The sequence below is a fragment of the Arabiibacter massiliensis genome (assembly GCF_902386925.1).
GTDB lineage: Bacteria > Actinomycetota > Coriobacteriia > Coriobacteriales > Eggerthellaceae > Arabiibacter > Arabiibacter massiliensis.
Genome location: NZ_LR698996.1, coordinates 1716911 through 1831502, shown reverse-complemented (window position 1 = coordinate 1831502; position 114592 = coordinate 1716911). Strand labels below are relative to the sequence as shown.

Here is a 114592-nt window from a genome sequence, read left to right as displayed (position 1 = left end):
CCAACCCCAACGAGATGCTCGATGCGCACAAGCGCTACATGGTGGGCGCGGGCATCAACACGCGCGACTACGCCGAGCGCGTGCCGGCGCTGGTGGCGGCCGGTGCCGACGTGCTGTGCATCGACTCGTCCGAGGGCTATTCCGATTGGCAGAAGCTCACCATCGAGTGGGTCCGCGAGCACTACGGCGACTCGGTGAAGGTGGGCGCGGGCAACGTGGTGGACGCCGAGGGCTTCCGCTTTTTGGCCGACGCGGGCGCCGACTTCATCAAGATCGGCATCGGCGGCGGCTCCATCTGCATCACGCGCGAGCAGAAGGGCATCGGCCGCGGCCAGGCCACGGCCACCATCGAGGTGGCGCGCGCCCGCGACGAATACTTCGAGGAGACGGGCGTGTACATCCCGCTGTGCTCCGATGGCGGCATCGTGTATGACCATCACATCACGCTCGCGCTGGCCATGGGCGCCGACTTCGTCATGCTGGGCCGCTACTTCGCCCGCTTCGACGAGAGCCCCACGAACAAGGTGAACATCAACGGCTCCTACATGAAGGAGTACTGGGGCGAGGGCTCGGCGCGCGCCCGCAACTGGCAGCGCTACGACCTGGGCGGCGACAAGAAGGGCATGTCGTTCGAGGAGGGCGTGGACTCGTATGTGCCCTACGCCGGCTCGCTCAAGGACAACGTCGACCTCACGTTGTCCAAGGTGAAGTCCACGATGTGCAACTGCGGCGCTTTGACCATCCCCGAGTTGCAGGAGAAGGCGAAGCTCACCGTGGTGTCGTCCACGTCCATCGTGGAGGGCGGCGCGCACGACGTGGTGCTCAAGGACAAGACCCCCTACGTGAGCAACACCATCCACTAGGCAAGACCTTCCCCCCTCCGGGAAGTTCTTCACAACAGCGTGTGGCCCGCCGGCCTCGGTCCCCGACCGAACACGGCGGGCCACACGCGCGTTCGGGGCCGCTAATCCTCCAGCTTCAGATCGCCTTCGCGGATGAGGCCAGCCTTGCGCATGGCGGCGGCGATGGCCCAGGTCAGCACCGCAGGCAGCACGAAGCACACCAGCACGAGGCCGATCCACTCGAAGGCACCCGCGGCCGGCCCACCGGCGGCCGCCTGGGCCACCCAGCCGGTGTATACGCCGATGGGGCCCACCAGCCCGCACGTGCCCATGCCCGAGGCCACGGCCGGGCCGTTCTGCTGCAGCACGAATACGCAGGTGGCGATAGGCCCGGTGACGGCCGAGGCGATGATGGGCGGCAGCCAGATGACGGGCCGCTTCATGATGTTGCCCATCTGCAGCATCGACGTGCCCAGGCCCTGGGACAAGAGGCCGCCCCAGCGGTTCTCGCGGAAGCTCATCACGGCGAAGCCCACCATCTGCGCGCAGCATCCCGCGAGCGCCGCGCCGCCGGCCAGCCCCGTGAGCCCCAGGGCCGCGCAGATGGCCGCCGACGAAATGGGCAGCGTGAGCGCGATGCCGATGACCACCGACACGATGATACCCATGAACAGCGGCTGCAGCTCGGTCGCCCACATGATGAACCCGCCCACCGACGACGCGAGCGCCCCGATCCACGGAGCCACGGCCAGCGCCAGCCCGCAGCCGCCCGCCACGGTGACGGCCGGCGTGACGATGATGTCCACCTTCGTCTCCTTCGACACCGCTTTGCCCAGCTCGGAGGCAACGATAGCAATGACGAGCACGGCCAAGGGCCCGCCCGCGCCGCCCGCCGCGTTGGCTGCGAAGCCCACGGCCGCGAGCGAGAACAGCACGAGGGGCGGGGTGCGCAGCGCGTAGCCGATGGCGATGGCCATGGCCGGCCCCGCCACGCTCTTGGCGAAGTCGCCAATTTGGTTGAAGAACGCCACGTGCGACAAATCGCCTACCGTGGTGAGGATGGTGCCGATGAGCAGCGACGCGAACAAGCCCTGCGCCATGGCCGACAGCGCGTCGATGGCGTAGCGCTGAAACGAGATCTCGATGTCCTTCCGTTTAAGGAAGGCGGAAACGGCGTGTTCTGACATGAGGCTCCCCCCGAGCGCGGCTGTTGGATGAACGGCCCCCATGCTACCCGAAGCGCGGCCAGCACCGCAGCTCGCATGCCGTGCGCGGTCGAATCCGCCGCTGGGCGCGCTCGCGCCGCCGATTCGCGCCCAGCTTCCAGCATTGGTTGATATAATGGCACGTCGGCAAGCAAGTAGCGGATGGATTCGGAGACGGCATGCTGGCAGGCGTTCCCTTGAGCGTGGCAATAGTGGAAGATGATGACGAGCAGGCGGACCTGCTCGAGCGGATGGCCCGCCGCCACCCGCAGGCGGATCGGCTCGCGATCGAGCGTTTCACGAGCGTTGCCGAACTCGCGCGTCGCGCGGCGGCACCCGTCAAGCCGGGCGAGCCGGCGCTCGACGTCGTGTTCATGGACATCCGCTTCGAGGGCGAGGAGCGTACCGGCATCGACATCGTGGCGGAGCTCTTCCCGGCCGGCTGCGGTACTCAGGTGATCTACGTGACCGGCTACCCAGAATTCTGCACGAAGGTGTACCGGACGGAGCACGTCTACTTCCTCACGAAGCCCGTCGCTGAGCCTGATTTCAACGACGCGCTCGACAAGGCGCTGCAGGCCATCGAGCGCGACCGCGGCGCGGCCATCGGGGTGACGGTGGGCAGCCGCCTGGTGAAGGTGCCGCCTCAGAGGATCAGCTACATCGAGAGCGACCGCCGCAAAGTGCGCATCTACCTGGTGGACGGCACGGTGCTGGAGAGCTACGCCGCGCTCGGCGCTCTGGCCGCGCTGCTGCCCGGCTCGTTCGCCCAGTGCCACAAGAGCTTCATCGTCAACATGACCTGCGTCGAGCAGCTCGAGCCCGACGCCGTGCGCCTGTCCTCCGGCGAGGCCGTGCCCCTGAGCCGCGGTCGCCGCCGCGAAGTGAAGGAGCGGTTCCTGTCGCACCTGCGCGCCTGCCTGTAGCGCCGCGGCCCGCGCGCGTGCGTTCAACGGTAGCAAAATCGTAATTTGCTAAATCGTAACTTCATAAAGTATACTTTCCTAAAAGGACGCGAAGGAAAGAAGGGCGCATGCCTTTTGTCGGAAGAGAGCGCGAGCTTCGAACGCTCGAGCAACTATATGAAACGGGCGCGTTCCAGATGCCCGTCATCTACGGGCGCAGGCGCGTAGGCAAGACGAGCCTTATCAACAAGTTCATAGAGGGAAAACCGGCCATTGTGTTCACCGCGCGGGAATCGAGCGCCAGGGAGAACCTCGTCGCGCTCAGCAAGGCTCTTGCCGATTTCTTGCAGGCTGGCGACATTGCGGCGCTCGACGCTCCAGCTCCGGTGTTCGAGTCGTTCGACGCGGCATTCGATCACGTGTTTCGAATCGCGCGCATCCGCCGCCTCGTCTTCGTGATCGACGAATACCCTTATCTGGCACAAAGCTATCGCCCGGTCTCGTCGCTCCTGCAAGCGAAAATCGACGAAGAGAAGGAAGCGAGCGGGCTCTTCCTCGTCCTTTGCGGCTCGTCCATGAGCTTCATGGAGCACCAGGTGCTGGGCTACCAGAGCCCGCTCTATGGGCGGAGAACCGCCCAGATCAAGGTCGAGCCGTTCGATGTGTTCGACTCGGCGAAGCTGCTTGAGGGCCTTTCCGCGGAGGACGTCGTGGCGTGGTACGGCATGGTGGGCGGCGTTCCGCTCTACTTGGAGCAATGCGACGCGTCCGCGACGCTAGAAAGGAACATGGCGGAAAACGTGCTGCGGGTCGATTCGTTCCTGTACGGGGAACCCGACTCGTACTTGCAGCAGGAGCTACGCGATCCGGCGATGTACAACGCCATCACGCGGGCGGTGGCCACGGGCATAGGAAGGCCGTCCGAAATCGCCGATGCTGCGGGCGTCGAGACGGCGGCGGTCACGGGATATTTGAAAAGCCTGATCGAGTTGGGAGTGGTTCGCAAGGAGCAGCCCGTCGTGGATGCGAACCGCAAAAAGGTGCGCTATCGCATAGCCGACAACCTGTTCCGTTTCTGGTATCGCTTCGTGCCGCAATACGCAACCCCCTTGCAGGCCGGCCGTCACGAGGAGATTGCGCGTCTCATCGAGGAGCGCCACTTGTCCACGTATCTCGGCCCGACGTTCGAGGACGTGTGCAGGCAGTGGCTCCTTCGCGAGATGGGCGCATCCCGCGTGCCGCTCATCTTGGACATCGGCCGCTGGTGGGGGAACGACCCCGCCCGCCGCGAACAGGCCGAGATCGACATCGTCGCCCTTTGCGACGAGGGGGAGGTGCTGTTCGCCGAGTGCAAATGGCGCGAGAAGCCTGTGGATGCGGACGTGCTTGAAACCTTGGAGCACCGCACTCGGTTGATTCCCGCGGACAGGCGCCTGCTGTTCGCGTTTTCGAAGACGGGCTTCACTGAAGCGTGCCGCGACCGAGCGAACGCGATGGGCGCGACGTTAGTGAGCTTGGATGAGATGGGGTTGTAGAAAAGCGGTCCAAGCGCGTCGCAACTTGAGCGCCTCCCCTCTTTACCGTTCGCCTTCGTTGTTGTGGGAAACGCTCGCAGAATGGGGGATTGCGCTTCCGACGTGCTATGATTGCCCGTGAGGTCAGGCTTCGCCGGAAGGCCCGGCGGGGTGGATTGCTAAAACTACGAGGAGGCATTCATGAGCGTCATCATCGATGTGTTCGGTCGCGAGATCCTGGACTCGCGCGGCAACCCGACCGTGGAAGTGGAGGTCGTGCTCGAGGACGGGGCGTTCGGCCGCGCTGCCGTGCCGTCGGGCGCGTCGACCGGCGCGTTCGAGGCCGTGGAGCTGCGCGACTGCGACAAGGGCCGCTACCTCGGCAAGGGCACGCTCGACGCGGTGGCCCATGTGAACGAGGAAATCGCCGAGGCGCTCATCGGCCTCGAGGCCGACGACCAGCGCACCATCGACGACATCATGCTTGAGGTGGACGGCACCGACAACAAGGGCGCCCTGGGCGCGAACGCCATCCTCGGCGCGTCGCTGGCCTGCGCGAAGGCTGCGGCCGAGTCGGCCGAGCTGCCGCTGTACAAGTACGTGGGCGGCGCGAACGCGCACCTTCTGCCCACGCCCATGATGAACATCCTGAACGGCGGCGTGCATGCCGACAACAACGTGGACTTCCAGGAGTTCATGATCATGCCGGTGGGCGCCGACTCGTTCGCCGAGGCGCTGCGCTGGTGCGCCGAGATCTACCACACGCTGAAGAAGGTGCTGCACGACGCCGGCCTCGGCGGCGGCGTGGGCGACGAGGGCGGCTTCGCCCCCAACTTCAAGACGAATGAGGAGCCGCTGGAATACGTGACGAAGGCATGCGAGGCCGCCGGTTACAAGCCCGGCACGGACATCATGTTCGCCATGGACCCGGCCTCGACCGAGTTCTACGACGCCGAGAAGCAGAAGTACGTGCTGGCCGGCGAGGGCCGCGAGCTCACGAGCGCCGAGATGGTGGACTACTGGGAAGCGCTCGTGAACAAGTACCCCATCATCTCGCTCGAGGACGGCATGGCCGAGGAGGACTGGGACGGCTGGAAGGCCCTCACCGAGCGCATTGGCGACCGCGTGCAGCTGGTGGGCGACGACCTGTTCGTCACGAACTCCAAGCGCCTGGCCAAGGGCATCGAGATGGGCTGCGCGAACGCCATCCTCATCAAGGTGAACCAGATCGGCAGCCTCACCGAGACGCTCGAGGCCATCGAGATGGCGAAGCAGGCCGGCTACGCCTGCGTCATGAGCCACCGCTCCGGCGAAACCGAGGACACTACCATCGCCGACCTGGCTGTGGCCGTGAACACCGGCCAGATCAAGACCGGCGCTCCCTGCCGAAGCGATCGCGTGGCGAAGTACAACCAGCTGCTCCGCATCGAGGAGGAGCTCGACTCCGCCGCCGTCTACGCCGGCATGAGCGCGTTCTACAACATCAAGCGCTAGAACAAGCCGCAAAACGAAAGCCTGCTTGTCGCGGGGCCGTCCGTATGGGCGGCCCCGCGGCGCTTACCGCTCCGGGAACACCCGCTGACCGGGCTCGGGGTGCGCGAGCAGGCCTTCCTCGTGCAGGGCGGCGCGCACGACGAGGTACTCGTCGGCCGGCTCGACGCACATGAGGGCGATCTCGTCCTCGGAGAGCATGCGCGCGATGCGCGCGGGCACGCCCATGATCAGGCATCCGTCGGGGAACTGCTTGTCCTCGGTCACGATCGCGCCGGCTGCGACCAGGCTGTTCGATCCCACGACCGCCCGGTTCATCACGATGGACCCCATGCCGACGAGGGTGTTGTCGCCGATCGCGCAGCCGTGCAGGATGGCGCGGTGCCCGACGGTCACATGGTTGCCCACCACGACGGGGTCGCCGACATCGGCATGGACGACGACGTTCTCCTGGAGGTTCGTCTCGTCGCCGATAGTGATAGGGGCGTCGTCGCCGCGCAGGCGCGCCCCGTCGAGCACCGTGGCGTCGCGGCCGAGCGTCACGTCCCCCATGATGCTGGCGTGCGGCGACACGAGTGCGGAGGGGTGCGCCTTCACCTGGTGGTAGCAGTTACGTTCGAGCACGGGTATCGCCATGGCCGTTCCTTTCGTCCGATCCCCTCCATTATACGGGCAGGTCCGCGCTCGCGGAATCGTGCTCATGAATCATTCTTGAAACGCTATAATAGACCGCGACTGACAACGACAACGGCGCGGCGGCTCGGCCGAGCGCCTTCGCGAAAGGGGAGGGCATGCCGGAGATGATCTCGCTCGAAGAGGCGCGCGCGCTCGTGTTGGCGCAGGTGAAGGCGCTGCCTGCGGAAACCGTGCCGGTGCTGGAGGCCGTGGGACGCGTGGCGGCCGCCGACCTGCGAAGCGACATCGACATCGCGCCGTTCGCCCACTCGGCCATGGACGGCTTCGCGCTGCGCGCCGAGGAGATCGCCCAGGCAAGCGCCGACGCGCCGGTTGAGCTGGACGTGGTGGCCGAGATCGCGGCGGGCGACGTGTTCGAGGGTTCCATCGAAGCCGGCCAGTGCGTGCGCATCATGACGGGCGCGCCCGTGCCCGACGCCGCAGACTCCGTGGTGAAGTACGAGATCGTGGACGTGGTGACCGGCGACGGCAAGGCGGGCAGCCGCGTGGCCTTCGCCGCCCCCACCGCCGTGCGCTCCAATGTGCGCGATGCCGGCGAGGAGGCGCGGGCCGGCGAGGTGGTGGTCGGGTGCGGCGAGGTGATCGGCACGGCCGGCGTCGGGTTTCTGGCGGGCTGCGGCATCGTGGAGGTGCCGACGCACCGCAAGCCGCGCGTGGCCGTGATCGCCATCGGCTCGGAGCTCGTCCCTCCCACCGAGGTGCCCGGCCCCGGCAAGATCCGCAACTCCAACAGCTACGCGCTGGCCGCGTGCGTCCAGGCCGCCGGCGGGGTGCCCGTCGTGCTGCCCATCGTGGAGGACACGCACGAGGCGCTCGCGGCCGCGGTGCGCGCGGCGGCGGCCGACTACGATTTCGTGGTGACGAGCGGCGGCGCGTCCAACGGCGACTTCGATTTCATCAAGCCGGTGGTGGAGGAGCTGGGGCAGCTGCTGATGACTACGGTGAACATGCGTCCCGGCAAGGCGCAGACGTTCGGCCTGGTGGATGGCACGCCCGTGTTCGGCCTGCCCGGCAACCCGGCGGCCGCCTACGTGGGCTTCGAGATGATCGTGCGCCCGGCGCTGCGCAAGATGCAGGGCTTCTCCCGCTTCGAGCGCCCGGTGGTCAAGGCCCGGCTCGCGCACGACGCCAAGAAGAAGGACCCGCGTCGCATCTTCCTGCGCTCGACGCTTTCCAAGGACGCCGACGGCGCTTACGTGGCGACGCCAGCGAAGAACCAGAGCTCGGGCTTGTTCGGGCCCATCCAGCGCAGCAACTGCATGGTGGTGCTGCCCGAGGGCCTCGAGTCGCGCACGGCCGGCTCGCTCGTGGAATGCGTTTTGCTCGACGTCAACGAGGAGGTAGTGCTCTAATGGACCAGAAGATCACCTTCGCCATCATCACGTGCTCCGACACGCGCGGGATGAAGGAGGACACGGCGGGCGCGGCGCTTGAGGCGCTCATCGCCGAGAACGGCTGGGAGTGCAAAAGCCACGTCGTGGTGCCCGACGAGCGGCCGTTCATCGCGTCGGCCATCGTGCGCGCCTGCGACGAGATGGATGTGGACGTGGTGCTCACCTGCGGCGGAAGCGGACTGTCGCTGCGCGACGTGACGCCCGAGGCCACGATGGACGCGTGCCAGCGCAACGTGCCGGGCATCGCCGAGGCCATGCGTGCGCACTCGCTGGCCATCACGCCCTACGCCATGCTCTCGCGCGCGGTGTGCATGCAGCGAGGGCGCCACCTGGTCATCAACCTGCCCGGCAGCGAAAAGGCCGCCCGCGAGAACTGGGACGGCGTCGTCGGCGTGATCCCGCACGCCGCCAAGATGATGGCCGGCGGCGGCCACTGAGCAGGTTGTCTGAGCGAACGAAGCGCCCCCCGCTGTCATCCTGAGCGAGCGAAGCGAGTCGAAGGACCCCCTGCGGCGACAGCCGTGACGCTTCCAGCTAACGCCGCACGGGATCCTTCGGCTTCGCTCACTTCGTTCGCTCCGCTCAGGATGACAATGCACAAAATCGTCGCCTGTGCGAGCTGTTTCCCGAGGGTAACTTGCAATTCGGCGTGCGGCGCGCGCATAATGCCTGGTCGCGCATCGCCGGAGGTGTCCTTCCGCGAGTTAGCCGCATCGAACAGCTCGCACAGGGGGCAAAAAACGTGCGGCACGGGTCGTTTCGCGTGCCGTCTTCTCTTAAAACCCCACGGTCATGTGCAGGTGGTAGAACTCGATGCGGGTGGCGAACACGGCGGCCAGGACGAGGACGCAGGCGGCCACGCGCAGAATGAGGGTGAGCCGCTCCGCCTGCCCGCGCCGCAGCGACCAGGCCGCCGCGGCAATGCCGGCCGCGCCCAGCGCGAGATGCAGCGCCACGACCGCGCCGTAGTCCGGGACGAGCGAGCTCGCGGAGAACTCGTTGTTCGCGATTCCTCCGAGGCTGGCCTCGTGCATCCCGAGCACGACGGTTCCGGCGGCGAGCGAGGCGGCCGCAAGCGCGAGCAGCGTCCCCTCGAGGGGCCGGAGCCGCGCATGGGCCAGCTCCAGGAACAGCAGGGCCAGCACGGGTCCCGTCAGCGCCGCCGACAGCACGAGATCTGCCGGCGTGTACGGAGAATCCCAGGTGGGAACCGTGCTCACCGTGTACGCCACCGACGTGCACGCCACCAGCGCCACGCCCGCCGCGCACGCCAGCACAAGCCACGGCTTGGCCACGGCGTCCGGGAAGCGCTCCTTGAACGCCGCCATCCAGTACGACCCCGCCAGGAACAGGAACGCCACGGCCGCCAGCACCTCGTTGGAAAGCGGCGAGCGGCCGATGCCCGAGAACACGTGCAGTGCGTTCGCCGGCGTGCCGAGGTGGGTGGCCGAGGCGATGAAGCCCGTCAGCACCACGGCGAACGGCAGCGCGATCATGCGGTCGAGCCGCACGGCCGCCTCGGGGTTGCGCGCGCCGATCCGCGCGAGGGCGAGGGCGATGAACGCCACCACGCCGCCGGGCGCAAGCGAGGTGAACACCGCAAGCGAGAGCGCATCGAATCCGCTGGTCATAAGCCCATCTCCTTGCGGTTGACGATGTGCCCGCCGCCGTCCGCCGCGCGCAGGGCCGCAGGGGAGGGCAGGATGTACAGATTCGGGTTCGTCGCGTCCTCGTCGGGCAGCGGCATCACGGAGCGCACCGCGTGCGGATGCCGCTCCTGCAGCTCGGACGCCAGGCCGAAGTCGAGCGCGCGCAGCGGGCACGCCTCCACGCACACGGGCCGCTCGTCTTGCGCCACGCGCTCGCGGCAGCCGTCGCACTTGCTCGAGCGCTTGAGGTGCGCGTCGATGTGCGGCGCGTGGTAGGGGCAGGCCATCGTGCAGTAGCCGCAGCCGATGCACTTGCGCGCGTCGGGCCACACGAGCCCCAGCTCGTCCTTGTGCATGGCGCCGGTGGGGCACACCTGCGTGCACACGGGGTTGTTGCAGTGGTTGCAGGCGAGCGAGACGTGGTACGCGTACGCGTCCTGCGCAAGCGAGCCCTCCGAGGTGCGCGTCCAGCCGCCGCCCTCGTAGTCGATGACCATGCGAAACGAGATGTCGGTGCCGTGGTCGTGGTAATCCTTGCAGGCCATGGCGCAGGTGCGGCACCCGGTGCAACGCGTGTTGTCGAAGAAGAAACCCCGTGGCATGCTGATCGTCGCTTTCGTCGCGGGCCCCGCGTCCCGCGCTCGGTTGGTGGGAGGCCATTATACACGGCGCGGCCGCCGCGCCTGAGCGCGGCGGCCTGAGCGCCGAAGGGGAGGGTCCGTGCGGTCGTTCGCCTAGGCGGCGGGAACGTCCGTCACCTCTTTCTCGTTGGCGATGGCCCCGGTCGTGTCGCCGGGCTCCTTCGCCGCCGGGCACGGCAGGATGGCGATGGACGGCGTCGTCTCGTCGGGCGAGGGCATCGGCGCGATGCCGGCCACGGTGCCCGCGTGCTTGGCGCGCAGCTCCTCGATGTCGCCGAACTCGAGCGCGCGCAGGGGGCACGCCTCCACGCAGACGGGGTTGAGCCCCTCGGCCACGCGCTCGGCGCACCCGTCGCATTTCAGGCCCTTCTTCGCCTCCGTGTCGAGGACGGGCACGTTGTAGGGGCAGGTGGCGACGCACATGCCGGCACCTGTGCACTTCTCCTCGTCGATGGCCACCAGGCCCGTCTCGGTGTCCTTCACGATGGCACCCGAGGGGCACTTGGCCATGCATGCCGGCATCGCGCAGTGCTGGCACCCCAGCGACACATGGTAGGCGAACGCGTCGGAGGTGTAGGCGCCCTCGCCGGCATCCGTCCAGCCGCCGCCCTCGTAGTCGTACACGCGGCGGAAGGCCATGGTCTGCGGCAGGTCCTTGTAGTCCTTGCACGCCATCTCGCAGGTGCGGCAGCCCGTGCAGCGGGTGCTATCGAAGTAGAATCCGTACTGGGTCATGTCGTCCTCCCTCCCTTACGCCTTGGCCACTTGAACGATGATGGAATGCGCGTTGCCGTTGCCCTTCGCGTAGGGCGAGGGCTTGTAGGTGGTGAGCGTGTTGACGCACGCGCCCTCGTCCACGCGGTCGCCGGCCATGTCGGCCTTGTGCCACGCGCCCTGCGGGATTCCGACGGTGCCGGGGATGATGCGCGGCGTGACCTTAGCCTCGATGCGCACCTCGCCCGCGGGGCTCTTCACCGATACCGTGTCGCCGTCCTTGATGCTGCGCGGCTCGGCGTCCATCGGGTTGATCCACAGCTGCTGGCGCGCCACCTGCTCGAGCTCCTCGATGAAGCCGAACGACGAGTGGGTGCGGCTCTTGTGGTGGAAGCCGGCGCAGTACAGCGGGAACTCCTCGGTCACGGCGCCGTAGCCCTGGAAGCCGGGCGTGAATACGGGGATGGGGTTGATGACGTCGCCCTCGTCGAGCTCCCACGTGGCCGCGATCTCGGCCAGCTGCTCGGAGTAGATCTCGATCTTGCCCGACGGGGTGCCGAGCGGGTTCTTCGCAGGGTCGGCGCGGAAGGCCTCCAGGCCGATGCACGGCTCGAGCGCGCGCTTGTACACGCCCTGCTCCCTGATCTCGTCCCAGCTGGGCATGTCGCCGTCGGCTGCCGCGCCCGCCTCGTAGAGCTCCTTGATCCAGTCCTCCTGCGTCTTGCCCTCGGTGAAGGCGTCCTTCATGCCGAACTTGTCGGCGATGTCGGCGCACACGTCGTAGCTGGTGCGGCACTCGCCCGGCGGCTCCTGGGCCGGGCCGCCCACCACGACGGCCGTGTAGAACTCGGAGTAGCCCTGCGTCTGCATGTTCAGCTGCTCGGAGCGCATGGCGTCGGGCAGCAGGATGTCGGCGTACTTGGCAGAGTCGGTCATCACGGTGTCCCACACCAGGATGAACTCGCACTTGGACTCGTCCGCCAGGATCTCGTGCGTGCGGTTGATGTCTCCGTGCTGGTTGGTCAGGCAGTTGCCCGCGTAGTTCCAGATGAACTTGATGTCGCTCTTCAGCTTGTCCGTGCCGATGACGCCGGCGTTAGTGGCGGTCATGTCCTTGCCGTGATCGACGGCGTTCGCCCACTGGTACACGGGGATGGCCGTCTTCACCGGGTTCTGGAACGGCAGGCTGCCGACCAGGTAGGTGGGCGGCTCAGCCTCGCGCTGTCCGGTGTTGGTGCCGGGCAGGCCGATCTTGCCGATGAGGATGGGCAGCATGCAGATGGCGCGCGTGGCGTCCTCGCCGTTGGTGTGGCGCTGCGGGCCCCAGCCCTGCACGACGAAGGGCGCCTCGGCGGCCGCGATGTCGGCGGCTAGCTGGCGGATCTTCTCGGCTGGGATCTGCGTGATGGGGGCGGCCCACTCGGGGGTCTTCTCCACCATGTCGTAGCCGGTGCCCATGATGTAGTCCTTGTAGGACTTGTTCTGTCCCTTGGCGGACTCGGGCATGGTGTCGTCGTCGTAGCCCACGCAGTACGTGTCCAGGAACTCCTTGTCCACCTGGCCGTTCGTTATCCATTCATGCGCGATAGCCGAGCATAGGGCTGCGTCGGTGCCCGTGCGGATGGGCAGCCACTCGTCCGGATGGCCCGAGGCTGACTCGTTCAGGCGGTAGTCGATGTTGACGATCTTGCCGCCGCGCCCCTCCACGGCCTCGCGCACCTTCGCGAAGTCCCACACGGCGTTCGCACCGCCCATGCGGGTTTCCGCGGGGGAGTTGCCGAACATGACCACGAGGTCGGAGGCGCGCTCGGCCTCGGAGAACGACGAGGCGTTCACGGCGTCGTAGGGGCTGAAGACGCTGCCCTTCTCTTTGTCGCTGCCGTACATGAACGGCATGATGGCCTGCAGCATGTGCGTTGAGTAGTCGTACGCCTGGTTCACGTAGCCGCCGAGCAGGCCGAGGAGGCGCAGGCCGGGCTGCTTGCCGGTGCACGAGTACATGCCGGTGGCGTAGTTCACGTAGACGGCCTCGTTGCCGTAGGTGTCGATGACGCGTTTGAGCTCGCTGGCGATGGTGTCGATGGCCTCGTCCCAGCTGATCTGCTCGAACTTGCCCTCGCCGCGCTTGCCGACGCGCTTCATGGGGTGCATGAGGCGGTCGGGGTGGTTGATCCAGCGGCGCATCGAGCGGCCGCGCAGGCAGGCGCGGGCCTGCAGGTCGTCGTCGCCCGTGTTGTCGGACTCCATGTAGGCGATCTTGCCGTCGCGGGAATGCCACTGGAAGATGCAGTTGCCGCCGCAGTTGACGTTGCACTGGCTCCAGGCGATCTGGTCGGCCGGGGCGGGCGTGCCCTCGGCGGCGCCTCCCGCAGCGCCGGAGCCCTCTTCGCCCTTGGGCGCGCAGCCGTACAGCGCGGTCGAGCCGGCGGCTCCGGCCAGCGCGAGGCCCGCGAGCGAGCCCTTGACGAACGTGCGGCGCGAGAGCGCGGATTCGTTCAAAGCCATGGTTCCCTCCTTCGTTTCGGTTGCTCCACGCCATCCAACATACCGGAAGCGCTGTGCTAGGGAATCACACCCGGCATGTGATTTAAGGGCGAAACCCCAGGTCGGCGAATACCGCATAGCGATTCGCAGCCGCGAGAGGCCGAGGAGCGCGCGACGACTATGCTACCATGCTCGCAGCGGAATTCGGCAGGGAAGGGAGGGGGAGCCCATGGCGCAGACGGCGCGCACGCACGTGTCCAGTTGGGGCTACGCCTGCTTCCTCACGGTGAACGCAACCTCCACGTGGGGCGGCATCTTCCCGTTTCTGCCCCTCGAGTTCCAGACGGCGGAGGTCACGCTCACGTTCTTCCTGACGCAGGCGCTCGCGTTCGGCGGGGCGTTCGTGGCAAGCACGCTCGGGTCGTACTACTTCCCGCGCGGGGCGCGGCGCATGCTCGTGGCCCTGAGCGCGCTGCTCGTGTTCTCGGGCTCGGCGTGCCTCATCGCGGCCATGTACCTGACGGCGGTCACCCTCGCGCTGGTCGCGGGCGGCGGCGTGCTCCTCGGCATCGGGTGCGCGGGCATGTTCATGCTGTGGCAGCGCTACTTCGCCTCGCTGCCGCCGGCCGAGGGCAACCTGCGGCTCATCGTGGGCACGGCCATCGCGCCGTTCATCTACTTCGGGCTGTACCTGGTGCCCATCGCGCTCACGGCCTTCCTCGTGCCGCTCGTGTTCGTGCCGCTGTGCGGCCTGTGCATCGCGCTTTCGGTGCGCGAGATGCGGGTCGACCAGCCCATGTTCGAGGACGTGCCGCGCCAGCATCCGCGCGTGTACCGCCGGGTGCTGGCCGATTACTGGCGCAGCGCTCTGTGCGTGGGTTCGCTCGCGTTCGCCAGCGGCGTCATCCGCGGCATCGCGCTATTGCACGACGAGATAGCCGCGGTGGTGAACAGCGCGTCCATGGTGGGCTCGCTCGTGTCGGCGGCGGTGCTTCTGGTGCTGTGGTACCGCATGAGCTTCCGGTTCGGGCTGACCTCGGTGTTCCGCGTGGTGTACCCCCTCATCATCACGGGGTTCCTGCTGCTGCCCTACCTGGGCTCCGTCTACCTCAACCTGTTCGCGGCGCTCACGTACCTCGTGTTCTCGCTCGTGCAGATGCTCATGATGATGCAGTGCGCCCAGGTGTCGCGCGACCGCGGCATCAACCCCGTGTTCATCTACGGGTTCTTCGGCGGCGTGGCCTACCTCATGCAGAGCACGGGGTTCCTGATGGGGTGGGTGAGCGACTTCGTGTCGGTGGACGGGCGCGCGTGGCTGTTCTTCGTGGCGATGGCGTCGAGCTGGGTGCTCGGCCTTACGCTGCTGGCGGCCACGGGCACCCTGTTCAAGCCCCTGGCGTCGAAGGGCACCGTGACGGCCGACCCCATCGAGTTCCTGCCTGCCGAGGTGGGGGCGAAGCCGACCGCCGAGACGAAGCCCGCGCCCAAGCGCCGGCGCAACCGGCCGAGCGCCTCCGAGGACGCCGGGGCCATCCGCGACCGCACGTCCAAGCAGTGCCGCCTGCTGCAGGAGTCGCACGGCCTGTCCACGCGCGAGAGGGAGGTGATGGAGCTCATCGCCCGCGGCAACAGCATGGCGAGCATCGCCGAGCGCCTGGTCATCAGCGAGAACACCGTGCGCACCCACGCCAAGCACATCTACACCAAGCTCGACATCCACAAACGCCAGGAGCTTTTGGACATGCTGCGCGAGCTGGAGGGGTGAGGGGGGATGCCATCCTGAGCGGAGGCGCGAAGCGTCCCCTGTTGCCATCCTATGGGACAATGCCCAAAATCGTCGTCTGTGCGAGCTGTTTCACGATGCTAACTCGGGTTTTCACATGCGTCGCAAGCATAATGCCTGGTCGTGCATCGCCGGAGGTGCCCTTCCGCGAGTTAGCCGCGTCGAACAGCTCGCACAGGCGCAAAAAACGTGCAGCGCGTCCCGTCCGAGCACGGCACGCCCGACGCGCTTGCGCCGAGTGCTATACTGGTGCGCGTTCGGACACGAAAGGCGTACAGCATGACGGCACAAGAGCTTCCCAACGGATTCACCGGCTTCTCGCAGCGCAAGCCCAACGGCTTCGTGCCCGCGAGCTCGGCCATCGGCATGCCGCGCTACGTGGGCGCGCAGCCGCCCGCGGCCGGCAGGAGCGCGTACGAAGCGGCTTCAGCCGCGTTCGGCAACGGCGCGGAGGGCGCGTTCCAGTACGCGCGCGACCACGCGCGACCCGACGGAGAGCCGGCCCAGTTCGACCCCGACAAGCTGCGGCTCATCCCCGCAACCGACCGCCGCTGGGCGTGGACGGAGATCGACCTCAACGCCATCCGCCACAACGTGAGCGCCGTCAAGCAGCGCATCGACAACGGCGTGCGCCTCATGGCCGTGGTAAAGGCCGACGGCTACGGCCACGGTGCCGCGCGCTGCGCCAAGACCGCGCTGAACTCCGGCGCCGACTACCTGGGCGTGGCCACGGTGGACGAGGCCATCGAGCTGCGCGAAGCGCTGGTGAACGCCCCCATCCTCATCCTGTCGCAGCCGCCGGAGACGGCCATCCCGCTGCTTCTGGCCTACAAGGTGATGCCGAGCGTGTACACGGCCGAGTTCGCCATCCAGTACGCCGAGGCCGCCGACGCGTTCGGCGTGCGCGCGCCGTACCACCTGGCCGTGAACACCGGCATGAACCGCATCGGCGTGCGCCACGACGAGGTGGTGGAGTTCATGGGGCAGGTGAGCTTCCATCGGGCGCTCGACCTCGTGGGCGTGTTCACGCACTTCGCCACGGCCGACTCGGCCGAGACGCTCGACTTCCAGATCCAGGCGAAGCGCTTCATCGAGGCTATCACGGCGCTGCGCGCGGCGGGCGTGAACCCGGGCATCGTGCACGCGTCCAACTCGGCTGCGGCCATCCGCTACCCCGACGTGCAGTTCGACATGGTGCGCCTCGGCATCGGCATGTACGGCCTGCACCCCTCCGGCGTCACGCGGCCGATGATCGACCTGCGCCCCGTCATGAGCGTGCACGCGCGCATCACCGACGTGCGCACCGTGCCCATGAGCGAGGGCGTGAGCTACGGCATGAACTACCGCAGCCCGGGCAGTGTGAAGATCTGCACCATCCCCGTGGGGTACGCCGACGGGCTGCGCCGGGGGCTGTCGGGCCGCACCGACGTCATCTTGAAGGGCCAGCGCTGCCGCCAGGTGGGCAACATCTGCATGGACCAGTGCATGTTCGAGGTGGACCTGCGCGTGTACGGCACGCGCCGCCGCCTCGATCCGCAGATAGGCGACGAGGTGCTGCTCGTGGGCCGCGAGGGCGACTCCGTGATCACCCTCGACGACATGGCCAACACGCTGGGCACCATCAACTACGAGTTGGCCTGCGGATTCAGCCTGCGCATGCCGCGCGTGTACGTGTAAAGGAGGGCTCGCATGTCCAAGCCGCATATCCCGCTGGACGAGATCCGCGCGCAGGTGGCGGACTGCCGCAAGTGCCCGCTGGCCGACGGGCGCACGCAGACCGTGTTCGGCGTGGGCAATCCCGAGGCGCGCGTCATGATCATCGGCGAGGCCCCCGGAAAGAACGAGGACCTGCAGGGCGAGCCGTTCGTCGGCGCGGCGGGGAAGTACCTGAACGAGCTTCTGGCCGTGGCGGGCCTCACGCGCGAGGACGTGTTCATCGCGAACGTGCTCAAGTGCCGCCCGCCGGGGAACCGCGACCCGCGCCCGGAGGAGATCGAGCTCTGCACGCCGTACCTGCGCGAGCAGACGCGCACCATCGATCCGGAGTTCCTCGTGACGCTGGGCAACTTCTCCACGAAGTTCATCCTGAAGACCGAGATCGGCATCACGCGCCTGCACGGCACCGTGCAGCGCGCGGGCAAGTTCAAGGTGTTCCCCATCTTCCATCCGGCCGCCGCGCTCTACGACGGCAGCAAGCGCGAGGCCCTGGAGAACGACTTCGCCACCTTAGGCGAGCTGTTGCGCGCGAGCGACGCAGCGAAGGCCCAGGCCGCCGCAGCTGCCGCCGAGCCGCCGAGAGGCGTCCCCGAACCCCCCGAGCCCGACCAGCCGCAGCTGCTGTAAGAAGAGGAAGAACATGACGCCGGAGGAAATCGACATCACCGATATGCAGTGCTGGGTGTTCCGCATGGCGCAAACTTCGTGGGGCCGCACGTCCCTCGAATGCGCCGAGCTGTTCAAAGAGCACGACGTCCTCGGGTTCATTGCCGAGCTGTACGGACTGTTGCATTTGAGCGGCTACCGCGCGGCCCTGGACGAAGTTGAAACCTATCTTCGCTCGAAGGGGGTCGAGCCGTGCCAAAGCTGAACGATGGGATGCTGCTCTACCATGGAAGCTACCTGGCCGTTCCCGAGATCGATTTGGGGGCGTGCAAGGTAGGGAAGGACTTCGGCCGCGGTTTCTACGTGACCAGTTCCTACGACCAGGCGCACAGCTTCGTGAGGCTGTCGGTGAAGCGCCAGATCAAGGAGGGTGCGCTTTCTCCTGATCACGGCGTCGGAGCGGTGTCGGTGTACCGGCTACATCTGGCAGACGCCTTGTCCCTCCATATGTTCGAACACGCCGACGAGGAATGGCTTCATTTCGTGGCGGGCAACCGGCGCCTTGATCTCTTTCCCGGCGTGTTGGATGCGTTTCGCGAGGTCGACATCGTGGGAGGCAAGATCGCGAACGATCGCACCGCGCGCACGTTGCAGCTATACGTGGCGGGCGGCTATGGCGAGCCGGGCACGCCGGAGGCGGACGCGATAGCCATCCAGACGCTGTTGCCGAACAGGCTGGACGACCAGTTCTGCTTCCGCACCGACGCCGCGGTGCGGGCCCTCGAATTCGTGAGGAGCGACCACTATGACGCGCTTGCATGACGAGGTGAGCGAAGGGCAGAAGGAGGCCTGCGCAGTGTCGGCGATGCGGGCCATGCTGGAGGATTATGCCAAGGCGCATGACGTTCCGTTCGAGGACGCGTTCTACCGGTTCGTCGGATCGCGCGCGTACGACCTTCTATTCGATTACTCCCTCGAATATTGGCGCGAGGGCCCCGAATTTCTCATGGCCGCGTTCGAGCGTTTCATGGACGACGAGCCCCGCTAACGAAAGTTTTCTTTCGTTAGCGGGTGTATTTGGCGACGTAACGAAAGAAATCGGCCGTTTTCTTTCGTTAGCGCTCCTTCTACAGCCATTTCTTCCGCTTGAAGATAACCAGCTCCACCACCACGATAGCCACGCACACGGCGATGATGAGGGGGTAGCCCCAGGGCCAGTCGAGGCCGGGCATGTGGGCGAAGTTCATGCCGAACCAGCTGGTGATAAGGGTGAGCGGGGCGAACAGCGTGGTGATGACGGTGAACCACTGCATGGTGTCGTTCTGCTGGATGTCGATCTGCGTCTGGTACAGCTCGCGCAGCTGCAGGCTGTACTCCTTGAGCGTCTGCGAGCGTTTGAGCAGGCGCTCCACCGTCTTCTCGAGCGAGAGGAACAGGCGGCTCTCCCCGTGCGTGAGCAGCTTGTTCTCGTTGTCCGCGATGGTGCCCGTCATGTCAAGGAGCTGCTGATAGAACGTGTCGATGCGCAGCAGGCGCCGCCGGAAGCCCAGCATCTTGCGGTTCGCGATGTCGCCGCAGCGATCGAGGATCTGCTCCTCCACGTCTTCCATGCGGTCCTCCACGTCGGCGAGAAACGCCAGGTCGTCCTTCACGAGCAGCTTCATGAACTCGAACAGGCAGTGCGCCGCCGTGGGCTCCTTCAGCACGCCGATGCGTTCGATGTCGTCGAGCACGCGCGCACACACCTCGCCCTCGTCGATGAAGATGAGGTGCGACTTGTCCAGGTAGAAGGCGAATTTCAGCGTCTCGCCCATGAGGTCGCGCTTGTCGGGCACGGCGAACGAGCCGATGAGGCTGTCGGGGAACACGTCGAGGTAGGTGCTCTCGGCCTCGGTGAGCGTGCGCAGCGCCGCCAGCGTGTCGGCTCCGGCCACGCCGAGTTCGGCGAACTCGCGCGTGGTGATGACCTCTGCCACGGGCGTGCCCGGTTCGATGGGCCGGTCGAGCGGCACGGAGCGCAGCTGCTCGGCCAACACGTACTTCCGCGCCATGATCGCCTTCTCCTCTTCGTCCGATGCCCGTCGAGGCGGGCGCGCGCCTACCGTTCGATTATAGGATGTGCCCCGCCTCGGCGATTTTCGCTCCGTTGACCGTGCGGAAACACGTTTGAAACATTGGGATCGAGCGCGCCTTGCTATAATGGCGCCATACTTCGACGAGACGGCACCGCAACGGTGCTGCTTTTATATCTGAGACGAGAAGGGCGGAAGCATCGTGTATCCCATAGAACGAGTAGAGCCGCTCAACGCGGAGGTGACCCGCATGGTGGTGCGCGCGCCCGAGATCGCGCGCAAGATCAAGCCGGGGCAGTTCATCATGCTGCGCATCGACGAGCGCGGCGAGCGCATCCCGCTCACGATGAACGACTGCGACCCCGAGGCGGGCACCATCACCATCGTGTTCCAGGCGGTGGGCGCCACCACCATGCGCCTCTCCAAGCTGAAGGCCGGCGACGCCATCATGGACTTCGCGGGGCCGTTCGGCAACCCCACCGAGCTCGAGGGCGCGCGCCGGGCGTGCGTCATCGGCGGCGGCCTGGGCACGGCCATCGCGTATCCGCAGGCCAAGTGGCTGCATGACAACGGCTGCGAGGTGGACGTCATCACGGGCTTCCGCACGAAGGACCTCATCCTGCTCGAGGACGAGATCAACGCGTGCTCCGCGCGCCAGATCATCATGACCGACGACGGCTCCAACGGCAACAAGGGTCTCGTGACGCAGGCGCTGCAGCAGCGCATCGACGAGGGCGCCGACTACGACCTGGTGCTGGCCGTGGGCCCCGTCATCATGATGAAGTTCGTGGCGGCAACCACCAGGCCCTACGGCATCAAGACGTTCGTGAGCATGAACCCGCTCATGATCGACGGCACGGGCATGTGCGGCGGCTGCCGCGTGAAGGTGGGCGACGAGTACCTGCACGCGTGCGTGGACGGCCCGGACTTCGACGGCCACCTGGTTGACTTCGACGACGCCATGCGGCGCGGCGTGATGTACCGCAGCTTCGAGGGCGCGGCGCGCGAGGCCGCCGAGGGCCGCGACTGCGGCGAGCGGAAGGGGGCCTAGCATGGCGCGGATGAACTACGAGGCCAACAAGCAGCAGGCGAAAGTGCCCATGCCGGAGCTCGATCCGGTCGAGCGCGCCAAGACGTTCGACGAGGTGGCGCTGGGCTACACGGCCGAGGACGCCATGGCCGAGGCGCGCCGCTGCATCCAGTGCCCGAAGTCGCCCTGCGTGGGCGGCTGCCCGGTGGGCGTGCCTATCCCGCAGTTCATTGCGCAGGTGGCCGAGGGGAACTTCGCCGCCGCTTACGCGCTGGTGAAGGACGCGAACGCGCTGCCCGCCATCTGCGGCCGCGTGTGCCCGCAGGAGTCGCAGTGCGAGGGCGTGTGCACCCGCGGCAAGAATGGCGAGCCCGTGGGCATCGGCCGCCTGGAGCGCTTCGTCGCCGACTGGGCCTTCGAGCATCCCGAGGAAGCGGCTGCCGGTTGTCATCCTGAGCGGAGCGCGCAGCAGCAACCCCTTTGTCATCCTGAGCGGAGCGCGCAGCGCGAAGTCGAAGGATCCCGTGCGGCGTCAGCCGAGGAAACCACCGCCGGCCTTCCCGACCTCTCCGGCAAGCGCGCGGCCGTGGTGGGCTCCGGGCCGGCGTCGCTCACGTGCGCAGGCGAGCTGGCGAAGCGCGGCTGCGACGTCACCGTGTTCGAGGCGCTGCACAAGACGGGCGGCGTGCTCACCTACGGCATCCCCGAGTTCCGCCTGCCGAAGGCGCTCGTGGAGCGCGAGGTGTCCGCCCTCGGCGAGAGCGGGGTGTCGTTCGAGGTGAACGCCCTGGTGGGCAAGCTCTACGACGTCGACGAGCTGTTGGAGGAGCGCGGCTTCGACGCCGTGTTCGTGGGCACCGGCGCGGGCATCCCCAGCTATCTGGGCATCGAGGGCGAGGGCCTCAACGGCGTCATGGCGGCCAGTGAGCTTCTGACCCGCGTGAACCTCATGAAGGCCTACCTGTTCCCCGAGTACGACACGCCGGTGTACGCGGGCAAGAAGTGCGTGGTGGTGGGCGGCGGCAACGTGGCCATGGATGCGGCGCGCACCGCTAAGCGCCTGGGCGCGGACGTGACCGTGGTGTACCGCCGCGGTCGCGAGGAGATGCCGGCGCGCGCGGAGGAAGTGCATCACGCCGAGCAGGAGGGCATCAGGTTCCAGCTGCTCACGAACCCCACGCGCATCCTGGGCGATGAGAACGGCTGGGTCACCGGCGTGGAGTGCGTGCGCATGGAGCTGGGCGAGCCCGACGCGAGCGGACGGCGGCGCCCCATGGCCGTGGAGGGCAGCGAGTTCGTCATGGACATAGACATGTTCGTGATAGCGGCGGGATCGAAGACCAATCCGCTCATCGCGCAGACCACGCCGGGGTTGGAGACGACCCCGCGCAACCTCATCGTGGCTGATGAGCGTACCTGCGCCACGTCGAAGCCGGGTGTGTTCGCCGGCGGCGACGCGGTGATCGGCGCCGCGACCGTGATCCTCGCGATGGGCGCCGGCAAACGCGCCGCCGCAGGGATAGCGGAGTATTTGACGCAATAGAGCTTGTTGTCATCCTGAGCGAGCGTTGTTCGCCCCGATTGTCATCCTGAGCGAGCGAAGCGAGTCGAAGGATCCCGTGCGGCGTCAGCCGAAAGACTTCCTGCTCGCGCAGCACGGGATCCTTCGACTGCGCTCACTGCGTTCGCTCCGCTCAGGATGACAAACGCCGAAGGAGGCCATCATGTCGTTCGATCCGATCGCGTACATCAACGAGCCGCGGTGGCTGGAGTCGCGGCTGGGGCTCGACCGCATCCGCAAGTTGCTCGAGCGGCTGGGCCGCCCGCAGGACCGCCTCAAGTTCGTGCACGTGGCCGGCACGAACGGCAAGGGCTCCACCTGCGCCTACCTCGCGTCCATCTTGCAGGCGGCCGGCTTTCGCACGGGGCTGTTCACGAGCCCCTACCTCATCACGTTCGAGGAGCGCATCCGCGTGGACGGCGCGAACATCACGCTTGGCGAGCTGACCGATGTGACGCTCGAGGTGCGCGAGCAGGCCGAGGCCATGGCCGACCATCCCACCGAGTTCGAGCTCATGACCGCCGTCGCGCTCGTGCACTTCGCGCGCCAAGGCTGCGACGCGGCGGTGCTCGAAGTGGGCCTGGGCGGCCGGCTCGATTCCACGAATGTCATCGACCCGCCCGAGGTGGCCGTCATCGCGCGCATCGGGCTCGACCACACGAAGCTCCTCGGGAACACGCTCGCGGCCATCGCGGGGGAGAAGGCGGGCATCGTGAAGCCGGGCTCGGCCGTGGTGTCGTACCCCCAGGAGCCCGAGGCGATGGCCGTGGTGGAACAAGCGGCCGCCGAGGCTGGCGATGCGTTGACGGTGGTCGACCTCGCGCAACTCGAAGCGCATGATGTTTCACGTGAAACACTTGTGCGCCCCTTCTCCTACAAGGGCCGGCCGTACCGCACGCGACTGCTCGGCAGCTACCAGCCGGCCAATGCGGCGCTCGCCATCGAGGCGGCCCTCGCCCTGCGCGGCTGCGGGTGGGACATCCCCGACGAGGCGGTTGCCGAAGGCATCGAGCGGACGCAGTGGCCGGGGCGTTTCGAGATCGCGGACGCGGGGGAGGGCCGGCCCACCATCGTGGTGGACGGCGGGCACAACCCGCAGGGCGCCCGCGCGCTCGTGGAGTCGCTCGACGACGTGTTCCCCGGCCAGGAGCCCGTGTTCCTCATCGGGGTACTCGAGGACAAGGACTACCCGGCCATGCTGGAGACGGTGCTGCCGCACGGCAGCGCGTTCGTGTGCGTCGCGCCCGACAACCCGCGCGCGCTGCCGGCGCACAAGCTGGCCCGCGCCATCCGCTGGACCGGCCAGGATCTGCTCGGCTGCTCGGCCTGCGTGAACCCCTACGTCGCCCGCGACATGGACGACGGCCTCGCGAAGGCCCGCGAGCTCGCTGGCGCGGGCGGCCTCGTGTGCGCCTTCGGCAGCCTCTACTCGATCGGTGCCCTCAAAGCCGCGCTCTAGCCCTTGCCCTACGGGCCGGGCCGGACCGCGTATCGGTCAACGCTCCTGCAGCAGGTCCATGAGCTCCTGCTTGGAGTGGACGCCCGCCTTCGCGTAGGCGTTCTTCGCGTGGGTGCGCACGGTGTTCTCGGAGAGGAACAGCTGCTCGGCGATGTAGGTTTTGCTGCGTCCCTGCGCGATGAGCGCGGCCACCTCCGCCTCGCGATCGGACAGGTCGAACGTCTCGCGCAGCCACTCCACGGCTTCGGCTTGCGGCGCGACTTCTCGGTGCTCCGCCCGCGCGCCGGGTTCCGCCTTCTTCCTGATCGGCCGCGCCTCGTCTTCGGCGAACAGCGGCCGGGTGCGCGGGATGCCGTCCGACAGCAGGATGGCCGTGCTCGCGGCCAGCGCGAACACCACGATGCCCACGACGGCGGTCACGGCGTAGGACGACAGGCCCGCCGCGCCCAGCACCATCACGAGCACCCGCCCCGCATCGCGCGACAGCACGCGCGCCGCCCAGGCGAACCCGTATACCGAATACACGTCCACGGTGGTGTGGCGCGCTACGTCCTGCAGCGTCACCCATAAGACGCCCAGCATGAGCGTGTCGGCGATGTTCACGGTGGCGATGGCGATCCCCGTCAGGTGTCCCGGGAACACCGAGAGCATGAGCATGCCTGCCGCCACCAGCATGATCTCGATGCGCCACAGAAACGAGAAGCTCAGGCGGTTGCGGCGCACGATAGCCCACCAGATGATGAACAGGCTGATGGCCGCCACGCCCACCTGGTGCACGATGCGCTGCAGCGCGTCCAGCGGCACCGGCTCGCCTGCGGGGAATCCGCGCGCCACGCCCAAGGCCAGGCCGAACACCGCCAGCCCGCCGAAGATGAACAGCATGGTGGTGCGCGGCTCCTTGTCGTACACGGGCTCGGGCGCGGGCAGCTGCCCCACGTCGGCCTTGAGCGCCCGCTGGTAGCACAGAAGCGCGATGGCCGGCATGAACATGCTCACCGTGAGCCCCGTCGCCTCGGGCATGAAGCTGAGCGCGAGCCCGCCGAGCGACCCGAGCGCGAGCGACAGGAACCCGTACAGCACCGCCTGGCGCATCCCCAGCCGCACGTAGGCGGCCGTCCACATGCCGCCGCCCAGCGCGCCGCCAATGCCCGCCACCACGCTGGCCGCCGCCAGCAGGCCGGGCGCGTCGGTCTCCTTCCCGGCTAGGATGAGCACGGTGGCGAACGTCATCACGGCGAAGCCGAGCCACGCCACCACGGTGCGCCCGCGCTTGCTGAAGGGCCGGCGCAGCGCGATCAGCGCGCCCACGACCATGGTGAGCCCGTAGAGCAGCTGGCTGACCACGGTGAACATGCCGTCGTCGCTCTGCGAGTACGAGGCGAAGTGGTTGCTCTGCAGCCATACCCGCGTGGCCGCCAGGCCCAGAAACGACGGCAGGAACGCCCCGCACGCCTCTGCGATGCGCGAAAGCGGCGTCTGATCTGCCGTGCGGGCCTGCGTCATGGGCTGCTCGTTTCCTCGGGTGCAGGGGATTGCTCTTACGCGCACATTATATACGAGCGCGTCCATCCGCTTGCCAACACCCTCACACCTTCCGGGTGAATTGCCCGCCTCGCGCTTCCGTTTCACCCGGAAGGTGGCTTCTTCGCACGTCAGGAGCCATCTAAAGTGAGGGCATCGAAACGGGAGCCGCAGCGGGAACGCGGCACAGGGAGGAAGGGACAGGACATGAAAGAGACGAAGACGATCAACACGGCGCAGCCGAAGCTCACGCGCCGCCAGTTCGCGAAGCTGCTCACGGGCGGCGCGGCCACGATGGCGCTCGGCAGCCTGTTCGGGTGCACAACGCAGCAGGCGGCTGCGGCCGAGGCGCACGCCACGTTCGACTACGACGTGGTGGTGCTCGGAGGCGGCGGCGCGGGCGTGACGGCGGTCGGCCAGGCGGCGGCTGCGGGCGCGAAGGCGGTGCTGGTGGAGAAGATGGCGTGGCTGGCCGGTTCGAGCTCGCTCGCCATCGGCACGTTCTACGGCGCGGGCACGCAGCTGCAGAAGGCCGCCGGCATCGAGGACGATCCCGCAGGGCTGCTGGACTACTTCCTCTCGCGCGGCGGCGACAAGCTGGACTACGACGTGCAGAAGTTCTGCGCCGACCACTTCGGCGAGACCATCGATTGGCTCGTCGGCGAGCTGGGCGTGCCGTTCAAGGATAAGGTGTCCAAGAAGGGCAAGGACACGGTGGAGCGCGGCCACAACTGCGTGAATAACGCCATGGATGCCCTGCGCGCCGTGACGGCGTTCGCCCAGGAAAAGGGCGCGGAGTTCCACTTCGGCACGGCGGTGGAGTCGCTCGTGGTGGACGATTCCGGTGCGGTGTGCGGCGTGCTCGCGAAGCGCGGCAACGGCGAGACGGTGCGTTACAACGCCAAGAACGTCATCGTGGCCACCGGCGGGTTCTGCCGCAACGAGGGCATGATCGACGAGTACTGCCCCGACTACTCGGGCGTGTACACCGAGGTGGGCGTGGGCTGCACGGGCGAGGGCCTCAAGATGGGCCTCGACCTGGGTGCGGACTACGTGGGCCACGGCGGCACGAACGGCATCCTCGCGTGCCCGGTGGAGCCCGGCCAGTCCAAACTCATCAACAAGCAGGCGCTGTGGATCACCACGGCCGGCGAGCGCTTCACCAACGAGGGCGGCCAGACGCACGACATCTACTACGACGTGGCGCACTTCGACGACCAGAAGTTCTATGCGGTGTACGACCAGGCCATGGTGGACGCGCTGAACGAGGATCTGCGTCCGAAGTTCGAGTTCGGCCTGGAAGAGGGCATGTTCGCGAAGGGCGAGACGGTGGCCGAGGCCGCGAGCGCGCTCGGCATCGACGGGGCTGCGGCCCAGGCGGCGCTCGACGCGTACAACGAGCTGGCGGCCGCCGGCGAGGACACCCAGTTCAAGAAGAAGGCCGAGAACCTCATCCCGCTGACGACCGCGCCGTACTACGTGCTCACCATGGGCGTGTGCACGCACGGCAGCTTCGGCGGCTACCGCGTGAACACCGAGTTCAAAGTGCTCGACACGGCCGGCGAGCCCATCCCCAACCTGTACGCGGCCGGCGAGGTGTGCTGCGGCACGTTCATCTACGACGACTACCCGGCGGGCGGCTGCGGCCTGAACTGGTCCTACACCTCCGGCCGCTTCGCGGGGAAGAACGCCGCGGAGGCTGCTCTGGCGTAGCCTCTCCGTTTTGAAAGAACTGGGATTTCAGCACGGATGTTTCACGTGAAACATTCGATGAGTGGAAGCATCATGGACAAAATCGGGCTTCGGGACTGATTTTTCGCCCGCTAACCTATCCCAAATGAAAGAAACCCCTGGTCGCGAGAATTCGCGCCAGGGGTTTCGTCTTGAAAATCAGTCCCGAAGCCCGATTTTGTCCACGGGCGTCCAGCATGCGGCACGTCGGGCCGCATGCGCACACGGGATTACAGCGAGTCGATGTAGCTCACGAGGTCGCCGACGGTGTTCAGGCCCTCGGGTTCGCCGAAGTCCACCTCGCAGGCCTCCTCGAGGTCGCAGATGAGCTCCACCATGTCGAGCGAGTCGATGCCGAGCGACTCGAACGTGGACGACTCCTCCACGGTGGCGGGGTCGATGTCGAGGTTCTCCTCGAGGATGTTCTTGATGGTGTCGATGGTGGCCATGGGCCTTCCTTTCTTCGGCAGTGCGCCCTTTTTTACGCCTCTTCAGTCTGCATGAGCAGGCCGTAGCCGCCGTCGTCGCGGCGATAGAGCACGTTCACCAGGCCGGAGTCGCGATCGGTGTAGGCGAAGAAGTCGTGGCCCAGAAGGTCGATCTTCACGAGCGCCTCCTCCTCGGTGAGCGGCTCGAAGGCGATCTTCTTCACGCGCACGACCTCGTCGTCGGCCGCGAGCTCCTGCATGAGCCCGTCCACGTCCAGCTCGCCCACCGGGCCCGGCTCGATGCGGATGGTCTCGTCGGCGGCGCGCAGCTTGCGGTCGATGACCTTGGTCTTGTACTTGCGCAGCTGGCGAACCACCTTGGCGGCCGACACGTCGATAGCGGCGTACATGTCCTCCTCGCATTCCTCCACGCGCACGATGTGGCCCTTCGTGCGAAGCGTGACCTCGCAGCAGGCGGGGCGGGGGTTCGCGGGGTTCTTCTCAACGTAGAGCACGACCTCGGCTACCAGCGGGTCGATGTCCATGACCTTCATGGAGTTGCCGATCTTCTCCTCGGCGTACTGACGCAGTGCATCGGTTACAGGCATTTTGCGTCCGGTGACGGTAATGCTCATAGCGATCACCTCTTACCTCGTAGCGAATAAAAAACAGCTCAATCGCAATCGTCGACCCAGGTCGCGCGGGCGGAGATTCTATGCCTCTCGCTCACCTTCCAAGACGACTCCTCACGTCTAAGCTGATAGGTACAGGATAGCGCAAATCGTCATGTTTTGGCCGTGCATTTTGCCTCGTGTTGTGAAATCGGTTTAAAAACGTGTAACAGTTAGGCGAACGTCTCGGGTTGATAGGGGATAATATGCCGAACTGCGCGCCCGCCGGAACCCGGTCGAGCCGCGCTTCGAGCAACCGACCATGACGGGCGGCCCCGCGCCTCCCGCTCGCAGATAGGGCGCGCATGACGGAAACGAAGAACGACGGCAGCCATCGCATCTTCATCGCGGAAGTGCAGGGCCACCAGGCGCGATACAAGAAGCTCATCCAGTTCACCCACTCCTCGACGAAGGCGGCCGGTGCCATGCTGCTCGCCGCCGTGGTGGCGCTCATCGTGGCCAACACGGGCGCGTACGAGGCGTTCCTCGGGTTCTGGCACACCGAGGTGGGCATCTTCTTCGGCGACGCCAAAGCCGACATGTCGCTCGCGCACGTCATCAACGATGTGTTCATGGCCATCTTCTTCCTGCTGGTAGGCCTTGAGGTGAAGTACGAGCTCACGGTGGGCGAGCTCACGAACATCCGCCAGGCGCTGCTGCCCATCATGGCGGCCGTGGGCGGCGTGATCGTACCCATCGCCATCTACCTGGTGTTCAACGCCTCCAACCCCGACACCGCGCACGGCTGGGGCGTGCCCACCGCCACCGACATCGCGTTCGCGCTCGGTATCCTGGCGCTTCTGGGCACCCGCGTGCCCAGCGGCGTGCGCGTGTTTTTGAGCACGCTCGCCGTGGCCGACGACATCATCGCCATCCTCGTGATCGCCGTCTTCTACGGCCACAGCCCCTCGCCGTTCTGGCTGGGCGCGGCGGCGGTGGTGCTGGTGGCCCTCGTGCTGATGAACCGCAACCATATCTACTCGCTCATCCCGTATCTGCTGATGGGCGGCGTGCTGTGGTACTGCGTGTTCATGTCGGGCGTGCACTCCACCATCGCCGGCGTGCTGCTGGCGTTCGTCATCCCGTCGGGCTCGCGCGTGAACCTGAAGGGCTTCATCGACTGGTCGGGCAAGAAGGTGCGCGAGGCTCGCGCCGCCTTCCAGCCCGAGACGCCGGTCATCGCGCAGGGCGACTACATCGAGACGGTGCAGGACCTGAGCCGCGTGGCGCGCCAGGTGGTGCCGCCCGCGACGCGCCTCGAGCACCGGCTGTACCCGTGGGTGTACTTCGGCATCCTGCCGCTGTTCGCGCTCACCAACGCCGACGTGAGCTTCGCCGGCATGGACGTGGGCGCGATGCTCTCCGACCCGGTGCTCTACGGCGTGCTTCTGGGCCTTCTGCTGGGCAAGCCGCTCGGCATCATGCTGATGAGCTTCGCCGTGGTGAAGACGAAGCTGGCCTCGCTGCCCGAGAACGTGAACTGGTTCCATATGCTGGGCGCGTCCATCCTGGGCGGCGTGGGCTTCACGATGGCCATCTTCGTGGCGAACCTCGCGTTCACCGACGAGTTGCACGTGGCCACGGCGAAGCTCGGCATCCTGGCGGCGTCGCTTCTGGCGGGCGTCATCGGCTTCGGATTCCTGTTGCTACAGGCCAAAGCGGCGCAGAAGCGCGGCGTGGCGTACCTGTCCACCCCGGGCGACGACGTGGAGAGCCTGCAGACCGCCGACAGCGAGGCCGTGCGCGACATCGAGGACATCCTGCGCGATCTGCAGGATCCCGGCATCAGGCAGCAGATCGACGCGGCCCGCCGCCGCGACGGCATCTTCGAGATCGAGGTGAACCTGGGCGAGAGCGGCCTTTTGGGCGGCGGCTCCATCCAGGACGTGCGCGAGGCCGTGCGCGACGAGGTGGTGCGCGTACTGCGCGAGGAAGGCGAGGAGGACATCCTGCAGAAGGTGCAGCAGGAGTTCCGCGAGAACGCCGGCGAGCCGCCGCTCAACGGGGTGGAGGAGGTGCTGCGGCGCGAGGGCGAGCAGGCCCTTCGCCGCGAGGGCGAAGACGCCGAGGGCATGTCCGGCGGCAAGGACGACGGGCCTGGCAAGCGGGAATAGGCGCTCGCGCGTGGCATCTCCGTGAGATTCGGACGTGCGGCGCGGAGCCTGCGCTATACTTTACGGCCGTGAAACGTTGTTCGAGCGAAGGATACGCCATGGAAGCTGCCGCCATCGTTCTCGCCGCTGGGGCGGGCACCCGCATGAAGTCCAAGAAGCCCAAGGTGGCCCACCAGATACTGGGCAAGCCCCTCGTCCGCTGGGTGGTGGACGCGGCGCGCGAGGCCGGCGTGGAGCGCGTGGTGTCGGTGGTGGGGCATGCGCGCGAGCAGGTGATTCCCCTGGTGGAGGCCGACACGGCCGTGGCGGTGCAGGAGTCGCAGAACGGCACGGCGGGCGCGGTGCTCGTGTGCGCCGAGGCGCTGGCGGACTTCGACGGCTCGCTTGTGGTGCTCTCGGGCGACTCGCCGCTCATCACGCCGGACACCATCGCGCGGCTCGTGCGGGCGCGCGAGGAGGCCGACGCGGCCGTGGTGGTGCTCACGATGGAGCTTGAGAACCCCTTCGGCTACGGGCGCATCGTGCGCGACGCCGACGGCGCGGTGGCGCGCATCGTGGAGCAGAAGGACGCCTCGCCCGAGGAGGCGGCGCTGCGCGAGTGCAACTCCGGGTTCTACTGCTTCGACGCCCGTGCGCTGTTCGACGCGCTTGCCCAGGTGGGCAACGACAACGCGCAGGGTGAGTTCTACCTCACCGACGTGCTGGAGATCTGCCGCAACGCGGGGCGGCCCGTGCTCGCGCTCGTCACCGACGACGCGTCCGAGTGCCTGGGCGTGAACTCGCGCGCGCAGCTGGCCGAGGCCACCAAGCACTTGCAGCGCCGCATCAACGCCGCGCACATGGCGGGCGGCGTGACCATGACCGACCCCGATCAGGTGTGGATCGGGCCCGACGTGGTGCTCGAGCAGGATGTGGAGCTGCTGCCGCAGACGTTCCTCATGGGCTCCACGAGCGTGGGGGAGGACAGCGTGATCGGCCCGAACTCGCGCTTGACCGACACCGTGGTGGGACGCGGCTGCGTCGTGGACGAGACGGTGGCCGTGGAGGCGCGCATCGACGACGGCGCCACGTGCGGCCCGCGCGCCTACCTGCGCCCGGCCGCGCACCTGTGCGAGGGCGCGAAGGCCGGCACGCACGTGGAGATCAAGAAGTCCACGGTGGGCAAGGGCTCGAAGGTGCCGCACCTGTCCTATATCGGCGACACCACCATCGGCGAGGACGTGAACATCGGGGCCGGCTCCATCACCTGCAACTACGACGGCAAGAAGAAGCACGCCACCGTCATCGGCGACGGCGCGTTCATCGGCAGCGACACTATGATGGTGGCTCCGGTGAGCATCGGCGCGGGCGCCGTCGTGGGCGCGGGCTCGTGCATCACGAAGGACGTCGCCCCCGACGCGCTCGCCCTCACGCGCCCCGACCACCGCGAGATCCCCGGCTGGGCCGCCAAGAAGCGCGCCCAGCAAGCCGAGGGGTAGAATGGCATAAAAGGGGACTGTCCCCTTTTATGCCATTTTGGCTTGCAGCAGTGCGAGGGCGTCGCTGGGGGTGAGGGCGGCGACGGGGGAGTGCTTGATGAGAGCCTCGTCGTTGGTGATCAGGTACGTCGCGCTCGCGCGCTCGGCGGCGGCCACGATCAGGTTGTCCTCCAGGTCGTTATGGACGCTGCGCAGCTTGCACGCCATCCACAAATCCGACTCGTCGGCACCCACGGCGGTGGCCTGCTCGCGCAGGTGGAGCACGCATCCCCAAGCTCCTGCCGATGCCGCCGCCGCGTCGCGTTCGGTGAGCGTGCCTGTCTCGTTGCGCATATCGCGCTTGAATGCGTTCGCGGTAAGGTAGAACACGTCTTTGACGATGGCGGCAGGGTACAGCAACGGATAACCGTGCTCGTATGCGAACAGTATGAATGAGAGCGCCTCGGCGTGTCCTGGCCTGTTGGGCAGATAATAGTCGAGCCAGACGTTCGTGTCGACGAGAAGGGTGGACTGTTGGCTAGCCATCGAGGCCCCGTTCCCTAAGGCGCTCGAGCAGGGCGTAGTCGCGCATCTCTTCGTAGGACGCGTTCTTCGTCCAGTCCGAAGGCGTGATTCCAAGCCGTTCGTACGCTTCGGCCATGATGTTCGCCCCTCTGAGGGCGACCTCCCGCCTTCGCGCGCGCTCCTCTTCGGCTTCGCTGCGGGCCGCTTCGTCCTCATCCTCGAGCAGGTTCTGGATGGCGCGCGGGTTGTGCGCGTTGCGCGCGGCGAACTCCCACAGCTTGCGGACCGCCTGCGAGGGCGAGTAGCCCGCCCGCTCGAGCGCCGCGTCGCCGTTGTCCTTGAGCGCGCGCCCGATGCGCGTGTTCATCTGCACGGTGTCTGATGCCATGTGCTCCTCCGATCTTCTGGCTATACAGTATAGCACAATCAGCAGTGCAAGGGGCGCGGAAAGCGCCGCCGATTCCTTACGCTCAATCTGCGTAGAAGCGTCGGTTTTGCCTGTGCGGGCGCATCGTCTGCGGATACAATAGTGCGCAGACACGGGGGGACGCTGCGGGGCGCGGCGACCCGGGGAAACGCGAAGGAGCGCACGCAATGACGGAAGTGCAGAAGAGCATGGCCCTGTTCTCGGGGTCGGTCAATCCCGGCCTCGCCGACGAGATCGCCCGCGAGCTGAACGCATCGCTCGGCAACGTGAAGCTGGAGCAGTTCGCCAACGGCGAGATCTACGCGCGCTACCAGGAGAGCGTGCGCGGCGCCGACGTGTTCCTCATCCAGTCGGTGTGCAGCGGCGGGCGCTACGACGTGAACGACGCGCTCATGGAGCTGCTCATCATGACCGACGCCGCCAAGCGCGCCTCGGCCCGCAGCGTGTCGGCCGTGGTCGCGCACTACGGTTACGCTCGCCAGGACCGCAAGGCCGCGCCGCGCGAGCCCATCACCGCCAAGCTGGTGGCCGACCTGCTGGCCGCGGCGGGGGTGGACAACGTCATCACCATCGATCTGCACCAGGACGCCATCCAGGGCTTCTTCGACCTGCCGGTGAACCACATGACGGCCATGCCCATCTTCGTGGACTACTTCAAGAACATGGGGCTGGACAAGGAGCGTTTGTGCGTCGTGTCGCCCGACGTGGGCCGCGCGAAGGCCGCCAAGAAGTTCTCCACCATGCTGGACTGCGACATCGCCATCATGCACAAGGACCGCCCGAAGCATAACCAGGCCGAGATCACGGCGCTCATCGGCGACGTGACCGACAAGGTGTGCATCCTGAACGACGACATGATCGACACGGCGGGCTCGCTCGTGGCCGCCGCCACCACGCTCAAGGCGAAGGGTGCCGCCGAGGTGTACGCGTGCGCGACGCACGGCCTGTTCAGCGGCCCGGCGTACGATCGCATCGCCAACTCGTGCATCGAGGAGGTCGTGGTGACCAACGCCGTGCCCGTGCCGCTTGAGCGCCAGACCGGCAAGGTGAAGGTGCTCTCCGTGGCCCCGCTGTTCGCGAAGACCATCAACAACGTCTACAGCAACGGCTCCGTGGCCTCGCTGTTCGAGTAATGCCCCGAATGTCACAAAAGGGGACAGTCCCCTTTTGTGACATTTTCGATGAGTAAAGGGAAACGCAACCGATGTACCTGATCGTGGGCCTGGGGAATCCGGGCGAGGAATACGCGCACACGCGCCACAACGCCGGATTCGACACGGTGGACGCTATAGCGGGCGAGGTGGGCGCGCGCTACTGGAAGACGGAGTGCGGCTCGCTCACGGCCAAGGGCGTCTACCGCGACTGCGACCTGGTGCTGGCCAAGCCGCAGAGCTACATGAACACGTCGGGCGGCCCGGTGAAGCAGCTCATGAACGCGTACGGCGTGGACGCGGAGCACCTCATCGTCGTGCATGACGAGCTGGACATCGACCCCGGCACCGTGCGCGTGAAGTTCGGCGGCGGGCACGCGGGGCACAACGGCCTGCGCTCCATCTGCGACAAGCTGGGCACGCGCGACTGGTTCCGCGTGCGCATCGGCATAGGACGGCCGCCCGGACGCATGAACGTGGCCGACTACGTGCTGTCGCTTCCGCGCAAGGAGGCCGCCGAGGACTTCGCCTACGCCGTGGACCGTGGCGCGCAAGCGGCGCTCTCGCTCGTGCAGGTGGGGCTCGAGAAGACCCAGCAGGCGTTCAACTAGCGCTCGGCGCGCCTGGTCTGCTCCCTTTTGTCATCCTGAGCGGAGCGCGTCAGCGCGGAGTCGAAGGATCCCGCGCGGTGCCAACGGGGAGACTGCCTGCTGACGCCGCGCGGGATCCTTCGACTTCGGCCTACGGCCTCCGCTCAGGATGACAACCGGCGCGGCGCTAGCGCTCGGCGCGCTCGATGCGGATACGCGCCTTGTGCGTGCCCAGGGCGATGCCGGCGAGCAGCGCGATCATGAGCGCGTCGAAGAGCCCCGCGAGCACCGCGAGCGTCCAGTGGACTTTGATGGGAATGCACAGCGGCTTCTCGGTCATTTGACCACCAGCAAAAACTCCACGGCGACGAACGCTGCGAGGAACAGCAGCAGGCCGCCGATGGCGCGCGCCTGCTGCGTGTCGGCACCCATCTTCCGCTCCAGCTCGCTCGAGCCGGGATGGAAGTTCACAAGCGAGAGGCCCTTGCCGGTGACGAGCATGTAGAGCGCCGGCGCCAACATGGCGAGGAGGACTATCCCGAGGAGCGCGTACACGTACAGCTTCCCCGGATCGACGGGCACGGCGAGTCCGGCCTCGCCGAAGCACATGGCCACGCTCGCCGCCTGGAACAGGTCGAGCACGGCGAACGCGCCCGCCACCACGGGAAACGACATGCGGCCGTTGAAGCTGCCCGACACGATCCAGTCCTCGCGCCCGGCCGCCCGCTGCCGCTCGAGGACGGCGAACAGGAGGGCCACCGCGAGCTCGAGGACGGCGATTATGCCCGCGCCCACGAACAGCTCGGCCTTCGATCCCCAGCGATCGGGGCCGTCCACGTCGAAGTGCACCGGCACTGTGTCGGGGAGCAGGGGCTGTGCGGCGGCGGTCACCACGAGCGGGAGCACGGCGAGCGCGGCGAGCACCGCGATGCGGCCGTAGCGAACGGGCTGCGGCTTGGCACCTTCGCCGTTCAGATCGGTTTTCAGAGCGTCCATCTCGGCCTCCTCGCTTGCTAATTTAGCAATGCTAAGTATATCTGACCGGCGATTGCGGCGCAATGGGCGGCAGGGCGAACGGCGCGGCGCGTCGAGGGCCGGTTGGTTGGGATATACTGGGGCTTCGCGCGCCGCGACGGCGTTGCGACGGACGAAGGAGGCGGCGTGGACGAGGAGCGGCAGAAGCAGGGGAGGGCGGCGGTGTACAGCCTGTTCGCCGTCGTGGTGCTGGCCTCCGCGTCGGGCAACCTCTCGCAGACGGCGGTCAACGCCATGCTCGGCGACATCATGGGCGAGTTCGGCCTGGCCGTCGACCTCGGCCAATGGCTCACTACCAGCTATATGCTCGTGCTGGGCGTCACCGTGCCGGTGGCTACGTTCCTCTCGCGGCGCTTCTCGGTGCGCCAGCACGTGTTCATCGCGCTCGCGTTCTTCCTGGCCGGCGCGCTGGCCGACCTCTTCGCGCCCAATTTCGGCGTGCTCTTGGCGGGGCGCGTGCTGCAGGCGGTGTCCACCGGCATGCTCATGCCGCTCATGCAGACCATCGCCATGACGCGCTTCCCCCGCGGCCGCCAGGCCACGGCCATGGGCATCGCGGGCATCGCGATGGGTTTCGCGCCCAACATCGGGCCCACCATCGGCGGGGCCATGAGCTTCGCCTTCGGGTGGCGCAGCTTCTTCATCGTGCTCGTGGCGGCGCTCGTCATGCTCGCGGTGGCCGCAGCGGCGCTCATCAGGCCCTCGGCCGCGCCCGACAAAGACGCGCGCCTCGACGTGGCGTCGCTCGCGCTCTCCACGCTCGGGTTCGGCGGCCTTCTGCTCGCGTTCTCCGACGCCAGCAGCTTCTCTCTCGACAGCCCCTTCATCTGGACGCCGCTTGTTCTGGGGGCGTTCTTCCTCGTGCTGTTCGTGCGCCGGCAGAACCGCGTGGACGACCCGCTCATCAGCATGCGCATCTTCGACTCGCGCCAGTACCGCGCCGGATTCATCGCGCAGAACCTGCTCAACGCCTCGTTCATGGGCGTCACGCTCATCGTGCCGCTGTATGTGGAAGGGCTCTGCGGCGGCACGGCGCTCGACGCGGGCGTAGTGCTGCTGCCCGGCACCGTGTGCGCGCTTTTGCTCAACCCGCTGGCGGGCGTGCTCACCGACAAGGTGGGCGTGCGTCCGGTCGCGCTCGTGTCGGGCGCGTTTCTGGCGGCAGGGGCGGTGCTCATGTCGTTCCTCGACGCGGACACGCCGCTTTGGCTGGTCACGCTCTGCCAGGCGGTGCGCGCCGTGGGCGTGTCGGGCCTGGTGGGGCCGCTCACGTCGTGGAGCCTCGCGCAGCTGCCGCGCCCGCACGTGGCCGACGGCTCGTCGTTCTGCATCGCGACGCGCCAGGCGTGCGCGTCGCTGGGGACGTCGGCCATGGTGTTCATCATCGCCACAGTGGGCGCGTCGGCGGCGGGGCTGGCGAACCCGGCGCTCGCCTACCAGCTGGCCTTCGGCTTCTCGGCCGTCATGGCCGTGGCCACCCTCGGCTTCATCGTCGCGAAGGTGCGCTAGGGAAGGACCGCGCCATGAAAGGCGCCGGATGTCATCCTGAGCGCAGCGCGAAGCGCGGAGTCGAAGGATCCCAGGCGGCGTCAGCGAGAAGCGTCACAGCTGGCGCCGCACGGGATCCTTCGACTCCGCTCCCTTCGGTCGCTCCGCTCAGGATGACAAGGCGCGCCCCGTCCCTTTGCCTCATTCAGTACGCGATCGAGCTGTCCTCGGCGCTGTAGTGCACGAGCTTCGGCATATCGAGGATGCGGATGTGCGTGCGCGTGCGCTCGATGACGCCCTCGGCCTCGAGCGCGGCCACCAGCTTCGTGCAGGTGGTGATGTGGATGGACAGCAGCTCGGAGAGCTGTTGCAGCGTGAGGTTGCAGGGGATGTCGAAGGTGCCGTCGGCAAGCGGCGCCTGCGTGGCGCAGAGCTTCTGCAGCCACATGGTCATGCGCTTGGTGGACGACTGGTAGCCGGTGTTGCTGATCCGGTGCCCCATCTGGGCGAACGACATATGGCACACGTTCACGAACTCGTAGAACAGCTCGGCGTCCTCGCGCATGAGCTCGTAGAGCTGGCGCTGCGTGAACGCGAACAGCACGGTGTTCTTCGCGGCGATGAACCGCGCCTTGTACCGCCCGATCGACGCGTAGTCGTTGTACTCGGCGGAGAATGCGTTGCCGGCGTTGCGCCAGTACAGCGGCGCGGGTTCGCCCGATTCCTGCTCGAACGTGGCCACGATCTGCCCCTCGTCGATGTAGTAATAGTACAAGTCGTCGATGGTTTTCGCGCTGGTGCGGATGTACTCGCCTTTGAACAGCTTCTTCTTGCGGCCTTGGTCCTTGTAGTCGGCTATCCTCAGCCGCCGGAACGGCTGCGTGGGTATCAGGATGGAACGGTAGTCCTCTTCGGTCGCCATGGATCCCCCTCAGGCTTCGCGGCGCTCATGTCCCACGGGAATACTAGCACTTTCGGACGGACGAGACAAAGAGCCTGGGGACAATGGCACGCGCGGCGAGCCTCGACGGCCGCAATCTCGATCTTCGCTCCGAAAACACGCCTCGTGCGCTGAGGCGTGTTTTCGGAGCGAAGATCGGGGTCGGCAGGTGACCCGACCCTTTGTCTCAAACCTGGCGTACGCCAGATTCGCGGGTGCGCGAAACCTTGGTTTCCGTTGTTGCGGACGCGTCTGGAACGCGCCCTCGCTTCGTCGTAGAGTGCGCGGTAGCGGGCGCGGTTCGCGCGCCCGGGGGAAAGCGAGGAGAGAGGACAAGGGGATGACGAAGTACGGAATGGCCATCGACCTGCGCAGGTGCGCGGGGTGCGGCGCGTGCGTGGTGGCGTGCCAGATGCAGAACAACCAGAAGCCCGGCGTTTCGTGGAACATCCTGGACGTGTGCGAATGGGGCACGAAGGTGGGAGAGAGCGGTCGCGCGTACGTGCCGCATGCGTGCATGCAGTGCGAGAAGCCGGAGTGCGTGGACGCGTGCCCCACGGGCGCGAGCGTCCGACGCGACGACGGCATCACCGTCATCGCCTACGAGAAGTGCATCGCGTGCGGAATGTGCCTGGCGGCGTGCCCGTACGGCGCGCGCAAGCTCAACCGCAAAAGCGAGAACCTGTTCGGCGCCGACGTGCCCGCGCCCTACGAGAAGTACGGCGTGCAGCGCGAGCTGGTGGCCGAGAAGTGCATCTTCTGCGAGGCGCGGCTGGCCGAGGGCAAGCAGCCGGCCTGCGTGGTGAACTGCCCGGGCCGCGCGCGCTACTTCGGCGACCTGGACGATCCGGAGAGCCCGGTGTCGAAGTTCATCGCCGGCGACGAGGCAGTGGCGCGCATCGACGACACGTCGTTCTATTACCGTCCGGTGGACGGCATGCCGCTCGAGGCGCTGCCGTCCGACGCGCCGTACGCGCCGGAGAAGGCCGAATAGGGGGAGAGGGGATCATCATGACCGACTACTGCAACGTTTCCCGCCGCACGTTTCTGAAGGGCTCGGCGGCGGTCGCCGGGGCCGCGCTCGTGGCCGGCGGCTACGACATCGTCCACCCGGAGGGCGCCATCGCCGAGGAGGCGCCCGTCGAGGTCAAGTACACGTACTGCGACATGTGCAACCACGTGCCGAAGTGCGGCATCGCCGCCAGCGTGAAGGACGGCAAGGTGGTGCGCGTGGAGTCGCGCGACCAGTACCCCGCGTCGCCCATCTGCGCCAAGGGCGTCTCCAGCCTGCAGGAGCTCTACGACCCGCACCGCATCACGTACCCGATGGCGCGCACGAACGCCAAGGGCACGGGCGCGCCGGAGTGGGAGCCCATCTCGTGGGACGACGCGTACGCGCGCATCGCGAGCGAGTTCAACCGCATCAAGGAGGAAAGCGGCCCGGAGGCCGTGCTGTTCTACTGCGGCGACCCGAAGGAGCCGCGCGGAGCCATGCAGCGCCTGGCCACGCTGTTCGGCTCGCCAACCTACGGCACGGAGAGCTCCACGTGCGCGGCGGCTACTTGGATGTGCTCGCAGCTGGTCACGGGGCAGCTCACCATGGGTTCCGACCCCACGGACGCCACGGCCAGCTGCCTGGTGTGGTCGCTCAATCCGGCCTGGTCGCAGCCGTACCGCTTCGGCGCCATGATGAAGCAGAAGGAGCGCGGCTGCAAGTTCGTCATCGTGGACCCGCGCATCACGCCCACGGTGACCGGCCTCGCCGACATCCACTTGCAGCTGCGTCCCGGCACCGACGGCGCGCTGGCGCTCGGCTTCATCAACATCATGATCCGCGACGGCCTCTACGACAAGGAGTTCGTGGAGCAGTGGACGCACGGCTTCGACGAGCTGGCGGCCTACGCGGCCGAGTTCACGCCGGAGCGCGTGGAGGAGATCACCTGGGTGCCCGCCGCCAAGCTTGAGGAAGCGGTGCATCTGATCTGCGAGAACTCGCCGGCCACGCTGGTGTCCAGCTCGGCGGGCGCATGCCACGCCACCAACGTGGGCAACTTCCAGCGCGCGGTGTACTCCATCATCGCGCTCACGGGCGACATCGATGTAGCCGGCGGCCTGGCCATGGGGCCGGGGCTGCCGTTCGATTACTCGGCGTCCACCGCGGCGTTCCGCCTGGAGAAGATGTACGACGAGAAGGGCCTGCAGGACAAGCGCCTGGACAAGGACGACTTCCCGGTGTGGGCGCACTATTTCAAGATGATCCAGACCGCGCACCTGCCGGAACTGGTGGCCGATGGCAAGATCCGCGCGGGCGTGCTGCTGGGCGTGAACTCGATGATGTGGCCGCAGACGCCCGAGTACCAGAAGGCCATCCAGGACATGGAGTTCACCGTGGCCATCGACTACTACATGCGCCCTTGGACGCACGATCTGGTTGACATGCTGCTGCCGGCCGCCATGTGCTACGAGCGCATGGCCCCGCCCGCCGTCTTCGGCCGCAAGATATGGCATCGCGACCCCGTGGTGGAGCCGGCGGGCCAGTGCCGCGAGGACTGGCGGATCATCCTGGAGATCGGCTGCGCGCTGGGCTTTACGGAGGAGTGCTACGGCGGCAGCGTGGAGGCGGCGCTCGACGACATGTACCAGGGCGCGGGCATCGACATCTCGCTGGAGCTTTTGCGGCAGCATCCCGAGGGCTACGAGGTGCCGGGCGGCGTGAAGGGCGAGCGCAAGTACGCCGAGGGCCTGCTGCGCAAGGACGGCCAGCCCGGCTTCAACACGCCCACGGGCAAGATAGAGTTCGTGTCCGAGATTCTGAAGCAGTACGGCTTCGATGGCCTGCCGGTGTACGAGGAACCGGTGCACAGCCCCGTGAGCACGCCCGATGAGGCGAAGGACTACCCGCTGGTGCTGAACAGCGGCTCGCGCGTGCCGTACTACACGCACTCGAAGCTGCGCGACCTGCCGTGGCTCAACCAGTTCATGCCCGACCCGGTGGTGCGCCTGCACCCGGACGACGCGGAGGCGCGCGGCATCACCGACGGCGCGCAGGTGCGCGTGTTCAACCAGTTCGGCGAGGTGACGATGAAGGCCGAGCTCACGAACCTCGTGCTGCCCGGCGCGGTGGACGTCTTCCACGGCTGGCATCAGGCCGACATCAACCTGCTCACCACGCGCGACTTCGACCCCATCACCGGCTTCCCGCCCTTCCGCTCCGGCCTCTGCGAGGTGGAGCGCACGGGGAAGGGGAAGGTCAACCTGTAGGGATGAGAGGGAGCCTTGGCCGTGCGGCCGAGGCTCCCGTTCGATTCCGCACATCTTCGCTCCAAAAACACGCCTCGTGCGCTGAGGCGTGTTTTTGGAGCGAAGATGAGGCTTGGCAGGTGTGCGGTGACCGGGCGGTTAGGCGAGGTCGGCTTTCGTCATGTCGTCGGGGAGGCCCGCCTTCGGCATGGCGAGGGTGCCGGCCTTCTCGCGGCGGCGGAGGTCCCACAGCATGACGGCCGCCGCCACGATGAAGGCGCTGCCGCCCACGATGCCGGTGGCGAGCGGGCCCACGAAGGGGTTGCCGCCGGTGGCCGAGAAGATCACCACGGCGTTCAGGAAGCCGTTGATCGCGCCATGCCCGATGGCGGCGGCCAGGCAGCTGCCCGTGCGCACGGTGACGTAGGTGAGGAAGATGCCCATCACGATGCAGAAGGCGCACATCGCGAGGATCCCCGTGACGGGCCAGCCGAGATACCCCATGCCGTAGTTGTGGCCGATCACAGTGAGCGGCGCGTGCCACAGGCCCCAGATTACGCCCGTGACCAGCAGCGTCGGCACGATGCGCATCTTGGCGGCCACCTTCGGCACCAGGTAGCCGCGCCAGCCCCACTCCTCGCCGAACGTCGTGACGATGTTGAGCGCAGGCGCCATGAGCACGGCGAACGGCAGCTGCATGAGCAGCATCGAGCGCAGCGCGTCGGCGGTCACCTGCGCGCCGCCCGTCGCTTCCACCTGCTGCTGCGCGGTGGCCAGGATGAGCGACATCGAGGGGTCGAAGTCCTGCGGGAACGCGACGAAGTACACGGCCGCACCCGCGCAGGCCAGCGCCGCCGGCGCGAACCACGCCACGAGGAACCACGGCCACGTGCGCTTGAACCCGCGCGGCTTGATGACGCTGTTCTTGAACCCCTCGCGCGTGACGAGGCGCGTGATGAGCACGCCGATGGCGGGGAAGAGCATGGCTGCGCCGGTGACGAGCTGCGTGGCGACGGGCGGAACGCCGACGATGGCCCCCGACGACACCGGGTACACCACCCCGAACTCGTACGCCCACGTCAGAGCGAACGTCACTGCCAAGAACACCGCGATGCGCTTCATGTCTTCCGCCTCTCTTCCGCTCGATGTTTCACGTGAAACATTTGTTTGTGCATTGGCACTTGCTTTCTTGTTCCATCTGTTATAGCATAAATATAACAAACAGGCAAGGAAAGGAAGTCGCATGGATTCTCCGGTGCTCTCGGTCAACCAGGTAGTGAAGACGTTCGGCGACAAGCGCGCGGTGGACGGGGTGTCGCTCGAGGTCATGCCGGGGGACATCTTCGGCTTCGTCGGGCACAACGGCGCGGGCAAGACCACGCTCATCCGCGCCATCGTGGGCGTGGGCGGCTTCGACGAGGGCGACATCCGCATCGCGGGGCGCTCCGTGCGCACCGATGCGCTCGCGTGCAAGCGGGTCACCGCCTACGTGCCCGACAACCCCGACGTCTACGAGTTCCTCACGGGCATCCAGTACCTGAACTACCTCGCCGACATATTCGAGGTGCCCGCCGACCTGCGTCGCGCGCGCATCGAGGTGCTCGCCGACCGGCTGGGCCTCACCTCCGCGCTGGGCGACCTCATCTCGTCGTACTCCCACGGCATGCGCCAGAAGCTCGTGCTCATCGGCGCGCTCGTGCACGAGCCCGTGCTGCTCGTGCTGGACGAGCCGTTCGTCGGCCTCGACCCGGAGGCGTCGTTCCACGTGAAGGAGATGCTGCGCGAGCTGGCCGACCGCGGCTCGGCCGTGTTCTTCTCCAGCCACGTGCTGGAGGTGGTGGAGAAGCTGTGCGACAAGGTGGCCATCATCAAGCAGGGGCGGCTGCGCGCGTGCGGCCCCACGGCCGAGGTGGTGGGCGATGACAGCCTGGAGGACGTGTTCCTCGACATGATCGAGCAGGACGCGGCCGCCGCCGGCGGGCGGCCGGAAGGCGAGCGAGGGGGCCGGTCGTGAAATCGTTCGTCCTCTTGGTGAAAATCCAGCTGCTGGGCCTGTTCGGCATCAACAAGGCGCTGCACGCGAACGCCGACAAGGCGAGGCGGACGCTGGCGCTGGTCGCCGTGGGCGCGGCGGGCATCGTGGCGCTGGTGGCGCTGTACGTGACGAGCGTCGCCGGCGCGCTGGTGCGGCTGGGGCTGGCGGACGCCATCCCTGCGGTGGCCGTGCTGGTGGGCGCGGTGGCCGGCGGCGTGGCGGCGTTCCTCAAGGCGAACGGCATGCTGTTCGCGTTCAAGGATTACGACCTGGTCATGTCGCTGCCCGTGCCCACGGCCGTGGTGGTGCTGTCGCGCATCGCGTCGCTCTACGCCATGAGCCTGGCGTTCGGCCTGCTGGTGATGGTGCCGGCATTCTGCGTGTACGCGGCCAACGTGGGCGTGACGGCCGTGGGCGTGGCGTTCATGGCGCTCTCCGTCGTGCTGGCCCCGCTGGCCCCGCTGGCTGTGGCCGTGGCGCTGGCGGCGCTCATCGCCGCGTTCTCGTCGCGCTTCAGGCATGCGAACATCGTGATGGTGGTGCTGATGCTGGCCGCGACGCTCGCCGTCATCGCAGGGGCCCTGCTGCTGTCGGGCCAAGGGCAGATGGACGACCTCGACGCGCTCGCGCAGATGGGGGCCGCGAAGTCCGATCTGCTCGTGCAGGCGTACCCGCCGGCCGCCTGGGCCGCCGAGGGCGTCGCGCACGGCGATGCGCTGGCGTTTTGCCTGTTCGCGGTCGTGAACGTGGCGGCGGCGCTCGTGCTGGTGTTTGTGCTGACGCGTCTGTTCGTTCCGGTGAACGCGCTGCTCATGTCCACGCGCTCCCACGCGACGTTCTCGTTCGACGCCGCCGGGAAGGGTGCCCGCGCGGGCGTGCGCACGCCTTTCCGCGCCCTGGTGGCGAAGGAGCTGAGGCTGTTGCTGGCCACCCCGGTGTACCTGCTGAACGGCTGCATGGGCTACGTGCTGGTGGTCGTGGGCGCGGCGGCGGAGGCGGTCGCGCTCGCCACGGGCGCCTTGTCGCTCGACGCGATTCCGGCCGAGCTGGCGCCGATGGTGGGGGCGATGCTGCCGTGGACGGTGGCCTTCTGCGTGGGCATCTCGTCCACCACGGCGCCGTCGGTGTCGCTCGAGGGCTCGGCGCGCTGGCTCATGCAGACGGCCCCGGTGCCCGCGCGCACGGTGCTGGGCGCGAAGGCGGCGGTGAACCTGCTGTTCGCGGTGCCCACGGTGCTGGTGGGCGGCGCGCTGCTGGCCCTTGCCAACCCCCTGGACGCGCCTGCCGTGGCGGCGCTGTTCGCGGTGCCGCTGGCGTTCGCGCTGTTCTCCACGTTTTTGGGCCTGGCGCTTGACGCTCGCTGGCCCCGTTACGACTGGACGACGGTGTACGAGCCGGTGAAGCGCGGCATGCCGGTGTTCGCCGTGGTGTTCGGCGGGATGGTTTTGGCGGGCGTGGGCATGGCGGCGTCGCTGTTCGGCGGCCCTCTGGCGGCGTTCGCCGTGGCGGCCGTGGTGGCTGCGGCGTCGCTTCTGCTGTGGCGCGAGACGCTGCGGAAGGGATATGCTTCGTGATGCGGGGCAGGGAAGGAAGGGTGTCATGAGCAGGAAGAGCATGAGCAGGTACGAGGGCACCGCCCTCGAGGGGCGCTCGGGATTGGCGGTGGCCATCGTTCTCGGTGTGGCCGCGGCGGCGCTTGCTGCGCTACAATGGGTGCTGCTGCCCGACCAGGTGGCCATGCAGTTCGGTCTGAACGGGCAGGTGAACACCTGGGCGCCGAAGTGGGTCCCCGTGCTGGCTACGGCGGGGCTCGGGCTGTTCGGCGCGGTGTGGTTCGGCGCCTCGCGCCAGAAGCTGGCCCTTTTGATAGCCGCCATCGGCATGGCGATAGGCGTGTTCGGCCTCGTGGTGAACGGGGTGCTGTTCTGAGAGGAGAGGAGGCGCGCGCATGATCATCCGCATCGACCAGAAGTCGGAAGAGCCGCTGTACCTGCAGATACGCGGGCAGATCATCGCGGCCATCGCGCGCGGCGAGCTGGCGCCGGGGCACGCGCTGCCCAGCGTGCGCGCGCTCGCGGGCGACCTCGGCATCAACCTGCACACGGTGAACAAGGCCTACGCGGTGCTGCGCGACGAGGGCTACGTGCTCATGCGCGGCCGCAGCGGCGCCTACATCGCCGACCCCTGCGAGGACGACCGCGCCGACCGCGCGCAGATGGAGCTGGCCAAGATGGAGGATTCCCTGTTTGAGCTGGCGCTCGCGCACCGCGCCCGCGGCGGATCGCGCGGCGAGTTCCTGGAGTGCGCGAGCGCCCAGGCGGCCCGCGCGTACGCCGCGCTCGAGCGTGCGGACGTCGACCCGGCGCCTTCTGAGAGCGCGGCTCGCGAGCGCGCGGCGCAGCGGCGCGACGCGCGGGCGGGCACGGGGGCGGCCCCGGTCGGCGCGGGTGCCGAGGGAGGGCTCGCGTGATGGACGAGGCCTTCGGCATGGCGTCGATGATGCTCATGATGGCGCTTTTGCTGCCCGTCATGGGCATCCTTATGGCGGTGACCCCCTACCTGCAGCGCCGCGGCGAGGTGTTCGCCGTCACGGTGCCCGCGTCGGCGCAGCGCGACCCCTACCTGCGCGGACTCAAGCGACGCTACGCCTTCATCATGGGCGCGGTCACGGCCGTGCTCACAGCCGCCGGTTTCGCCGCGGCGCTGGCTGAGGACGAGGCGGCCATCATCGTCGTGCTCGCGGCGGGCACGCTGGCCATCATGCTGGGCGGCTACGCCCTCATGCTGCGCTACCGCGCCAAGACGAAGGCCTACAAGCGCGCGCAGGGTTGGGAGGCGCGGGCCCAGGAGGCCGTGGCCGTGGTGGGCGAGGGCGACGTGCCGCGCGCCATCTCGCTTGCATGGAACCTGCTGTACCTGCCGATCATCCTGATCACGGTGGGCATCGCCATCGTGGGCTACCCGCACATGCCCGACATGATCCCCATGCACGCCAACTTCGACGGCACCGTGAACGACTGGGCGCCGAAGGGCCCGATGGTGGTGGCGTTCCCCGTGCTCGTGCAGCTGTTCCTGGCGGCGACCATGGCGTTCTCGCATTGGACCATCCTCAAGTCGAAGAAGTGGGCCGAGCCGGGCGCGCCGGCCACCTCCGCTTTGGCCTACGGCCTGTTCGCCCGCGCGCAGAGCGTGTTTCTGCTGGTGACAGGTCTTCTGCTGACGGGCGGCATCGGCATCTTGTTCGAGCTTGCGGCGATGGAGGTCGTCTCGCTGGGGCAGGCGGGGCTCGTGATCATGGCGCTGGCAGTGCCCATCGTGGTGGGCTCGCTCGTCCTCGGCGTGGTGTACGGGCAGGCCGGCTCGCGCGTGTTCAAGCGCATGCAGGGCTCCGACACGCTGCTGGCCGACGACGACGAGCACTGGAAGCTCGGCATCTTCTACGTCAACCCCGACGACCCCGCCTTCGTGCTGCCCGAGCGCTTCGGCGTGGGCTGGACGTTCAACTTCGCCCGCCCCGCGACCTGGGCCATCGTGGCAGGCATCCTGGTAGTGACGACCGGCTTCATCGTGGCCGTCATGGCGCTGGTGTAGGGGGCGATGGCGGTCGGCGAAGCCGGTCTGGTATAGTGTGTTCCAACAGGAGGAGGGGGAGGGGATGGCCTGTTGGAAACCGCTTACCTGAAGGAGTACCTGGCGTTCTCGCGCACGCTCAACTATGCCCAGGCGGCGTCAGAGCTGTTCGTGTCGCAGCCCGCGCTGCGCGCCCACATCCGCGCGCTCGAAGACGAGGTGGGCGCGCCGCTCACCGTGAAGCGCAACGGGGCGCTTGCGACCTGGAGGGCTACACGCTGCTGCTGGGCAATTCGCAGAACATGGTGGACGCGGGCCGGACGGTGGCCGACTACTTCGCTCATGCGGGCGTGATGGTGGAGCCGGACAACCAGCCCTGCGCGAACTACCTGGACCTCTACCTGTCGGGGCTGGGCGAGACGTTCGGCGTGGCGCTGGCCGGCTCGCGCTCGGGGCTGCGCGAGAGCCCCGACATCAGGATATTCGAGGTGGAGGACTTCTCGGTGCCCTGCGAGCTGCACGTGTTGAGCGACCCTGCTCGGCTCGATGCCTGCGGGTTCGCGTTTCTGGAGCGCCTGCGCGCGGCGGCCTGCGCGGCGTGAGGCTCGGTGGCGCGAAAAGCCCCGCGCCGGGGAGGGCGACGCGGGGCGGGACGTGCGAGGCGGCGGGGCTGGGCGCCTACTCGCCGATGATGCTGCCGGCTGCCATGTAGCCGCCCACGAACGACAGGCCCACGTCGCCGTAGATGCCGTTGAACGGCTTGCCGGCGATGTTGTTCTCGCCGTTGGAGCCGCCGGCGGTGTGCCAGCCGGCGTACAGTCCGGGGATGACCGCGCCCTCCGTGTCCACGACCTGCATCTTCGGGTTGATGCGCAGGCCGCACTTCGTGGCGAACAGGTTGCCGCCGATCTTCGCGCCGTAGTACGGCGGCTCGCTGATGGGGATGAGCCATTCGGGATCGTACTTGTACGTGGGCACGGGGTCCTCGTCGGCCTCGCAGGCCTTGTTCCAGTCCTCGACGGCCTTCACCAGCACGCCTTCGCGTAGGCCGAGCTCCTGCTCAAGCTCCTCGATGGTGTCGCATTCCTTCACCGCGCCCGCGTCCACCATGAGCTGGAACGCGTTGCGCCAGTCGCGCTGCCACTCGGGCACGCGGTCGATGAGCGGGTCGTCCTCAGGGATGACCTTGCCCACGCGGCACACGGACTGCTTGAAGTAGTTGTCGCCCACCAGCTGCTCGAACTTCGAGTCGAAGCACACGTAGGCGCGCCCGCCCGGCTGGCTCATCTCCATGGCGCCCTGGTCGGTGAGGGCCGTGATCAGGGAGTCGGGGTCGGTGTTCATGAACGGGTAGGACGAGCCGGCCGTGCTGAGGAACGGCACGCGCTGCCCCATGCGGTTGATGAGCAGCCACGGCTGACGCACCGCCTGGTTGCCGTCCTTGTTGACGTGGGCGAACATGGTGGTGGCGAACTCGTCGTAGGGCTCCCACTCCACGCTGCCGTCGAAGCAGGCCACCGACTCGTAGCCGGAGAGGTCGGCGCCCGCGCCCAGGCCCATGCGGATGCACGCGCCGTCGTTGTAGGGCGGTGGCCACGTTCACGATGCCGCGCAGGCAGTTCGGTGTGTACTTCGCCAGCATCGCGCGGTTCATCTCGAAGCCGCCGGCCGTGAGCAGCACGCCCTTCGCTCCGCGGTAGAACTTCTCGCCGTCGGCGGTTTTGGCCTTGATGCCCACCACGGCGCCGCCGTCCATGACCAGCGCGAGCGCCTCGGTGCCCGTGTGGATGTCCACGCCGTGCTTCTTGGCCGTTTCGGTCATCATCTCGAAGGGGTAGTGGTTGATCTCGATGGAGTTCTTGGCCGTGATCTGGCCTTCCCAGTACAGGCTCTTCATGCCGGACGGGCCCTTGCTCGACGGCGCCCAGGGAACCTCCATCGCGTCGGCCATCCAGTCGATGCACTTGGGACCCTCGACGGCCATCGCGTACAGGAGTTCCGGATCGACCGTCATCTGCTGCAGGTCGTTGATGTAGGTCACCACAGCGTTCGGGTCGTAGGGGTAGACGGGGAAGGCCCATTCCGCCTCGTCGGCCATGCGGTGCCCGCCGAGGTTCACGAACATGCCGCCGTACGCCGACGTGCCGCCGGTCTTCTCGTTCTTCTCCAGCAGGATCACCTTGTTGCCGGCGTCCGCGAGGCGCACCGAGCCGGTGAGCCCGCCGCCGCCCGATCCCACAACGATGACGTCGGCCTCGAAATCCCACGTCGCCGGAGGCTCGACGGGATCGATGGGCGCGGCCGCCGCCTCGAACGCGGCTTTGGCCTTGTCGTTCGCGCCGCCGGTTTCCTCTGGCGACTTGGCCGCCGGGGCGCACGCGGCGAGCGCGCTGCCCGCGGCCGTGGCGACGGTGGCCGTGGCGGCCGCTTTGAAGAAGCTGCGGCGACTGAGCGCGTGCTTGGTTTCGTCTTGCATGATGTTCCTCCTTGGTCGGACGGATGCCCCCTCCCTGGGGCGTTGCCTTCATGATACGGGCGCGGCGACCTGGTAGAATGCAGGGAAGACCGCGCCGCGGGCGGAAGGTGCGCGGCGCATGAACGAAAAACGGCGCCCGGTGCGGAATTTCTTTCGGAAGGGCAGCGGGTTGCGCCAAGGGAATGGCTCGAAAGCGCATCGAGTGACGGTTTTGCGCGCGGCCGCAGGGTGCGTTCGCGACGTTTCACCTGGTCGGCATTCCGCATGCATCCATGTGAGTTCTGAGGACGGTCGATATGCGTGGAAAAGGGGCCTCGCCCCACGCAGAACCGTCATTCGATGCAAGAATCACGGATTTCCGTGGCGTGAATCGACGGCCGAACTTCTGGACGGTTCTCATGCAGGGGCAATTACACGGTATCGCGGCCCTCTGGCGCGGCGGTGCGCCTGCGGTTTGCTATCATGGAGCGCGAACGTGCAATCGCGAGGGACGGGATCACATGGCGTTTCTGCTAGGATGCGAGAAGGTGCGGGTGGAATTCCCCACGAAGACGGTGTTCGACAGCGTGTCGCTGGGCGTGGACGAGGGCGACCGCATCGGCATCGTGGGCCGCAACGGCGACGGGAAATCGACGCTGTTGGCCCTGCTCGCGGGAACGCTCGAGCCCGATGACGGACGCGTGCTGAAGAACGGCGCGGTGCGCGTGGGCGTGCTCGGGCAGACCGACGCGCTTCCCGACGACGCCACCGTGCGCGAGGCTGTGGTGGGCGATATGCCGGAGTACCAGTGGGCGGGCGACGCGCGCATCCGCGACATCATCGCGGGGCTTGCGCGCGACATCCCGTGGGACGCGTGGGTGGGCACGCTCTCGGGCGGGCAACGGCGACGGGTGGACCTCGTGCGGCTGCTCATCGGCGACTGGGATGTGCTCGCGCTCGACGAGCCCACCAACCACCTGGACGTGCGCGCCATCACGTGGCTGGCCGAGCACCTGAAGCGCCGCTGGCGCGCGGGGCAGGGCGCGCTTCTGGTGGTCACGCACGACCGCTGGTTCCTCGACGAGGTGTGCACGCGCATGTGGGAGGTGCACGACCGCACGGTGGAGCCGTTCGAAGGCGGCTTCTCGGCCTACATCATGCAGCGCGTGGAGCGCGACCGCTTGGCGGCGCTCGCCGAGCAGAAGCGGCAGAACGCGCTGCGCCGCGAGCTGGCGTGGCTCTCGCGCGGGGCGCGGGCGCGCGCGACGAAGCCGAAGTTCCACGTGGCCGCAGCCCAGGAGCTTATCGCCGACGTGCCGCCCCTGCGCAACGACCTGGAGCTCAAGCGCATGGCCATGGCGCGCCTCGGCAAGCAGGTGGTGGACCTGGAGCACGTGACCGTGCGCTTCGACGGCGAGGACGGCGGCAGCCGCACGGTGCTCGACGACGTGGACTGGATCATCGGCCCGGGCGACCGCTACGGCATCGTCGGCGCGAACGGCGCGGGCAAGACGACGCTCCTGCGCGTGATCCAGGGCTTGCAGAAGCCGAGCGCCGGCCGGGTGAAGATCGGCCAGACCGTGCGCTTCGCCGTGCTCTCGCAGCATCTGGACGACCTGTCCGCGCTTGGCGACGACCGCGTACGCCAGGTGGCGGGCCGCTACAGCCGCCGCACTATGCTGGACGGCAAGGAGATGACGCCGGGGCAGCTGCTCGAGCGCCTGGGCTTCTCGAACGCCGACCTCAACGAGCCGGTGTGCGACCTGTCCGGCGGGCAGAAGCGGCGCCTGGCGCTCATGATGATCCTGCTGGACGAGCCGAACGTGCTCATCCTGGACGAGCCGGGTAACGACCTGGACACCGACATGCTGGCCGCGGTGGAGGACCTGCTGGACGCGTGGCCGGGCACGCTCTTGCTGGTCACGCACGACCGCTACCTCATGGAGCGCGTGACCGACCATCAGTTCGCCGTCCTGGACGGGAAGGTGCGCCACCTGCCAGGCGGGGTGGAGGAATACCTGCGACTCGCGGCCGAGCGCGAGGCGGCGGAGCGGCCGGGAACGGGCGGGGCGGCTCCTGCCGCTGCGGTCGCACCTGCCGACGAGAGCGAAGCGCGCCTATCCGGCGGCGAGATCCGCGCGCTGCGCAAGCTCATGCAATCGAACGAACGCAAGATGGAGACACTGCGCGCGAAGGTGGACGACGTGCGCGCGCAGATGGCCGCCGCCGACCCGACGGATTTCGGCGCCCTCGGCGACTTCCAATCCCAGATCAACGACCTGCAATCCCAGGTTGACACTCTCGAAGAGGAATGGCTCGAAGCCGCCGAGAAGCTGGGGGAGTGACCGCAAGGGTCCTGGACGCCCTGTGGTACAATCCCTGCATGGGACATGGGGAGGAAAGCGAGAGCCGAGCGCGTTCGCTTGCGGTGGACCGGTATCTGCATACCGGTTCGTTCGCGGCGTTCAAGTCCACGTTTCTGTCTGGTCTCATCTTCGCATTCTTCGGCATAGGCATCTATCGCCTGTGGTACCAGTTCAACTTCTACAACCTGCATTTCTCCGCCGACGTGGGCATGGTGACGGTGGGGGCGAATATCGCGCGCGTAGCGGTGATGGCCCTGCTCGTGCTGCTGGTATACAAGGCCGGCTTCTCGCGCGCCACGCGGGGCGTGTTCGTGTGGTCGGGGTTCGTGCTCATGACCGCCTCAAGCGTGCTCTATTTGCTGGACCTGTTCTTCAACACCACCGATTTCGAGGCCATGCGCGTGGTGGTGGGCGGGATAGGCCTGGTGGGCGGCGAGATGATCTGGATATTCTTCCTGGAACGGCTGAAGCCCGGCCAAGCGTTCTTCTACGCGGCGGGAGGCCTGGCCCTGTCGTGCGCGCTTTCGCTGGTGATGGGCTACCTGGACGACGTCGTGGCCGGCATGATCAACCTGTTCGTGCCCGCTCTGTCGGTGTACGCCTACTGGCAGGCCATGACCAGGCTCGACGAGCGAACCGGGCGTAAGGAGCCCTCCACATCCGGGCGCGTCGACGCGGCTGGCAAGGCTCCGGGCGCGGACGCCCTGTACGAGTCGGGCGCGCTGCGAATGGGCGCCTTGCAGGTGGTGGCCGCCTTCTTCCTGTACGCGTTTCTGCTGGGGCTCGCGCTGGGCTACCCTGATGGGCGCCTGCGCGAGCTGTCCCAGACGGTGCGCTCGATCCACCAGGTGCTGGTGGTGGTGCTCATCGCGTTCGTGGTGTGGCTCGTGCTGGTGCGCGGGCGTGCGTTCAAGCTTCCCGGCTACTGGCTCTTCCAAAACGCGCTCATGATGGCCAGCATCTGCTTTCTCATGAGCGGTTGGGAGGGGTCGGAGGAGGCCAGCACGTTCCTGCTGACGAACGCCGTCACCTGCTTCTACATCCCGGTCGTGTTCTTCACCTACCTGATCGCCCGGCACGTGCACTGGCCCACCACGCTCGTGTACGCGGCGGTGTACGGCGGATCGCTGCTGTGCATGGCCGTCGGGCGCATCGTGGTGTACCTGGTGGGTTCGGCGCTCGATCATAGCCTGGGGCTGCTCATCGTCATGGCGCTTCTGGTGCTGGTGGAGGCCACGCTGGTCATGCGGCCGAACTTCATGGGGGACCGCCCCGTGGGGTTCGAGCTGGACGCGCTGCGCGCGGTGCCGCGCGAGGCTGTGTCGGTGCCTGGTGCGGCCCCCTCGGAAGACGCCTTCGCCCGCTGCTACGGCTTGAGCGACACGGAAGCGGCCATCGTGTCGCTGATCGCGCAGGGGCGCAGCCGCAGCTTCATAGCCGAGGCGCTCAACTATTCCGAGAACACCATCAGGAACTACACGCGCATCGTGTACCGCAAGGTTGACGTGCACACCAAACAGGAGCTGCTGGACAAGATGGCCGAAACGCGCGAAGCCTCCGAGTAGCTGCCCCGCCCCAGCCGGAAGGCGCGAGCGCCGGTGCGCAAGATGAAGGCGCGCCGACCGAAGGGAGGGAGTCGGCCGGCGCGTGAGGAAGGGGCGCTCGGACCTGATGATGCGGCCCGAGCGCCGGGAGAGGCGTGTGCGGCTAGGCGAGCGCGTTCTTCGCCGCCTGCGTTCCGGCATCGCGCCCGAACGTGATGCAGTCGGCGATGGCGTTGCCGCCCAGGCGGTTGCTGCCGTGGATGCCGCCGGTGCATTCGCCGCAGGCGTACAGGCCGGGGATGGCCGTGCCGTTCGCGTCGAGCGCCTTGGCCTCGATATCGATGCGGATGCCGCCCATGGTGTGGTGCACGGTGGGTACCTTGCGGCAGGCGTACCAGGGGCCTTCGGTGAGCTGCTGGTCGGCGGTGTTGTTGGCTTCGAACCCGAACGCGTCCTCCGCCTCGCCGGCTACCACCTTGTTGTAGCCGTCGATGGAGGCTTGCAGCTTCGCGGCGTCCATCTCGGTCTGCTTGGCCAGATCCTCCACGGTCTCGCCCTTCACGATATGGCCCAGCGCCAGCATGTTCTCGATGGTGGCGCCGTTCGCATCGGGCTCGGTCTCGGAGGGATAGCGTACCTTGTTAACCACGATCCAGTACGTGGACTCCGGCTGGGCGAAGATGGCCTTGCACAGCTTGTCGCGCTCGGCACCCTCGTTGACGAAGCGCTCGCCGCTCTTGTTGACGAAGATGCGGTTGCGCCCCGACGTGCGGATGTCCTCCATGAGGCCGGTGCCGGGCGTGCCGCACGGGTGCAGCTGGATGTCGGACAGGCCGATGAGCTGTGCGCCTGCATTCTCTGCAAGCTTGAGGCCCTCGCCCTGCGCGCAGGGCTTGATGTTCGTGCAGCCGATGGAATCGTCCAGCTTCACGTCGGCCCATACGCCGTCGTTCACCTGCTGACGGTACTCGACGTTCGCGCCGAAACCGCCCGTGGCGATGACCACCGACTTCGCGTTCACCATGACGTCCTGGCTGCCGCGATGCACGGCCTTCACGCCCGTCACGGCGCCGTTCTCCACCGTCAGCTCCTTTGCCTGCGTCTCGTGCAGCAAGGTGAGCTTGTCGGCGTTCTCCTCGATGAACTTCTGGAACGAGCGGATGTAGGTGTTGCCCGACGGTGTGGCGGGGTAGTGGCTGCGCTCGCCCAGCGACCCGGTTGCGGAGCCCACCTTGTCTTTGAACTCGACTCCCAGCGACTCGAGCCAGTGCACGGAATCAAGCGCGTTGTCGGTGAGGTAGTGGATGAGCTCGGGCGTGCCCTGCTCGTGGCCGCCTTCGTACGTGGTTTGGTAGAACGTTTCGACGGAGTCCTCGATGCCCTGCTTCTGCTGGCGGTCGGGGTCAACCGCGTTGAGCGCGCCCTCGGAGACGTTCGTCGAGCCGCCGGTGATGCCGCACTTCTCCAGCACGACCACCTTGGCACCTTCCTGAACGGCGGTGATTGCGGCAGTCAGGCCCGCGCCGCCTCCGCCGATCACGCACACGTCGGCGTCGTAGGAGGACTCTACGCTGTCCTCAGGGCCGGGGTTCTTCTCAAGCGCTTCCGAGGCGCCCGCCTGGTCGGCGCAGTCCTTTACGCCCTGCAGCAGGCACATGCTGGAAAGCGTGGCACCGGTGACGGAATCCACATCGAGCGTTTGAAGGTCCGTTATCTGCTTCGAAAGGTCCTCGAGCGCCGAAGCGCCCACGCCGAGCGATTCCTGGTTCGTGCTGGTGTCGATGGCGGTGATGGCGCTGTCCGAGAACGTCACGTCGATGGTGAACGGGGCGTTGTGCCCGGTGACCTCGGCGCTGTACGTGCCGGCCTTCCATGCGGAAGCCACCGCGTCGTCCGCCGTGCCGGTGCTGCCCGTGGGCGCCGGCGAGCATCCCGCGAATCCCAGCAGGGCCCCGCTTGCGCCCAGGAACGCCGCGCCCTGCAAGAAGGTGCGGCGGTTCAGGTTCTTCGACTGGAAGAGCGCCGCGCCGCTGGAAGCTCCTGCGCGTGCGACCTCCTCAACCACGTCGCGACCGGTAGTGCGTCCCATATGGATCCCTCCTTCCGCCCGCCGCCGGCGGGCTTCGGTTTCTCCCTACGGGCCGAAACCTTACGTCGGGCGAAGAAGGGAGGCTAGACGCAAAGGGTACTTTTCCCTGTCCAAAAGGTACTTTTCACGGATGCGGAGGGGGGGGGATGGCTCCGCGTGCGGCTACTTCCAGGTTTTGCCGCTGGCGCTGGCCGCTGGGGCGTCAGGGGCCTCCGTGTGTTCGGGGCCGCGGGACCAGGGGTCCTCCTTGGCGTCGGCTTGGGCCACTTTCAGCCAGGCGTCTTCCTGGCGCGCTTCGGCGATCCAGTCGTCCTTCGACTTGGAGAACACGCTGCCCACCATCCACACGATGCCGCACAGGATGCCGCCCACCGCGAACGCGATCCAGCTGATGGCGAACCCGCCCTGGCCGCTGCGGATGGCGTCCTTCAGCGCCCATTTGTCCAGGCCGTCCCAGCCGCCCGTCTGGCTGAGCAGCGGAACGAGGCCCCACACCAGGAACACGATCAGCGCCAGCAGCATGATGCAGCCGCAGATGACGCCCATGATGCGCTCAGCGCGCACCTGCTCGGGCGACTTCACCACGGCGGTGAGCGGCAGGTCGGCACCGAGGTTGCGGCGGTGCGCGATGTAGGTGAGCTCAGACAGGTCGTACTTCGACTTCTGCATCGCCGCCCAGATGAGCGTGCCCACCGCGACGGCCATCACGAACATGAACGGCGCGACAAGGATGTCCTCCAAGCGGACGCCGCGCACGAGATCGAGCGAACTGTCCTCCGGCGATAGCCCCACCAGCATGATGACGTCGAGCAGGATGAGCCCCACGCCGCCCGCGATGAGCACGGGGAAGCGGCGGCTGAAGCGCTCGAGGACGTCGGCGGCGTAACGCGGCTCGATGGCAGGGTTGCGGCGCTTGAACTCGCCGTGGTTGAGGCTGCCCACGATGAGGACGACCACGCCCACCACCACGAGTGACAGGAACGCGACGGTTGAGATGTTGCCCGGCCATCCGAAAGCGTCCAGGAGCACCTGCACGCCCACGCCCGCGAGGATGATCGCCACCCCCAGCGCGATGGACAGGTCGAAGCGGTTCATGTGGCGGTCGTAGCGCTCCGTGTCGTTCGTGTTCGCCACGTGCACGCTGCCGCGCATGAGGTCGTCGAGGTTCGCGTGGAACAGGTCGCACAGTTGCAGCAGCTTGTCCATCTCGGGGTAGTTCGTGCCGGCCTCCCACTTGGACACGGTCTGGCGCGACACGCCCAGCTGCTCGGCAAGGCCCTCCTGCGTCACGCCGTAGTGCTGGCGCAGGTAGACGAGGTTGTCGGCGAAGCTCATGGTGAATCCCTTCTCTGGTTTCAGTTGCATCATACCCGAAACGCCTCCCGGCCGAAGCGGCGCTTCCGATGCCTCCATGATGCGGTTGCCCGCTCGCCCGTTCCACCAACCTGGCCGTGCGTTTGGGTATTTTTCGCGCAACCTGAGCGTGCGGAAGCTGTGAGCTGGGGAAACGTGTGACTCGCAAACAGTCGAAAATTTTCGCGCGCCTTTTTGCGCGAGAGTGACCACCGCGTGTGGTTCGACTTGCTCTGTCTTTCCCGTTAAATCCACAGGCCGCGTCCGCCGTGCATGAAATCCTGCTCGCCTAACACAAAAATCCTCGACGGGGGGTGCGGCGGGATTCTTGGACTTCTCAGGCTGCGAGCCCGAGCCTTCTGCGGCGGCCGTCGATGGTCTCGTAGCGCGCTCTGCCATCGTCCGCCTTGAACGCCTTGAGGCGGCCCCCATTGTACCACGCCATGTACTCCGCGACGGCCTCGGAGAGCTCGGCGACCGAGGCCCCCGCGCGGACGAGCGAGTGGAGCCTCTCCACCTTCGCCCGGCCGAAGAAGCCCTCGCACGCCGCGTTGTCGGGGCTGTGCGCCTTGCGCGACATCGAGCGGACGAGCCCCGCCTCCCCGCACAGCGCGATCCAGCCCTTCCAGCGGTAGTGCGCGCCGCGGTCGGAGTGGATGATCGGATGCTCGCCCTCCTCGAGCGTGGCGACCGCGTCGGCGAGCGTGGAGTCGGCGAGCTCGGCGTTCGGGCTCGTCGAGATCCGCCAGGCGGAGGCCCTGCCGTCGAAGCAGTCCACGATGACGGACAGGTAGAGCCTGCCGTCGCGCCCCTTGACCTCGGTGATGTCGGTGAGCCACTTCTCGTTCGGGGCGCCCGCCGAGAAGTCGTGGCGCCCGCGCGCGCCGAGGAGCAGGTTGTCCGGGGCGTCCGAGATCTCGCCGGCGTAGGAGCTCCACCTCTTCTCCGAGCGGGAGCAGCGGGCGACCAGGCCCTGCCTCTCCATCGACCCGCGCACCTTGAGCTCGGGGGCGCGCACGCCGCGGCCCTCGAGCTCGGCCCTCACGCGCCGGTAGCCGTACGTCCCGCCGCTCTCCGCGAACGCGCCGGCCACGGCCTCGTCGAATCCCGCCGGCGGCGCGCAGGGCTCATCGAGCCTCGCCCGGTGGTAGAGGTAGGTGCTCTTGGGCATCCGGAAGAAAGTCAGCACCCGGGCCAGGGAGAGCCCGCACTCCCGCCTGAGCCTCTCGCCCAACGCGACGAGCCGCCTCTTCGAGAGGCTCGCCGGGCCTTCGGCTTTTGGGTCGCGCACCAGCTCCTTGTAGACGGCGACCTCGAAGAGCGCCTCCTCCAGCTCGGCGCGCAGCCGCGCGGCCTCCTCTTCCGATCCCGACGCCTCGGCCATGTCCCGGGGCTCCCTTCGCCTCGCCTCGCGCGGCGCGCCCTGCGCGCCCGTCTCGGACATGATAGCGCGCTTTCGGTCCCGGGCGACCCAGCTCGTCACGACGCCCGCGTCGGTGATGCCGAGCCGGCGGGCGATGTGGGACCTCTTCTCGCCCAGCTTGTGCAGGCGCACCGCCTCCTCGACGGTCGCCTTGGGGTAGTGGGCGTGGGGCTCGTGGTCGACCCGCCCGACCGTCCTGGGCCTCTCGGCGGGCAGCTCGCCCCGCTCCGCCCGCTTCTCCCATTCCCTGAGCGAGGTCCTGGACGGGGCTCCCCACTTGCGCCACGCGGCGCAGGGCGTGAACCCCTCGGCCCACATCATCTCGACGTATCGGACCTTCTCCCTCTCCGTGTACATGCGGCTCCCTCCTCGCGGCCCCTGCGGGGCCGCTTCGATCGGTCGTGGACCGCCTCGAGGCGGTCCAACTTCCTGCCGCATCCCCGACGTGAAAGGATCGGGGGCGGAAAAGGACGTCTGCGGGCTTCCCTGGGTGGTGGCGCGCCGGCGTTTCCGCAGGTCGCAGAAAGTCGGTACCCGCGCAGCTCGCCGGAATCCTTTCACGAGGGAGGTTTTTGCGCGTATGTGGTCTGGATTCGTGCACAGTGCTCCCCCGAGGGGCCGATTGCGGGTCAAAGGAGGCCAGCCTTTCTGTTCGCGCGTGTTCACCGCATTCGATTGGGTGCGCGAGCTGAACGAGGGTGATTCTATTACCGACATAAAAGGGAATAATGTCGGCAATTATGACGGTAAGTGTCGGTAGGAGGGCAGCGTTGCTCATGCAGCAAGCCCTGTTCGCAAAGTATCAACTTGTTCAAATTCCTGCAAAGTCTTTGTGTGCTGTATATCGGGCGAAGTCGCGCGTATTAGCATGGTGGTGGAAGTATCTGCGAACGCGAAGGAGCATCCCCGCATGATCAAACTCATAGCCAGCGACATGGACGGCACATTCCTCGACGAGAACGAGCGTGTGCCCGCGGGCGCGCACGACCTCATCCTGCGCCTGCGCGAGGCGGGGCTGCGGTTCGTCGCCTCGTCGGGGCGGCGGTTCGACACGCTGTGCGAGCTGTTCGAGCCCGTGGTGGACAGCATGGACTTCGTGGCCTCCAACGGCGCGCAGGTAGTGGTGGCCGGCGAGCTGGTTGACCTGGAGGTATTCTCGCATGCGGCGGTGCGGCGGCTCGCTCGCGTGGTGGGCATGTTCGACACCATGCACCTGGCGCTGTTCGATGAGACGCGCAGCTACCTGCTGGACGACGAGGCGCGCTTCGAGCGCGAGGTGGACAAGAACCTGCCGAACCCGGTGCGCGCCTTTGCCGTGCCCGCGCCGCAGGTGAACATCCTGAAAGCGTCGGTGTACTGCGACGACGCCGTCATGGACATGGCCTACATCCTCACGCGCGAGCTGGACGGCGATTTCGTGTTCGCCCCGTCGGGCCGCAAGTGGATCGACGTCATGCAGCGCGGCGTGACGAAGGCCACCGGCATCGAGCAGGTGCTCGATGCCCACGGCATCGCCGCCAACGAGATGATGGCGTTCGGCGACTCCATGAACGACTACGAGATCCTGCGCATGGCCGGCACGAGCGTGGCCATGGGCAACGCCCGCTCCGCCATCAAGCAGATAGCCGACCAGGTCATAGGCACCAACGCCGAAAACGCCGTGCAGAACGAGCTGCGGAAGCTGTTGGGGGAGCTGGGCTGACCTACATCCCCCCATGCCCGTCGCTGCTCACGCGGGCGGCGGGGTCACGCAGCACGGTGCGGTCGAGGGCGCCGATGGCGTTCGACGCGGTGACGCCGGCCACCATGGAGTCGCTCACGTTGAGCGCGGTGCGGCCCATGTCGATGAGTGGCTCCACCGAGGCCAGAAGCCCCACGATCTCGATGGGCAGCCCCATGGTTCCCAGCACGATGAGCGAGGCGAACGTCGCGCCGCCGCCCACGCCCGCCACGCCGAACGAGCTGATCACCACCACCGCCACGAGCCCCGCCACGAACGTGGGCGAGAGCACGTCGATGCCCACTGTGGGCGCGATGATGGTGGCCAGCATGGCCGGATAGATGCCCGCGCACCCGTTCTGCCCGATGGACATGCCGAAGCTGGCGGCGAAGTTGGCCGTGGCCTCATCCACGCCGAGCGCGTGCGTCTGCGTCTCGATGTTGAGCGGCACCGCGCCCGCGCTCGAGCGCGCCACGAACGCGAAGCTGAGCACGGGGAACGCCTTGCGCACGTAGGCGAGCGGGCTCACGCGGTTCGCAAACAGGATAACGAGGTGCACGAGGAACATGAACGCGAGCGCCCCGTAGGACACGGCCACGAACTTCCCCAGGTCGAGCACGGCGGCGTAATCGCTCGTGGCCATGACGTGGGCGATGAGGGCGAGCACGCCGTAGGGCGTGAGCGCGAGCACCATGGCCACGATGCGCATGACGATGCCGTACAGGCTGTCGATGAGCTGCTTGAAAAAGTCGGCCTGCTCGGAGTCCCTGTCGCGCAGCTTGAGGTACGCGAGCCCCACGATGGCGGCGAAGATGACTACGGCGATGGTGGACGTGGCACGGCTTCCGGCCAGGTCGGCGAACACGTTCACGGGGATGAACGAGAGGATCATCTGCGGCAGCGTGAGGTCGGCCACCTGCTGCTGGCCGGCTTGCAGGGCCTCAAGGCTCGCGGCATTCGCGCTCGCCCCCGCGTCGGTGAAGCTCGCGCCCGCAAGGCCGGAGAGCACGACGGCCGCCCAGCCGGTGAGCGCCGCCACCGCTACGGTGCCCAGGAGCACCGCCAGCACCACGGCCCCGATGCGTCCCAGGTGCTCGGTGGCCTGAGTGCGGGTGAACGCGCCCACGATGGCCACGAACACGAGCGGCATCACGAGCATCTTCAAGAGGGCGATGTAGCCCTGGCCCACGACGGCCATCCAATCGAGCGCCGCCGTGGCCGCCTCGCTTCCGCGGCCGAGCGCGAGCTGGATGCCCACGCCCAGCGCGATTCCCAGCCCCAGCGCCGTGAACACTCTCGGTGTGAACCCGACGCCGCGCCGCTTCAGTAGCCACAGCACCACCAGCAGGCCGACGAACACGGCCAACACGGCGAGGGCGGGAAGCAGGGTGTCGAACGGCATGGGCGATCAGCTTTCTTGACGGAGTCACCGCCCAGTATCCCGCGCGCGAGAATCTGCCCGGCCCTCCGCCCGCAACCGTCTCGCCCCCGTTGCCGAACCGATTGCTCGCCGCCTATTCGATCCCTCCCATGCCTGCGGCACGCTCGACCCGCTCGCAAGGAGCGGAATCTTTGCCCGGTTGCACGCCCTTCGTGCCCTTACAGATTCGCGTCCATGTCGAACGACAGGCGGGAGTCCTCGGCGGCGGCCATCATCAGGTTCTGCGCGAGCGTGCGCGCATCGGCCAGCATCTCTTCCATGAACGCATGGTTCGCGCTGGTCAGGACCTCGGTGAGCGCCTTGCCCTCCAGACCCTCGCAGGCGCGGTCGGTGTCGGCGACGAACGCATGGGCTTTCTGGCGGCACGCCTTCAGCCAGTCGTCCACGTCGCGGGCCGTCTGGGGCCAGCGACTCTCGGCCAGCATGCCGAGCGTGCGCAGCAGCCAGTAGGCGCTCGATGCGTCGGGACGGGTGGCGACGCTTTCCCAGGCGGGGTGCGCGGCCGAGGCGTTCGCGAAGAACGGTACGAACGGCGAGAATGCGGTCGTGGCCAGCGCCACCCAGTGGACGTGGGCGCGCTCGGGCGGCAGACCGGGGCGTATCTGCAGGATGTGGCCCTCCTGCGTGCGCGAGAGCGACACGGCGCGGTAGCGCGTGCGGCTGCGCTCGTCGCCGTCGGATCCCAGCGGGTCGAACGCCGTGCCCTCGAAGTGTGAGCTGAGCAGCTGCGCCACGTCGTCAACGCCGATCAGGCGGTTCGCGCGACGTATGAACGGCAGGTCCAGGTCCTCGGGTTGCTGAACGGCCTCGGGCGTGAACAGGCGCTGCCCGAACCACACGCGCGGCGCGTTGTAGTGCACATCCTGCTGAGTGTACGTGCCGAAGATGCGCCGGAAGTCGAACGTGCCGGGGCAGGGGTTCAGGCGGTTCGCGTCCACGAACTCCCGGATGCCCTCGGAGGTCATGAAGTCGTCGGAGCCGAAGTCGATCTCCTGGATGGAGATGCGGTTCGCGCACACGGCGTAGGCGTCGTCGGGGATGCGCTGCGCCGCCCAGTGGTGCCCGGTGGCCAGCTCCAGGTACCATGCCTCGTCGGCGTCGGCGAACAGGATGGAGTTGCTCTCCGCCGAGCCGTGCGCGGCAACGATCTCGCCCACACGCCGCACGCCTTCGCGCGCCGTGCGAATGAACGGCAGCACGATGCTGACCAGCGCGTCCTCGGCAAGGCCGCCTTCTTCCACGAGCGGGTCGCACGCGAGCGCGCGCTCGTTGGCGTAGGTGGACTCGGTGGCGCTCATAGCCACGCCCGCCTCGTTGATGCCAGCTTCCTCGTAGTTGCCCTCGGCGGGGTCGGCCTCGGGCGTGGAGGTGTGGCGCAGGCGCGCACCCTCAAGCTTCATCGTGAAGCCGTTGTTTGCCGAGACGAACGTCTCGTGCTTGGAGCGCGCGGGCATCACGGTGAAGCGCTTCGGCGCGCAGGCGCTCGAGTTGTCCTCGGTGCGCGCGATGAGGATCGAGCCGTCGATGGTTGCCGCCTTCCCCACAAGGACGGACGTGCAAGCGCAATGGGTGGTGCGGGCCATGGCGGCTCCTCTCGATCGGCGGACTTCCCTCATTGTAGTTGTTCGCCCGCTGCGAGGGGAGGCTGTCGCGCTGCTTTCGCATCCGGTTGACGCGCCCTGCGCGGCGCGGTATGCTGGGCGGCGTTGTTCACCTCATTCGGAGGAACCATGAAACTTTGCAGGGCTGCCGCTCCGCGCGTGATCGCCGATGAAGCATCGCACGGAGCAGGGACGGACATAGTCATCGGCATCGGGAGGCGCGCCGCCTAAGGGCTCGCCTCATCGTCGATGCCGGGATGCCGGAAACCTCAAGCGCCGCGGATGGCTTCGTCCGCGGCGCTTTTTCACGCGCGGGCCCAGGGCGGCTCGCGCGGCCTTCCGTTTCCGCACTCCGATCTTCCGAGGTGAACTTATGGCTTCTTCCGCGTCGACCGTTTCTTTCTCTAAGGGCCCGCTGTTCCGGCAGCTGCTCTCGTTCGCCTTGCCGCTTATGGCGGTGAACATCTTGCAGTACGTGTACCAGGCCGTCGATATGGTGGTGGTCGGCCAGGTGGTGGGCGACGTGGGGCTCGTGTCCATGAGCAATGCGGTGAACGCCGTCTTTTTGGTGAACGCGTTCGTCATCGGCCTCACGGCGGGCGGCGGCGTGGTGGTTGCGCGGGCGGTGGGCGCTCGCGACGTGGCTGCTCAGCGGCGCGCCTACGCGGCCACGCTCGCGGTGGCGCTGCTGGCGTCGGTAGGCATCGCGGTGGCCGGCGTGCTGCTCGCACGGCCCGCGTTCATGGCGAACGCGGTGCCGGCGGCGGCGCTCGACGGGGCCGTGGCCTACACGACAGTTTTGTGCTGCGGGGCGGTGGGGCCGTTCCTCATGAACGCTGCGGCCGCGTTCTTGAAGGCGCAGGGCGACGCCTGGACGCCATTGGTGCTGGTGGGCGCGGCGACGTTCGTGAACGTGGCGCTCGACCTGGTGCTCGTTGGCCCGGCCGGCCTGGGCGTGCCGGGCGCGGCGGTGGCTACGGTGGTTGCGCAGGGGCTCTCGGCGCTGCTCGCGCTCGCGCTGGCGTGGCGGCGCTTCCCGGCGGGGCGCGTGCTCGGGTGCGGCGTGTTCGCGAGCGGTCTTGGCGACGACGTGCGCGCGGTGCTTTCGGTCGGCGTGCCCTCTGCCGTGCAGATGGCGGTGGTGAACCTGTCGTACGCGCTGGTCACCGGCCTGCTCAACCGCTACGGCGTGGACGTAGCCGCAGCTGCTGGCGTGGGGCTGCAGATCAGCACCATCGCGGGGCTGCCGTGCTGGGCCATCGGGCAGGCCATCACCACGGCGGCCGCGCAGTGCGCCGGCGCCGGCGAGCTCGCTCGCGCCCGCGACGTGGCGCGGCTGGGAGCGCGCTTCAACATCGGCGTCACGCTGGGCATCCAGGCGCTCATCCAGCTGTTCGCGCCGGCCATCGCGGCGCTCTACGGACTTGCGCCCGGTGCGCAGCTCGACATCGCGGTGCTCTACCTGCGCATCACATGCAGCGTGAACGGCCTGTTCTACGCGGCCATGTACAGCTTCGACTCGTTCGCGCTCGGGGCCGGCTCGCCGCGCCTCGTGCTGGCGAACTCACTCATCGATGCGTTCGCCGTGCGCTTCGGCCTGGCGTTTCTGCTCTCCGGTGCGCTCGGCTTCGGTTACGTGGGCATCTTTGTGGCGCAGGCCGCCTCTCCGGTGATCCCTGCCCTCATCGGCGGCGCATACCTGCGCCACTGGACGCGCTCGCGCGGGGTGGCGCAGGAAAAGTAGCCGGATTTGGCAAAACGGAACGCATATGCACCCAAAACGACCCTTCTGGAAGCCCGCGAGGCCAACCTTCCGGAAGAAATGCCTGGTGGCGAAATCCAGCGCGCCGAAGAGCGAGTGCATATGCGTTCCAAATTGCCAATCCGGTCGAAAAAACGTGCGTTGGCCCCGCGCGCTCTGACAATAGGGCAGGAACCTCCGCTGCGTCGCCTACGCCTTGGTCACCAGCTCATCCAGGGGGATACGGTCAGTGGCATGGCGATTGGGGCTCTTCCAGTCGCCGGCGGCGTGCCCCACGGCCAGGATGTTCACCGGAATGAGCGAGGCGGGCAGATCGAACGCCTCGCGCACCGTTGCAGGGTCGAAGCCGCAGATCCACAGGCTGCCGAGGCCCAGGTCGGCGGCCGCGAGCATCATGTGGTCACACACGATGGAGGCATCGATGTCGGTGGACACCATGCCGTCGACGGGGCGCTTCCACGCGCGCTCGGCGTCGGCGCACACGATGAACGCGAGCGGCGCGCCGTAGAAGTTGGCGCCGCGCGCGAGCTTCGCCAGCCCGTCTTCGCTCTCCACCTGGATGATGCGCACGGGCTGGCGGTTCGCTGCGGTCGGCGCGACGCGGGCCGCCTCCACGATAGTCGCGATCTCTTCCGGCTTCACGGGCGTGGGCTCGTAGGCGCGGATCGAGCAGCGCTGCTTGGCGAGGTTCAGAAACGACATGGAAGGCTCCTTCTCTCGTGCGGGTTCGCTTCGCCTTCCATGATAAGAAAAGCTATCGAACAAGCAAGTAGGCACCGAACAATAAGTGAGACAGTGATCCGGCGCAAGACCCGGCTTTCGTGCATAGAGACAGTTGTAAAGTTCTGCGCATCGTGCAATACTTGGCAGGGTAAGTTCTGCGCATCGTGCAAAGAGAGGATGCCATGCTGAAGCGAAAGGCGTACGACCGGCTTCTCGAATGGAAGAACGACCGCAACGGGAAGACTGCGTTGCTGGTTGAAGGAGCACGACGCGTGGGAAAGAGCACGCTTGTGGAGGAGTTCGGCCGCAACGAGTATGCCTCCTGCCTGATCATAGATTTTTTCCAGGTGCCCGCCGAAGTGAGGCACTATTTTGAGGACTATCGCACCGACTTCGACACGCTGTTCCTCTACCTGTCCACGTACTATGGAGTTGACCTGCACGAACGCGATACGCTTATCGTTTTCGACGAAGTCCAGATGTTTCCAACGGCTCGAGGCCTGCTCAAATACCTCGTGGCCGACGGACGCTACGACTACATCGAAACCGGGTCGCTGCTGTCCATCAAGCAGAACGTGGACGGCATCGTGGTTCCGTCCGAGGAGGAGTCCATCGAGCTCAATCCGCTGGATTTCGAGGAGTTCCTGTGGGGGATGGGCGAGGAAAAGCTGGCGACCCTTATCCGCAGGCAGTTCGAAGGCTTGAAGCCCCTGCCAGACGGCCTGCATCGCCGCGCTATGGGGCTTCTGAGAGAGTACGTCCTGGTGGGAGGCATGCCCGGCCCGGTGAGCATCTACGTGGAGCAGCGAAAGTTCGAGCCGGTTGATGCGGCGAAGCGCCAGATCCTCGACTTGTACCGCAACGACGTGGCGAGATTCGCGCGCGGCTACGAGTTCAAGGTGGTGTCGGTGCTCGACGGCATTCCGGGCCAGCTGTCAAAGCATGAGAAGAAGTTCACTCTAAGCTCCATCAGCAAGAGCGCGCGCATGAGAACCTATGAGGAGGCGTTCTTCTGGCTGGCCGACGCGCGCATGGCCAACATCTGCTTCGCCTGCTCGGATCCGGGCGTGGGCCTTTCGCTCAACATGACGCAATCTTCCTTGAAGTGCTATCTGGCGGACACGGGGCTGCTCGTTTCGCTTGCCTTCGCCGACAACGCCCGCACGGACGAGAGCGTGTATCGCGCCGTGCTGCGCGGCGAGATAGGGCTCAACGAGGGGATGCTCACGGAGAACGTCGTGGCCCAGATGCTTCATGCGAACGGGCATCGGCTGTTCTTTTATTCCCAGTCGGGGAAGAAGGAGGGCGAGGAGCGCATGGAGGTCGACTTCCTCATCGTGCGCCCTTACGCCGATGCGGCCATGAAACCTCGCGTTTGCCCGCTGGAGGTGAAGTCGCCCCGGCAGTACGGCACGAAGTCGCTCGACCGTTTCAAGAAGAAGTTCGGCAAACGCGTTGGGACCCAGTATGTTTTGCATCCCAAGCAGCTCAAGCTTGACGGCGACCGGGCGTACCTGCCGTTGTACATGGGATTCTGTCTGTGAGCGCAGGCGCGAATCATGAATGAGGAAGGGGCGAGCATGATGGATGCAGCGTCCGGCTTGACCGTGCTCATCGTGGAGGACGATGCGGACATCAGCGGCATCGTGGCCGATCACCTGGGGCATGCGGGATACGCGTGCACGCAGGCGTTCTCGGGCACGGAGGCGCGACTCGTGCTGGAGGCGGCGGCTGCGCGCGGCGAGGGCTTCGACGTGGTGGTGTGCGACCTCATGCTGCCGGGCCTTCCCGGCGAGGACATCGTGCGCCTCATCCGCGCGACCGACGCCGCCACGCCCATCATCGTGACTTCGGCGCGCACGGCCGCCACCGACAAGGTGGACCTGCTGAAGCTGGGGGCCGACGACTACCTGGCAAAGCCCTTCGACCTGGACGAGCTGCTCGCGCGCATCGAGGTGCAGCTGCGCCACCGCGGGCGTGCCCTCGCGCCGCAACCCGGCGGCGACGTGCTGCGCGCGGGCAGGTGGACGGTCGACCGCGCCGCGCGCACGCTGGCGGTGGACGGCGTGGACGTGCCCCTCACGCGCACGGAGTTCAACATCGTGGAGCTTCTGGCGGCGCACCCGAAGAAGGTGTACACGAAGCAGGAGCTCTTCGAGCTGGCCTGGGGCGAGCCCTTCGCCGTCGACGACAGCACCGTGAGCGTGCACGTGTCGAACATCCGCGCGAAGCTCAAGCCCACCGGCACCGACGGCTACATCCAAACGGTGTGGGGCCTCGGCTTCAAACTAGCCGCCGACGTGGGGTGAAGCTTCTTCAAACTTTCTTAAAGGGCGGTTTAACCTTCCTGAAAACCCGTTCCGTATGCTTGCTGGTATCATCGAACGGCAAGGGAAAGGAACGCGATGAACGTGGTTGAGACGCGCGGGCTGGCGAAGGCCTACCGCGGCAGACGCGTGGTGGACGATTTCGGGCTGCACGTGGCGCAGGGTGACATCTACGGGTTCGTCGGGAAGAACGGGGCGGGGAAGTCCACCGTCATGAAGATGATCTGCGGGCTGGTGACGCCCGACGAGGGCGAGATCGAGCTGTTCGGCGGCCGCATGGGCGAGGGCGCGCCGCGCGTGGGGGCGCTCATCGAGGCCCCGGGGCTCGTGCCCAACCTCTCTGCCCACGAGAACCTCATGGCGAAGGCCCTGGCCATGGGCGTGGCGGACGCCCCCGCGCGCTGCCGCGAGACGCTCGCCCTCGTGGGGCTCGAAGGCGTGGGCAGGAAGAAGGCCAAGGGGTTCTCGCTCGGCATGAAGCAGCGGCTGGGCCTTGCGCTCGCGCTGGTGGGCTCGCCCGACCTGCTGCTGCTCGACGAGCCGCTGAACGGCCTGGACCCCGAGGGCACGCGCGCCATGCGCAACCTCCTCGTGCGGCTGAACCAGACGCTCGGCGTGACGGTGGTCATCAGCTCGCACGTGCTCGACCAGCTCGACCGCGTGGCCACGCGCTTCGGCGTCATCGTCGAGGGCCGCATGGTGCGCGAGATGACCTCCGAGCAGATGCAGGCCGAATGCGGCGACAGCCTGCGCGTGCGCACCGCCGACCCGGCCCGCTCGCTCGCGCTGATGGAGGAGGCGTTTCCCCAGGCCACGCTGCGCGCGTTGCCCGACGGGGCCCTCTCCGTCGCGGGCGGTTGCGACGCGGCGGCCGTGTCGCGGCTTCTGCACGACGCCGACCAGACGGTGCTGGAGCTGAGCCCGGTGCGCCGGGACATCGAGGACTACTTCGTCGAGCTTATGGAAGGCGGTGCGCACCATGTTTAACCTGCTGAAATCCGATGTCTACCGGCTTGTGCACGGCAAGATGCTGTGGGTGGGCCTGGCCCTCCTCTCGCTCGTCGTGATGTGCGGCGCCGGCCTTGTATGGTTCGCCACCACCCCCGAGTTCGCCCAGATGGTGAACGATCAGACGTTGGAGGAGGCGCGCCAGAACGGGGCGACCATCACCATCACGTCGCCCAACGGCGCCGACCTCGACACGGCCGAGGTGCAGGCGCTCAACGAGAAAGTCCTCGGCAGCCGCACCTACTCCTACGGGAACACGTTCATGGTGGGCTTCCTCGGGCTGATCGCCGCGGTGCTGGCGGAGCTTCTGGCCTCGTCCGACTTCGAAACGGGGTTCGCGAAGAACGTGCTGGCGGGGCGCGGCGACCGCCGGGCGTACTTCGCGGAGAAGCTCGTGCTGATCGCGCTTCTGTGCGGGTTTCTCCTGCTGGCGGGCATGCTTCTGTCCGATGTGGCGTACGCGGTTCTCGGGTTCTCCTACGAGCGCACGGAGACGGCAGGCGAGTACTGGAGCTGGGCGGGCCTCTCGTGGCTCGTGCTGACGGCGTACGCGTTCCTCGCCGCGCTCATCGCGTGGGCGACGCGCAGCAAGGTGGCCGGCGTCGTGTTCGCGGCGCTCGTGCCCACGGGCTTCGTCGAATCGATGGCGCTGGGGGCGGCCGCCGTGCTCGCGCCGGCCATGCCGCTGGTGGGCGACGCGATGCAGTGGCTGCCGCTGTCCGTGCAGCAGCGGTTGGCGGCGGGAGGCACGGCACTGTTCGAGGCGGGTGGGTCCGCGGTGGCCGGGTTGTCGTCGGCGGCGCAAGGGCTTATCGTGTTCGGAGCGATCGCGGTGGTGTGCGCGGCGCTCGCGCTCACGGCGTGCCGGAGGAGGGACGTGTAGGATGCGGAGGGCGTGCGGATGACGTATGTGCTGGTGGGGATAGCGTGCCTTGCCGTCGGGGCGGGAATTGCGACGCTCTTCTTCCGCCGGGAGCTGCGTCGCATGGCGCGCTTCCTGCGCGAGCGCGAGGCGCGCAGCAACGCGCGCATGACGGTGGAGGCGCCGGGGCGGGCGTTCGCCGAGCTGGCCGAGGCGGTGAACGCCCAGCTGGACGCCGCGCAGCAGGAGCGGCTGGAGGACATCCGTCGCCAGCAGGAGTTCCAGCGCGACCTGGCCAGCCTCTCGCACGACATCCGCACGCCGCTCATGGGCGCGAAGGGGTACCTGCGCCTCGCCCAGGACGAGGGCGATGAGGCCGGGCGCGCCCGCCGGCTGGCCGCCGCCGAGGCGCGGCTCGACGACATGGGCGCGCTCTTGGACCAGCTGTTCGCCTACGCTCAGGCGAACGACCCCGAGCTCGATCTGGACCTCGTGCCCACGGCGGTGCTGCCCGTGCTGGCCGATGTGCTGGTGGGACAGTTCCCCGCGTTCGAGCAGCGCGGTTGGGAGCCGCGCGTGGACTTCGCCGACGAGGGCCTCACGGCCGACGTCGACGCCGAGGCTCTCGCGCGCATCTTCGAGAACCTGGTGGGCAACGCGCTGCGCCACGGCTCGGGGCCGCTCGCGGTAAAGCAGCGGAGCCGCAGCGTGACGTTCGCGAACGAGGTGGCCGACGCCGCCGCGCTCGACCCGGAGCGCCTGTTCGAGCGCTTCTACCGCGCCGACGCCTCCCGCACGGCGCCCGGAAGCGGCCTCGGCCTGGCCGTGTCCGCCAGCCTTGCCGCCGCCATGGACATGCGCATGAGCGCGCGCCTCGAGGGAAACTTGCTGGTCATCGAGCTGGCCCTGCCGGAGTAAATCCTCCCTTGCGCATCGAGGCGAAGTGGCGTACTATACATACCGTTGGTATGTAAGTGGGATCAAGGACACGGCGCGAGTGTTTCACGTGAAACATTCGTTCGCCTGACGAAGCGAGAGGGAGTGGCCATGGCGCGCAACAAGTACCCCGAGGAGACGGTGAGCCGCATCCTCGACGTGGCATTGCGCCTGTTCCGCGAGAAGGGCTTCGAGCACACCACCATCCAGGACATCGTCGATCGGCTCGACGTGACGAAGGGCGCGGTATACCACCACTTCAAGTCGAAGGAGGAGATCCTCGACGCGGCCATCGACCGCGAGAGCGAGCCCCTCATGCGGCTTTTGGTGCAAATCCGCGACGATGCGCGCATGACCGGCCTCGAGAAGATGCAGGCCCTGTTCGAGGCGTCGATGGACGGCCCGCAGCTGCCGCTGAGCGCCGAGGTGGCCGTCGATCCCGACCCGGTGAAGAACAGCCGCATCCTAGGCATGCAGTACCAGTCGATCATCGACGAGGTGGCGCCGCAGTTCGTGGAGCCCATCATTCGCGAGGGCATGGCCGACGGCACCATCCGCACGGAGTACCCGCAGGAGATGGCCGAGGTCATCCTCATACTGGCGAACCTGTGGGTGAGCCCCGCGGTCCGCATGACCGACGCCGAAAGCCTGCGCCGCCGCATGGACTACTACGTGGAGCTGCTGCACCTCATGGGCCTCGACGTGCGGCCCGGCCGCATCACCGGCATGCTCGAGCAGTTCCGCGACGGCTACGAGCGCAAGCTCAAGGAACGCGAGAAAGGGAAGGGGGAGGACTGAATGTTTCACGTGAAACATCTGCGTATTGAGAACGAATGTTTCACATGAAACATTCGAGCTGAAAGGGCAAGCGCCGTTCGCGGAGGCTTGCCGCTCGCCCGCTGCCTCGACGCAGCATCTTTTTTGACCAAGATACATACCAACCGAAGGTATGAAAGAGAGAGGGAGCAAGCATGGGAAGCCTTTTGAACCCATCGTTCGTATCGGTGATCTTCTCGCAGATCGCGTCGCTGTTCGGCAACGCGGTGCTGCGGTTCGCCCTGCCGCTGTACGTGTTGAATGTGACGGGGTCGGCTGCGCTCATGGGGGCGGTGACGGCGGTGGCGTGGCTGCCGTATCTGGTGCTCACGCCCATCGGCGGGGTGGCGGCCGACCGCGTGAACAAGCGCCGCATCATGGCGGTACTCGACGCCATCATGGCTGTGACCTGCGGCGCGTACCTCGCGCTCGACGGCGTGATCGACCTCATCGGCATGTCCATCTGCGCGCTCATCATCCTGTGGGCGGTGCAGAGCATCTACCAGCCCACGGTGCAGTCGGCCGTGCCTTTCATCGTGCCGCGCGAGAGCATCGTGCGCGCCACCGCCATCGTGAGCCAGATCAGCGCGCTGTCAGGCCTCGTGGGCCCCGTGATTGGCGGGCTGGTGTTCGGATTCTTCGGCCTCGAGCCTGTGGTGGCGGTGTCGGGCGTGGCGTTCGCCGTGTCCACCCTGCTCATCGTGGCATTCGTGCGCATCCCGCACACGCGCGTGGAGCGCAGCCAGGGAATCGTGCGCACCGTGGCGGGCGACATCGCCGAGAGCTTCGCCTTCCTGCGCCGCGACCGCCCGGTCATCCTCAAGGTAATCGTGCTGGTGGCGGGCATCAACGTGAGCGTGTCGGCGTTCATCATCATCGGCGCGCCCGTCACCGTGACGCAGATACTCGGGCTGCCGAACCAGTACATGGGCTTCGCGGAGGGAGCGCTCGCGCTCGGCGGCCTGGCGGGCGGCATTCTGGTGGGGGTGCTGGCGAAGCGGCTGAGCCTGCGCCAGGCACCGGTGTTCCTGTTCGTCGCCGGGCTCACCATGCTGCCCGTGGCGCTCGTGCTGGCCGGCGCGCTGCCCACGATGGCGGCCTACGGCGTGCTGGTGGCGAGCCTGTTCGCCTGCATGGCATGCGCCACCATCTTCAGCATCCAGGCCATCTCGTTCATTCAGCTGGAAACGCCTCCGCACCTGGTGGGGAAGGTGATCGCGCTGGCCATGGCGCTGGCGAACTGCGCGCAGCCGGTGGGGCAGCTGGTGTACGGCGGCCTGTTCGACGCGCTGCGCAGCAACCTGGTGCCGGTGGCGCTGGGCACGGGCGCGGTGGCGCTCGTCATCGCCGTGGTGACGTACCGCGTGCTGAAGAAGGGCCTGGCGAACCTGCCCGAGCAGGTGCCCGTCGCAGCTCCCGCGCCCGCCGGCGCGGACGCGGGAGCATGCGAGGCCGACGCCTAGGCCTGCTCGAGCGTGACGGCAGTGCCGGACGCCGTCACCATGAGCATGTTGCCCTGCCCCAGCACCTCGTAGTCGATGTCCACACCCACCACGGCGTGCGCGCCCATGGCGGCGGCGCGCTGCTCGAGCTCGGCGAGGGCCTCGGAGCGGGCCTGCGTGAGCTCGTGCTCGTAGCCCTCGCTGCGCCCGCCCACGATGTTGCGGATGCCCGCGCCGAAGTCGCGCAGGAAGTTAATGCCGGTGATGACCTCGCCGAACACGATGCCGTAGTAGCCGTTCACACGGTAGCCGTCGACGGAGGGGGTGGTGGTGACGATCATGCTGGTTCCTTTCAACAGGTTGCCGTACGGCGAGAAGTATAGCCGCCAACCTCTAAGAAACCGCCCGAATTCGCGTTAAGAAAGTATGAAGAGGGGCGTGACAAAGGGACGGGACGGCGTCCCTTTGTCACGCCCCTCTCACTCCCCGGCCAGGGCGAGCTTCGCCTTCACTATGCGGACGGCGGACTGGTCGATGCGGTCCTCGGAGAGCTCGCCGGCGCTTATGGCGTCGAGGACGCCCTGGTAGGCGGCGGCGAAGTCCTCCGGCATCAGCACGAGGTCCGCGCCGGCCGAAAGCGCCGCGACGCCCGCCCGGTCGGGCGTGCAGAAGTCGCCGACCGCGCCCATGGACAGCGAGTCGGTGATGATCAGGCCCTGAAAGCCCAGTTCGTCGCGCAGAAGGTCGGTGACGATGGTCGGGTTGAGCGAGGCCGGCACGTCGTCGCCCGTGGCGTTCGGCGCGGTGAGGTGGCCCACCATGACCATCGGCACGCCGGCGTCGATGGCCGCCTCGAAGGGCACGAGCTCCCATTCGCGCAGCTCGTCGAGCGTCTTCTCGCTGACGATGGCGCCCTCGTGGCTGTCGCCCATCACGCCGCCGATGCCGGGGAAGTGCTTGGCGGCGCACAGCACGCCCGCCTCCGCGAAGCCTTCCACCTGCGCGGATACCATGCTGCCCACAACCGCGGGGTCGCTTCCGAACGAGCGCAGCGCCATGACGTCGGCGGCCGGGTCGCCGCAGATGTCGGCGTCGGGTGCGAAGTCCAGGTTGAAGCCCAGCTCGCGCAGGTAGCCGCCGATGGTCGCGGCCACGGCCTTCGCCTGCGCCGGGTCGCCCGTCGCACCCACGTCGGCCATGTTCCCCGCGTTGGGCACGGCGAAGCCGGGGTTGCCGCCGATGCGGCTCACGGTGCCGCCCTCCTCGTCCACGCCCACGAGCAGCGGCAGCCCGCACGCCTCCTGCGCGTACGCCTGGGAGTTCGCAATCATCTCGCGCGTCTGGTCGGGGTCGAGCAGGTTCTTCTGGAAGTACACGAGGCCGCCCACCGGATGGGCGGCGAGCGCCTCCTCGGTGACGGGGCCCGCCTGCGTCACGGCGTCCACCCCGGTAAGGGCCTCGGGCGTGACCACGAACAGCTGCGCCACCTTCTGCTCGAGCGTGAGCGAGGCCGTCTTCCGCGCGGCGCGCTCGTCGAGCGTCGGCGCGGGCGCGGGTGCCGGGGGCGACGACGTGCCCGCGCCCTCGTCGCGCACGTTGTCGAACTCGGGCGCGCCCACGTCGGGGGCGTCGGTCGAAGCGGGCGCGGAGCATCCGGCGGCGCAGCAAAGCATCGTCAAAGCCAGGGCCACGACGGCCGTCCTTCCCCATAGCTTTCCCTGTTCGATCAGGCTCATCGCGCCCCTCCTTCGCAATCGGCAAAAGCGCGAACCAGTATAGGCGCGCGACGGGGCCCGCTCGCGCAGAGCCCGTCGCTTCACGTGAAAGTTGAGTGCGCGGCCGCAGACGTCGCTTCCGCTAGCGCCGGTTGAACGGCACGAGGGTGGCGGGGATGCCGCCTTCCATCACCACGCGCGGCTCGCCCTTGATGAGCGGGCGGAAGTAGTCGAGGGCCTCCGGCGCGATGCCCTGGTAGTTCGGCAGGATCCACTCGGCGGGGAAGTGCCGCACGAAGTTCGCGAACTCGGCTGCCGGCGCGGCGAAGAACTTCGCGTTGTAGAAGCCCTCCGCAGCGGCCGCCTCGTCGCGGCGCACGCCCACCACCTGACCGGTGAACGCCGGGTCGGCGCTGCGCATGTGGGCGCTCAGCCCCAGCTCCCAGGCCTCGGTGCGGTCGACGATGCTCTGCGCGAAGTTGCTGGAGCGCGCCGCGCGCGAGAGGTCCTGCACGATGCCGCGCGGCACGATGCCCGCGTCCACGATCATCTGCTTGATGGTGGCCGCGGCACCCCCCAGCACGGCGTGCGCGAACCCGTCGTTGGCCGCGTTGCCGGCGGAGAGATACGTGCCGTCCGCGTAGTGCGCGCCCTCGGACGTGACGATGTAGCACTTGCCCTTCTCGTCGAATTTCTTCTGCACTTCGGCCAGGAACGCCTCGCGGTCGAAGTCCACCTCGGGCAGCACGAGCAGATCCACGTCGCCGGTCATGCAGCAGCTGGCGGCGAGCCACCCCGCGTCGCGGCCCATGGCCTCGAGCACGAACACCTCGGGGCGCGTGTAGGCGGCGTAGTCCAGGTACGTGGCGTGCGTGATCTCGCAGGCCACCTTCGCCGCGCTCGGGAAGCCGGGGCAGTGGTCCACGGGCACGAGGTCGTTGTCCACCGTTTTCGGGATGCCGATGAAGCGCTTGTCCGGCGCGTTGTCGCGCGCCCACTCGGCCAGCGCGTCCACGGTGTCCATGGAGTCGTTGCCGCCGATGTAGAACATCGTCGTGATGTCGTGCGCGTCCATGACCTCGGCCAGGCGGCGGTAGTCGGCGTCGTTGCCGCGCTTGAGCTTGTAGCGGCACGTGCCGAGCGCCGACGACGGCGTCTGCTGCAACAGTTCGATGTCGCGGCCGGTGAGGTCGGTGAGGTCGTAGAGCTGGCCGTCGAGCGTTCCCTCGATGCCGTACAGGCCGCCGTACACGCGGTCGTACACGGGGTTCAGCTGGTTGGCGCGCACGACGCCGGCCAGGCTGGAGTTGATGACGGCTGTGGGGCCACCGGATTGAGCGATGAGGCAGTTGCCCATGACGTGCTCCTGTTCTCTTCGGTAGCTGCAAAGTATCGCGCGACGAGGCCTTTTCGTCAACTTCTTGCGCCCTCGGCCTCGCAAAAGGCCGCTTGAAGTCCGCAATAGGCGGTTACCTCGCTCAGGCGCAACCTGGCCAGGCGCAGGCCAAAGGCGGTTGGGCAAAGCCGGGCCGTCAGAGCGAGAGGAGCTCCCAGGTTGTCATCCTGCACGCTCCGCTCAGACAAAATGGTCTTATGCGTCAGTCCGCGCCGCGCAGTTCAGCGCTCGGCACGAAGGCTTGCAGCTCGGGAAGCAGCGCGCGCAGGTCGTCGGGGTTCCAGGCGTGGAAGCGGCCGGGTCCGGCCAGCACGCCCTCGGCGTCCACGTAGCTTTGCAGGAACCACGCCGGCGCGCCCTCGATCCACCGGGCGAGCGCGCGCAGGTCGTCGGGCTCGTGCAGCTCGCGCACCACCGTGGTGCGGAACTCGAACGGCACGTTGCCGCCCATCAAGAGGTCGATCGACGCGCGCACGGCGGCGAGGTCGAGCCCCTCGATGCCGCACGTCTCCGCGTAGCGCGCGGGCGCGTTCTTCACGTCCATGGCCACGTAGTCCACCAGGCCCGCGTCCAGAAGCGCGCGCAGCCGGTCCGGGAAGCTGCCGTTCGTGTCCAGCTTCATGGCGTAGCCCAGCTCGCGCGCGGAGGCGCAGAACTCGGCGAGGCCCGGCTGCATGAGCGGCTCGCCGCCGGTGACGCACACGCCGTCGAGCAGCCCCTGGCGCTTGCGCAGGAACGCGAGCACCTCCTCGACGGGGATGTCCTGTGCGCCTGCGCCGCCGCCGGTTACGAGATCGGCGTTGTGGCAGAACGGGCAGCGGAAGTCGCAGCCGGGCGTGAACACGGTGGCCGCCGTGCGCCCGGGGAAGTCGAGCAGCGTGAGCTTCTGCAGGCCGGCGATGCGCATGGCTATCTCGCCTCCGTTGCGCTTGCGCTTGCGGGCAGCGGGTTCGCCTTGCCGGTGAGCCTGTCGATGTCGAGTGCCCACACGGCCGTGTTCGGCCCCTCGTTCTCCATCGCGTGCCCGATGTCATGCTTGTGCGCGGGCACGTACTTCATGCACAGCGCCACGAGCGCGTGCTTGAACTCGGCGGGGTCGTTCACCTCGCGCATGCGCCCGTACGCGATGGCCGAGCGGTAGCCCGTGGAGAAGTCGCCGTCTTCGAAGAACGCCTGCACCCCCGTGACCGCCGTCGCGCAGGCACGTGCGTCGCGGCGGAAGCAGTCCGTCTTGAGGCCGCCCTCGCGCGCAGCGTGGAAGTACAGCGCGTCGCCGAGCCGCGCGAACGACAGCGGCACGTTGTAGGGCATGCCGTCCTCGTCGACGGTTGCGACGGCGGCGAACGGGGCGGCGTCGAGCACGCCGAGCGCCTCGTCACGCGAGAGGGCACGATCGGCGCGCCGCATCGGACGATAGGTCATGGCAGGTTCCTTCCTCAGGGCTGGAGCGTTCCCCATCATAGCCCGTCGCGCGCGCAGGGGCAAATGTCCCAAATGGGGACTGTCCCCATTTGGGACATTTGCCCTCGGGGCGCTTGGCGCTCCCGCCCGCCGAAATCCACGGGAAACGGATAGTCGCAGGTGGCTGTTTTCGCGGCCCGCTTGCCGGCCTCGCGAGCGGTTTGTTCTATTCTCGCAGGTCGCTTTTCGTAGAGCTCCGCGAGGCCTGGCGCAAAAGCCCAGATGGCAAAATACACCACCAAATACACCATATCTTGTTATTCCAACGAATTTCATCTTCAACATGTAGATGACAGGCGTTGACGGGGCCGCGCGACGCTGGTAGGGTATGAGCTACCGATTCCCGACCGATCGCCTACCTCAGCAGCGCCGCGCAGGCGCCATGCCGCACGCGATCGACCAATCGAAGAAGAAACGCAGAATCAAGCGAAAAGGAGCGAGCATGTACGAGGTTCAGAAGCGCGACGGAAAGATCGCGGAGTTCGACATCGTCAAGATTTCGGCTGCCATCGCCAAGGCGTTCGACGCGCTGGAGAAGCAGTACCACCCGTCGACCATCGACCTTCTGGCTCTCAACGTCACCGCCCATTTCGAGCCGAAGATCAAGGACGGCATCGTCTCGGTCGAGGACATCCAGGACAGCGTGGAGGAAGTGCTCTCTACCGCCGGGTACGCCGACGTGGCGAAGTCCTACATCCTCTACCGCCGCCAGCGCGAGAAGGTGCGCAACGCCAAAGCCACGCTGCTCGATTACAAGGACCTCGTGGACCAGTACGTCAAGGTGGAGGACTGGCGCGTGAAGGAGAACTCCACGGTCACGTACTCCGTGGGCGGCCTCATCCTGTCGAACTCCGGCGCCATCACGGCCAACTACTGGCTCTCCGAGATCTACGACGACGAGGTGGCCGCCGCGCACCGCAACGCCGACATCCACCTGCACGACCTGTCCATGCTCACCGGCTACTGCGCCGGCTGGTCCTTGAAGCAGCTCATCCAGGAGGGCCTCGGCGGCGTGCCCGGCAAGATCACGTCGAAGCCGGCCAGCCACCTGTCCAGCCTCTGCAACCAGATGGTGAACTTCCTCGGCATCATGCAGAACGAGTGGGCCGGCGCCCAGGCGTTCAGCAGCTTCGACACCTACCTCGCGCCGTTCGTGAAGATCGACGACCTCACCTACGACGAGACGAAACAGTGCGTGGAAAGCTTCGTGTTCGGCGTGAACACCCCCAGCCGCTGGGGCACGCAGGCGCCGTTCTCCAACATCACGCTCGACTGGGTGTGCCCGGCCGACCTGCGCGACCAGCCGGCCATCGTGGGCGGCGAGGAGATGGACTTCACCTACGGCGAGTGCCAGCGCGAGATGGACATGGTGAACAAGGCGTTCATCGAGATCATGATCGAGGGCGACGCGAACGGCCGCGGCTTCCAGTACCCCATCCCCACCTACTCCATCACGAATGACTTCGACTGGTCGGAGACGGAGAACAACCGCCTGCTGTTCGAGATGACCAGCAAGTACGGCACGCCCTACTTCTCGAACTACATCAACTCCGACATGGAGCCCTCCGACGTGCGTTCCATGTGCTGCCGCCTGCGCCTCGACCTGCGCGAGCTGCGCAAGAAGTCCGGCGGGTTCTTCGGAAGCGGCGAGTCCACGGGCTCCATCGGCGTCGTGACCATCAACATGCCGCGCATCGCCTACCAGTCGGTCGACGAGGCCGACTTCTACCGCCGCCTCGACCACCTGATGGACGTGTCGGCGCGCTCGCTCAAGACGAAGCGCGAGGTCATCACGAAGCTGCTGGACGCGGGCCTCTACCCCTACACGAAGCGCTACCTGGGCACGTTCGAGAACCACTTCAGCACCATCGGCCTGGTGGGCATGAACGAGGCGTGCCTGAACGCCAGCTGGCTGCGCGCCGACATGACGCAGCGGGAGGCGCAGGAGTTCACGAAGGGCGTGCTCAACCACATGCGCGACCGTCTGGCCGACTACCAGGAGAAATACGGCGACCTGTACAACCTTGAGGCCACGCCGGCCGAGAGCACCACATACCGCTTCGCCAAGCACGACAAGGAACAGTTCCCGAACATCATCACGGCCAACGACCAGGGCAAGCCGTACTACACGAACTCGTCGCACCTGCCGGTGGGCTTTACCGACGACATCTTCAGCGCGCTCGACGTGCAGGACGAGCTGCAGACGCTCTACACGTCCGGCACGGTGTTCCACGCCTTCCTTGGCGAGAAGCTGCCCGACTGGCAGAGCACGGCCACGCTCGTGCGCAAGATCGCCGAGAACTACAAGCTGCCGTATTACACCATGTCACCCACGTATTCCGTGTGCAAGAACCACGGCTACATCGCCGGTGAGGTGTACGAGTGCCCGTGCTGCCACGAGGAGACCGAGGTGTACTCGCGCATCACCGGCTACTACCGCCCGGTGAAGAACTGGAACGACGGCAAGGCCCAGGAGTTCGCCGACCGCGTGGAGTACGACCTGGCGCATTCGCAGATCCACCCGCATGAGGAGCGCGAGGCCGTCGCCGTCTCCGACGACGTCGCCGCCGCGCTGGGGGAGGCCGCTCCGGTCGCGCCCACGCGCAGCACGCTTCCGGCGGGCCTCTACCTGGTGGCCACGCGCACGTGCCCGAACTGCAAGCACGCCGCGGCGCAGATGGACGAGGCGGGCATTGCCTACGAGGAGCTCCTGGCCGAGGAGAACGTCGAGCTGGCGCAGCGCCATCGCATCATGCAGGCGCCGACGCTGCTGGAGGTGGGCCAGGACGGCTCCGTGGACATCACGGCCGGCGCGGCGCCGGTGTTCCAGAAGATCAATGCGATGCGCGCCCAGGTGCTCGCGTAGGGGCGAGCGCTTGCGAGCGAACTGATGCAAGGGCCGGGTCGATGCGATCCGGCCCTTTTGGGTCCGAATCTTCAACATGAACGAAATTTACGTACGAATGTTCCTTTTTGTGTGCTAGAATAGCTTCAGAAACGAGCCAGTGCAAGCGCGTCCTGCTTTTGTCGGGATGCCCATAGATGGCGGCGGGTTCCGCGCCGTCCGTACCACGCTTGCAAGATCCTCGAAGCCAACGGAATGCCCTTCGCGCCGCCGCGCTTTGCGCGCGCATGCGCGACGCGTGCCCGAAGGGGACGAGAGGAGCGAGGCATGGACGATTCGATGGCACGGAGCGACGCGGCGGTGTACGACTCGGTGCGCGGCACGCTCGAGGCGGCGCGGAGGAGGGCCGCCGTCGCCGTGAACGACGCCATGGTGGAGGCGTACTGGGAGGTCGGCCGCCAGATCGTGGAGGCGCAGGGCGGCCGCGCCGAGTACGGCAAGCATCTCATGGAGTACCTGTCCGAACGACTGACGAAGGAGTTCGGGAAGGGGTTCACCGAGCGTGCGCTTCGACATATGAGGCAGTTTTACATCGCGTTCCCAATTCGGAACACACTGTGTTCCGAATTGAGCTGGTCCCACTATCGCCTGCTCATACGCGTGGAGGACGAGAAGAAGCGCCTGTTCTACATGCGCGAGGCCGTCGACCAGCGCTGGACGGTGCGCCAGCTCGACCGCGAGATCCATTCCTTCTACTACGAGCGCTTGCTTGCGACGCGCGAGGAGGGGCGCGAGTCCGTCCGGCAGGAGGTCAAGGTGCTCGAGCCTCCCACCAAGGCCGACGGCTTGCTCAAGGATCCCTACGTGCTCGACTTCCTCGACATGGGCGGCCGCACCGACTACCGCGAGGACGAGCTCGAGCAGGCGCTCATGGACCGGCTCCAGGAGTTCCTCTTAGAGCTCGGCAAGGGCTTCGCATTCGTCGCGCGCCAGCAGCGCATCGCCACGGAGACGGAGAACTACTACGTCGACCTCGTGTTCTACAACTGCATCCTGAAATGCTACGTGCTCATCGACCTCAAGACGGGCAAGATCACGCCGCAGGACGTCGGCCAGATGGACTTCTACGTGCGCCTGTTCGACGATCGCTGCACGCAGCCGGACGACAACCCCACCATCGGCATCATCCTCTGCGCGACGAAAGACGCCACCGTGGCTCGATACTCGGCGCTTGCCGACGGCAAGGGACTCTTCGCCTCGCGCTACACGCTGTGCCTTCCAACTGAAGAGGAGCTTGCCCGCGCCCTCGAACCCACAAGCGCGCTGTTCCTGGAGTGAGAATCGAGGCCATCCACCGTTTCCTACAGGTTGAGCGTAGGGCAAGGGCAGAGCCCTTGCCGCCACTGAGGCGAAGCCGGCGGCTACTCCTCGTCGAGCTCGACGATGGTGAAGAGCGAGGGCGGCTCGGAACGGTCCGGCGAAGCATAACAGGCGTCCCAATAGGCGTTGATGCGCTGCTCTACGTCGTCGACGGGCACGATGGCGTACGTCTTGGTCTGGGTAGAGCCGTCCTCGAACGTAGCGGTCAGATGGAGGCGGCATTGCGCGAGCGTGCGCGCCGCCTCCAGGTCGAGGGCCTTCCCGCATTCGTAGAAGAGGAGGTGGGCGTCGCCGCCGTTGCCCATGTCGTACCTGGCCTGCTTCGCTGCTTCCGGCACGGGGAATCCCAGGTAGATGCTGTAGATGCGATCGTCTTGGATGCCCCGCTGGTCGTCGTAGTCGAACGTGACGGCCTTGGTGTAGCTGTACGCCGACGTGTTTCCGGCGTCGATCTCCTCCTGCGTTCTGGGCCGCATGCCCTTCTCGAGGTCGATCGTCTCGAAGTAGGCGTGGTCGCCCTCTATCTCGTAGGCGACGCTTGCGACGTTGCGCCCCGAGCATTCCAGGTTGAAGCCGTACTTGAACCCGCTCCACTCGTCGTAGGCGGTGAACTGGCCCGTCTCGGGATCGTAGAAGGCTCCGCTGTTCCCGCCGGTGCCGAGGAAATCGTCGGCGCTCAAAGTGGCGGCCGTCCCCGGCTGGATGCCCGCCCCTTCGGCAGCGTAGGCGGCGAGGAAGAACGTGTTGCCCCCTTCGTCGTCAGGCGAAATGAGGCCGGGCGCGCCCCACACGAGGCCTCCCGCGACGGCGACGGCCGCCAGCGCGAGGCAGGCCGCGGTGGCAAGGCCCTTGGAGAGCGACCGCTGGGTCCTCTTGGCGCGAACCGACGGCCTTGCGGCCTGGGAATTCCTGCGGCGGCTTCGGGCCTCGCTCAGCACGGCCTCACGCAGGGGAGCTGGCGCATGCGTCGCGCCCATCATCGAACGGTAGTCGTCGAGGTTCGGTTTGCGCTCGTTCATCGGTCGGCTCCTTTCCAGGGGTTCGGGGATCGTTCGGTTCGGCGCGGTCCGCCTCCATGGACGTCCGCAGCTGCTCGCGCGCCCGGTGGAGCCGCGTGCGAACGGTGGCCGGTTGGCACCCGACGATGCGCGCGATCTCGTCGGTGGAGTAGCCCTCCACGTAGAACAGGTGCACGGCCGCGCGCAGATGCTCGGGCAGCGTGCCCACCACCTCCCACACGTCCGAGCGGAACGGCTCGGGCGCGGCCGCGCGCGCCTGCTCGGCCCCCAGCCCCTCGGTGCGGCGGTTCCAGCTCGATCGGGCCAGGTCGTGGCAGCGGTTGACGGTGACGCGCAGAAGCCACGCCTTCAGGTGCTCGTCGCTCTCGAACGGCGTGGCGTCTTCGAGCAGCCGCAGGAACACGTCCTGGTACACGTCGTCGGCGTCGCTCGGCGAGCCCGTCTGCGCGAGCGCAACGCGGTACACGGTGTCGCCCCACGCGTCCATGGCGCGGGCGAGGAACGCGTCCGAGCGCAGCGGCTGCGGTTCGTCGCGCCCGGACGCGCGGCTCTTGTTTCGTTGAAATGGCAAGCGCATGCATTCACCTCTCTGGCAACAATACGGCCTGCCGCCCGAGATTGTTCCGGGGAAAGCAAAAAAAAGCCGCCCGTTGCTGCGAGCGGCTTTTTTGGCATAAAAGGGGACAGTCCCCCTTTATGCCATTTTCGAAGGGTGGAGCCGAAGCCTACGCGACTGCGCCCACGCGCACGGCCTTCTCGCGGCCCGCCTCGTCGTCGTAGTACACGAACGCGAGGTCGGGATCGGCCAGCGCCTCGTCGGGCACGACGAAGAGCATTGCGAACTCGCGCGTCTCTCCTGGCTGCATGACCTGGAACAGGAAGTGCGTGTCCCAGCCCGGCTCCTCATGTCCGCTGCGCCAGAGCATCTTATCGCCGGCGGTCGCCAAGCGCGTGAGATAGGCGTCTCCGTCGTCGGCCTTGGCCTCGAGTGTGGCGAAGTACCCCGACCCCAGGTACGCCTCGGCAGCCTGGTCGGACTCGTTCACGACGGTCTGCGTGAGCAGCACGTACGAGAACCCGTCGGTGAGCGTGCCGTCCGCAGCGATGGAGTAGCCGCCCCGCTCGTTGTCGATGTGATCGAGCGTGGGATCGTAGCGGCCGCCCGCCTCGTAGTACCTCAGCATATCAGTGATGGCCGCGCCCTCGGGCAAGGCGTCGAGGCGCTCGATGCGCTCGTAAGTGCGCACGACGTCGGCCCGGTCGAGCCGGTTCCCGTCAGCATCGAGCACGTTGCCGACGCCCGGGAACGGCGTTCCCAGCTCGCCCACGGCGTCCTTGGGCAGATCCGGTCCGCGCGTAGTGTCGATGTCGCCCGCGTCAACCGGTTGCGGCGGGGCCTCGATGACCTGCGGCTTCGTCAGCGGCTCGACCAGCTCGGGATGGGACGCCTCTCCGCAGGGGAAGGCCCCGTCGTTCTCCTCGGCCACCAGCCCGTAAAGCGTGTGGATGAGAGCTGCGTCGCCCTCCCCGCTGGCGGCGAGCGCGCGGTACTCCTCGTCGGACTCGGCCACGATCTGCGGCACGAGCTCGAGCATCTTGTTCATGCCGTTCGCCACCGTGACGAGGTTCGCCTTGAAGTCGGCCGCATGCAGGTCGATCACCTGCGTCTCGCAGCGCCCATCGTGGAACGTCACCGTGACGGTGAGCTGCGCGCCGTCGAGCGTGTCGAGCGCGGCGTCCAGATTTGCATCGGGGTCGACCGCAGGGTCGGACGGGTCGACCGCGTCGAACGGCTCGTTCGTCCACAGCCCGAACGCGTACTCGTCAAGCGTGGCATCGGTTGCGGTACCGGCGTTCGCGTCGGTGTCCACCGTGGCCCCGAGGCGCTGGTAGAGGTTCACCTTGCGCGCCATGCTCGGGTCGCCGCGCAACTTGTCGGCGTTCTCGTCGTCGGGGTTCACCGCCTCGTGGAACAGCACGCCCGCCACGTGGTCGTACGCGCCCAGAAGCTCGCCTTGGCCGCGCTTGGTCGGCTTCCACGAGTCCACCTCCTGCGCGAGCGCGGGGTTGCTCTGCGCGGTGAATTCCTCGCTCGTCACGCGGTACAGCTCGCCGCGCGAGACGTTCGCCTGGATGCGGGCGATGCCCTCGCCCTCCACGCGGAACACGCAGCCGGTGTAGAACCCCTCGTTCGCGTACTCGTCGGGGTTCGGCGAGACGAAGCGCTGCGTCTCGGTCTCGCAGTTGAAGGCGATCATGCCCTGGGAGCCGTCGGGCAGAAGCGCGTCGTCGATGCCGCCGTACGCCTTGAGCGTGAACGAGGACGACGCGTCGGCGCCGCCAAGCGGGCTCAAGGAGGGCCACGCGAGCGTGAGCCCCGTGACCATCAGCGCGGCGGCGAGGCATGCCGCAGCGGCCAGCTTCAGGCGCGACGGACGTTTAGGAGAGCGGCGGGAGCCGGCTTCTCGCGCCACGCGCCGCTCTTGGTTGGCCTGTTCGAGCACACGCTCAAGCAGGGGGTCGGATACATTCACCTGCCGCATTCTCGCAGCATAGTCTTTGCCGGGATCGTAGCTCATGGGAAGCCTCCTTTCCGGGGGAGGTAGAGGGCGGGTTGAGGGGTCGGGGTTCTGCGGGCGCGCTGGGCGGCATCGGGTCGGCGAGTGCCTTCTTGAGCGCTTCGCGGGCACGGTGCAGCCGGGTTCGCACGGTGGCGGGAGGACAGTCGACGATGCGCGCGATCTCCTTGGTGGCGTATCCCTCGACGTAGTGCAGGTGCACGACGGCGCGCAGATCGTCCGGCAGCTGGCCGACGACCTCCCAGACGTCGGACGCGAACAGGTCGGGGGCCTCGATGGTCGTGGCGTTGCCGTCAAGCTGGTCGCAGGCGCGCCGCTTTCCCGATCGTTGCAGATCGTGGCACCGGTTGACGGTGACGCGGAGAAGCCAGGCTTTGAGGTGCTCCTCGTCGCGGAACGCGGTGCGATCCTTCAGCAACCGCAGGAACACGTCTTGGAACACGTCCTCGGCGTCGGCGGGGCTGCGCATCTGGTTGAGCGCGAGGCGCAGCACGGTGGATCCCCAGCGGCGCATCGCCTCCTCGAGGAATTCGTTTGAGCGCAACCCGATCGAGGGGTCTTCCCCTTGGGAGCCGAGAGCCCTCGTGGCGCGGGTTGGTTTGGCACGGGTATGTTCGGGCACGTTTTTCACCTCCTTGACCATAACACGCCCGCCCTGTCGCAAATGTTCACACCGAAGGGGAAACGGCAGAAGCGGCGCCAGAAACGCTCCGGGTTAGGCCGATCTTGATGACGCAGGACGGGGGTAATGTCATCCTGCTGCTGCGTCATTCTGCCAAACGCGTTGCTCGCTGCGGCTCAACCGTGCTTCAAGGCACACCTGCGCCGCGGCCCGAGCGCGTTATACTGCGAGTGGAAGCCGGGACGCGAAAGGGGGCGGGCATGCAGGTGGATGCGGCAAGAAGGACGAGGCTGCTGGTAGCGGCCACCGTCGTAGGGTTCGGGCTGCTGCAGGGTGCGCGGCTGCTCGACCTGGGCACGGGACCGTACTCGCCGGAGCCCTACGCCGTCGTCGGCGTGGCGGCGGGCGGCCTCGCGTATCTGGGCGTCGCCGTTCTCTCCTACCTCGGGCGGCTCGACCGCGCGATGCCGCTGTTCGTCGGCGGATGCTGCGCGCTGGCGGCGCGCGTGGTGCTGGCCGCCTACCCCGAGACGCTCGGTATCGTTCCCTTCACGGCGGCGCTTGCGGGCGGCGTGGGGTGGGCGCTCATCATCCTGTGCTGGATGCAGGTGCTCGCCAGCTACCGTCCCAGCTGGGCGGTGCCCATGATCGCGGCCGGCTACGTGGTGGACACGCTGCTCGTGCCGGCGAGCACGGCTCTGTTCCCGGGCGGGCGTGACGTCGTGTTCATCGTGGCCCTCGCGGCATCGCTCGTCATCTTGGGCATATGTATGCGCGCGGGCGAGTCGGTGGCCAAGGTGATGATGCCCCACGACGCTCCTGCGATGTCGATGGCCGAGCTCGCGGCACGCACGAGGCGGGCCGTGGCGGGCGCGATCGTGTTCTCGGCCTCGTGCGGCTTCGTCGTGCAGTTGGATATCGCGAGCGGCGTCAACTACGCCCAGACCGCGGTCACCTCCATCCTCGGCGTGGCCGTGTCATCCGCGTTGTGCCTGGCGATCGTCCTCGCGCGCCCGAAGAAGGCGAGCATTGACGTGGCGTTCCCCGTGTCCGCGCTCGCGCTCATGTCGGTGCTGCTGTTCCGCAGCGCGAACCCCGCCGACACCGCCTGGACGGGGCCGCTTATGGTGGTGCTGCTCATCACGTTCTTCTGCCTTATCTGGATGGCGTTCACCAGCGAGGCCTACGAGCGCAAGCTGCCCTCGCTCTTCCTGCTGGGGCTGGCGGTGGGTGCCTCGCAGCTCTCCATCGCCGCCGGTCGTGCGCTGGCCGCGACGGGGCTGGGTGAGCTCGCCTCCCAGCACTTCGACCTGGCCCTCACTGCCATCGTCTGGCTGCTCGGCGCGTCGATGGCGGTGCTGCTGCTCAGCTATCTCTGGCTGTTCGCGCGAAGCAGGGAGCGCCGTTACGCGGACGCGCCCGACGAGATGAACGAGCCCACCGGCTCCATCGAGTCGCTCAACGCCGCGGCGCTGGAGCTGCTGCGCGACACCTACGACCTGTCAGCGCGAGAATTCCAGGTGGTCGGCGAGTTCTCGTCCGGCCGCAGCGCGCGCTACATCGCCGACTTCCTCGTGCTGTCGGAGCACACGGTGAAAACCCACCTGCGGCGCGCCTACGCCAAGCTCGGCGTCCATTCCCGCCAGGAGCTGCTCAACCTCATCGACCGCATGGAGGCGCAGATCCATCGGCAAAGGTGACCCTGCACGGCGAAGACCGCCGGATCGCTCCGACGGCCTTCGCGAAGAGAGGGAGAGCGGTGCGGCCTCTTACGCGTCCGCGCTTTCGGCGGCGACGTTCTTGCCGGCGATGCGGCCGAACACGATGGAGCTCATCTGCCAGTTGCCCGAGATAGTGGCGGCGCCCAGCGGCCCGCCCGTGCACATGCCCGCGGCGTACAGGCCGGGGATGACGGCGCCTTCGAGGTCCACGACGCGTGCCTCGGCGTTGGTTTCCAGGCCGCCGTGCGTATACATGTCGCGGCACGTCTCGGCGGGGCCGGCGTAGAACGGCGGCTGATCGATAGGCGTCATGTGGTGCGGATCCTTGCCGAACTCCTCGTCGACGCCGGTCTCGCAGAACCCGTTGTAGCGCTGAATAGTGGCGAGCGTCGCGTCCTGCGGTATGCCGAACGTCCGCTCCATCTCAGCCGCCAGCCCTTCCAGGGTGTCGGACTTCGCCATGTAGCCGGCCTCGACGAAGCCGTCCAGCTTCTCGGCCGGGAATTTGGTGGATCCGGTGCGATCGGGGATGTGCCGCCCGTCGATGACGGGGTAGTACACGTTGCCGGGCAGATCGATGACGTCGAGCGCGATCGCGCTGCGCGATTGGCCCTCGTCGGTGAAGCGCGTGCCCTCGGGCGTGAGCAGTATCTGGTTCACCGCGCGCGTGACGCCGGCCGGAGCCACCTTGTTGGACATGACCTCGGGCACCGAGTAGTACGGGTCGAACATGACGTATTCCATGTGGCGCACCGCTGCTCCCGACCTCTGTGCGGCGCGAATGGCCTCGCCGGTGTAGGGGCCGTAGGGCATGCCGAAGGCGGCCAGCGTCTCGGCGCACGTGCTCACCATCTCGGGCACGGCCCGCATGTGGCGGGGGATGAGCACCTCGTCGTCCGACCACGGGCCCGTGCACAGAACGACGCCCTTGCGCGCCTTGATGCGCGTGCTCTTCTTGTCGGCGCAGGTCACGCCCGTCACGCGCCCGCCCTCGTCACGCACGAGCTCGGCCAGGGGCATCTCGGTGAGGATGGCGCCGCCCGCCGCTTCGATGGCGGGCAGGAGCTTCTGCGTGAGTTCGCCGGCCGTCGCCGCGATGTACTTGCCTTGGCCGTGGCGGCCGTCGGACACGCGCAGCGCGTCCTTGAACTCGCAGCCGTGGTCGATCATCCAATCGAGGGCCTCGGCCGATCCGTTGCAGTAGATCTTCGCCAGCGCCTCGTCGGCGGTGCCGCCCGATACGCGCAGGGCGTCCTCCAGCATGATCTCTGCGCTGTCGGACACATCGTCGAAGTTCTGCGGAAGGTGCAGCTTCGAGTCGTAGGCGCAGTACTGCTCGCACACGCTGGTGATGCCGCCGGCGGCCTTCTGCTTCTCGATTATGACCACCTGGGAGCCGGCCTCGAGCGCTTCCATGGCTGCGGCCACGCCTGCGGCGCCTGTGCCCACCACCACGACGTCGGTCTCCTGGTCCCACGAGCCTTCGGCCGTGCTCGCCGAAGCGCCGCTCGCGCAGGCGCCGAGCGCGGTCGCGCCCAGCAGTCCGGCCGCGCCGATGCCGGCGCCTTTCAGGAAGCTCCTCCTCGACAGTCCCTCGTTGCGTGCGATTGATTTCTCCATGACTTCCTCCTCTTCCCGTTCCCCGTGCTTTGCTTTCGAATCCGGCGCGATCTTCCCCGATCGCCGCCGACGGGACACTATGCGCCTGAGCGGCGGGGCGGTATCGCACGAAAGGGCCGCACGCTGTCGCACGAAAGGTATGAACCGTGCTTTTCCCCTGATGAGGGTTTGGGAAGGACAGGCTCTAACGCGCGCGCTCGCAGTTGGACGCTCGAACCCGAAACGGGTGCTTTTTCGAAAAAAACTCGCGCAATGGACGAATCCGGAGTGCGGAAGCCCCCTTTCGCGAGCCTCAGTCCAGCAACCTCGCGAAAAACCCCAGGTGAATATGGCACTTCGCCAACAGCAATTCATCCATTGCGCGCAAAAATTTCCGAAGCCCCTCCGTTTTCCCGCACGGCTTCGGTTTTGGACAGCCTATCGGCCCCGCCGTCCGAGCGCGCGGGCTGGGTCGCCGCATTCCTCGGTGACACCGCCCCCTGAATGTGGGACAATGGCACGTGAACTATTCGAATCCCCGCATGTGAGGTATGAGCGCCCATGTCTGCCCAGTTCAACATCAAGGCGGCCGATCCTGCCGCCGTCGCGCGGCTCGAGCGCGAGCTCGGGTTGCCGCGCTTCATCGCGGCCACCCTCGTGGCGCGTGGCATCGCCGACGCCGCCCAGGCGCGCCGCTTCCTCTCGCCCTCGCTCGACCGCGACTGGCTCGACCCGTACACCATCCCCGGGCTCTCCGAGGTGGCCGATGCGCTCGAGGCCGCCGTGAAGCGCGGCGACCACATCCTCGTGTTCGGCGACTTCGACCTCGACGGCATCTCGGCCACCACCGTGCTCACGCGCGGTCTGCGCCGGCTCGGAGCCCAGGCCACGCCCTTCATCCCGCTGCGCTTCGACGAGGGTTACGCGCTCTCCGACGCGGCGTTTCTGCGCGCGTGCACGTACGGTCCCGACTTCATCGTCACTGTGGACTGCGGCATCGCCTGCAAGGCGGAGGCGGCGGCCATCGTGGAGGCGGGGCTCGGCCTTGCCATCACCGACCACCACGAGCCGGTCGACCTCGTGCCCGAGGGCGTTCCCGTGGCCGACCCCAAGCTCGACTCCTCCTGCGAGAGCTGCATCCTGGCCGGCGTGGGCGTGGCGCTCAAGCTCGTGCAGGTGCTCGGCGGCCGCTTCGGCCAGCCGCACCTGTGGCGCGAGTACACCGACTTCGCCACGCTCGGCACCGTGGCCGACCTCATGCCCATGCGCGGCGAGAACCGCGCGCTCGTCGCGTGCGGCATCGCGCGCATGAACGAGGCCCCGCGCCCCTGCATCGCTGCGCTCCTCGCCACGAGCGGCGCGGCCGACAAGCCCGTCTCCGCCACCAACCTCAGCTTCTCCGTCATCCCGCGCCTCAACGCCGCCGGCCGCATGGGCGACGCGCAGCTCGCGCTCGACCTGCTCATGACCGACGACCTGGCCGAGGCGCAGCGCCTGGCCGCCCAGCTCGAGCACGTGAACGACCAGCGCCGCGCCATCGAGGCTGAGCTCTCCGAGATAGCGAAGGCCCAGGCCGCCGAGATCTACCACGGCCAGCGCGCGCTCGTGGTGTCGGGCGAGAGCTGGCACGAGGGCGTGAAGGGCATCGTGGCCAGCCGCCTGGTGAACACCTACGGCGTGCCCAGCCTGCTGTTCACCATCGACGGCGACGAGGCGCGCGGCAGCGGGCGCAGCGTGGGCCAGGTGAACCTGTTCAAGGCCGTGGAGAACGCGTCTGACCTGCTCACGCGCTTCGGCGGGCACGAGGCGGCCGTGGGCGTCACCCTGCCGGCCGACAAGCTGCCCGAGTTCGAGCGGCGCCTCATCGCCTCCATGGACGCGCTGCCCGAAGGCGCGTTCCACCCCCTCGTGGAGATCGACGCGTGCGTGGGCCTCGACGAGCTCACGCTCGACAACGTCGCGCAGCTCGATCGCCTCGCGCCGTTCGGCCAGGAGCATCCCGTGCCGGTGTACCTCGCGCGCGACGTCATGCTGGCCAACTGCCGCGCGGTGGGCGCCGAGAAGAACCACTTCTCCTGCGCGCTCTCCGACGGGCGCGCTACCGTGGCCGGCATTATGTTCCACTGCTCGGACATCGAGACGCTCATGCGCACCGACAGCGTGGTGAACGCCGCGTTCGAGGTGCAGATCGACGAATGGCGCGGACGGCGCAGCGTGAAGGCCATGCTGCAGTCGCTCGCGCCCGCGCGCACCTGCGGCGCGCTCGAGGCGTGCCTCAACCCGGAGAACCTCACGTTCGTGGCCGACCTCTACGCCACGAGCGATGCGGAGCTCTGCGCCGACGTGCAGCACCGTCCGGAGGACGTGGAGGCCTACGAGGCCGCGCGCGCCGCGAACCGCGAGGAGTGGGAGCGCCGCGCCGCCGACGACCCCGACGCCATCGAGCGCGCGGTGGTGCGCGCCATCATCGGCGAGCGGCCCCTGCACGACGCGCAGCGCGCCATTCTCGACCACCTGCGGGCCGGCCGCTCGGTGATGGGCGTCATGGCCACGGGCCGCGGCAAGTCCCTCACGTTCCAGGTGCACGCCGCCGTGCGCGCCCTCGCGCGCCACGAGGCCAGCCTCTTCGTCTACCCGTTGCGCGCGCTCATCGCCGACCAGGCCTTCCACCTGCGCGGGGCGCTCGACCGCTTCGGCATCGGGGTGGTCACGCTCACGGGCGAGAGCACGCCGGAGGAGCGCCGCCTGGGCTTCGCGGGCCTGGCCGACGGCACCTACGACATCGCGCTCACCACGCCGGAGTTCCTCGCGTGGCACGCCGACGAGTTCGCTTCCACCGGGCGCGTGCGCTTCGTCGTGGTGGACGAGGCGCACCACGTGGGCCTGGCCAAGGCGGGCCAGCGCGTGGCCTACGCCACCATCGGCGCGGCGGTGGCGAAGCTGGGCGAGCCCGCGCCGGCGGTGCTCGCCCTCACGGCCACGGCCGACGACGGCATCGCCGAGGCCATCAAGCGCGAGCTGCCCCTTGACGCGTGCGTGTTCGATCCTGCCGCGCGCGAGAACCTCGAGTTGGACGACCAGCGCAACCTCAAGAACCGCGACGACTACCTGGCCAACCTCGTGGCGTCCGGCGACAAGACCGTCATCTACGTGAACTCCCGCGAGCAGTCCGTGGCCGTCGCGCGCGCCCTGCGCAAGCGCGTGCCCCAGCTCGCGCCGCTCGTCGGCTTCTACAACGCGGGCCTCTCGCGCTCGGAGCGCAAGCGCATCGAGGAGCTGTTCCGCACCGACGCGCTCAAGGTGCTCGTGGCCACCTCCGCGTTCGGCGAGGGCGTGGACATCCCCAACATCCGCCACGTGGTGCTCTACCATCTGCCGTTCAACGAGGTGGAGTTCAACCAGATGAGCGGCCGCGCGGGGCGCGACGGCAAGCCCGCCGGCATCCATCTTCTGTTCGGCCGCAACGACGCGGGCATCAACGAGCGCATCCTGCGCGACATGACGCCCGACCACGACTGCCTCGCGCAGGTGTACCGCAAGCTGCGCGATATGCAGCGCGCGAGCGACGAGCCCTTCTTCCCACTCGGCAACGCCGATCTGGCGGCTGCTGCCAGCACCCCGTCGTTCCCGGTGAGCGCCGCTTCGGCGGCGTGCGGCGTGGCGGTGTTCCGCGAGCTCGGCCTCATCGAGACGCATACGGCCCGCGGGGCCGACGGCATGGCGCGCTCCATCCACGTGAAGGAGGGCCAGAGCAAGGTGGAGCTCACCGACAGCGTGCGCTATCGTGAAGGTTTGGGGGAGCGCGAGATATTCCACGCGTTTCGGGACTGGGCGCTGGGCAGCGATTCTGCTAGCCTTCATATGCGCGTGTCGCGGCCCATCCTGCCGGCCGAGGCGCACCCGACGGAAGGGGAGGAGGAGCAGGCATGAGCAAGAGCGATCGCGAGGAGCTTCTGGGCAGCGCGCCCGAGGCCGTCTCGGGCAGGCAGACCGTCGAGGACAACCTGCTCGGCCGTCCCCACGTGGCCGAGAAGTCGTTCGCGCCCGACGCCAAGAAGACGGCCCAGCGCGCGAAGACCCCCGAGGATCGCTTCGAGGAGCTGCAGCGCCTCACGTCGGCGTACCTGTCGCCGGCCGACGAGGAGCTCCTGTCCAAGGCCTTCCTCTTCGCGAGCGAGGCGCACGCGGGCCAGTGCCGCAAGTCGGGCGAGCCGTTCGTGGCGCACCCGGTTGAGGTGGCCATCATCCTGGCGGACTTGCGCATGGACGTGGAGACGCTCATCGCGGCGCTTCTGCACGACACCGTGGAGGACACGAAGGTCACGGCCGAGCAGGTGGCCGAACAGTTCAATCCCCAGGTGGCGCAGCTGGTGGAGGGCGTGACGAAGATCACGCGCATCGAGGTGGAGAGTCTCACCGACGAGCAGGCCGCCACCATCCGCAAGATGTTCGTGGCCATGAGCAAGGACATCCGCGTCATCGTCATCAAGCTGGCCGACCGCCTGCACAACATGCGCACGCTCGGCGCCCTCAAGGAGGACCGCCGCATCTTCAAGGCGCGCGAGACGCTGGAGATCTACGCTCCCATCGCGCACCGCCTCGGCATCAACAACATCAAGTGGGAGCTCGAGGACCTGTCGTTCTACTACCTCGAGCCCAACAAGTTCAAGCAGGTGTCCCGCATGGTCACGGAAAGCCGCGCCGAGCGCGAGGGCTACCTCGACCAGATCATCTCCATCCTGCACGACGAGATGGACAAGGTGAATATCCAGGCGCAGATCATGGGCCGCCCGAAGCACCTCTACTCCATCTACCAGAAGATGACGAAGAAGGGCAAGGGCTTCTCCGAGATCTACGACCTCATCGCCGTACGCGTCATCGTGAAGTCGGTGAAGGACTGCTACTCGGCCCTCGGCGCGGTGCACACGCTGTGGCACCCCATGCCCGGCCGCTTCAAAGACTACATCGCCATGCCTAAGTTCAACATGTACCAGAGTCTGCACACCACGGTCATCGGGCCGGCGGGCCGTCCGCTCGAGGTGCAGATCCGCACCGAGGACATGCATCGGCAGAGCGAGTACGGCGTGGCTGCGCACTGGCGTTACAAGGAGAAGGGCGGCAAGGGCGGCGACGCCATCGACCAGCAGCTGGCGTGGCTGCGCCAGATGGTGGACTGGCAGGACGAGACGCAGGACTCCCGCGAGTTCCTCAAAGACCTGAAGGTTGACCTCGCGCCCACCGAGGTGTTCGTGTTCACGCCGAAGGGCGAGGTCATGAGCCTGCGGGCCGGGTCCACGCCGGTGGACTTCGCCTACGCCATCCACACCGAGGTAGGCAACCACTGCGTGGGCGCCAAGGTGAACGGCTCCATCGTGCCCCTCACCTACGAGCTGCAGCTGGGCGACCGCGTGGAGGTGCTCACGCAGAAGAGCGCGAGCCCCTCGCGCGACTGGCTGAACCTGGTGAAGACGCCGAGCGCCCGCAGCAAGATCCGCTCGTACTTCAGCAAGGTGAGCCGCGGCGACGACTTGCAGAACGGCCGCGACAAGCTCACGCGCGAGATGCGCAAGCACGGGCTGGGCATCTCGAGCGCGCAGTCCATGCGCGCGGTGAAGTCGGTGGCCGAGCACATGGGCTACAACGACCCCGACGACATGCTCGTGCACATCGGCACCGGCAAGGAGAGCGCGCAGCACGTGGCCAACCGCCTGCTCAAGATCCTCGTGGACAAGGGCAATGAGGAGGCCGAGACGCCCGGTTTCGGCGCGGGCGACATGTCCACCGGCAAGCTGCCCCCCATGCTGACCAGCGTGAAGCGGCCGAAGAAGCACGAGGCGCACAGCTCCAACGGCGTGGTGGTGAAGGGCATCGACGACGTGCTCGTGCGCCTGTCGCGCTGCTGCAACCCCGTGCCGGGCGACGATATTCTGGGCTTCGTCACGCGCGGACGCGGCGTGAGCGTGCACCGGGCCGACTGCCCCAACGCGCAGGACCTCATGACGTCGCCCGAGCGCATCATCGAGGTGGCGTGGGAGAGCGACCTGCCCAAGAACACGTCGTTCAAGGTGGAGGTGTTCATCGATGCGCTCGACCGCATGAACCTGCTGCGCGACGTGGCGGTGATTCTGTCGGAGGTGGGGGCGAACGTGCTGTCGTCGTCCACCACGTCGCACCGCGACGGCATGGTGGAGATGCGTTTTCTGTTCCAGGTGTCCGACATCAACCACATCGACGTGGTGCTGGCCAAGCTGCGCGGCGTGGAAGGCGTGTTCGACGCCCGCCGCATGGTGCCCAGCGTCGGCAAGAAGAAGTGATTCGCAGGCGCCGCGGCGCCGGGAAAGGACGGCTGATATGGCCCAGACTCGCAAGGCTCAAGGCACGTGCGTGCCCGTCGAGTACCTCGTGCTCGGCATGCTGGAGAACAACGTGTACATCATCTCGGACGGCGAGGCCACCATCGTGGTGGATCCTACGTGCAAGGCCGACGAGATCCTCAAGGCGGCGGGCGGCTCGGTGGACGCCATCGTGCTGACGCATCGCCACTCCGACCACGTGGGCGCCGCCAAGGAGCTGCGCGAGAAGACCGGCGCCACGGTCATCGCCTCGGCTATCGACGCGCCCCTGATCACGGGCGAGAAGAAGCTGCCGCGCGACGACACGCGCTTCACGCCCTGCCCGGTGGACCATACGGTGGCCGACGGCGACATCGTCAAGATCGGCTCCATGCCGTGGAAGGTCATCCTCACGCCGGGGCATACCGAGGGCGGCATCTGCCTGTTCATCGACCCGCGCTTCGGCACCGACCCAACGGGTGCGCCCGTGCTCGTGTCGGGCGACACGCTGTTCTGCGGCTCCATCGGCCGCACGGACTTCCAAGGCGGCGACATGAACGCCATGCGCCGCTCGCTCAAGCGCCTGGCCGTGCTGCCCGACGAGACCGTTGTCCTGCCCGGCCACAATGGCCTCACCACCATCGGCGCCGAGCGCAAGCGCGTCTTCGCCTTCTACGCGTAAAGGCGCCTCAGCCGACATTCGCCCCGCCCGCCGCGTCGCCCCGGCCGGGCCGCCCCGTCGCGCGTGGACAAAATCGGCCTTCGGGACTGATTTTTCGTCCGGAACCTCTGGACTGGCTTCCCGCCACCAGGGGTTTCTCTATTTTCAGCAGTAGCATCATGGAAAAAATCAGTCCCGAAGGGCGATTTTGTCCATGATGCTCTCAGTTATATATCGGCAGGCTTTCTTGCGCGGATCCAGCGCGGATCCAGCAGGAATCCAGCAGAAATCCAGCGCAGATCAAGCAGAAATCCAGCGAGAATCAAGCGCGGATCCAGCAGAAATCAAGCGCGCAAAATATTGATATAAAGCCTGTTCAAAAGCACTTTTATATCAGGTGGAAACATGGTAGTCTTCCCTTTGTGAGCATTCTTCTTTCCAACATATCGGCGATGGAATTCTGGCGTTATGCGGCGCATGTGAATCGGTTGCCACCCGCCTCGGCCCGGCGGTTCCTGGATGCTCCGCTTGAAAAGCCGGGCTATCAGGAATTCTCGTTGTTGGGGGATCGCGGCTTCTCATTCCTCTCGAGTCCTGTCCACGTGCTCGTGCACGACAAAGCATCGCGCAGCCATCGTAGGGCAGTGCAGAGCCATGTCGCGCCCTGCGAACTTCTCTGCCGCAATGTCGTCCGGCTAGGCGAAGGGCTCTACGTCGTTACGCCGGCCGCATGCTTCTTCGAGCTGGCGACGACCCTTCCGCTTCCCAATGCGGTCGAGGCGGGCTACGAGCTGTGCGGTCGCTGCGCCAAGAGCGTGGGGGAGTTCGACGAGCTGGCCAAGCGGGAGCCCCTGGTCAGCGTCGCTGTTCTCGAGCGTTTCCTGCAACGTCTGGAAGGCGTCCGAGGGGCGGCGACGGCGTGCCGGGTCCTGCGCTTCGTGCGGGACGGCTCGCGATCCCCGATGGAGACGGTGACAGTGGTATTTCTGTGCCTTCCCGTGAGGATGGGTGGGTACGGGCTTCCGTATCCCGTGATGAACGCCGTCATCCCCGTGCCGGCGAAGGATCGGCCGTTCGTGGGGAAGAGCTACTACGAGTGCGACCTGTACTGGCCCGAGGCCAAGTTCGCCATCGAGTACGATTCAAACCTTCACCACACCGGCGCAACGCGCATTGCGGAGGATGCGAGCAGACGCGTCGATCTTGCCTACTTGGGGATCGAAGTCGCCACGCTCACCCAGCAGCAAGCCTACGATCCACGCGAGATGGATCGGATCGCCCGCCTGCTGGCCAAGCGGCTGGGCGTTCGCCTTCGCGAGGAGAGGCTCGACCCGTCGGGCGCGCAAGGCGAGCTGCGTAGGCTCCTTCTGGGCGCGTATTGATTCTATGATTCACAGGGTCATGGACAAAAACGCCTTTCGGGACTGATTTTTCGCCGGCGGCTTCGTCGGGAAGCGAAGAAACCCCTGATGGCGGAAACTGGCGCAGTGATTCAGGTAAAGAAATCAGTCCCGAGGGCCGATTTTGTCCACACGGGTTGCTAGGGACGGTGCCGAAGGTGCTATGCGGCAGCTTGACGCTTCCTCATGAGCAGCGAAATTGCCAGGCACGCGAGGGCGAAGGCGGCGAAGGCGGCCAGGCCCGGCACGTTCGAGCCGAACGCGGCCGTCGAGGCGCTCAGCACGAGCGGGGGAAAGAAGCCGCCGAGGCCGCCCCACATGGCCACGAGGCCGTTGGCGGGGCCGGCCTGCTTGGTGAAGTAGGTGGGCACGAGCTTGAACACCACGCCGTTGCCGATGCCGCATGCCAGGCTGACCAGGTAGATTCCCGTCAGGTACACCGGCAGTCCCGGCGCCACGGCCAGCACGACGGCACCCGCGGCGATGGCGGCGAACACGCCCGCGAGCAGCCGGTAGCAGTCGAGGCGGTCGGAAAGCCAGCCGCCGAGCACGCGGATGGCCGCAGCCGCCACGATGAACACGCTGGTGGCGATGCCGGCCGACACGCCGTCCAGGCCGTAGTGCGACGTGAGGAAGTTCGGCAGGTACACGGTGAGCGCCACGAACGCCCCGAACGTCACGAAGTAGAACAGCGACAGGAACCACAGGCGCGCGTCGGGCGCGATGGCCCGCAGCTGCTGCACGATGGGCGTCTTCACGCGCGGCTCGTCGCGGTCGCCCAGCACGAAGTTCAGCACGATGAACGCGCCCAGCAGCACCAGGTACAGCTTCACGGCCCCGCGCCAGCCGATGGCCACCGCCGCCACGGGCGCGAGCCAGGTGGTGAGCGCCGTGCCCATGTTGCCGAACCCGTACACGCCGTTCACGAAGCCGTGCCGCTCGCGCGGGAAATACTTCGGCAGCGAGGTCACGCCCACGGAGAACACCGCGCCCGCGATGCCGAGGAACGTGCCGCCCACCAGCAGCTCCTGGCAGGTGGCAGCCTCGCTCAAAAACCACACCGGCGCGAGCAGCACGATGAAGCTGGCGAGGAACACCTTGCGCGCTCCGTACAGGTTCGCCCAATAGCCGATGGGCACGCGCAGCACCGATCCCAGCACCACGGGGATGGCCGTGACGAGCGCCACCTGGTCGGGCGGGATGAGGATGTCCTGCTTTATATAAGGGAGCAGCGACGACAGTATCACCCACACCATGAAGCCCGCGATCAAATCGGCCGTCTGCAGCGGCAGCTGTCGGCGTCCCTCCATGATGCTCCTCCCCGTCGCCTTCGTCGCGCCCGCTGCGTCCCCGCAGGCACCGGCTCCCGTTTCCCCTAGTGATTTGCTTACTTTATCACGAGTCGATAAGCGGCGCACCCCTGGTTCGGCCGAAGGGGAGGCAAAGGGTCAACTTTTACGGAGATTTTACCCATTCCCCTTCATCCCCACGTGAAAAGGAGCGCCGTCCCCCTTCCGAATTGTCAGATTTACGTTAAACTGATGAGTTGCTGAACCTTTTTGCGGTTTTGTCGAAAGGGAGCCTGTGACCATAGAGTGGGCTACGTTCATCGCGGAGCTCGCCTCCAACCCGGTGCTGGTGGCGGTGACCCTGCTCAATATCGGCGTGATCGTCGTCAACGGCGCCACCGACGCGCCCAACGCGATAGCCACCGTGGTATCGACGCGCGCGATGAAGCCGAAATGGGCCATCCTCATGGCGGCGGCCTGCAACTTCGTCGGCCTCCTCGTGGTGTCGCTCGTCACCTCGGCGGTGGCGCACACCATCTTCAACATGGTCGATTTCGGCGGCGACGCCCATCAATCGCTCATCGCCCTCATGGCCGCCATGGTGGCCATCATCGTGTGGGGCACGGCGGCCTGGTGGTTCGGCATCCCCACGAGCCAGAGCCATTCGCTCATCGCGGGCCTCACCGGCGCGGCCATCGCGCTGCAGGGCGGCTTCGGCGCCATCAACGGCGCGGAGTGGATGAAGGTGGTCTACGGCATCGTGCTGTCCACGCTGCTCGGCTTCTTCCTCGGCTGGCTGAACTCGAAGATCCTCGCGCGGTGCTGCCGCAACATGGACCGCCGCCGCTCCACGAAGTTCTTCCGCTGGGCGCAAGTGGCCTCGGGCGCGGGCGTGGCGTTCATGCACGGCGCGCAGGACGGCCAGAAGTTCATGAGCATCTTCGTGCTGGCCATCACGCTGGCCACCGGCGTGGGCCAGGCCGACCAGATCGTGCTTCCCATCTGGCTCATGTTCTTCTGCGCCCTCAACATGGGCCTCGGCACGGCCGTCGGCGGCGAGCGCATCATCAAGAGCGTCGGCCTCGACATGGTGAAGCTCGAGCCCTTCCAGGGATTCGCCGCCAGCTGCGCGACGTTCTTCTGCCTCATGCTGTCCACATTCGCCGGCCTGCCGGTGTCCACCACGCACACGAACACGACGGCCATCATGGGCGTGGGGGCGGCCAAGCGCAAGAGCGCGGTGAAGTGGGGAATCGCCGTCGACATGGTGAAGACGTGGGTGCTGACGTTTCCGGGCTGCGGGCTGCTCGGCTTCGCGTTCGCCCACCTGTTCCTGATGTTCTCGTAGAGGAGTGCCTGTGAGCAAGAAGGTTAAGTTCGATTATTTCGACGCGTTCGAGAAACAGACCGAGGTGGCTGTCGAAGAGGCCGAGCTTTTGATCGAGGCCATCGAGGGCTTCACGGAGGCCGCGCATCTGAGGGAGGTCATGGAGCGCGCGCACGAGCTGGAGCACAAGGGCGACGAGATCAACCACGCCGTGTTCAAGACGGTGGCCACCGATTTCATCACGCCCATCGAGCGCGAGGATATCATCAACATGACGCAGTACCTCGACAACATCATCGATTACATCGAGGACGTCATGCAGCGCTTCTACATGTACGACGTGCACTTCATGCACCACGACGCGCTTGAGTTCGCCCAGCTCATCAAGAAGAGCTGCCAGGCGCTCGACCGCGCGATGGAGGACTTCCGCAACTTCAAGAAGTCCAAGACGTTCAAGCAGCTCATCGTGGACGTGAACACCTACGAGGAGGAGGCCGACCAGCTGTACATGACGGTCATCCGCAAGCTGCACACGCACGACCGCGAGAACCCCATGCGCGTGCTGGTGTGGTCGCAGATCTTCGACCGCATGGAGAAGTGCTGCGACTCCTGCGAGCACGCCGCCGACACCATGAACTCCATCCTGCTGAAGAACGTGTAGGGGCGCGGGCGCATGGGCAAGAAGAAGCGCGAGAAGGCCGACTACTTCGACCTGTTCGAGAAGCAGGCCGAGGCCGCGGTGGCCGAGGCGCAGCTGCTCGTGGAGGTCATCGACGAGTACGAGTCGCGCGAGCGCGTCCGCGAGCTCATGGAGCGCGCGCACAAGCTGGAGAACGAGAGCGACGAGCACAACCACCTGCTGTACAAGCGCATGGCGCACGACTTCATCACGCCCATCGAGCGCGACGACATCATCGAGCTGGCGCAGGGCCTCGACAACCTCATCGACTACATCGAGGACGTCGTGCTGTGCTTCTACATGTACCGCGTGAACGACATGCACGAGCACGCGCGCGAGTTCGCGCGGCTCATCAAGAAGAGCTGCAAGGCCCTGGAGAAGGCCATGGGGGACTTCCGCAACTTCAAGAAGTCCAAGACGTTCAACCAGCTGGTCATCGACGTGAACGCCTACGAGGAGGAGGCGGATCGGCTGTACATGAAGGTGAACCGCAGCCTCTACGACGAGGGCAACGGGGAGGACGCGCTGCATGTGCTTCGCTGGTCGCAGATCTTCGACCGCATGGAGAAGTGCTGCGACGCCTGCGAGCACGCCGCCGACACGATGAGCGGCATCCTGCTGAAGAACGTGTAGGGGGATGGGGGGCGTGACAAAGGGACGGGGATAATGTCACATTCCTCGACGAGCAACGGCCCCGAAGCTCGTACGAGAATGTGACATTATCCCCGTCCCTTTGTCACGCCCGCGGCTCGAAGGGGTCGCGGGGCGGGTCCTCTTGGAAGGCGGCGCTCGCGTCGAGGAGGCGGTGCAGCTCGTCGCGGTTCACGACGATGCGGTCGCTCGGGTCGTTCGCCTCGGCCTCGGCACCCGCCTCCACGGCCGGCGACGGCGCGGCCTCGGCGGCCTGCTCCAGCTCGCGGCGCTTGCGCGGCGGGGGGATCTCGCCGTTCATGCGCTTCCAGAAGTAGCTGAGCTTCGCGTAGGCCCGGTTGCGCTCCTTCTCGCGCTCCACCTTGCCCTTCGGCGGGCGCACGCGCTTCGCCACCGACTTCACCGGGCGCGCCACGGCGTTGGCCACCACGTCGGAGTAATCCTTCGGCGGCTTCGTGCTCCACCCGAAGAACAGCGACGCGTAGCGCAGGCCCAGCACCAGCACGGCGCAGGTAATGGGCGCGTAGGAGTCGAGGATGTGGTTCTGCGCCATGAGCGCGTAGGCGGCCGAGCCCACGAGCGCGGCCGAGCCGTACAGCGCGCCGGCTTGGAAGGCGTCGGGCTCGCGGTTCATGCAGATGTCGCGCAGGATGCCGCCGCCCACAGCGGTGATGGTGCCCAGGATGACAGCCGGCACCACGTCGAGCCCGGCCGAGAGGCCCTTGCCCACGCTGATCACGGCCCACAGCGCCACCGACAGGTTGTCGAGCAGATCCACCACCGGGTCGAGGTAGGTTGCCAGCTTGCCGAAGTAGAACACCACGACGCCCGCCACCGCGCACGCCACGATGAGGGTGGGGCGTTGGAACGCGTAGATGCCGTAGTTCTGCAGCAGCAGGTCGCGCATGATGCCGCCGGCGAGCCCCGTGATGATGGCGATGCACACCACGCCGAAGATGTCGTAGCGCGCCCGCACCGCGCTCATGGCGCCCGACAGGCCGCCGGTCAGCGTTGCGGCCAGTTCGAGCCAGAACGGTATGGCGAGGACGACTTCCAGCATCGCGCGGGCTTAGGCGTTCGCCGGCGCGTCGTCCTCGACGGCCACGAGGACGGCCACCACGGGCTCGCCCGAGAAGTCCAGCTCGTGCGTGAGGGCGCGGGCGGCCTCGAGGTCGAAGCCGTCTCGGTCGAACGCGGCGATGTTGGCCTGGGCCTTCTCGAGCGCCTCGTCGAAGAGGTCCCAGAACCCGACCGTGCGCTCCTCGCCCGTGAACGGGTTCTCCCACGGCTCGTGCGCGCGGTTGTCGAAGTCGCTCTCGGCGAGCTCGACGGGGCGGTGGCTCATCGACTTGTAGAACGAGAAGGGGCGCGCGAGCTCCTCGATGCGCCCGATCAGCGCGCGCTTGCGGCCGGAGGGCGAGTAGAACAGGCGCTGCGCCACGCGGAAGTCCTTGACGGCGGTCGCGAACATCGTGGCGGGGATGATCTCGCCGTACACGGTGAGGGCGACGTAGGCGTACATCTTCGAGATGACGCTCAGCGCGAAATCGCTCGCGTTGAGGATTTCGGCCGAGGGGTTGAACGTGGCCACGGTCTGCCCGCGCTTCGCGAACAGCACGAGCTCGTCCAGCTCGCTCTCGATGACGCCGTGCACCTCGCTGCCGTCGGCACGCGAAAGGCCTGGCTCGCCGGCGTCGGTGAGCCGGTACTCGTGGAAGAACACGAACGGGTGCATGGTGGAGTCCAGCGTATAGTGGCACAGGAAGCCCAGGGCGTAGGCGCGGCCCACCTCGCGCTCGGCGCTGCCGAGGATGTCCAGCGAGCTCTTGAACGCGGCCAGAAGCTCGCTCGGCTTCTTGTTGTGCATGATGGAGCCCAGGCGGTGGTGCGCGCGCAGCTGCGGGCTGAGCACCATGTAGAACAGGGGATCGGGGCCCTGGTTGCCCAGGAGGAAGGCGTCGGCCTCGTCGCGCGAGCCGCCGATCAGGGTGAACAGACGGTCATAGACGTCGCGGCCGAAGAAATCGTGGGTGATGATCGCGGGCATGGAGAAGGCGCTCCGTTCTGACGGTATTTTTACGGGTGTCGCTCGTCGCTATCATATACAATGAACGGGTGATTGTTAACCGTCGGTTTTCCACTTGTGAAGAATGCTTTACGAAGAGGATGAGAGGCGCATCATGGCGCGAGCGAGGCTGACCAAGCAGGAGAAGAGCTGGATCATCTACGACGTGGGCAACTCGGCGTTCGTGCTGCTGGCTACCGCGCTCATCCCGGTGTACTTCGCCTCCATCGCCGAGGAGGGCTCGTCGGTGGTGGTGGCCTGGGGCTACGCCGAGACGGTGGCGTCGCTGCTGCTGGCGCTGCTCATGCCCATCCTGGGGAGCCTTGCCGATCTCAAGGGCAACAAGAAGAAGTTCTTCATCGGAACCGTGGGCACGGGCGCCATCGCGCTCGCGGCGCTCGGCATCCCCACGGCGGCCATGGCCTTCCTCGTGCTGTACGTGGTGGCCTCCATCATGCTGAACGGCTCCATGGTGTTCTACGACGCGTTTCTGGTGGATGCCACCACCGACGAGCGCTACGACGAGGTGTCGTCGCAGGGCTACGCGTGGGGCTACATCGGCTCGTGCATCCCGTTCATCGCGTGCCTGGCCGTGGTGCTGGGCGGGCCCACCGTGGGCATCCCCATGGACGTGGGGATGAAGATAGCGTTCCTGATCACGGCCGTGTGGTGGGTGGCATTCAGCATCCCGCTCATCAAGAACGTGCACCAGACGCACTACAAGGAGCGCGCCGAGCACCTGATCCGCGACACGTTCGGCGGCCTGTGGCGCACGGTGAAGCGCATCTTCAAGGACAAGCGGCTGCGCCTGTTCATGCTGGCGTTCTTCTGCTACATCGACGGCGTGCACACCATCATCAAGATGTCCACGAGCTACGGCACCGACCTGGGGATCGACGCCACGCAGCTCGTGCTGGCGCTGCTGGTCACGCAGTTCGTGGCGTTCCCGTCGGCCATCGTCTACGGGCGGCTGTCCGGCAAGTTCGGCACGAAGCGCATGCTTCTGGTGGCCATCTTCGCGTATTTCTGCATCACGCTGTTCGCGGCGTTCTTCCTGCGCGAGGCCATCGAGTTCTGGATCCTCGCCATCTGCGTGGGGCTGTTCCAGGGCGGCATCCAGGCGCTCTCGCGCAGCGAGTTCGGCAAGCTCATCCCCAAGGAGCACGCCAACGAGTATTACGGCTTCTTCGATATCTTCGGCAAGTACGCCGCCGTCATGGGCACCTTCCTCGTGAGCGTGTTCACGCAGATCACCGGCAACTCGTCCATGGGCGTGCTATCCATCGCCGCGCTGTTCGTGCTGGGCTTCATCCTTTTGTGGAGGATGCCCGAGAACAAGGGGTAGGCGGCGCTCGCTAGCGGCGGCGCTTGGGGGCGGGGGCGGTGCGGGTGCTTTCGGCGAACACGCACGTCGCCACCACCAGCGCGCCTGCCGCTGCCGCCGCCAACGCGACTTTCGCCGCGGTTCCCAGTATCTTCGCCATGTTCGCTCCTTCGGTCGTTCGTTTCGGATGCCTTCCAGTATGGACGGCCGTCCTTACGGACGGCTTGGGCGCGCCTTACCGGGGGCTTACTTCTTCGTAAGGCGGCCGCGCCTCGCCGGATATTTCCTCCTGCCAGCATACGATTGTCGACCCAAACACACGCCTCAGGCAGCTGTAGCGTGTGTTTGGGTCGACAATCTTTTTCCGAATGCCTCTTGCAATGCCTCGCGTGCTGGTATACTATGTATCACATAGTACAACGTAGACGGAGGTATCACGTGGACGCGCAAATGAAGAGAGGGTTCCTCGAAGCGTGCGTGCTCGCGTCCATCCGCGCCGAGGACTCGTACGGCTACCGCATCCTGCGCGACGTGCCCGAGGTGCTCGGGCTGACGGAATCGACGCTGTATCCGCTGCTCAAACGCTTGGAGGCCAACGGACTTCTGACGGTGAGGTCGGTGGAGCACAACGGGAGGCTGCGCAAGTATTACCGCATCACCCCCGCGGGACGCGAGCGGCTGGACGAGTTCGCGGGCGAGTGGGCGCAGGTGCGCGAGATCTACCGCTACATCCAAGGAGCGGACGAGGAGCAGGCAGAAGGCGTCGAGCAAGGAGCGAAGGCATGAGCGGCATGGGCAAGCAGGAGTTTTTGGAAAGACTGCGGGAGGGGCTCGCGAAGCTGCCCGCCGCGGAGGCGGAGAAGTCGGTGTCGTTCTACGCGGAGATGATCGACGACCGCGTGGAGGACGGCCAGCCCGAGCGCGAGGCCGTCGCGGCGATGGGCGACCCGGAGGAGGTGGCGCGCGCCATCGTGGCCGAGCTGCCCGCCATCCCCAAGGCCATCGCGAAGACGAAGACGAAGAGCCACACGCTGAACTGGATTCTGGCGCTCGTGCTGTCGCCGTTCTGGGTGTCGCTGCTGCTCGTGTTCGCATGCCTGGCCTTCAGCGTGTACATCGTCATCTGGGCGCTCGCCGTGTCGGTGTGGGTGCTGGCCGTCGGCTTTCTGTGCGGCGGGCCGCTGGGGATCGCCGTGGCCGCGTACTGCCTCTTCATCGGCGAGCCGGTGGTGGCCATGTGGCAGCTCGGCTCGGGGCTTTTGCTGTTCGGCTTGGGCGTGTTCTGCCTGACGGGAGCCAAGAGGGCGAGCGAATGGCTGGTGGACGCGTCGCGCCGCTACGCCGACAAGGTGCGCTCGCTGTTCGTGAAGAAGGCGCGTCCTGCCGCCGAGGCGTTCGTCGCCGGGAACGAGGAGGTTGGCAATGCTCGCTGACAAGAAGCTCTGGTTCAAGGTGGCCGGTATCTGCGTGGGCGTGGGCGCCGTGCTGATGATCGCGTCGTTCGTGCTGGTGGGAGGTGATCTGGGGAAGCTTCAGAGCCCGTTGCCGGTGGGCGTGAGCATCGTGCAGGACGGCGTGCGCATCGCGTCCGACGAGCCTCCCGCCGCACCTGCGGCCCCGCAGGCTCCGGCCGCACCCGCAGCGCCCCAGGCCCCGCAAGCGCCCGCGTCCTTCGATGCCGCCGACAAGCTGGATCTCGCGAACCGCGCCCTCGCCCACGTGATCGACCTGCTGATGTAAGCGCGCAACCCCTGAACCACCAGGGACTCCAGCACGAATGTTTCACGTGAAACATTTAATGACCGGTAGCATCATGGACAAAATTGCCCTTCAGGACTGATTTTTCGTCCGGTGCTCTTGGCTCGGCTTCTCGCCACCTGGAGTTTCTCCGTGGTCAGGCGAGATCGGCGCGAAAAAATCAGTCCCGAAGGCCGATTTTGTCCACGTCTTCCCGCAGTGGCGCTCGGCGGCGGCTCGTCGTATGATGGTGCGGTCGATCACTCACGAAGGGAAGGCCCCATGATCACGATCGCGGACATACTGGCGCTGCCGGCGTTCGAGCAGGTGCGTCTCCTCACGCGGCGCGCCGGCGCCGAGGCGCGCGAGGTGCGCAACGTGGGCATTCTCGACTGCCCGCCCGACAAAGACGACGGGTACCTGTCCTACGTCCCCGGCGAGTTCATCGTGTCGAACCTCGGCTTCGCGAACGACGACCCCGACCTGTCCGAGCGGTCGCTGCTCCTGCTCATCGCGCGCGGCGTGGCGGGCATCGCCCTCAAGACGGTATACCGCCCCATCGTGAGCGATCGGGCTATCGCGGCTGCCGAGGAGGCGGGCGTTCCGCTGTACCTCTACGACGGCGCCTACCACGAGGTGGTGGCCTACCAGGCGCTCGACCTCATCCGCCGCGACGCCGAGCAGTCGGACAAGGGCCGCATCATGGACGGCCTGCTGGCCGGGCACGACGCGCACGCCACACGCGCGGCGCTCTTCGAGCTGGCCGGCACCACCGGCTCCACCGTGCAGTGCGCGGCCGTGGCACCCCGCGCGACCGACGAGTGCTCGCTGTACGCCGCGCTCGACGCGGCGGCGAAGGTGCTCGCGGACTTCAAGCGCGACTGGGACGTGGTGGAGGCCGTGTTCGCCTTCCGCTACCACGGGGCGCTGCTCGCGTTCGTGTCGTACGTGCAGCCGCCCGCGGGGGTTCGCACGCGTTCGGAGGCCGACCTGGTCGCACGCCTTCTGGCAACGGGCCCGGTGTCGCTCGGCGTGGGGGAGGAGACGCCGCTCGGCGACGGCGACATGAGCGTGCGCGAGGCGCTTGCCGCGCTCAAGACCGCCCAGATCGAGGGCCAGGACGTGGTGCGTTGGGCCGACCTGCACCACGACGCCTTCCGCGCGGCCGCCAGCGAAGGCCGCCTGTTCTGGCGCACGGCGGCGCTCCATCGCGCGCTGCTCGAGGAGCACGACGACGCGCACGGCACCGAGCTCGCCTCCACGTGCGAGGCGGTGGCGCGCGCCTACGGCGACATCCGGCTTGCGGCCGACGCCCTGTGCCAGCATCCCAACACCGTGCGCTACCGCCTGCGCAAGGCGAAGGACGTGCTCGGGATGCCCGATTCGCCTGATCGCGAGCTCGTGTTCCTGCTGGGCCTCGTCTATCTCGATCACACGAACCCGCTCGTGCGCCCCTGAGCGCCGGTTTGTGCGATCGGCCAAAAACGACCGGCGAGCTTCTCAATTCGTCCAAACGCCCCCTTCCTTCCGGCGCGTAAGCTGGTTCCATCGAAGAGGAAAGGAGCATCACATGTTTGGAAACCTGAACGAGCAAGCCGCGTCCGCCCTGCTGTCGCTGGAGTCCGGCGACCTGTCCTACTGCCTCAAGCTGGCGAAGCGCTTCGAGCACCTGGGCATCGAGCGTGACCAGGCCAGCAAGGCCCTCTGCGCCCTCGTGGAGAACGGCGACCTCGAAACCATCTACCAGGCCGGCTAACGAAAATGGCATAAAAGGGGACAGTCCCCTTTTATGCCATTTATCTCCGACGATTGTTGACTCGAATCTCTATCAAGAGGGGCCGCGGCGATTGTGCTACGGCCCCATAAAATGTCCAAGTGCCGTTTTAAGCAGTCTCTTTGCCGGAAAGCTCGCGACCCAAAAGGTATCCGAAGGTCAAGCATCGTCCGTGGCTCACGCCGTTGATGTGGTGGGGATAGAAGTTCTCGAACATGCTTCCTTGCACATTGCCTATCGCGTACAAGCCGGGAATGGGACGGTGCGTCTCTCCACTTAGAACGCCGCAGCTCTTATCGACGCGAAGCCCGCTGACAGTGACAAGGCTCATCGTCCCCTCGTCGAAACCGTAGAAGGGCGGAGTGCGAACGGGCGTGAGATATTTCGCTTCCTTGCCGAAGTCCTCATCGACTCCGCTATCGCAGAACGAATTGTAGCGATCGATGGTCGCAGTGAGCGCGTCCGCAGGTATGCTGAGCTTCTCCGCGAGTTCTTCTAAGGTGTCGGCTGAAACGCATTGAGCCTTCATCTCTTCGTAGTCGTCTTCGAAGGGAACCGGATAATCGTGAACATCCGCCATCTGATGCATGGCGGCCACCATGTCATCATCCACGATGCAGAAATCGTGCGCACCCATCTGCGAGTTGATGGCATTGGCAAGGCAGTCCCATGGAATATACTCGTTTACAAAGCGTTGGCCTGCGTCGTTGACGCGCAGGAAAGGCTTCATTCCTATTTTCGGACCGTACCCGCCAAAACCTGCACCTGATGGATCGGTCATGACCGTGTGGGGGTACTCGTCTTCCACGCCGCCGACGGCAAGGCCCATGAGGTGACCGTCGCCCGTGTCAGTTGTCGTGGGGTTCATCCACATGCGCGTATCGAGATCCCGAGGCCGACAGCATTCCCTCATTTTGTCGGGGTTGAACTCATAGCTGCCGGTTGCAAGGATAACGCCCTTGGAAGCATTGCATTGGATGTATGATCCATCTTCCTTCTTGGCGATGACCCCAGTTATCGAGCCATTCTGATCTTGAACAAGTTGCACAGCCGGAGTGAGGAAGAGGATCTCGGCACCGCTTTCGATGGCATGATCTAGCAGCCCTTGGACAATCGGACCCATTCCGTTGGAAAACTCGATCTGGGTGGCGAACCAGGTGACTCCTCCGCAATCTTGATTTCCGTCAGCGAACTTGATGACTCCTTTCGCCGCTTCTGGACTCACGGTTTCAAGCATCCAATCGGTTGCCTCGCCGCAACGATACGCCCATTTTCTAATCAGGCTGGCGTCAGCGCGATACCCGCTGCTGAGCAGTAGCTCCCCTACTATCTCCTCGGGTTCGATGTTGACGCCTGCCGCCTTGTGATAGGAATCGCCCACGCAGGCAACGTCGCCTCCGCGAGCCGCTATCGTATCGCCCTTTTCAAGGAGAAGCGTTTTGAGGCCGTTCTCGGCGCACGAGGCAGCTGCTGAAACGCCAGCGATTCCGGCTCCGCATATCACCACGTCGTAGCTTGATGTTTCCGCGATCGAAGTGATCGGCTCCTTTTCGAACGCAACCGTGCCAGCTTCGGGCAGGTACACGTTGAATTCCTGTGACTGGGGCAGTTTGATCGCGGCCTTAGCCTCGTCGAGCGCTTCTTGAGATGCGTTCGCCTCGTGAGGAGTCTTGCTTTCCGGGCTGCATGCGGAAAGTGCTCCGACGGTTGCCAGCGCTCCTGTTGCGGCGAACCCCGCTAGGAAGTTCCTTCGCGTCATTTGTTTCATTTTCTCTCCCCTTTCCTTTGTCTGATGTCGGCAAAGATGCGGTGCTTGCAAAATGAATCGCCAGGCCTTACATTCAAACAATGCGTTTCGCCGACAACCCTATTTTGCAGAAAGGCGGAGATCGAGATATCCCCCAAACAGGACATACTTGCTGGTAAATCGGGTTGTACCATCCTCCAAACAGTACATGCTTTTCGACTGGCCCAGTTTTTCGAGGAGTTCGATCTGCTTCCTCGAAATTTTGGATTCGCGCTTTTCGGGGCATGGAACTTTCTCGTGTTCTTCAGCTCGATAGTCACAGGTGGCTATCAGGAATTCGCTGTATCGAACAATGCTTTCAGCATCACGTCGGGGATCAGCAACGCCTGCGCATTTGCTTTTGTGGCGATGCTTGGAGAGCGCATCGCGCCGTTGTATTCAAAAAGTCGGATCGGTCTTGGACTCGCGCTCTGCGCGGGTGTCGGAACGGTGCTTGCAGGGCTCGGTCCTTCTGCAGGGCTCGCTCATCAGGAGAGCGCGTTGGTTGCGGGAGGGATTCTCACGGGAGTCGGTTCTGCGTGGGTGATCGTTTGCTGGGGCGAGTACTTCAGTACCCTCGGCGGTTTCCGTGTCACCGCCTGCGTTCTCTGCTCGTATGGAATCGCCTTCGTCCTCTATTTCCTCATTGTGTCGTTGCCCCACGTGGCCGGTCTCGTGGCATGTGGTTTTTTGCTCCCTCTCTCATGGCGCTTTGCCCGCGCGAGCGCTCAGACGGCCGAGCCCCTTCCCCTCAAGCGAACTGACTCCGCGAAACAGTTCTTCCGCCAAACTTGGAGGGTGATCTTCGCTTTATTCGTGTTCGGCACTGCATTCTGGCTCTTTGTTGCCACGGCCACTCCGACGGACAACGCATCCTATACGTATCAGTTCAGCATTTCTTTGTTGGGCACTGCCATGCTCGTTGTAGCGTTTTGCGTGGTCACCGTTTTGCTTCGGAAACGTTTTTCTCTTTCTCTGATATATAGGCTTGTGCTCCCTTTGACAATAGTTGGTTTCATGCTCATTTTCGCCCTCGATCCCCAGGCGAACGGCGTAGGCTTCGCTTTTGCCATGTCGGCTTTCACGTGCCTCGATATTTTCCTCATGGTGGTTTTGTGCGACGTTTCCCACACGTCAGGGTTCCTGCCTTCTCGCGCGGTGAGCATAGGCAGGTTCTTCGAGGGTCTTTGCGGTCCAGCTGGAATAGTAATCGGAGCATTCGGGCTGCCCATAGTGGGCGTGGCGAGCAGCGAGATACTCGTTCTTTTGGCAGTGGTGTGCATACTCGTCATTGCTTCGACCGTCGTTTTCGGAAGTGGTGGCATCTTTGTCAAGGATGCAGCAAGCGCTCCTGTTGATGAAGGGCCCCATGCCCCTGTTGCAAGCGCCATGCAGTTTGCTCGGCAATGCGATGCAGCCATAGAGCGCTATGGCCTTTCAGAGCGGGAAAGCGAGATATTGCTCATGGTGTCACGCGGCAGGAGCGTCCCCTATATTTCAGAACGTCTCCATATCGCAACAAGCACCACGAAAACCCACATCAAGTCGACGTATATAAAAATGGGCGTTGCCGGACGTCAGGAGATGCTTGATCTGATCGAGCGGATAGATCCGGTCGCCTAAGCTCGTAGGCGCGCGAAAGCGTTGTGCAAGTCTTCTTTGCTGATTTCGCTTCGTTCGTCTCGAGGTGATCTCAAGCAGGCGCTACGCGTTTTCCGGGCGATTGTCGACCCGAACACACGCCACAGCGCCGTGTGGCGTGTGTTCGGGTCGACAATTCGGTTGGGGGATCGGGCGCGCCCGGCCCGTTTACTTTCCCCGTGGAAAAAGCTCCTGATGGTGGGCTTCCTGTAGGCGGGGCCGCAGGTTGTTTGGTATAGTGGACAGCCGATTGGGAACCCACGGGACGAGAAAGAACGCCATGTCGTTAATCGTATGCAAATTCGGGGGCACGTCCGTCGCTTCTCCTGAGCGCATCCAGATGGTTGCGAAAAAGCTCATCGCGAAGAAGCAGCAGGGCCACGACGTGGTGGCCGTCGTGTCCGCCATGGGCAAGACCACTGACGAGCTGGTGGGACTGGCCGCCTCGCTCAACGACAACCCGCCCGCCCGCGAGATGGACCGTCTGCTGTCCACCGGCGAGCAGGTGTCCATGACGCTTCTGGCCATGGCCATCGAGGCGCGCGGCTACAAGGCCATGAGCTTCACGGGCCGCCAGGCCGGCATCGAGACGGACGGCACGCACGCCAAGGCCAAGATCGTCATGGTGCACAACGAGCGCGTCATGGAGGCGCTCGAAAAGGGCATGATCGCCGTGGTCGCGGGCTTCCAGGGCATCGACGCCAACGGCGACATCACCACGCTCGGCCGCGGCGGCTCCGACACCACGGCGGTGGCGGTGGCGCACGGCCTGGACGCCGACGTGTGCGAGATCTACTCCGACGTGGATGGCGTGTACACGGCCGACCCGCGCGTGTGCCCGCGCGCCAAGAAGTTGGACGTCATCAGCTACGAAGATATGCTGGAGCTCTCGAGCTCGGGCGCGGGCGTGCTGCAGATGCGCGCCGTAGAGTTCGCGCGCAAGTACAACGTGGTCATCCATTCCCGCTCGGCGTTCTCGGAGGCCGAAGGCACCTATATCAAGGAGGAAACCGACATGATGGAGGAAGCCGTCATCACCGGCATCGCCCACGACACGTCCGAGGTGAAGTTCACCATCCGCGGCGTGCCCGACATGACCGGCGTGGCCGCGAAGGTGTTCTCCGCGCTGGCCGGCAACAACGTGAGCGTGGACATGATCATCCAGAACATCTCGCAGGACGGCATCACCGACATCAGCTTCACCTGCCCCGGCGCCGACCAGAAGCGCGCATGCGAGACCGTGGAGCGCATCCTCCCCGACATCAGCGCGCGCGAGTACGACGTGGACGAGGACATCGCGAAGGTGAGTCTCGTGGGCACGGGCATGAAGTCGTCGCCCGGCGTGGCGGCCCGCGCGTTCCAGACGCTGGGGGACAACCAGATCAACATCCTGGCAATCTCCACGTCGCCCATCCGCCTGTCCGTGGTGGTGGACGGCGCGCAGACGGCCCAGGCGGTGCGCTGCCTGCACAAGGCCTTCGGCCTGGACAGCGACAGCGTGTTCGAGGAGACGCAGCTCTCCGCCGAGGAGATAGCCGCGAAGATGAACAAGGGGCGGTAGGAAGCTTGCCGGCTAACGCCGCGCGGGATCCTTCGACTCCGGCGGCTTGCGCCGCCTCCGCTCAGGATGACAAGCGTCGTGTTGTCATCCTGAGCGAGCGAAGCGAGCCGAAGGATCCCGTGCGGGTGCCAACTGGACGTCGACGATGTTTTTGCAAGTTCGGGGTTTCGCGCAGCAAAGGAGCGACAAATGGCTTGGACGAAGGAGATGCCGGCGAATCCGGTGGTGGCGGTTGCGGGGGCCAGGCCACGGGGGCGGTGGGCACCGAGTTTCTGCAGGTGCTGCACGACCTCGATTTCCCGGTATCGGAGGTGCGGGCGCTCGCGTCGGCGCGCTCGGCGGGCAAGAAGCTGCCCTTCGCGGGCTGCGGCCAGGTGCCGGCGGGCGAGCTCACGGTGCAGGAGATGACGCCCGAGTCGTTCGAGGGCGTGGACATCGCGCTCTTCAGCTGCGGCGCGAGCGTGTCGAAGGAGCTGCGCGAGGCCGTGACGTCGGCCGGCGCCGTGATGATCGACAACTCGAGCGCGTTCCGCATGGACGAGGATGTGCCGCTCATCGTGCCCGAAGTGAATCCGGGCGACGCGAGCTGGCACAACGGCGTGATCGCGAACCCGAACTGCTCCACCATCCAGATGGTGGTGGCGTTGAAGCCACTCTACGACCTGTCGCCCATCACGCGCGTCGTGGTGTCCACGTACCAGGCGGCCAGCGGCGGCGGCGCCCCGGCCATGGCCGAGCTCTACGACCAGACGAAGGCGTTCCTCGACGGCACGCCGGAGGACGAGCTGGCCGTGGAGGTGTTCCAGCACCGCATCGCGTTCAACTGCATCCCGCACATTGATAAGTTCCTCGACGACGACTCCACCAAGGAAGAGTGGAAGATGGTGGTCGAGACGAAGAAGATCATGGGCGACGAAGGCATCAAGGTGGCCGCCACCTGCGTGCGCGTGCCCGTGCTGCGCTGCCATGCGGAGGCCGTGTACGTGGAGTTCGCGGGCGACGTGAGCGTGGAGGCCGCGCGCGCCGCCCTCGCGGCGACCGACGGCATCACGGTGATGGACGACCCGGCGAACAACGTGTATCCCATGCCGGGCCTGCTGGCGGGCACGAACGACACCTACGTCGGCCGCCTGCGCCGCGACGATACGGTGGAGCACGGCCTGTCGATGTGGGTGGTGGCCGATCAGATCCGCAAAGGCGCCGCGCTCAACGCCGTGCAGATCGCGCAGCTGCTGCTTCCGTAGGGCTCGCACCCGGGCAAGCGTGTCGCAGCGGCGGCCGTCTTCGGGCGGCCGCCGCCTTTTATGCTACCACGGCGTCTTGAGACTCCACCCGTGTTCCGTCACGTCCACGAACGTCAAAGCGAGCACGAACAGCAACGCGCCCGCGCAACCGGCACCGGCGATGAACGCTAGCACGAATTCGACGACGGCCATGAGATGCTCCTTTCCTCTGCTCAGGGAGGATACCGGCGC

The 114592-nt window shown here is 66.8% G+C and carries 99 protein-coding genes and 1 pseudogene (1 of these 100 only partly in view); 60 read left to right on the top strand and 40 right to left on the bottom strand.

Going from position 1 to position 114592, the window contains the following annotated elements; all coding sequences use genetic code 11:
• A protein-coding gene (locus tag FX134_RS07855) for an IMP dehydrogenase (protein WP_080800089.1) crosses the window boundary here: on the top strand, positions 1–863 show its 3' portion. The gene continues 658 nt to the left of window position 1, outside the view; only the last 863 of its 1521 coding nucleotides appear in the window; the start codon falls outside the window, past its left edge; the stop codon is at positions 861–863.
• 101 nt (positions 864–964) lie between these two features.
• On the opposite strand, the gene FX134_RS07850 is transcribed toward FX134_RS07855, so the two are convergent.
• On the bottom strand, positions 965–2029 hold the full coding sequence (locus FX134_RS07850; RefSeq protein ID WP_080800087.1) for a PTS transporter subunit IIC: 1065 nt from the start codon (positions 2027–2029) through the stop codon (positions 965–967).
• A gap of 197 nt (positions 2030–2226) precedes the next feature.
• On the opposite strand from FX134_RS07850, the gene FX134_RS07845 reads away from it, so the two are divergent.
• The 3 genes from FX134_RS07845 to eno all read left to right on the top strand — a co-directional run bounded on the left by FX134_RS07845 (position 2227) and on the right by eno (position 5960).
• On the top strand, positions 2227–2973 hold the full coding sequence (locus FX134_RS07845) for a LytR/AlgR family response regulator transcription factor (RefSeq protein ID WP_080800084.1): 747 nt from the start codon (positions 2227–2229) through the stop codon (positions 2971–2973).
• A gap of 107 nt (positions 2974–3080) precedes the next feature.
• The gene (locus FX134_RS07840; RefSeq protein ID WP_080800081.1) at positions 3081–4487 is read left to right on the top strand and encodes an ATP-binding protein; all 1407 of its coding nucleotides are present in this window, start codon (positions 3081–3083) and stop codon (positions 4485–4487) included.
• A 180-nt stretch (positions 4488–4667) separates the two neighbouring features.
• Complete coding sequence (gene eno / locus FX134_RS07835) at positions 4668–5960, top strand: phosphopyruvate hydratase (protein ID WP_080800078.1); 1293 nt, start codon at positions 4668–4670, stop codon at positions 5958–5960.
• Between the two features lie 63 nt (positions 5961–6023).
• On the opposite strand, the gene FX134_RS07830 is transcribed toward eno, so the two are convergent.
• Positions 6024–6593, bottom strand: coding sequence for a gamma carbonic anhydrase family protein (locus FX134_RS07830; protein WP_080800075.1), 570 nt, complete (start codon positions 6591–6593; stop codon positions 6024–6026).
• Between the two features lie 155 nt (positions 6594–6748).
• Between FX134_RS07830 and FX134_RS07825 the strand changes: the two genes are divergently transcribed.
• Positions 6749–8005 (top strand): molybdopterin molybdotransferase MoeA, encoded by a 1257-nt coding sequence (locus tag FX134_RS07825; RefSeq protein WP_080800073.1) that lies wholly within the window; start codon positions 6749–6751, stop codon positions 8003–8005.
• Entirely contained in the window at positions 8005–8484 is a 480-nt protein-coding gene (locus FX134_RS07820) for a MogA/MoaB family molybdenum cofactor biosynthesis protein (protein WP_080800070.1), read from the top strand. Before FX134_RS07825 ends, FX134_RS07820 begins: the two co-directional genes overlap by 1 nt.
• 339 nt (positions 8485–8823) lie before the next feature.
• Here the strand turns inward: FX134_RS07820 and FX134_RS07815 are convergent, their stop codons facing one another.
• From FX134_RS07815 to FX134_RS07800, 4 genes are all read right to left on the bottom strand, one after another.
• Entirely contained in the window at positions 8824–9678 is an 855-nt protein-coding gene (locus FX134_RS07815; RefSeq protein WP_080800067.1) for a dimethyl sulfoxide reductase anchor subunit family protein, read from the bottom strand.
• Positions 9675–10298 carry a 4Fe-4S dicluster domain-containing protein gene (locus FX134_RS07810; RefSeq protein ID WP_080800065.1) on the bottom strand — a complete coding sequence of 208 codons (624 nt, stop codon included), beginning with the start codon at positions 10296–10298 and terminating at the stop codon, positions 9675–9677. The genes FX134_RS07815 and FX134_RS07810 overlap by 4 nt, the downstream gene beginning before the upstream one ends.
• Positions 10299–10430: 132 nt before the next feature.
• Positions 10431–11072 (bottom strand): DMSO/selenate family reductase complex B subunit, encoded by a 642-nt coding sequence (locus tag FX134_RS07805; RefSeq protein WP_080800062.1) that lies wholly within the window; start codon positions 11070–11072, stop codon positions 10431–10433.
• A 15-nt stretch (positions 11073–11087) separates the two neighbouring features.
• Positions 11088–13556 (bottom strand): DMSO/selenate family reductase complex A subunit, encoded by a 2469-nt coding sequence (locus FX134_RS07800; RefSeq protein ID WP_080800059.1) that lies wholly within the window; start codon positions 13554–13556, stop codon positions 11088–11090.
• 208 nt (positions 13557–13764) lie between these two features.
• On the opposite strand from FX134_RS07800, the gene FX134_RS07795 reads away from it, so the two are divergent.
• From FX134_RS07795 to FX134_RS07770, 6 genes are all read left to right on the top strand, one after another.
• A complete protein-coding gene (locus tag FX134_RS07795; protein ID WP_080800056.1) occupies positions 13765–15300 on the top strand; it encodes a LuxR family transcriptional regulator in 1536 nt (511 codons plus the stop codon).
• A gap of 297 nt (positions 15301–15597) precedes the next feature.
• Positions 15598–16995, top strand: a complete 1398-nt coding sequence (alr, locus tag FX134_RS07790) for an alanine racemase (RefSeq protein WP_080800053.1) — start codon at positions 15598–15600, stop codon at positions 16993–16995.
• Positions 16996–17007: 12 nt separating this feature from the next.
• On the top strand, positions 17008–17661 hold the full coding sequence (locus FX134_RS07785; RefSeq protein WP_080800050.1) for a uracil-DNA glycosylase: 654 nt from the start codon (positions 17008–17010) through the stop codon (positions 17659–17661).
• 13 nt (positions 17662–17674) lie between these two features.
• Positions 17675–17905, top strand: a complete 231-nt coding sequence (locus FX134_RS07780) for a DUF3791 domain-containing protein (protein WP_080800047.1) — start codon at positions 17675–17677, stop codon at positions 17903–17905.
• Positions 17893–18462, top strand: a complete 570-nt coding sequence (locus tag FX134_RS07775; RefSeq protein ID WP_143412165.1) for a DUF3990 domain-containing protein — start codon at positions 17893–17895, stop codon at positions 18460–18462. The genes FX134_RS07780 and FX134_RS07775 overlap by 13 nt, the downstream gene beginning before the upstream one ends.
• Entirely contained in the window at positions 18446–18688 is a 243-nt protein-coding gene (locus tag FX134_RS07770; protein ID WP_080800042.1) for a hypothetical protein, read from the top strand. Before FX134_RS07775 ends, FX134_RS07770 begins: the two co-directional genes overlap by 17 nt.
• Before the next feature lie 79 nt (positions 18689–18767).
• On the opposite strand, the gene FX134_RS07765 is transcribed toward FX134_RS07770, so the two are convergent.
• The gene (locus tag FX134_RS07765) at positions 18768–19691 is read right to left on the bottom strand and encodes a magnesium transporter CorA family protein (RefSeq protein WP_080800039.1); all 924 of its coding nucleotides are present in this window, start codon (positions 19689–19691) and stop codon (positions 18768–18770) included.
• A gap of 223 nt (positions 19692–19914) precedes the next feature.
• On the opposite strand from FX134_RS07765, the gene FX134_RS07760 reads away from it, so the two are divergent.
• From FX134_RS07760 to FX134_RS07750, 3 genes are all read left to right on the top strand, one after another.
• Positions 19915–20763: a sulfide/dihydroorotate dehydrogenase-like FAD/NAD-binding protein gene (locus FX134_RS07760; protein WP_080800037.1), complete on the top strand. Its 849-nt coding sequence runs from the start codon at positions 19915–19917 to the stop codon at positions 20761–20763.
• Between the two features lies 1 nt (position 20764).
• Positions 20765–22285: an FAD-dependent oxidoreductase gene (locus FX134_RS07755; RefSeq protein ID WP_080800034.1), complete on the top strand. Its 1521-nt coding sequence runs from the start codon at positions 20765–20767 to the stop codon at positions 22283–22285.
• A 181-nt stretch (positions 22286–22466) separates the two neighbouring features.
• The gene (locus tag FX134_RS07750) at positions 22467–23762 is read left to right on the top strand and encodes a bifunctional folylpolyglutamate synthase/dihydrofolate synthase (protein WP_080800031.1); all 1296 of its coding nucleotides are present in this window, start codon (positions 22467–22469) and stop codon (positions 23760–23762) included.
• 36 nt (positions 23763–23798) lie between these two features.
• Here FX134_RS07750 and FX134_RS07745 read toward each other — a convergent pair whose 3' ends face one another.
• A complete protein-coding gene (locus FX134_RS07745) occupies positions 23799–25265 on the bottom strand; it encodes a helix-turn-helix transcriptional regulator (RefSeq protein ID WP_080800029.1) in 1467 nt (488 codons plus the stop codon).
• 225 nt (positions 25266–25490) lie between these two features.
• On the opposite strand from FX134_RS07745, the gene FX134_RS07740 reads away from it, so the two are divergent.
• On the top strand, positions 25491–26996 hold the full coding sequence (locus tag FX134_RS07740) for an FAD-dependent oxidoreductase (RefSeq protein WP_080800026.1): 1506 nt from the start codon (positions 25491–25493) through the stop codon (positions 26994–26996).
• A 248-nt stretch (positions 26997–27244) separates the two neighbouring features.
• Here FX134_RS07740 and FX134_RS07735 read toward each other — a convergent pair whose 3' ends face one another.
• Together FX134_RS07735 and hpf are read right to left on the bottom strand one after the other, a co-directional pair.
• Entirely contained in the window at positions 27245–27463 is a 219-nt protein-coding gene (locus FX134_RS07735) for an acyl carrier protein (RefSeq protein ID WP_080800023.1), read from the bottom strand.
• A gap of 32 nt (positions 27464–27495) precedes the next feature.
• Complete coding sequence (gene hpf / locus FX134_RS07730; RefSeq protein WP_080800020.1) at positions 27496–28077, bottom strand: ribosome hibernation-promoting factor, HPF/YfiA family; 582 nt, start codon at positions 28075–28077, stop codon at positions 27496–27498.
• Positions 28078–28418: 341 nt separating this feature from the next.
• Here hpf and nhaA point away from each other — a divergent pair, with 341 nt between their 5' ends.
• Positions 28419–30227, top strand: coding sequence for a Na+/H+ antiporter NhaA (gene nhaA, locus FX134_RS07725; protein WP_080800017.1), 1809 nt, complete (start codon positions 28419–28421; stop codon positions 30225–30227).
• 98 nt (positions 30228–30325) lie between these two features.
• A complete protein-coding gene (gene glmU, locus FX134_RS07720; RefSeq protein WP_080800014.1) occupies positions 30326–31705 on the top strand; it encodes a bifunctional UDP-N-acetylglucosamine diphosphorylase/glucosamine-1-phosphate N-acetyltransferase GlmU in 1380 nt (459 codons plus the stop codon).
• Positions 31706–31732: 27 nt separating this feature from the next.
• Here the strand turns inward: glmU and FX134_RS07715 are convergent, their stop codons facing one another.
• Positions 31733–32230, bottom strand: coding sequence for a type II toxin-antitoxin system VapC family toxin (locus FX134_RS07715; protein ID WP_080800011.1), 498 nt, complete (start codon positions 32228–32230; stop codon positions 31733–31735).
• Positions 32223–32597, bottom strand: a complete 375-nt coding sequence (locus tag FX134_RS07710; RefSeq protein WP_080800008.1) for a translation repressor RelB — start codon at positions 32595–32597, stop codon at positions 32223–32225. The genes FX134_RS07715 and FX134_RS07710 overlap by 8 nt, the downstream gene beginning before the upstream one ends.
• Before the next feature lie 206 nt (positions 32598–32803).
• On the opposite strand from FX134_RS07710, the gene FX134_RS07705 reads away from it, so the two are divergent.
• Together FX134_RS07705 and pth are read left to right on the top strand one after the other, a co-directional pair.
• Positions 32804–33769, top strand: coding sequence for a ribose-phosphate diphosphokinase (locus FX134_RS07705; protein WP_080800005.1), 966 nt, complete (start codon positions 32804–32806; stop codon positions 33767–33769).
• 71 nt (positions 33770–33840) lie between these two features.
• Positions 33841–34398: an aminoacyl-tRNA hydrolase gene (pth, locus tag FX134_RS07700; protein ID WP_080800002.1), complete on the top strand. Its 558-nt coding sequence runs from the start codon at positions 33841–33843 to the stop codon at positions 34396–34398.
• Between the two features lie 166 nt (positions 34399–34564).
• On the opposite strand, the gene FX134_RS14565 is transcribed toward pth, so the two are convergent.
• Both FX134_RS14565 and FX134_RS07695 read right to left on the bottom strand, forming a co-directional pair.
• The gene (locus tag FX134_RS14565; RefSeq protein ID WP_172623419.1) at positions 34565–34717 is read right to left on the bottom strand and encodes a hypothetical protein; all 153 of its coding nucleotides are present in this window, start codon (positions 34715–34717) and stop codon (positions 34565–34567) included.
• Positions 34714–35373, bottom strand: a complete 660-nt coding sequence (locus FX134_RS07695) for a DUF1648 domain-containing protein (protein ID WP_080799999.1) — start codon at positions 35371–35373, stop codon at positions 34714–34716. The genes FX134_RS14565 and FX134_RS07695 overlap by 4 nt, the downstream gene beginning before the upstream one ends.
• Before the next feature lie 165 nt (positions 35374–35538).
• Between FX134_RS07695 and FX134_RS07690 the strand changes: the two genes are divergently transcribed.
• Positions 35539–36921 carry a DHA2 family efflux MFS transporter permease subunit gene (locus FX134_RS07690; protein WP_080799995.1) on the top strand — a complete coding sequence of 461 codons (1383 nt, stop codon included), beginning with the start codon at positions 35539–35541 and terminating at the stop codon, positions 36919–36921.
• Positions 36922–37105: 184 nt separating this feature from the next.
• On the opposite strand, the gene FX134_RS07685 is transcribed toward FX134_RS07690, so the two are convergent.
• On the bottom strand, positions 37106–37822 hold the full coding sequence (locus FX134_RS07685) for a Crp/Fnr family transcriptional regulator (protein ID WP_080799993.1): 717 nt from the start codon (positions 37820–37822) through the stop codon (positions 37106–37108).
• Positions 37823–38180: 358 nt separating this feature from the next.
• On the opposite strand from FX134_RS07685, the gene FX134_RS07680 reads away from it, so the two are divergent.
• Together FX134_RS07680 and FX134_RS07675 are read left to right on the top strand one after the other, a co-directional pair.
• The gene (locus tag FX134_RS07680; RefSeq protein ID WP_080799990.1) at positions 38181–38834 is read left to right on the top strand and encodes a 4Fe-4S dicluster domain-containing protein; all 654 of its coding nucleotides are present in this window, start codon (positions 38181–38183) and stop codon (positions 38832–38834) included.
• A 17-nt stretch (positions 38835–38851) separates the two neighbouring features.
• The gene (locus tag FX134_RS07675) at positions 38852–41101 is read left to right on the top strand and encodes a molybdopterin-containing oxidoreductase family protein (protein ID WP_080799987.1); all 2250 of its coding nucleotides are present in this window, start codon (positions 38852–38854) and stop codon (positions 41099–41101) included.
• Positions 41102–41239: 138 nt separating this feature from the next.
• On the opposite strand, the gene FX134_RS07670 is transcribed toward FX134_RS07675, so the two are convergent.
• Positions 41240–42202, bottom strand: a complete 963-nt coding sequence (locus tag FX134_RS07670; RefSeq protein WP_080799984.1) for a CPBP family intramembrane glutamic endopeptidase — start codon at positions 42200–42202, stop codon at positions 41240–41242.
• Between the two features lie 121 nt (positions 42203–42323).
• On the opposite strand from FX134_RS07670, the gene FX134_RS07665 reads away from it, so the two are divergent.
• The 7 genes from FX134_RS07665 to FX134_RS07635 all read left to right on the top strand — a co-directional run bounded on the left by FX134_RS07665 (position 42324) and on the right by FX134_RS07635 (position 47287).
• Positions 42324–43094 (top strand): ABC transporter ATP-binding protein, encoded by a 771-nt coding sequence (locus FX134_RS07665; protein WP_080799978.1) that lies wholly within the window; start codon positions 42324–42326, stop codon positions 43092–43094.
• Positions 43091–44689 (top strand): putative ABC transporter permease subunit, encoded by a 1599-nt coding sequence (locus FX134_RS07660; protein ID WP_080799974.1) that lies wholly within the window; start codon positions 43091–43093, stop codon positions 44687–44689. The genes FX134_RS07665 and FX134_RS07660 overlap by 4 nt, the downstream gene beginning before the upstream one ends.
• Before the next feature lie 25 nt (positions 44690–44714).
• Positions 44715–45044, top strand: a complete 330-nt coding sequence (locus FX134_RS07655) for a DUF1648 domain-containing protein (RefSeq protein WP_172623418.1) — start codon at positions 44715–44717, stop codon at positions 45042–45044.
• 19 nt (positions 45045–45063) lie between these two features.
• Positions 45064–45585, top strand: coding sequence for a GntR family transcriptional regulator (locus FX134_RS07650; protein WP_080799967.1), 522 nt, complete (start codon positions 45064–45066; stop codon positions 45583–45585).
• Complete coding sequence (locus FX134_RS07645) at positions 45585–46706, top strand: DUF1648 domain-containing protein (protein WP_232050994.1); 1122 nt, start codon at positions 45585–45587, stop codon at positions 46704–46706. The genes FX134_RS07650 and FX134_RS07645 overlap by 1 nt, the downstream gene beginning before the upstream one ends.
• A gap of 72 nt (positions 46707–46778) precedes the next feature.
• Positions 46779–47039, top strand: a complete 261-nt coding sequence (locus FX134_RS07640) for a LysR family transcriptional regulator (RefSeq protein WP_172623417.1) — start codon at positions 46779–46781, stop codon at positions 47037–47039.
• Positions 46988–47287 (top strand): hypothetical protein, encoded by a 300-nt coding sequence (locus FX134_RS07635; RefSeq protein ID WP_080799961.1) that lies wholly within the window; start codon positions 46988–46990, stop codon positions 47285–47287. Before FX134_RS07640 ends, FX134_RS07635 begins: the two co-directional genes overlap by 52 nt.
• A 76-nt stretch (positions 47288–47363) precedes the next feature.
• On the opposite strand, the gene FX134_RS07630 is transcribed toward FX134_RS07635, so the two are convergent.
• On the bottom strand, positions 47364–48146 hold the full coding sequence (locus tag FX134_RS07630) for an FAD-binding protein (protein WP_232050873.1): 783 nt from the start codon (positions 48144–48146) through the stop codon (positions 47364–47366).
• Positions 48147–48375: 229 nt separating this feature from the next.
• Positions 48376–49161 (bottom strand): annotated as a pseudogene (locus FX134_RS14785) (FAD-binding protein); the annotation flags it as partial.
• Between the two features lie 500 nt (positions 49162–49661).
• Between FX134_RS14785 and FX134_RS07620 the strand changes: the two are divergent.
• Together FX134_RS07620 and FX134_RS07615 are read left to right on the top strand one after the other, a co-directional pair.
• Positions 49662–51485 (top strand): ABC-F family ATP-binding cassette domain-containing protein, encoded by a 1824-nt coding sequence (locus tag FX134_RS07620; protein ID WP_080799958.1) that lies wholly within the window; start codon positions 49662–49664, stop codon positions 51483–51485.
• Positions 51482–53071 carry a helix-turn-helix transcriptional regulator gene (locus FX134_RS07615; RefSeq protein WP_232050872.1) on the top strand — a complete coding sequence of 530 codons (1590 nt, stop codon included), beginning with the start codon at positions 51482–51484 and terminating at the stop codon, positions 53069–53071. Before FX134_RS07620 ends, FX134_RS07615 begins: the two co-directional genes overlap by 4 nt.
• A 142-nt stretch (positions 53072–53213) precedes the next feature.
• Here the strand turns inward: FX134_RS07615 and FX134_RS07610 are convergent, their stop codons facing one another.
• The 3 genes from FX134_RS07610 to FX134_RS07600 all read right to left on the bottom strand — a co-directional run bounded on the left by FX134_RS07610 (position 53214) and on the right by FX134_RS07600 (position 58272).
• The gene (locus FX134_RS07610; RefSeq protein ID WP_080799952.1) at positions 53214–55139 is read right to left on the bottom strand and encodes a flavocytochrome c; all 1926 of its coding nucleotides are present in this window, start codon (positions 55137–55139) and stop codon (positions 53214–53216) included.
• A 162-nt stretch (positions 55140–55301) separates the two neighbouring features.
• Positions 55302–56474, bottom strand: a complete 1173-nt coding sequence (locus tag FX134_RS07605; protein WP_080799948.1) for a helix-turn-helix domain-containing protein — start codon at positions 56472–56474, stop codon at positions 55302–55304.
• 355 nt (positions 56475–56829) lie between these two features.
• Positions 56830–58272 (bottom strand): IS3 family transposase, encoded by a 1443-nt coding sequence (locus FX134_RS07600; RefSeq protein WP_087881547.1) that lies wholly within the window; start codon positions 58270–58272, stop codon positions 56830–56832.
• A 553-nt stretch (positions 58273–58825) separates the two neighbouring features.
• Between FX134_RS07600 and FX134_RS07595 the strand changes: the two genes are divergently transcribed.
• Entirely contained in the window at positions 58826–59617 is a 792-nt protein-coding gene (locus tag FX134_RS07595; protein WP_080799941.1) for an HAD family hydrolase, read from the top strand.
• Position 59618: 1 nt separating this feature from the next.
• Here the strand turns inward: FX134_RS07595 and FX134_RS07590 are convergent, their stop codons facing one another.
• Together FX134_RS07590 and FX134_RS07585 are read right to left on the bottom strand one after the other, a co-directional pair.
• Positions 59619–61037, bottom strand: a complete 1419-nt coding sequence (locus tag FX134_RS07590; RefSeq protein WP_080799937.1) for an L-cystine transporter — start codon at positions 61035–61037, stop codon at positions 59619–59621.
• A 197-nt stretch (positions 61038–61234) separates the two neighbouring features.
• The gene (locus FX134_RS07585) at positions 61235–62659 is read right to left on the bottom strand and encodes a C69 family dipeptidase (RefSeq protein ID WP_172623416.1); all 1425 of its coding nucleotides are present in this window, start codon (positions 62657–62659) and stop codon (positions 61235–61237) included.
• A gap of 391 nt (positions 62660–63050) precedes the next feature.
• Here FX134_RS07585 and FX134_RS07580 point away from each other — a divergent pair, with 391 nt between their 5' ends.
• Positions 63051–64421 carry an MATE family efflux transporter gene (locus FX134_RS07580; RefSeq protein ID WP_080799929.1) on the top strand — a complete coding sequence of 457 codons (1371 nt, stop codon included), beginning with the start codon at positions 63051–63053 and terminating at the stop codon, positions 64419–64421.
• 207 nt (positions 64422–64628) lie between these two features.
• On the opposite strand, the gene FX134_RS07575 is transcribed toward FX134_RS07580, so the two are convergent.
• The gene (locus tag FX134_RS07575; protein ID WP_080799925.1) at positions 64629–65141 is read right to left on the bottom strand and encodes a nitroreductase family protein; all 513 of its coding nucleotides are present in this window, start codon (positions 65139–65141) and stop codon (positions 64629–64631) included.
• Positions 65142–65344: 203 nt separating this feature from the next.
• Between FX134_RS07575 and FX134_RS07570 the strand changes: the two genes are divergently transcribed.
• The 7 genes from FX134_RS07570 to FX134_RS07540 all read left to right on the top strand — a co-directional run bounded on the left by FX134_RS07570 (position 65345) and on the right by FX134_RS07540 (position 72574).
• The gene (locus FX134_RS07570; protein ID WP_080799922.1) at positions 65345–66706 is read left to right on the top strand and encodes an ATP-binding protein; all 1362 of its coding nucleotides are present in this window, start codon (positions 65345–65347) and stop codon (positions 66704–66706) included.
• A gap of 36 nt (positions 66707–66742) precedes the next feature.
• Positions 66743–67471, top strand: coding sequence for a response regulator transcription factor (locus FX134_RS07565; protein ID WP_080799920.1), 729 nt, complete (start codon positions 66743–66745; stop codon positions 67469–67471).
• 96 nt (positions 67472–67567) lie between these two features.
• Positions 67568–68476 (top strand): ATP-binding cassette domain-containing protein, encoded by a 909-nt coding sequence (locus FX134_RS07560; protein WP_080799917.1) that lies wholly within the window; start codon positions 67568–67570, stop codon positions 68474–68476.
• Positions 68469–69380, top strand: a complete 912-nt coding sequence (locus FX134_RS07555) for a hypothetical protein (protein ID WP_080799913.1) — start codon at positions 68469–68471, stop codon at positions 69378–69380. Before FX134_RS07560 ends, FX134_RS07555 begins: the two co-directional genes overlap by 8 nt.
• Before the next feature lie 18 nt (positions 69381–69398).
• Positions 69399–70277, top strand: a complete 879-nt coding sequence (locus FX134_RS07550) for a sensor histidine kinase (protein WP_080799910.1) — start codon at positions 69399–69401, stop codon at positions 70275–70277.
• A gap of 129 nt (positions 70278–70406) precedes the next feature.
• Complete coding sequence (locus tag FX134_RS07545; RefSeq protein WP_080799907.1) at positions 70407–71093, top strand: TetR/AcrR family transcriptional regulator; 687 nt, start codon at positions 70407–70409, stop codon at positions 71091–71093.
• A gap of 173 nt (positions 71094–71266) precedes the next feature.
• Positions 71267–72574 (top strand): MFS transporter, encoded by a 1308-nt coding sequence (locus FX134_RS07540; RefSeq protein WP_080799904.1) that lies wholly within the window; start codon positions 71267–71269, stop codon positions 72572–72574.
• On the opposite strand, the gene FX134_RS07535 is transcribed toward FX134_RS07540, so the two are convergent.
• From FX134_RS07535 to FX134_RS07515, 5 genes are all read right to left on the bottom strand, one after another.
• A complete protein-coding gene (locus FX134_RS07535) occupies positions 72571–72894 on the bottom strand; it encodes a heavy metal-binding domain-containing protein (RefSeq protein WP_080799901.1) in 324 nt (107 codons plus the stop codon). The two genes, FX134_RS07540 and FX134_RS07535, sit on opposite strands and share 4 nt — an antisense overlap.
• Before the next feature lie 138 nt (positions 72895–73032).
• A complete protein-coding gene (locus FX134_RS07530) occupies positions 73033–74289 on the bottom strand; it encodes a glycoside hydrolase family 3 protein (RefSeq protein ID WP_080799898.1) in 1257 nt (418 codons plus the stop codon).
• Positions 74290–74410: 121 nt separating this feature from the next.
• Positions 74411–75625 (bottom strand): diphosphate--fructose-6-phosphate 1-phosphotransferase, encoded by a 1215-nt coding sequence (locus tag FX134_RS07525; protein WP_080799896.1) that lies wholly within the window; start codon positions 75623–75625, stop codon positions 74411–74413.
• A 241-nt stretch (positions 75626–75866) separates the two neighbouring features.
• Complete coding sequence (locus tag FX134_RS07520) at positions 75867–76571, bottom strand: anaerobic ribonucleoside-triphosphate reductase activating protein (RefSeq protein ID WP_080799893.1); 705 nt, start codon at positions 76569–76571, stop codon at positions 75867–75869.
• 2 nt (positions 76572–76573) lie between these two features.
• The gene (locus FX134_RS07515; protein WP_080799889.1) at positions 76574–77086 is read right to left on the bottom strand and encodes a pyridoxamine 5'-phosphate oxidase family protein; all 513 of its coding nucleotides are present in this window, start codon (positions 77084–77086) and stop codon (positions 76574–76576) included.
• 481 nt (positions 77087–77567) lie between these two features.
• Between FX134_RS07515 and FX134_RS07510 the strand changes: the two genes are divergently transcribed.
• Positions 77568–79991, top strand: a complete 2424-nt coding sequence (locus FX134_RS07510; RefSeq protein ID WP_080799886.1) for a ribonucleoside triphosphate reductase — start codon at positions 77568–77570, stop codon at positions 79989–79991.
• Positions 79992–80297: 306 nt separating this feature from the next.
• Positions 80298–81308 (top strand): PDDEXK nuclease domain-containing protein, encoded by a 1011-nt coding sequence (locus tag FX134_RS07505; protein WP_087881546.1) that lies wholly within the window; start codon positions 80298–80300, stop codon positions 81306–81308.
• Between the two features lie 83 nt (positions 81309–81391).
• Here FX134_RS07505 and FX134_RS07500 read toward each other — a convergent pair whose 3' ends face one another.
• From FX134_RS07500 to FX134_RS07485, 4 genes are all read right to left on the bottom strand, one after another.
• Positions 81392–82369: a hypothetical protein gene (locus FX134_RS07500; protein WP_080799884.1), complete on the bottom strand. Its 978-nt coding sequence runs from the start codon at positions 82367–82369 to the stop codon at positions 81392–81394.
• Positions 82293–82946, bottom strand: a complete 654-nt coding sequence (locus FX134_RS07495; protein WP_080799882.1) for an RNA polymerase sigma factor — start codon at positions 82944–82946, stop codon at positions 82293–82295. Before FX134_RS07495 ends, FX134_RS07500 begins: the two co-directional genes overlap by 77 nt.
• 148 nt (positions 82947–83094) lie before the next feature.
• Positions 83095–84948 (bottom strand): hypothetical protein, encoded by a 1854-nt coding sequence (locus FX134_RS07490; RefSeq protein WP_143412162.1) that lies wholly within the window; start codon positions 84946–84948, stop codon positions 83095–83097.
• Positions 84878–85462 carry an RNA polymerase sigma factor gene (locus tag FX134_RS07485; RefSeq protein WP_080803885.1) on the bottom strand — a complete coding sequence of 195 codons (585 nt, stop codon included), beginning with the start codon at positions 85460–85462 and terminating at the stop codon, positions 84878–84880. The genes FX134_RS07490 and FX134_RS07485 overlap by 71 nt, the downstream gene beginning before the upstream one ends.
• Positions 85463–85830: 368 nt before the next feature.
• Here FX134_RS07485 and FX134_RS07480 point away from each other — a divergent pair, with 368 nt between their 5' ends.
• Complete coding sequence (locus FX134_RS07480; protein WP_080799877.1) at positions 85831–87270, top strand: helix-turn-helix transcriptional regulator; 1440 nt, start codon at positions 85831–85833, stop codon at positions 87268–87270.
• A 69-nt stretch (positions 87271–87339) separates the two neighbouring features.
• Here FX134_RS07480 and FX134_RS07475 read toward each other — a convergent pair whose 3' ends face one another.
• Positions 87340–88911: an FAD-dependent oxidoreductase gene (locus FX134_RS07475; RefSeq protein ID WP_172623414.1), complete on the bottom strand. Its 1572-nt coding sequence runs from the start codon at positions 88909–88911 to the stop codon at positions 87340–87342.
• A 540-nt stretch (positions 88912–89451) separates the two neighbouring features.
• Between FX134_RS07475 and recJ the strand changes: the two genes are divergently transcribed.
• From recJ to FX134_RS07455, 4 genes are all read left to right on the top strand, one after another.
• Positions 89452–92820: a single-stranded-DNA-specific exonuclease RecJ gene (recJ, locus tag FX134_RS07470; protein WP_080799871.1), complete on the top strand. Its 3369-nt coding sequence runs from the start codon at positions 89452–89454 to the stop codon at positions 92818–92820.
• The gene (locus FX134_RS07465) at positions 92817–95204 is read left to right on the top strand and encodes a RelA/SpoT family protein (protein ID WP_080799868.1); all 2388 of its coding nucleotides are present in this window, start codon (positions 92817–92819) and stop codon (positions 95202–95204) included. Before recJ ends, FX134_RS07465 begins: the two co-directional genes overlap by 4 nt.
• Before the next feature lie 37 nt (positions 95205–95241).
• On the top strand, positions 95242–95904 hold the full coding sequence (locus tag FX134_RS07460; protein ID WP_080799865.1) for an MBL fold metallo-hydrolase: 663 nt from the start codon (positions 95242–95244) through the stop codon (positions 95902–95904).
• Positions 95905–96305: 401 nt separating this feature from the next.
• Positions 96306–97265 carry a hypothetical protein gene (locus FX134_RS07455; RefSeq protein ID WP_143412161.1) on the top strand — a complete coding sequence of 320 codons (960 nt, stop codon included), beginning with the start codon at positions 96306–96308 and terminating at the stop codon, positions 97263–97265.
• A gap of 179 nt (positions 97266–97444) precedes the next feature.
• On the opposite strand, the gene FX134_RS07450 is transcribed toward FX134_RS07455, so the two are convergent.
• A complete protein-coding gene (locus FX134_RS07450; protein ID WP_080799855.1) occupies positions 97445–98593 on the bottom strand; it encodes an MFS transporter in 1149 nt (382 codons plus the stop codon).
• A gap of 274 nt (positions 98594–98867) precedes the next feature.
• Between FX134_RS07450 and FX134_RS07445 the strand changes: the two genes are divergently transcribed.
• From FX134_RS07445 to FX134_RS07435, 3 genes are read left to right on the top strand one after another with little or no spacing between them, the layout of a single operon-like run.
• Positions 98868–99920 carry an inorganic phosphate transporter gene (locus FX134_RS07445; RefSeq protein WP_080799852.1) on the top strand — a complete coding sequence of 351 codons (1053 nt, stop codon included), beginning with the start codon at positions 98868–98870 and terminating at the stop codon, positions 99918–99920.
• A gap of 10 nt (positions 99921–99930) precedes the next feature.
• Positions 99931–100560: a DUF47 domain-containing protein gene (locus tag FX134_RS07440; RefSeq protein WP_080799847.1), complete on the top strand. Its 630-nt coding sequence runs from the start codon at positions 99931–99933 to the stop codon at positions 100558–100560.
• 12 nt (positions 100561–100572) lie between these two features.
• Positions 100573–101211, top strand: coding sequence for a DUF47 domain-containing protein (locus tag FX134_RS07435; protein ID WP_080799844.1), 639 nt, complete (start codon positions 100573–100575; stop codon positions 101209–101211).
• 103 nt (positions 101212–101314) lie between these two features.
• Here FX134_RS07435 and FX134_RS07430 read toward each other — a convergent pair whose 3' ends face one another.
• Together FX134_RS07430 and FX134_RS07425 are read right to left on the bottom strand one after the other, a co-directional pair.
• The gene (locus FX134_RS07430; RefSeq protein WP_080799841.1) at positions 101315–102289 is read right to left on the bottom strand and encodes a trimeric intracellular cation channel family protein; all 975 of its coding nucleotides are present in this window, start codon (positions 102287–102289) and stop codon (positions 101315–101317) included.
• A 9-nt stretch (positions 102290–102298) separates the two neighbouring features.
• On the bottom strand, positions 102299–103276 hold the full coding sequence (locus FX134_RS07425) for a zinc dependent phospholipase C family protein (RefSeq protein ID WP_080799838.1): 978 nt from the start codon (positions 103274–103276) through the stop codon (positions 102299–102301).
• Between the two features lie 133 nt (positions 103277–103409).
• On the opposite strand from FX134_RS07425, the gene FX134_RS07420 reads away from it, so the two are divergent.
• Complete coding sequence (locus tag FX134_RS07420) at positions 103410–104639, top strand: MFS transporter (RefSeq protein WP_080799835.1); 1230 nt, start codon at positions 103410–103412, stop codon at positions 104637–104639.
• Positions 104640–104649: 10 nt separating this feature from the next.
• Here FX134_RS07420 and FX134_RS14945 read toward each other — a convergent pair whose 3' ends face one another.
• Positions 104650–104778 carry a hypothetical protein gene (locus tag FX134_RS14945; protein ID WP_267900884.1) on the bottom strand — a complete coding sequence of 43 codons (129 nt, stop codon included), beginning with the start codon at positions 104776–104778 and terminating at the stop codon, positions 104650–104652.
• A 278-nt stretch (positions 104779–105056) separates the two neighbouring features.
• Between FX134_RS14945 and FX134_RS07415 the strand changes: the two genes are divergently transcribed.
• The 5 genes from FX134_RS07415 to FX134_RS07395 all read left to right on the top strand — a co-directional run bounded on the left by FX134_RS07415 (position 105057) and on the right by FX134_RS07395 (position 108111).
• On the top strand, positions 105057–105404 hold the full coding sequence (locus tag FX134_RS07415) for a PadR family transcriptional regulator (RefSeq protein WP_172623413.1): 348 nt from the start codon (positions 105057–105059) through the stop codon (positions 105402–105404).
• On the top strand, positions 105401–106051 hold the full coding sequence (locus FX134_RS07410) for a DUF1700 domain-containing protein (RefSeq protein WP_080799827.1): 651 nt from the start codon (positions 105401–105403) through the stop codon (positions 106049–106051). The genes FX134_RS07415 and FX134_RS07410 overlap by 4 nt, the downstream gene beginning before the upstream one ends.
• On the top strand, positions 106041–106358 hold the full coding sequence (locus FX134_RS07405; RefSeq protein WP_080799823.1) for a hypothetical protein: 318 nt from the start codon (positions 106041–106043) through the stop codon (positions 106356–106358). The genes FX134_RS07410 and FX134_RS07405 overlap by 11 nt, the downstream gene beginning before the upstream one ends.
• A gap of 279 nt (positions 106359–106637) precedes the next feature.
• Positions 106638–107813 carry a PucR family transcriptional regulator gene (locus FX134_RS07400; RefSeq protein ID WP_080799820.1) on the top strand — a complete coding sequence of 392 codons (1176 nt, stop codon included), beginning with the start codon at positions 106638–106640 and terminating at the stop codon, positions 107811–107813.
• 112 nt (positions 107814–107925) lie between these two features.
• The gene (locus FX134_RS07395; RefSeq protein ID WP_080799817.1) at positions 107926–108111 is read left to right on the top strand and encodes a hypothetical protein; all 186 of its coding nucleotides are present in this window, start codon (positions 107926–107928) and stop codon (positions 108109–108111) included.
• Positions 108112–108238: 127 nt separating this feature from the next.
• On the opposite strand, the gene FX134_RS07390 is transcribed toward FX134_RS07395, so the two are convergent.
• Positions 108239–109897 (bottom strand): FAD-dependent oxidoreductase, encoded by a 1659-nt coding sequence (locus FX134_RS07390; protein ID WP_080799814.1) that lies wholly within the window; start codon positions 109895–109897, stop codon positions 108239–108241.
• Positions 109898–109942: 45 nt separating this feature from the next.
• Here FX134_RS07390 and FX134_RS07385 point away from each other — a divergent pair, with 45 nt between their 5' ends.
• The 3 genes from FX134_RS07385 to FX134_RS07375 all read left to right on the top strand — a co-directional run bounded on the left by FX134_RS07385 (position 109943) and on the right by FX134_RS07375 (position 114361).
• Positions 109943–111538: a helix-turn-helix domain-containing protein gene (locus tag FX134_RS07385; protein WP_172623412.1), complete on the top strand. Its 1596-nt coding sequence runs from the start codon at positions 109943–109945 to the stop codon at positions 111536–111538.
• Between the two features lie 298 nt (positions 111539–111836).
• Entirely contained in the window at positions 111837–113117 is a 1281-nt protein-coding gene (locus tag FX134_RS07380) for an aspartate kinase (protein WP_080799807.1), read from the top strand.
• Between the two features lie 194 nt (positions 113118–113311).
• Complete coding sequence (locus FX134_RS07375; protein ID WP_197735974.1) at positions 113312–114361, top strand: aspartate-semialdehyde dehydrogenase; 1050 nt, start codon at positions 113312–113314, stop codon at positions 114359–114361.
• Between the two features lie 63 nt (positions 114362–114424).
• Here the strand turns inward: FX134_RS07375 and FX134_RS14940 are convergent, their stop codons facing one another.
• The gene (locus FX134_RS14940; protein WP_267900883.1) at positions 114425–114553 is read right to left on the bottom strand and encodes a hypothetical protein; all 129 of its coding nucleotides are present in this window, start codon (positions 114551–114553) and stop codon (positions 114425–114427) included.
• Between the last annotated feature and the right edge of the window lie 39 nt (positions 114554–114592).

Bases quoted from the DNA above. Each gene is read 5' to 3' on its own strand.
- FX134_RS07850 (WP_080800087.1), bottom strand. From the start codon at position 2,029: ATGTCAGAACACGCCGTTTCCGCCTTCCTTAAACGGAAGGACATCGAG.
- FX134_RS07845 (WP_080800084.1), top strand. From the start codon at position 2,227: ATGCTGGCAGGCGTTCCCTTGAGCGTGGCAATAGTGGAAGATGATGAC.
- FX134_RS07840 (WP_080800081.1), top strand. From the start codon at position 3,081: ATGCCTTTTGTCGGAAGAGAGCGCGAGCTTCGAACGCTCGAGCAACTA.
- eno (WP_080800078.1), top strand. From the start codon at position 4,668: ATGAGCGTCATCATCGATGTGTTCGGTCGCGAGATCCTGGACTCGCGC.
- FX134_RS07830 (WP_080800075.1), bottom strand. From the start codon at position 6,593: ATGGCGATACCCGTGCTCGAACGTAACTGCTACCACCAGGTGAAGGCG.
- FX134_RS07825 (WP_080800073.1), top strand. From the start codon at position 6,749: ATGCCGGAGATGATCTCGCTCGAAGAGGCGCGCGCGCTCGTGTTGGCG.
- FX134_RS07820 (WP_080800070.1), top strand. From the start codon at position 8,005: ATGGACCAGAAGATCACCTTCGCCATCATCACGTGCTCCGACACGCGC.
- FX134_RS07815 (WP_080800067.1), bottom strand. From the start codon at position 9,678: ATGACCAGCGGATTCGATGCGCTCTCGCTTGCGGTGTTCACCTCGCTT.
- FX134_RS07810 (WP_080800065.1), bottom strand. From the start codon at position 10,298: ATGCCACGGGGTTTCTTCTTCGACAACACGCGTTGCACCGGGTGCCGC.
- FX134_RS07805 (WP_080800062.1), bottom strand. From the start codon at position 11,072: ATGACCCAGTACGGATTCTACTTCGATAGCACCCGCTGCACGGGCTGC.
- FX134_RS07800 (WP_080800059.1), bottom strand. From the start codon at position 13,556: ATGGCTTTGAACGAATCCGCGCTCTCGCGCCGCACGTTCGTCAAGGGC.
- FX134_RS07795 (WP_080800056.1), top strand. From the start codon at position 13,765: ATGGCGCAGACGGCGCGCACGCACGTGTCCAGTTGGGGCTACGCCTGC.
- alr (WP_080800053.1), top strand. From the start codon at position 15,598: ATGACGGCACAAGAGCTTCCCAACGGATTCACCGGCTTCTCGCAGCGC.
- FX134_RS07785 (WP_080800050.1), top strand. From the start codon at position 17,008: ATGTCCAAGCCGCATATCCCGCTGGACGAGATCCGCGCGCAGGTGGCG.
- FX134_RS07780 (WP_080800047.1), top strand. From the start codon at position 17,675: ATGACGCCGGAGGAAATCGACATCACCGATATGCAGTGCTGGGTGTTC.
- FX134_RS07770 (WP_080800042.1), top strand. From the start codon at position 18,446: ATGACGCGCTTGCATGACGAGGTGAGCGAAGGGCAGAAGGAGGCCTGC.
- FX134_RS07765 (WP_080800039.1), bottom strand. From the start codon at position 19,691: ATGGCGCGGAAGTACGTGTTGGCCGAGCAGCTGCGCTCCGTGCCGCTC.
- FX134_RS07755 (WP_080800034.1), top strand. From the start codon at position 20,765: ATGGCGCGGATGAACTACGAGGCCAACAAGCAGCAGGCGAAAGTGCCC.
- FX134_RS07750 (WP_080800031.1), top strand. From the start codon at position 22,467: ATGTCGTTCGATCCGATCGCGTACATCAACGAGCCGCGGTGGCTGGAG.
- FX134_RS07745 (WP_080800029.1), bottom strand. From the start codon at position 25,265: ATGACGCAGGCCCGCACGGCAGATCAGACGCCGCTTTCGCGCATCGCA.
- FX134_RS07740 (WP_080800026.1), top strand. From the start codon at position 25,491: ATGAAAGAGACGAAGACGATCAACACGGCGCAGCCGAAGCTCACGCGC.
- FX134_RS07735 (WP_080800023.1), bottom strand. From the start codon at position 27,463: ATGGCCACCATCGACACCATCAAGAACATCCTCGAGGAGAACCTCGAC.
- hpf (WP_080800020.1), bottom strand. From the start codon at position 28,077: ATGAGCATTACCGTCACCGGACGCAAAATGCCTGTAACCGATGCACTG.
- nhaA (WP_080800017.1), top strand. From the start codon at position 28,419: ATGACGGAAACGAAGAACGACGGCAGCCATCGCATCTTCATCGCGGAA.
- glmU (WP_080800014.1), top strand. From the start codon at position 30,326: ATGGAAGCTGCCGCCATCGTTCTCGCCGCTGGGGCGGGCACCCGCATG.
- FX134_RS07715 (WP_080800011.1), bottom strand. From the start codon at position 32,230: ATGGCTAGCCAACAGTCCACCCTTCTCGTCGACACGAACGTCTGGCTC.
- FX134_RS07710 (WP_080800008.1), bottom strand. From the start codon at position 32,597: ATGGCATCAGACACCGTGCAGATGAACACGCGCATCGGGCGCGCGCTC.
- FX134_RS07705 (WP_080800005.1), top strand. From the start codon at position 32,804: ATGACGGAAGTGCAGAAGAGCATGGCCCTGTTCTCGGGGTCGGTCAAT.
- pth (WP_080800002.1), top strand. From the start codon at position 33,841: ATGTACCTGATCGTGGGCCTGGGGAATCCGGGCGAGGAATACGCGCAC.
- FX134_RS14565 (WP_172623419.1), bottom strand. From the start codon at position 34,717: ATGACCGAGAAGCCGCTGTGCATTCCCATCAAAGTCCACTGGACGCTC.
- FX134_RS07695 (WP_080799999.1), bottom strand. From the start codon at position 35,373: ATGGACGCTCTGAAAACCGATCTGAACGGCGAAGGTGCCAAGCCGCAG.
- FX134_RS07685 (WP_080799993.1), bottom strand. From the start codon at position 37,822: ATGGCGACCGAAGAGGACTACCGTTCCATCCTGATACCCACGCAGCCG.
- FX134_RS07680 (WP_080799990.1), top strand. From the start codon at position 38,181: ATGACGAAGTACGGAATGGCCATCGACCTGCGCAGGTGCGCGGGGTGC.
- FX134_RS07675 (WP_080799987.1), top strand. From the start codon at position 38,852: ATGACCGACTACTGCAACGTTTCCCGCCGCACGTTTCTGAAGGGCTCG.
- FX134_RS07670 (WP_080799984.1), bottom strand. From the start codon at position 42,202: ATGAAGCGCATCGCGGTGTTCTTGGCAGTGACGTTCGCTCTGACGTGG.
- FX134_RS07665 (WP_080799978.1), top strand. From the start codon at position 42,324: ATGGATTCTCCGGTGCTCTCGGTCAACCAGGTAGTGAAGACGTTCGGC.
- FX134_RS07655 (WP_172623418.1), top strand. From the start codon at position 44,715: ATGAGCAGGAAGAGCATGAGCAGGTACGAGGGCACCGCCCTCGAGGGG.
- FX134_RS07650 (WP_080799967.1), top strand. From the start codon at position 45,064: ATGATCATCCGCATCGACCAGAAGTCGGAAGAGCCGCTGTACCTGCAG.
- FX134_RS07645 (WP_232050994.1), top strand. From the start codon at position 45,585: ATGGACGAGGCCTTCGGCATGGCGTCGATGATGCTCATGATGGCGCTT.
- FX134_RS07635 (WP_080799961.1), top strand. From the start codon at position 46,988: ATGGTGGACGCGGGCCGGACGGTGGCCGACTACTTCGCTCATGCGGGC.
- FX134_RS07630 (WP_232050873.1), bottom strand. From the start codon at position 48,146: ATGTTCGCCCACGTCAACAAGGACGGCAACCAGGCGGTGCGTCAGCCG.
- FX134_RS07620 (WP_080799958.1), top strand. From the start codon at position 49,662: ATGGCGTTTCTGCTAGGATGCGAGAAGGTGCGGGTGGAATTCCCCACG.
- FX134_RS07610 (WP_080799952.1), bottom strand. From the start codon at position 55,139: ATGGGACGCACTACCGGTCGCGACGTGGTTGAGGAGGTCGCACGCGCA.
- FX134_RS07605 (WP_080799948.1), bottom strand. From the start codon at position 56,474: ATGAGCTTCGCCGACAACCTCGTCTACCTGCGCCAGCACTACGGCGTG.
- FX134_RS07600 (WP_087881547.1), bottom strand. From the start codon at position 58,272: ATGTACACGGAGAGGGAGAAGGTCCGATACGTCGAGATGATGTGGGCC.
- FX134_RS07595 (WP_080799941.1), top strand. From the start codon at position 58,826: ATGATCAAACTCATAGCCAGCGACATGGACGGCACATTCCTCGACGAG.
- FX134_RS07590 (WP_080799937.1), bottom strand. From the start codon at position 61,037: ATGCCGTTCGACACCCTGCTTCCCGCCCTCGCCGTGTTGGCCGTGTTC.
- FX134_RS07585 (WP_172623416.1), bottom strand. From the start codon at position 62,659: ATGGCCCGCACCACCCATTGCGCTTGCACGTCCGTCCTTGTGGGGAAG.
- FX134_RS07580 (WP_080799929.1), top strand. From the start codon at position 63,051: ATGGCTTCTTCCGCGTCGACCGTTTCTTTCTCTAAGGGCCCGCTGTTC.
- FX134_RS07575 (WP_080799925.1), bottom strand. From the start codon at position 65,141: ATGTCGTTTCTGAACCTCGCCAAGCAGCGCTGCTCGATCCGCGCCTAC.
- FX134_RS07570 (WP_080799922.1), top strand. From the start codon at position 65,345: ATGCTGAAGCGAAAGGCGTACGACCGGCTTCTCGAATGGAAGAACGAC.
- FX134_RS07565 (WP_080799920.1), top strand. From the start codon at position 66,743: ATGATGGATGCAGCGTCCGGCTTGACCGTGCTCATCGTGGAGGACGAT.
- FX134_RS07560 (WP_080799917.1), top strand. From the start codon at position 67,568: ATGAACGTGGTTGAGACGCGCGGGCTGGCGAAGGCCTACCGCGGCAGA.
- FX134_RS07555 (WP_080799913.1), top strand. From the start codon at position 68,469: ATGTTTAACCTGCTGAAATCCGATGTCTACCGGCTTGTGCACGGCAAG.
- FX134_RS07550 (WP_080799910.1), top strand. From the start codon at position 69,399: ATGACGTATGTGCTGGTGGGGATAGCGTGCCTTGCCGTCGGGGCGGGA.
- FX134_RS07545 (WP_080799907.1), top strand. From the start codon at position 70,407: ATGGCGCGCAACAAGTACCCCGAGGAGACGGTGAGCCGCATCCTCGAC.
- FX134_RS07540 (WP_080799904.1), top strand. From the start codon at position 71,267: ATGGGAAGCCTTTTGAACCCATCGTTCGTATCGGTGATCTTCTCGCAG.
- FX134_RS07535 (WP_080799901.1), bottom strand. From the start codon at position 72,894: ATGATCGTCACCACCACCCCCTCCGTCGACGGCTACCGTGTGAACGGC.
- FX134_RS07530 (WP_080799898.1), bottom strand. From the start codon at position 74,289: ATGAGCCTGATCGAACAGGGAAAGCTATGGGGAAGGACGGCCGTCGTG.
- FX134_RS07525 (WP_080799896.1), bottom strand. From the start codon at position 75,625: ATGGGCAACTGCCTCATCGCTCAATCCGGTGGCCCCACAGCCGTCATC.
- FX134_RS07520 (WP_080799893.1), bottom strand. From the start codon at position 76,571: ATGCGCATCGCCGGCCTGCAGAAGCTCACGCTGCTCGACTTCCCCGGG.
- FX134_RS07515 (WP_080799889.1), bottom strand. From the start codon at position 77,086: ATGACCTATCGTCCGATGCGGCGCGCCGATCGTGCCCTCTCGCGTGAC.
- FX134_RS07510 (WP_080799886.1), top strand. From the start codon at position 77,568: ATGTACGAGGTTCAGAAGCGCGACGGAAAGATCGCGGAGTTCGACATC.
- FX134_RS07505 (WP_087881546.1), top strand. From the start codon at position 80,298: ATGGACGATTCGATGGCACGGAGCGACGCGGCGGTGTACGACTCGGTG.
- FX134_RS07500 (WP_080799884.1), bottom strand. From the start codon at position 82,369: ATGAACGAGCGCAAACCGAACCTCGACGACTACCGTTCGATGATGGGC.
- FX134_RS07495 (WP_080799882.1), bottom strand. From the start codon at position 82,946: ATGCGCTTGCCATTTCAACGAAACAAGAGCCGCGCGTCCGGGCGCGAC.
- FX134_RS07490 (WP_143412162.1), bottom strand. From the start codon at position 84,948: ATGAGCTACGATCCCGGCAAAGACTATGCTGCGAGAATGCGGCAGGTG.
- FX134_RS07485 (WP_080803885.1), bottom strand. From the start codon at position 85,462: ATGCGCCGCTGGGGATCCACCGTGCTGCGCCTCGCGCTCAACCAGATG.
- FX134_RS07480 (WP_080799877.1), top strand. From the start codon at position 85,831: ATGCAGGTGGATGCGGCAAGAAGGACGAGGCTGCTGGTAGCGGCCACC.
- FX134_RS07475 (WP_172623414.1), bottom strand. From the start codon at position 88,911: ATGGAGAAATCAATCGCACGCAACGAGGGACTGTCGAGGAGGAGCTTC.
- recJ (WP_080799871.1), top strand. From the start codon at position 89,452: ATGTCTGCCCAGTTCAACATCAAGGCGGCCGATCCTGCCGCCGTCGCG.
- FX134_RS07465 (WP_080799868.1), top strand. From the start codon at position 92,817: ATGAGCAAGAGCGATCGCGAGGAGCTTCTGGGCAGCGCGCCCGAGGCC.
- FX134_RS07460 (WP_080799865.1), top strand. From the start codon at position 95,242: ATGGCCCAGACTCGCAAGGCTCAAGGCACGTGCGTGCCCGTCGAGTAC.
- FX134_RS07450 (WP_080799855.1), bottom strand. From the start codon at position 98,593: ATGGAGGGACGCCGACAGCTGCCGCTGCAGACGGCCGATTTGATCGCG.
- FX134_RS07435 (WP_080799844.1), top strand. From the start codon at position 100,573: ATGGGCAAGAAGAAGCGCGAGAAGGCCGACTACTTCGACCTGTTCGAG.
- FX134_RS07430 (WP_080799841.1), bottom strand. From the start codon at position 102,289: ATGCTGGAAGTCGTCCTCGCCATACCGTTCTGGCTCGAACTGGCCGCA.
- FX134_RS07425 (WP_080799838.1), bottom strand. From the start codon at position 103,276: ATGCCCGCGATCATCACCCACGATTTCTTCGGCCGCGACGTCTATGAC.
- FX134_RS07420 (WP_080799835.1), top strand. From the start codon at position 103,410: ATGGCGCGAGCGAGGCTGACCAAGCAGGAGAAGAGCTGGATCATCTAC.
- FX134_RS14945 (WP_267900884.1), bottom strand. From the start codon at position 104,778: ATGGCGAAGATACTGGGAACCGCGGCGAAAGTCGCGTTGGCGGCGGCA.
- FX134_RS07410 (WP_080799827.1), top strand. From the start codon at position 105,401: ATGAGCGGCATGGGCAAGCAGGAGTTTTTGGAAAGACTGCGGGAGGGG.
- FX134_RS07405 (WP_080799823.1), top strand. From the start codon at position 106,041: ATGCTCGCTGACAAGAAGCTCTGGTTCAAGGTGGCCGGTATCTGCGTG.
- FX134_RS07400 (WP_080799820.1), top strand. From the start codon at position 106,638: ATGATCACGATCGCGGACATACTGGCGCTGCCGGCGTTCGAGCAGGTG.
- FX134_RS07395 (WP_080799817.1), top strand. From the start codon at position 107,926: ATGTTTGGAAACCTGAACGAGCAAGCCGCGTCCGCCCTGCTGTCGCTG.
- FX134_RS07390 (WP_080799814.1), bottom strand. From the start codon at position 109,897: ATGAAACAAATGACGCGAAGGAACTTCCTAGCGGGGTTCGCCGCAACA.
- FX134_RS07380 (WP_080799807.1), top strand. From the start codon at position 111,837: ATGTCGTTAATCGTATGCAAATTCGGGGGCACGTCCGTCGCTTCTCCT.
- FX134_RS14940 (WP_267900883.1), bottom strand. From the start codon at position 114,553: ATGGCCGTCGTCGAATTCGTGCTAGCGTTCATCGCCGGTGCCGGTTGC.